Origin of the sequence: Lacinutrix sp. Bg11-31 (assembly GCF_002831665.1) — a bacterium.
GTDB lineage: Bacteria > Bacteroidota > Bacteroidia > Flavobacteriales > Flavobacteriaceae > Lacinutrix.
In genome coordinates this window covers 3,402,615-3,517,957 of the sequence record NZ_CP025118.1, presented here as the reverse complement: position 1 = coordinate 3,517,957, position 115,343 = coordinate 3,402,615, and the positions used below count along the sequence as shown (strand labels likewise).

The following is a 115,343-nucleotide window of genomic DNA, read 5'->3' as shown; positions in this document are numbered from 1 at the left end:
TGAATTTATAGACGACCCAACATTAACTACACTTCCTGGCTGAAAAGAGGATGCGTTTCTAATTCCGTCAATATTTTTAGTATACGAAACTCTTCCGAATACATTAGTATAATTAAACATATTAAAGCTAAAGTAATTTAAGCTTATATTATGTGCCGTTGCACTTTCTAACTCTGGATTTCCAGAATATAACGAGTTGTAATTATTTAATACCAAGCCACGTGCTAAATTAGTAACATCCGTAAATGTGGTTTGCATGCGATAGTTAAACTGAATATTCTCGCTTTTTTTAAGCTGGATCACCACGTTAAAATCTGGCAACAATCTAAAGAAGTTATCTTTAACTTCGGTACCATATTGTGCATTATTAGAACTGTAAGCATGTGCAGAAACACCTGGTGTAAAAGTGAATATTCCAGTTTTAAAACGATAGTGAGCACCTAAATAAACATCGCTAAAATTATACTCTGTATCATTAGTATCTAAACCATCATTAATTGTTGCAGTTGTATTAAACTGAGAACCATTATCTAAAAACTGAAAGATATCAGTATTAAAATTTTGCTTACTTAAAATGGTTCCTAAAGTTAAATTGATATTGCTTTTAGGCGTTAGCACATTCCAATAGTCCAGTTTTGCATCTAATTGATTAGATTTCACTCTTTTATCTTGCCCTACATTATAGTTAGATTGCGCTTCGTCTAAACCTAGTGCTGCTGCAGTATTACCATAATTTGTTTTGTCTTCTAAAATAGCATTATAGAAAGGATCTTCGTCTGAAATTTCATGCAAGCCTTCAAAAGCAAAAATATTGTTTTCATCTAAAGTGTAGTAATATTTTAAACTTTGATTTAAACTAAAAGGCTTAGAGTTTTCAACTTGACCAATATCTCCAATAACCGAAGAAAAGGAACTCTGGCGTTGTTCTTCTTTTGTTACTTTAGCCAACACATCATAATCTAATTGATTATTACCATTTGGCTTATATTTCGCTTTAAATTTTAATAAACCAGCATCACTACTTTGTCTTGTATTACTAGCTGTGGTTTCATCTGGAATATTTAATGCTTCATCTGTATATTCTACATTTTGATTTTCTTGAAGCTCTATTCTACTACTAGTAAATATTGCAAAACCTCCAATATCTAAAGCCTTATTTGGTGACACGTTAAAATTGACTGCTCCAAATTTTGTGTTTATATCTTTAGCCTTGTCATTTTGAAGATTAGAGAAGTTTAATCCTCCATCTCCAATATCGATATTAGTTCCACTTTGCTGACTTGGAGGATTAAAACCACCACTGAAATTACGAAAATCTCTACGTGAGAACGCTAACTCTCCAATATTATTTAAATCTCCAATAAAGTTGATGCTTTTATTTGGACTATAATAAAACAACTTAGGTTGCGCTAAGTATAATCCTTCATCTTCAGAATTCCCACTTCCAGCAGTTATATCACCAAACCAAAAGTTCTTTTTACCCTCTTTAAGCTTAATATTAATAGCTACATTATCTTGATTATTTTGTACACCACTTAATTGCCCAACATTAGAAAAATTCTTTAAAACTTGTACTTTATCAATAGCATCTGCAGGAATATTTTTAGTTGCTAGTTTAGAGTCTCCATCGAAGAAATCTTTACCTTCAACCATTAATTTATTTACAACCTTACCCTCTACTTCTATTTGCCCATCGGCATTAATTTCTACTCCAGGCAACTTTTTTAATACGTCTTCAAGCTTACGCTCTGTTCCATTTTTAAAAGAATCTGCATTATAAATAATAGTATCTCCTTTAATAGTAACTGGCATTTCGTATACCAATTCTACTTCTTCAAGGCTATTATCCATAACCAAACTAAAATCTTCAGTTATAGCTTCCTCTTTTGTTGTGATTTCTTGCTCAAATGTGGTAAAACCAATGTAGCTAACTTGTATTTTGTAAGTCGTATTTTTACCTAGATTAAGTTTATAACGTCCTGCATCATTTGTTACAGCATAAGATTCTAACACTTTAGATTCTGAATTTATTGCTATTACATTAGCAAACTCTAAAAGCTCTCCTTCTGTGTCTTTTACTACGCCTTCAAATTTAACTTGGGCAAAAGTTGTACTAGCTACAATTAAAAGTAGCAGTGTAAAAATATGTTTCATGTGTTTTTGTATAGTTTTTAAACGACTACATTTATTTGTTACTAATAAAGATCTTAGCAACTAAAATTAGTTATATCGTAGTTTTATAAATTGGGTTGGTTTTTAGTGAAAAAATATTAATGTCTTCCACCATGTCCTCCACGATTTCTTCCTCCATACATCTCTCTCATTTCTTCCATTTTCTTTTTAACGATGTCGTTGTATTCAGCTTTAGTTACTTCCTTCCCTTTTGTTGGCATTTTAATCTCTTGCTTTTCAGCTGGATTCATAACAATTTTAGAACACAAAATAGTAGTTCTCCCAGAATTGATTTCTAAAATTAAACCTGGTAATCCCCAAAAATCTCCAGGACCATTGTTTACTGGTATTTGCATTGTATACCAAGCAACAACTTCTTCTGTTTCTGGAATATCTATTTCATCCATAATATCTGTTGACTTTTCTTCGGTCGATGCTAGTGCAGAAGAATCGTTTTCCTTACCTCCCTCTTTAGCTTCTCCTTCTCCAAAAGTACTAACAGTTCTATCTCCTTTAGCTTTAGCTTCGTCTTTCTTCTTATCATCATCCCTTCCTCTTCTTCTCATTTTAGAGAAATCCATTGCATCAACTTTTTTTGTTGCGACAGCTTTCATTGCCATGTATTTACCAATTTGCTTGGTTTCACCTGTCATTTTCCACTCTAATTTTTCTAAATCATCTTTAATAAGAAACTGCTTTCCAAAAAATTCTTGATCTTGAATTAATTGCCCATCTTTAATATTTTTGTATTGTAGGCCAGCAGTAAAACTACCCATCATTCCTCTAAAACCACCTCCAGAACCTGGAGCGTCTAGTTTCTCATCTTCTTTATAAGTAGATTCTGATTTGTTAAATATTAAAACATATGTTTTTTCTAACATGCTTTTCATTCTCTCACTTATAGCTTTTTTACGTTCTGGAGTCATATCTTTTCCTCCAAAACCATCCATATCCATTGTTGTTTTAGACATGTAAGTTGCTACACCTTGAAAATCGTCTTGCGCAAATGTTAAAGATGCTACGCATAAAGTGATACAGATTAATAGTGCTTTTAATTTCATAATATTATTTCTTGATTTGTTTTGTAAAATTACAGTTAACTACTGTAAGACGATTAAAAACGAAAAATGTTTAACTTGATTATGTTAAATATTTCTTAAAAAATAAAACATCAAATAGCATCAACTAATACAAATAAAATTTCCACAACATAAGTGGTTCAATTTTTGTACTTTCCACTCCTCAATGAAACAACTTAAATACCTTTTTTTATTATTTACGTTTTCAGCTTTTGCTCAAGAAAACATTAAAGTAGAGCTTACAAGTAAAACTGAATTTAAAGCCGATTCTATTATTGGTATAGATAACTTCGGCACAACATTCTTCACCTTAAACAATACACTTATAAAAAAACAAGAGAACAAACTACTTAAGTATAGCAATGTACAATTAGGCTCAATAACATCTGCAAATAGCTTTAATCCTCTTAAAATCAATGTTTTTTACAAAGCTTTTAATACGGTTACAATTTTAGATAATCGCTTAGCCGAAATCTACAAGATTGATTTTAACCAAACCAAACCATACAAAAACGTATCACATATTTCCACAGGAAGCGACAGTACTATTTGGGTATTTAATCAAGATTTAATGCAACTAGAATTGTACGATTACAAAACAAAAGCCATACGCACAAAAACATTACCAGTAGAAGGCAGCGTATTAGACATAACCAGCAATTATAATTCCTGCTGGCTCTTAACCAAAAAATTTATTTACAAATACAATTATTTTGGAAGCATAGTCTCTAAAAAACCTAACAATGGTTATACTAACATTAAAGAGAGTAATGAAAATATCATATTAAAAAAAGACAATACACTATTTTACATCTCAAAAAATACAGAAAGAACTAAACCTCTTAGCATTACAAATTTGTTAATAAGTCAGTTTTTTGTAACCAATGAAATCGTGTATATTTACACCGATAAAGTGCTTTATCACTACCAACTTAAATTAAAATAATATGCACGTTGCCATTGCAGGAAACATTGGAGCCGGAAAAACTACGCTCACAAAACTATTAGCTAAACATTATAAATGGGAAGCGCAATTAGAAGACGTTGTAGACAACCCATATTTAGATGATTTTTACAACCAGATGGAGCGCTGGAGTTTTAATTTACAAGTGTACTTTTTAAACAGTCGCTTTCGTCAAGTTGGTCAAATTCGCGAAAGCGGAAAAGATATCATTCAAGATCGTACCATTTATGAAGATGCGCACATTTTTGCACCAAACCTTCATGCCATGGGATTAATGACAAATCGCGATTTTGAAAATTACTCATCACTTTTCGAACTTATGGAAAGTTTTGTGCAAGGTCCAGATTTATTAATCTATTTACGTAGCTCTATTCCAAATTTAGTAGGACAAATACATAAACGTGGTCGTGACTATGAAAACTCGATAAGTATTGATTACTTAAGCAGATTAAACGAACGTTACGAAGCTTGGATTACTGGTTACGACAAAGGTAAATTACTAATTATCGATGTCGATGACCTTGATTTTGTAGACAATCCAGAAGACTTAGGATTAATTCTTAATAAAATTGATGCCGAAATTAACGGTCTGTTTTAATTCAATAACACTATTTTGGGCGTTACCACAAGGGTCGCGCTATCCACTATATCTTTTTATTTGACAACTTCTCGACTGCGCTCGAAGAGACAAATAAAAAGGATGCCGTTTCTATCGCTAACGCCTTACTCGAATATATTAAAAGAGCTTTGCTTTTTTTGTAAAACCACCCACTTTTTTGTTAAACAAAAAACCACCTTCCTTTAGCTAAAAGAAGCAATACACACACAATTATAACATTTAACTTAAGCAATAAAATCGTTCTCACGAGCATGAGCAATAGCTTGCTCGCTACTATCTACTAACAAAGCTGGTGTTGTTTTATATTTTTCAAGCAAACCTTTTACGCGTATTATTTTCTTTTTATGTTTTACACTACGCAAATAAATAGCTTTAATTCTATCTGGAAATTGTTCTGTTATTTCTAAATAAATATCCACATCATGCTCACCACTATCACCTATTAAAATAAAAGGTAAATCTGGATACGTTATTAGTAAATCTAAAATTTCTTTTTGCTTCTGTGGTTTTTCATTTGGTGTCTTTTTCATTAGCATATTACTAAAGCTTCTCAATAAAATTGGACCTTTAGGAAAATTGTTTTGCTTTAAAAACAATTCTAAGTAGCGATACAAATTCCACGGACTATGGCTTACATAAAATATTGGGTTTGCATTCTCGCCAGATTTTCCACGATGTAACAAGTGGTAAAACTCAGCAGCTCCTTTAAGAGGCAAACGCATTTTTGCCGATTTAAAAAGCGTGTTATATAACAGTCTCCATTTTAAGGTTGACACAACACCTGTATGTAGAATAGTATCGTCAATATCGCTAGCAACACCGAACTCGGCTTTAGTTGATGGTATTAAAATTTCAGCAGAAAACCGATTGTTTTGTTGAATGTCTCGTTTTATATTAAGGTTACTACAAGCGACTTCACAGGCTAGCCAACCTTGAGTATTTGCCATAGTTTTTAAATCCTGCAAATTAGCTTTTACTTTAAAATAACCTTTGGCATCACTTTCTGTTTCTAAAATACTTCCGTTTGGTAATTTTATATTAATCCCAACATGCTTAGCTTCATCGGTTTCAATGCGTTTCCAACTATTAATTAACAATCTAAAAAAACCACCTTGCTCTAAATCTATAGATTCGTCTTGCAAAGCCCTTCCTCGTAAATAGAAATGCGTGTCTGTTCCATAACTTTGGAATGCTATAATTTGTAATGGATCTTTCTTAAACCAGCTCATAACTTCAAATTAAACACAAAAAAACCTGCTAATCAAATTAGCAGGTTTAAATAATATATTAAATAAAGATTAGCCTTTATTTATGTTCATTTTTTTAATCACTTTTACATCTTCACCTGTAGCTAATTTATTAGCAGCTTCAAAAGCTAGTAATTGTGCTTCAACTTCTGCTTTAGTTCCTTTAAAAGACTCTTCTTTAGTGATTTCCTCTCCATTAACATTCATTGCATAAGTAATTGTTGCTTCAGTAGTATTATTTGTAACAACCATTTCGCTTTCAATAGTTACTTCTTGAACATTAGCCATACCTTCTTCAGCATGCCCTCCTAAAATAGGCGCAATTACTAAACCAATTAAACATGTTAATTTAATTAAGATGTTCATTGATGGTCCAGACGTATCTTTAAATGGATCTCCAACTGTATCTCCTGTAATTGCAGCCTCATGTGCAGCAGAACCTTTATGGGTCATTTTTCCATTAATCATAACACCTGCTTCAAAAGATTTTTTTGCATTATCCCATGCTCCACCAGCATTATTCTGGAAGATTGCCCAAAGCACACCAGATACAGTAACACCTGCCATATAACCACCTAACATTTCGGCAATAGCTAAATTATCCATTCCAAAAATCATTGGAACAAATGCGATTACTAATGGAAAACCGATAGTTAATAAACCTGGTAACATCATTTCTTTTAAAGAGGCTTTAGTTGAAATTGCCACACACTTATCGTATTCTGGTTTTCCAGTACCTTCCATAATTCCTGGAATCTCTCTAAATTGTCTTCTTACTTCCTCTACCATTTCCATGGCAGCTTTTCCTACTGCATTCATTGCTAAAGCAGAAAACACAACTGGTACCATTCCACCAACAAATAACATTGCTAAAACTGGTGCTTTAAAAATGTTAATTCCGTCGATTCCTGTAAAAGTTACATAAGCTGCAAATAAGGCCAAAGATGTTAACGCTGCCGAAGCAATTGCAAATCCTTTTCCTGTTGCTGCTGTTGTATTACCAACCGCATCTAAAATATCTGTACGTTCTCTTACAATTGGTTCTTGTTCGCTCATTTCGGCAATTCCACCTGCATTGTCTGCAATTGGCCCAAAAGCATCAATTGCTAATTGCATAGCTGTTGTAGCCATCATTGCAGAAGCTGCTAAAGCAACGCCGTAAAATCCGGCAAAAGCATAAGAAGCCCAAATAGCTCCAGCAAATAATAATACCGATGGGAATGTAGAAATCATTCCGGTAGCAAGACCTGCGATAATGTTTGTTCCTGCTCCTGTAGAAGATTGTTGTACAATTTTTAAGATTGGTTTTTTACCTAATCCTGTATAATATTCTGTAATTCCAGAGATAACTGCTCCAACTACTAAACCAACAAGTGTTGCATAGAATACTCGCATTGATGAGATTTCAATTAAACCTTCACCAAAGAAGTTCATTTGCATCGTTTCTGGCAACATCCATTTACATAAACCAAAACATGCAACAGCAACTAAAACAATTGATGTCCAGTTTCCTTTATTTAAAGCTCCCATTACCTGAGATTCTTTAGCATCATTACTAGTTATTTTTACTAGCATTGTACCAATAATAGAAATAATAATTCCTACACCAGCAATAGACATTGGTAATAAAATTGGTCCAATTCCGCCAAAGGCATCACCAATATTTCCACCCATATCTTTTATAATATAATTACCAAGAACCATTGCAGCTAATACTGTTGCTACATAAGATCCAAATAAATCGGCTCCCATTCCTGCAACATCACCTACATTATCTCCAACATTATCCGCAATTGTTGCTGGATTTCTTGGATCGTCTTCCGGAATACCTGCTTCTACTTTACCTACTAAATCTGCTCCAACATCTGCAGCCTTTGTATAGATTCCTCCACCAACACGCGCAAATAATGCAATTGACTCTGCTCCTAAGGAGAAACCAGCTAAGGTTTCAAGAACGATAGTCATGTCCATTGTATTTGTCCAAACACCTCCCATAAAATAGTGGAAGAAAAATATAAAGAAAATTGTTAAACCTAAAACCGCTAATCCTGCAACTCCAAGTCCCATAACAGTTCCGCCTCCAAAAGAGACTTTAAGCGCGTTTGGCAAGCTAGTCTTTGCTGCTTGTGTTGTTCTTACATTAGTTTTGGTTGCTATTTTCATACCTAAATTTCCTGCAAAAGCAGAAAATACAGCACCACAAATAAATGCGACTACTATTAACCAGTGAGTTGTAGGCACTATAAAAGAAACGATTGCTAATAATACACTTACAATTACTACAAAAATAGCTAGTAATCTATATTCAGCATTTAAGAAAGCCAAAGCTCCTTCGTAGATGTGATCTGAAATTTCTTTCATTTTACCATCTCCTGCATCTTGTTTCATTACCCACTTTTGCTTAATCGCCATGTAGATTAGGCCTAATATTGCCAATACTATTGGCAAGTAAATCATCATTTTATCCATATTAGTTTTTAATTTGATTAGTTTTTAACGTTCGCTAAAGTAAGAAAATCAACGAGAAGAAAAAAATGTTTTAATTCGCATAGAATTTTAGATTATTAACAATAAAAAAGCCTGTTCATTACGAACAGGCTTCCTTTTCTCAAAAAAAACTAATATTTAGTTTTTTACTTTATTCTTAAATTTATCAAAATCTCCTTGCTTAACCTCTCTTGGCCAAGTATTATTAGAAGTATCAACATCTGCAGTTTCTAATTTTGGATCCACTGTAATTCCAACAATTTCTTTCGCTGAAGAAATTGCTTTACTTACTTCGTTATCATTAAGTCTCCAAATTTGTGCAGGATATGTTTCTGTTTTACTTGTTCCATCTGCATAAGTATATTCTACTATAATTGGCATTACTAACCCTCCAGGCTTGTTAAAGGTCACACTATAGAAAAACTTAGGCTCTTCCATTTTTGCGCGTTCTGTAGCAGTAAAGTTATCCATTAAGTACTCTTTTAACGTCGTAGACTTATCAGAAATGCTTTCGCTTTTCATTCCAGCTGTGTATTCGTCACTTCCGTCTTCTACAAAATACACTAAATCTTTTTCGTCCATTCCATAACGCTTCGCTAAATCTCCACCAGCTTTATTAGCCTTAGTAGTAACGTAGTATTTTTTAACATCTTTAATTCCTATATCAACATAGTCTGTTGTATAGAACCATCCTCTCCAATACCAATCTAAATCGAATGCCGAAGCGTCTTCCATAGTACGGAAAAAATCCTCTGGAGTTGGGTGTTTAAACATCCAACGTTGCGCATATTCTCTAAATGCGTAATCGAACAAGTCTGGTCCCATTACAGTTTCACGAAGAATATTTAATGCTGTTCCTGGCTTACCGTAAGCATTGTTTCCAAATTGGTATGTATTTAATCCCTTTGTCATAATTGGAGCAATAAAATCTTGATCTCCTCCCATATAACGCGTGATATTTTTAGCAGGACCACGACGTGATGGATAAGCAGATTGCCCTTCTGACAAGGCTCCTGGATACCATTTACCGAAATCTTGCTCTGCAACGTATTGTACAAATGTATTTAAACCTTCGTCCATCCAAGTCCATTGACGCTCATCACTATTTACAATCATTGGAAAAAAGTTATGTCCTACTTCGTGGATAATTACAGACATCATCCCGAATTTTGTTCTATCGCTATAGTTTCCTTCTGCATCAGGACGACCATAATTCCAGCAAATCATTGGATACTCCATACCTTGTTGTTTTGCATGCACAGAAATAGCTTTATGATAAGGATAATCGAAAGTCATACGAGAGTATGATTTTAATGTACTTGCAACTGCTTTAGTAGACCAATCTTCCCATAATGGGTTTCCTTCTTTTCCGTACATAGAAACAGCCATAACATCTTTGTTTCCAATTTTTACAGCCATCATATCCCAAATGTAACGTCTAGATGTCGCAAAACCGAAATCTCGTACATTCCCTGCGTATAATTTCCAAGTATTCGTTTTTGTAGACTTTGTTTTTATTTTTTCAATTACTTCGTCTTGAGTAACAACAATAACTGGCTCGTTGTAAGATTTCTTCGCTTTTTCGTAGCGTTTCATCATATCTTTAGAGAACACTTCTTTTCTATTTGTTAACTTTCCTGTCCCATCTAAAATATGATCTGCAGGAACTGTAATATTTACTTCAAAGTTTCCAAATGGTAATGCGAATTCATCGCGTCCCCAAAACTGAGAATTTTGCCATCCTTCTACATCATTATAAACAGCCATTCTAGGATAGAATTGCGCCATTACATAAGCTCTATTATCGTCTTCTTTAAAATATTCGTAACCAGAACGCCCTCTGCCATTAACATGATCGTTAATATTATACCACCATTTAATAGAGAATGAAAATTGTTCTCCTGAAGCTAGTGGTTTTGGCATATCAACACGCATCATTGTACGATTAATCATGTGTTGTAGTGGCTTTCCATTTACACCTTTTACTTCTTGAATATTAAAACCACCATCGAAACCTTCTCCCATATAATCATTTGCATAAGAAGAAATTTGAGCTGCAGGATTAACTCCACTTCCCTCGATTAAAGGTGTTTGAGAATCTCTAGCACGCATATTTTGATCTAACTGCACCCAAAGGTATTTTAATACATCTGGAGAATTATTTGTATAAGTAATCGTTTCGAAACCAGATAATTTAGCGTTAACATCATCAAGTTCTAAGTCCATAACATAGTCAGCTTGCTGCTGATAATATGCAACTCCAGGAGCACCAGAAGCAGCACGATACATGTTTGGAGTAGAAAACTCGTCGTAAAGTTGCTTGAATTTATTTTGATTTACATGCCCTTGTTGAGGCTCTTTTTTTTCTTGATCTTGCTGTGCAAATACACCAACAGTAACAAAAAGTGCAGATAGCACCAAGTATTTTAAATTGTTCATTTTATTTGTTGTTTTCAGAATAGAGGCTGAATTTAACAAATTTTAAGATTTAAACATTCTTTTTTTTAGAAGTTTAACATTCCTTTATCGTTTTCAGGAATTAATATAAAGGATTTATGCTTTCCATTTATATGTGTTCGCACTATATTTTTTTGTTCACTAAACATATCGTAAAGCACGCTATTTTCTATACTGAAAGATTTTACATTTGTTACATCTTCAATCTCTAAATAGCACTGTACCACATCGTCATCATACTCTTTACCAATGAATTTTATAACAGATTCTTTTTCGTTAATATTTATCTTTAGTCTAGAAAGCAAGTACTTTTTTATATAGCTATCGATTTGTGTTTCGTCTTTACTTGCGTCTAAAACTATTTTATTGTTGTAGCGTTCTTTAAGGAGTCTTTCGAAATCATCAATAAAAATACGCGTAATAATCTGTACCGATTGCTTCTCTTTTACATATTCAATTTTGGTAATACTTACATAATATTTATGTACACTAGTAAAGGCTAACGAGGCTATTACTGCTAAAACTAATAATGGTTTAAAAAATTTCATACTATTATATTTCGATTACAAACTTACTGAAAGAAGTCAAAAAGCATTCCAAGTTTCGAGTTATTCTTTTAAAGCTAGATTTTCTTTATAAATAAGATATTTTTCTTTCATAAATTTTAAAGCTTCTAAATCGCTAGAAGCACATCTCGTTTTAAAAGTTTCATCTTCTGCACAGAAATAAAAAAAATCTGACTTAAAGTCTTCTTTTAATTCATTTTCTTTAAAAAAAGCTTCAGACAATCTATTTTTTAAAGCATTCATCATCTTTGTATTTGCTTCTAATTTAACTCGTTTTTTAAGTTCTTTAGTCCTTCCTGAGATTGCATTTAAAATTGGGTTTAATGGAACTGAGCCTCCAAGAATACCAAGTAACATTGATGGCTCAAACTCACCAGCTTCAGCCAATAATCGTTCACTTTTAGTTTTTCTTTTCCCTTTATAGCCAGGGATTCCAACATCGTAAAAATCTATTGTTCTTTTGGCATCAGAATTTAGAACATCTTTACTTAAATCTCCTGTTAAGGTGAAACCAATTACTGCTTCGGGTAATTCGTTTACTTGAGTCTCAAGGTTAATATTAAGTGTTTTATTTTTAATATTATCTGCAGTAACAATATGTGTTAAGGATTTGTATTGTATTGATGTAAGAACAATGGTATCATTCTTTATTGCTTCAATATTAAATTCACCTTTATCGTTTGTAGTTGCGTACTTTTTTTGAGTACGATTAATAACATGAATATTTTCTACACTTTCTTCTCCATTAACTATACCTACCAAACTTATGCTTTGAGAAAAGCTAAAACATGTAATTAAAAATGTTAGAAAAAATATACTACTCTTTACCTTCATTTTTAATTGCTAAGAATGTTTTACTTTTTGAGTGTAAATATTCTATTAATTTTAATTCATTTTTAGGTTCTAATAAAGAAGTATCATATTGAGATCTTTCTAAAAACGCTATAAATGATTGTACTTTTTCTTCCGGAATATTATAATTCTCTGTAAAATATGATGGTTTAAACGTTTCAGAAATATTAGAAATTGGTGTTTCTAATCTTGGGTCTTTATAATCTTTACTTTTCTTCTTATTCTTAAAAATTAATTTAGCTAGGCCACCTATTATTGCTATACCATTTAATTGATATCTTATCCTATCATTTTGCGAACCTACTGCCATATTTTCTACTTTAGAGTGGTAATCTTCTGGCATTTCAAAATTCTCGAAGCTTTCAAAATTAAAAACTATAGGATCAGAGATTTTCGCATCTAAAGCATCAGTAGTAAGGTCTCCTGATAAATCGTATGGCAACAAAATAACTTCGTCTAGTGTGTTTATATACTCTTTTAAATATATTTTTAAAACTTTAGTATCAATAACTGCTTCAGTAATTTTAGTTGTAAAAGGAATTAATTGAACTGAAGAAATACGAATCTCATCGTTTAAAGCAACCTTTAAATTAAAATTTCCAATGGAATCTGTAACTGTTCCTTTATTTGAAGACGTATTGTAAATGGTAATATTTTCTAGATCTTCGACATCTACAATTATTTTACCTTTAACTTCAATTCGTGTGCTATCTTGAGCAAACACAGAAAAGGTTGCTAAAGACAAAAATAATACGAGTAGTAATTGTTTCATGTGGTTAGGTTTAGATATGTAAATAACGGTTTTCATTTCTTAATTAAAATTTAAAAGAGTTTTAAACTTTTGTTAAAAAGAGGACTCTTTAGATTTTATAGTTAAATTGTTATACTATAAATTTACAATAAATAAACCATAATGAGAAGTATAATTATTGCTAGCACATCTACCGTTTTTGGAGGAGAACCATTAGACTATCTTTTAGAGGAGTTAAAAATTCATTTTAAAGATTTAGACGAAATTCTTTTTATACCTTATGCTAGACCTGGCGGAATTTCTCATGAAGAGTACACCCAGAAAATTTTAAAACCTTTCGAAAGTATAGGCAAAAAAGTAAAAGGCATTCACGAATTTAAAAACCCAACTGAAGCCATAAAACAGGCGAAAGGTATTTATGTTGGTGGTGGAAATACATTTGTTTTGGTTAGTCAGCTCTATAAAAACAAATGTTTAAACGCTTTAAAAGAAGTTATTAATAATGGCACACCGTACTTAGGCACAAGTGCTGGCAGTAATATTTGTGGACTAACAATGAATACAACCAATGATATGCCAATTGTCTATCCTCCAAGTTTTAAAACTTTAGGTTTTGTTCCTTTTAATATCAATCCGCATTACCTAGACCCAGTAATTGGGAGCAAACATATGGGAGAAACACGGGAGACACGTATTAAAGAATTCCATAAATTCAACACGCAACCTGTAATTGGTTTACGAGAAGGAAGCTATCTTGAAGTAAAAGGAAATGATGTTATTTTGAAAGGCCCTTTAAAAGCTAGAGTTTTCGAATACGAAAAAGACGCTTATGAAGTTGAAACAAACACTTCTTTAAATTTATTGAAATAAAAAATACGATAGATTCTTTATTAGCAAAAGGCACCAACAAAAACAGAAATTCTCATATTAAGTTTTAAAACGGCTTCGCGCTTTACCTCAAACTTTCCTATTTCGGTTAAAACCGAAACCTCCTCTCTATAACTAATAAAGAGAGGAGTCACAAAATATTACACTTCTTCTAAAAATTATGCATAAAAAAAGCCTCATCGATTAGATAAGGCTTTTGAGCGAGAGACCAGGTTCGAACTGGCGACATTCAGCTTGGAAGGCTGACGCTCTACCAACTGAGCTACTCTCGCATTTCCGATGGCAAAAATAGTAATTTATCTAGATTAAACATCATTATTTTTAATTATTATTGTGTATTTCATCGATTATATTTGCCTTTTATCAATTACACCTTTAAATGGAGTAATAATATACATTAGAGACCAAAAATATTTTTTCAACACACTAACAATATTCTCCAATAACGTCAATAGCACTACAACTTACACCAACGAAACCGTCACTTCATTACTATAAGTATTGTTGGTCTTCAAGGAGATTTGATATGGCACAACCCTTAGACTTCGCATAATCGTACAACCATTTAAAAAATGTTTTACCCAAACCTTTACCTTGGTATGCATCCTCAATATAAACATGATCTACTTCCATAGATTTCCCTGCATAATGTCTTGTTTGAAACCACATGCCACAAATACCAATTAGTTTTTCATTATCAAAAACACCAGCGCATTCATAATTTTCTTCAACCATTACAGCAAAACCTTCTCTTAATAATGCTTCTGGATTTGCGTTTTTTGTTAATTTTTGAATTAACGGAATGATAGTATTTATATCTTTTTTATCAATAATTTTAAAGCTGAAAGCCATACTTACAATTTTTAGTAAATTTGAAAACATAAAACAACAATCTACATGTCTCTTAAGTTTGAAGCAATAAATAATTCTGAAATTAAGATTAAACAAATAAAAGGCTTAGATACTATTCCTGTAAGACATGCCGTATTACGAAAAGGAAAGCCAATTGAAGCTTGTCCAATTCCTCAAGATGATTTAGAAAGCACTTTTCATTTCGGCTTATTCTATCAAAATAAACTAGTTGGAGTTTGTACTTTTGTAATCGACCAATCGCATTATTTTAATGATGCCAAACAATATAGATTGCGTGCAATGGGTGTTTTAGACAACTACCAAGGCCTTAATTTTGGAAAACAACTATTAAATCATGGCGTCGTTTTTCTAAAAGAAAAAAATATAGGCCGCTTGTGGTTTAATGCTCGTATTAATGCTGTCAATTTTTATAAAAATAATGGGTTCGAAACAATTGGTAATATTTTTGATATACCAAACGTAGGCGACCATTACGTAATGCACAAAAAATTATGAATAAATACTTTTTAATAAAACTCACAACATTAATTGTTATAGCTTTATCAATTCTTCCGCAACTTACTTTTGCACAAAACACTATTTCTGCTGAAGAATTAATAGGAAAAGGTAATCCCCAATTATTTGGAGAAGGCTACAAATTACGAGAAGAAGCTTATATAGCTTTCAAAAAAATGCAAGCCGAAGCTTTAAAAAGCAATATTAAAATTGGAGTCGTTTCAAGCTATAGAAATTTCGCCCACCAAAAACGTATTTGGGAACGCAAATTTAAAAGCAATCAAACTAAAGGACTTTCACCAACAATAAACATCGACAAAATAATAGAATACTCTACTATTCCTGGAACATCAAGACACCATTGGGCTACAGATATCGATATTTACCAAACCAACGTCAAGCAACCAAGAGGTTTATTGTTAGAAAGCAATTTTCATAATAATGGTGCTTTTTGTAAGCTTAAAGAATGGATGGATATTCATGCTAAAGATTATGGTTTCTATTTAGTTTATACCGATTTACCTAACAGAAAAGGTTTTAAATATGAACCTTGGCATTACAGCTATAAACCATTATCGTCTCAATATCTAAAAGCTTATAAACAATTAGATATTGCAAAAATTCTAAAAACAGATAAGCTCTTAGGAAGTAAAAATTTAACTAAAGTCTTCATTACCAAATACTCAGTAGAAAATATTTTAGATATTAATCCTGAATTTTTGTAACTTTATAAACTAATTAACATAATTCAACAATGAAAAGAGGAGGACTTAAAGGACGATTATTAATAGGTGTGGCAATTGCTGCATTTTTTTTAATCAAACATTATATGAGCAGAGAGACAAATCCTTATACTGGAAAAGTACAAGCGATTTCTATGACTACAGACGAAGAGATACAAATGGGTCTAGCAAGTATAAACCAAATGGCTCAACAACATGGTGGACTATACCCAAACGAGCAATACCAAGCCTTAGTAGATAATGTTGGCAATAAACTAGTTAATAATAGTATAGCTAAAGACACACCTTATAAATACGAGTTTCACTTATTAGCAGACGCAAACACAATTAATGCCTTTGCTTTACCTGGTGGCCAAATATGTATAACCTATGCTCTATTCTCCAAATTAAAAAATGAAGATCAGCTCGCTGGTGTTTTAGGCCATGAAATTGGCCATGTATTAGGAAAGCATTCTGCCGAAAGAATTGCAAGCAGTAAAATGTGGCAAGGCCTAAGCACAGCTGGTTCTGTTGGTGCAGATATGGGAGGAATTGTTAACCAAATAGGAAACGGAACATTACTTAAAAATGGACGTGGAGACGAACTAGAAAGTGATGAACTTGGCGTACGTTTTATGATGCGTGCTGGTTACGATCCAGAAGAAATGATTGGTGTTATGCAAATTCTAAAAGATGCAGCAGGACCTAACCGCCAACCAGAGTTTTCAAGCTCTCATCCAGATCCAGACAATAGAATAGAACACATTAGAGCAGCTATAGAAAAGTATAGACGTAACTAAATCGTTTTCGTTAATTATAGTACAAAGTCCTGCGTTTGCGGGACTTTTGTTATTATATTTGTTACTCAAACTTTAAGAAAATGAACAAAAAAGTCATCCTTATGATACTTGATGGTTGGGGAAAAAGCCCAGACCCAAAAGTCTCTGCCATAGATAATGCCAACACATCTTTTATCGATAGTTTATATACAAAATATGGACATGCACAGTTAAGAACAGACGGTTTACATGTTGGTTTACCAGAAGGTCAAATGGGAAACAGCGAAGTTGGACACATGAATTTGGGTGCAGGACGTATTGTTTATCAAGATTTAGCGAAAATTAATTTAGCAATAGAAAACAATACTTTAGCTCAAGAAAAAGTATTAGTAGATGCTTTTAATTACGCTAAAGCGGAAGGCAAAAATATTCATTTATTAGGTTTAGTTAGTAATGGTGGTGTGCACTCTCATATTAACCACATCAAAGCATTAATAGATGCATCAGAAAGTGCAGGTGTAAAAAACACTTACATTCACGCCTTTACAGATGGTCGTGATGTGGATCCAAAATCTGGAAAAGGATTTGTTGAAGACTTAGAAAATTACACTCAGAATAAGAATACAGAAATAGCATCTATAACTGGTCGCTATTATGCAATGGATCGCGATAATCGTTGGGAACGTGTTAAACTTTCTTATGATGCTTTAGTTAATGGTACAGGTGAGTTATCTAATAACTTAACCGAAAGTATTCAAAAACATTATGATGCAGATATTACAGACGAATTTATAAAACCAATTATAAAATCGAACACTAAAGGACTTCCATTAGCTACAATAAAAGAAGACGATGTTGTTCTTTTCTTCAATTTTAGAACAGATAGAGGTCGTGAGTTAACAGATGCATTGTATCAAAACGATCATCACGAACAGAACATGCATAAATTGAATTTGTATTATGTTACAATGACGAATTATGGTGATGCATTTAGTGGCATTCATATTATTTTCGATAAAGACAATATCACAGAAACTTTAGGTGAAGTCTTAGAAAAAAATAACAAAACACAAATTAGAATTGCTGAAACTGAAAAATATCCTCACGTTACTTTTTTCTTTTCTGGTGGAAGAGAAGCACCTTTTAAAGGCGAATCTCGCATATTAAAAAACTCACCAAAAGTAGCAACTTACGACTTAAAACCAGAAATGAGTGCTTTTGAATTAACCGATGCCTTAGTACCAGAATTACAAAAAGGCGAAGTCGATTTTGTGTGTTTAAACTTTGCAAATGGTGATATGGTTGGGCACACAGGCTCAATGCCTGCTGCTATTAAAGCATGTGAAGCTGTAGATACTTGTGTAGAAAAAGTAGTAACAACTGCCTTAGAAAATAATTACACAGTTTTACTTATCGCAGATCATGGAAACTGTGAAACGATGATGAATCCAGATGGATCACCAAACACAGCACACACAACTAATCCTGTTCCAATTATATTAATTGACAACGAATTAAAAGAAATTAAAGATGGTGTTTTAGGCGACTTAGCTCCTACTATTCTAAAACTTATGGGTCTAGAAAAACCTAAAGTAATGACACAGGAAAGTTTAGTTTAAAATGAAAAAACTAATAATTGTATTTTTCGTACTTATTGGTTTCACTAACTGTAAAGATTATAATCCTAAAAAGTTTGAAGCTACAAGATGGAAAAATGCTAGCCCAAGAGAAAAAGGACTTATGGCTTCAGATTTAGTTGAGAGCAAAATATTAATTGGCAAAAGTAAAGCTGAAGTATTAGAACTTATTGGTAAGCCTAAAGACAGTAGCAACATTAACTTTCATTATCTAATTGAATTTGGATATATGGCTCCTTTTTATTTAGATGTAAATTTTCAAAAAAACAAAAACAAAGTTATCAATGTAACGCTTGCTGATTAATTTCAATTGCATTTCAACTCTGTTCTACAACTTATTATTAAATCGTATTTTTACAATCAATTATATCTTAAATGAACATTTCTAAAAGACTTATTATTGCTGTAGATTTCGATGGAACTATTGTGGAAGATGGCTATCCAGGAATTGGAGACGAGCGTTTATTTGCATTCGACACCTTAAAACGTTTACAAGCAGATGGACATCGTTTGATTTTATGGACCTATCGTCACGGAAAGAAATTAGATGAAGCTGTAGAATATTGCAAAACTAATGGTATAGATTTTTACGCTATAAATCGAAGCTTTCCAGAAGAGGAAAACCTGGACAACGCAAGCAGAAAAATTCATGCCGATTTATTTATAGACGATAGAAATATTGGAGGTATTCTTGGTTGGGGAGAAATATACCAAATGCTTACAAACGAAATACCTCAACCCAAACAAAAAAAGAAAAAAAGATGGTTTAAATTTTAACCACCTATCATTTCAAAATAAGACCTCTCTATTGTCTCTCTATGATCTGGATGTGCAATATTAACTAATGCTTTTACGCGCTGTTTTATTGTTTTACCGTAAAGGTTTGCAACACCATATTCTGTTACGACATAATGTACATGAGAACGTGTAGTAACAACTCCTGCTCCTGGCTTTAAAGCTGGAACAATTCTACTAATACCTTTACTTGTAATAGATGGCAAAGCAATAATAGCTTTACCTCCTTCGCTTAAAGAAGCTCCTCTTATAAAATCCATTTGACCTCCAACACCAGAATACATATTTGCGCCTATAGAATCTGCACAAACCTGTCCTGTTACATCTACTTCTATTGCAGAGTTTATAGCTACCATTTTGGGATTTTGCTTAATAATAGATACATCATTTGTATAATTTGAAGCACGCATTTCTACAAAAGGATTATCATCTACATAATCGTACAAACGTTGAGAACCTATTAAAAAAGTTGACAATGCGCGACCACGATTTATTGCTTTATAATTTCCTGTTATAACATTATTAAGAATTAAGTCTATTACGCCATCCGAAAACATTTCGGTATGCAATCCTAAATCTTTATGATTAGTTAATCTTGTCAATACAGCATTTGGAATACTTCCAATTCCCATTTGAAGTGTACTTCTGTCTTCAATTAAATTAGCAACATAAGCACCTATTTTCTCTTCAATAGCATTTGGAGCAACAACAGCATGACCTGGAAGTGGTTGATGATTCTCTACAAAAATATCAATCTCTGAAACATGAATAATTCCAGCTCCATGAGTTCTTGGCATATATTTATTAATCTGTGCAATAACAGTTGTTGCGTTATCAATAGCTGCTAAAGTTGCTTCTACAGAAACACCTAAAGAGCAATAACCATGACGATCTGGAACAGAAACATGAATAAAAGCGACATCTAAATCAATGATACTGCGTTTAAACAACGAAGGCAATTCACTTAAAAAAACAGGAGTATAAGATCCATTTCCAGCCTTTAAAGTATGTCTCACATTTTTTCCAATAAAAAAAGAATTAACATGAAAACTATCTCTAAATTCAGGGTTAGCATAAGGGGCAGCACCTTCTGTATGTAAATGGCAAATCTCTACACCTTTTAATTCCTCGTGTCTGGCAGACACAGCTTGTATTAAAGATTGTGGAGCTGCGGCTGCAGCTTGAATATAAATACGACTGTTAGATTTTATTACTTTTACAGCTTCTTCTGCTGCTATTGGAGAATACATAATATTAATTTTTAGAGTACAAAAATACTATGGTTAATACTCTTAAAAACTGCCAAAAGTCATCTTTTGAAAACAAAAAAAGCATTTTATTTTAAGTATCTTTGCACCATTAATTTTGAATTATGATTATAGTAAAAACAAGAGAAGAAATAGAACTAATGCGTGAAGCTGCACTTGTAGTTTCTAAAACTCTAGGTGAAGTTGCCAAAGCTGTTAAACCAGGTGTAACAACATTAGAATTAGATAAAATTGCAGAAGAATGTATTAGAGACCAAGGTGCAGTACCTGGCTTTTTAGGATTGTACGACTTTCCAAACACACTTTGCATGAGTCCTAATTCTCAAGTAGTACATGGTATACCTAACAATACACCTTTAGTAGAAGGTGATATTATTTCTATAGATTGTGGATCTATAAAAAATGGTTTTTATGGTGATCATGCTTACACTTTTGCTGTAGGCGAAATAGATCCAGAAACCGAAAAATTATTACAAGTTACCAAAGAGTCTTTATACCTTGGTATTAAAGAACTAAAAGTTGGTAATCGTGTTGGCGATGTTGGTTATGCAATACAAAAATATTGCGAAGATCATGGCTACGGTGTGGTAAGAGAATTAGTTGGACATGGATTAGGACGCGTAATGCACGAAGATCCAGAAATGCCAAACTACGGAAAACGTGGTCGTGGTAAAAAGTTTATTGAAGGTATGGTTGTTGCCATAGAACCTATGATTAATCTTGGAACACAACGCATTAAACAACATAGAGATGGTTGGACTATTACTACTCAAGATAATAAACCTAGTGCTCATTTTGAACATGATGTAGCGATTATAGATGGTAAACCTGAGATACTATCTACTTTTGCTTATGTTTATGAAGCTTTAGGTATTGTGAGTAATGAGGAAGATGAGTTTAGACAGAAAGCTTTAGTGCTTTAATTATGAAAATAAAACACCTTTTAGCTTTCATCATTTTCGGTTTTATTTTTAACATAATAGGAACTTTATTTAAAATCCAACATTGGCCATATGCTAGTGAAATTTTAACAATTGGAACTTTAATAAAAGTAATTTTTGGTATTCTATTAATCTACAAAATACTAACTACAGATAAGTTTAAAGATTTTTTAAATTTGTAACAACTTTGAAAAAACTCTTCAAATTAATACTCAACACCATACCAAGACCGTTACTAATTAGGTTAAGCTATGTTGCACGACCAATTTTAGCTTTCTTTTTAAAAGGCAATACATTTACAGATCCAATAGACGGTAAAAGCTTCAAATCTTTTCTACCTTATGGTTATGGCGAACAACGTAATAACGTATTATCTCCTTCTACTTTATCTTTAGAAAGACACCGATTATTATGGTTGTATCTACAAAACGAAACCGATTTCTTTTCTGCTAAAAAAAGCGTACTTCATTTTGCTCCAGAACAGTGTTTCTTAAAACGTTTTAAAGCATTAGATAATCTTGATTATACTACAACCGATTTACTATCTCCTATTGCAGATGTAAAAGCAGATATTTGTAACCTTCCGTTTGAAGATAATAGTTACGATATTATTTTGTGTAATCATGTTTTAGAACATATTCCAGACGATACTGAGGCTATGCGAGAGCTGTTTCGCGTTATGAAACCTGGTGGTTATGGGATTTTTCAGATTCCTCAAGATTTATCTAGAACTACTACCTTTGAAGATGATACTATAACAGATAAAAAAGAACGTGCTAAAATATTTGGTCAATACGATCATGTGCGTGTTTATGGTCATGATTACTTTAATAAACTCAGAGAGATTGGTTTTATGGTAAATGAAGAAGATTACACTGCAAGACTTACTAAAGAAGAAATTAGCAAATACTGCTTAGCCCAAGGAGAAATTATTCCTATTGTTTACAAATAAAATTCTAATAGTAATGACACAAGAAATTATAATTGCTACAGGTACCTTTTTTGGAATGTTATCTGTAATATTTGGAGCCTTTGGCGCTCATGCTCTAAAAAAGATTTTATCTAACGAGCAGTTACATAGTTTTGATGTTGGCGTAAAATACCAAATGTATCATGCTATTGTTTTATTAGTTTTAGGTTTTAATTCTAAAAATGTAACCTCTACAATATACTGGTGCTTTACACTAGGTATTATACTATTCTCTTTTAGCATTTACGGATTAATTTTATCTGATGCTAAAGGAAAAAAACTTCGCTTTCTAGGACCTATTACTCCTCTTGGAGGATTACTTTTAGTAATTGGCTGGTTACTATTACTAATTAATGCTTTTTAATAAAACTACAGAAGTTAGATTCTTAATACTCACATTAACCAGAAGGTTGATTATACGGTAAATCCTTCCGCGGAAGCGATAAAGAAGGCCATTATATAGAGACCAAATTATTACTATAGTTAATAAAAAAAGGAAGGCCTAAATTAGACTTCCCTTTTTTCAGAATTGATTAATAGCTTCTTTTGTGCTTTTATTACATTACTTTGGAAAGCTTAATGGTTTTACCGCAATGTTTAGATTCAATTTTAAAAATTACATCTCCTTTTTTTCCTTTGCTTGCCCAACGTACTTCTTTTCCAGTATTACAACCAATACTAGTACTTGACCCTTTGTTAAGCGATACAAAACCGGTTCCTGTGTAGATACTTACTTTCTCTTTAGTATCATTAATAAGTTTAAAACTGCTACCTATTGTTGCTTTGCTTATTGCTTCTACTTTTGGTTGGTTTTCTTCGGAAATATTTTTAGTTTCAGAAAAAAACAATGCACTAAATAGACTTAATGTTACGAGTATTATTTTCATATAATTTTGATATTATTTATTAATTACTGTAAAGATTCTCTATTAAACTGAATAATAAACCTTTTACTTTCTGAAACCGGATTTTCAGTTTCTAAAACACACAAAACCTACTGTTTAATAAAACGTTTGGTTGAGATATTTCCTATTTCATCTTGAATTTCAATTAAATACATACCTGTTTTTAAGTTTGATATTGTTATTTTTTTTGATGTTGTCTCTAAAACTTTCATCCCTAAAACAGTATAAATAGTTGCTTTTTTTAATTCCCTATTTATTTTAATATTTAAAACAGAAATTGTTGGGTTTGGATATAAAGACACTAAATCTAACTTAAATTCCTCTACGCTTAGCAATGCTGGACAACTTGCATTATAACTTGCAGAAGCAGGAACATCCCAATTAGAATTAGGCGTAAAACCTGCATCTATTTGCACACAAGTAACAGTACTATTTACAACATTAAAACGAGTAACATTACTATTATTTCCATTTTCCATATTTATAGCTGTAATAGCTGTAGTGTGTCCTTTAAAATCTACAAGAAATGCAAGCATACTTAGATCTAAAATTCCAGAAACACCAGTTTGCTCTATAAGCAATTGTGTAAGTTTTGTGTTTTGACTAACATTAATACTTGTAAGTGATGAATTGCCAAAAGCCTGTAAAGATATAATCTCTGTAAAAGCTTCAATTCCTGTTAAATCTTGAATATTTAAATTTGAAACAGAAATAGTTCCTGTATATGCACTTGCCTCACTTACTTGTATTTCTGCATCATTATTTATATTTATATTATTATTAGCAACTAAAGCTGCCTTAAAATTTACATCTGGTATGTTTACATTCTGAGCATTTATACCTATTAGCATATTGAAGAAAGTATAAATGAATAGTAATCTTGTTTTCATAATTGTTTTTTTTGAGTTAATATTTTTAAAATTAGTTTGGTATTCTTTTAATTTTTAATGAATCGTTTTGTTGAAATACTTCCGTTTTCATCTTCAATTGAAATTAAATACATACCGCTTTTTAAATTTAATGTGGTTATATTTTTTGATGCTGTTTCTAAAATCTTAACTCCTAAAACAGAATAAATAGTTGCTTGTTTTAAGTTGCCCTTAGTTTTAATATTTAAAACTGACGTTGTTGGATTTGGATATAATGCGACATGAGCTAACTCGAAATTAGCAACACTAAGAGTAGGACAGTTATCACTATAAGTTGCAGCTGCATCTTTTTGCCAATTTGCTGTTGGTGTAAAACCCGTATCTATTTGTATACAATTTAGGTTAGAATTACCTAAAGCATTAACGCCTCCAAAAATATCAGAATTATTACCGTTTGCGACGTTTAAAGCAGACAACTCATTGTTTTCACAATTTAAAAAACCTAACCCAGTATTTAATGAAACATCTAAATTGGTAATCGAATTATCCATACAAGCCAAAATATTTAAAGATGTATTAAAAGAGACATCTAGAGTTGTCAACGCGTTTTGAGCAAAATTTAGACTATACAAATCTAAATTATTAGTTAAATCTAAACCTGTAAGATTATTAGACACACAGCTTAACTCGGTCAAGTCTGAATTAAAAGATGTATTTATAGTTGATAAAGAATTATAATGACATCTTAAAACAGCTAAATCTACATTACTTGTTACATCTAGCGTCGTTAGCAAGTTATTAGAACAATCTAAAAGCGTTAAATTTGTATTTGATGATACATCTATAGTTGTTAAATTATTATTCTTACAACGTAATGTGTTTAGTAGCGGAAACTGTTCAATACCTGTTAAATCAGAGATATTTAAAGCATTAAGAAACATGTCTCCATTAAAGCTAGAAGCTTCTGTACATTGTATTTCGTTATCTCCATTGGTATTAATGTTACTATTACCTATTAAATAGGTTTTAAAATTTGCGTCTGGTATATTTACATCACTACATACAGGAATAGAAAATACAATATCATCTATTGAAAATCTCGCTACACCATTACTCTTTGTAATTGTAAAGCTGGTAACATTTGTCCAACCTACATTTATGGTACTTCCTACTGATGCAGCTATACTTTGCGTAACATTAGAGTTTGTTCCTCCTGCTGGCCAGAATGTCCAGTTACCTGCAACACCATTTCCATCAAAAGCAAATATGGATTGAACGTTTATTGGATCACTAAATGTAACTGTCATAGAGTTAACGTTTCCTGTAGAAGTTATAATATTCCCATTAGATCCTGCGTATCCTCCTCCATTAAGCACTTCTACAGTATTTGAAGAATTGGTACACTCAGCTTGTACTCCTGCAACATTTTGACTTACAGAAATGCTTCCATTAAATGAGACTGAACTCCAATCATAAGTATAAGTTTGAGCATAGCTTAATGTTGATATTAGTGTGAATAATAAAAGTAATTTGTTTTTCATAATAAGTGGTATTTTATAATATTTTGACAAATATCTAACAAGAAACGTGTGAGAAATTATGGTAATTTCTGAAAGCGTTCTTTCGGTTTCCGAAAAAACAAAAAACCTCGCAAGCTTTACGCTTACGAGATTTAAAACAATAATTACTAACTAAAAAACTACTGTTTAATAAAACGTTTGGTGGTTACACTTCCTGTTTCATTTTCTATTTTGATTAAATACATTCCAGATTGTAAATTAGAAGTATTTATGGTTTTAGATGTGATTTTTAAAACCTCCGTTCCTAAAACAGAATAGATTGTTGCTTGTTTTAAGTTGCTCTTCATTTTAATATTTAAAACTGAAGTTGTTGGGTTTGGGTATAGTTTTATTTCTTTTTTATAAAATTCAAAATCGCCTACACCTAAAGTAGTTACATACTCATAAGCTCCCATATCTACATTTGTATTAAAAATTCTTGCAGCTCCACTTAAATCTGTTGATCCTATTACATAAGTATTATCTCCTGCATCTATTGCTGGCGAACTTGAACTTAATGTGTAATCATTAGTTGCAGCATTTAAAAATAATGGATCTGCAGTACTAACATTAACTTTAAAAGATGGAGGTAATGTTGAAAAATTATCTGGATCTATAGAGTTACTAACCAAAACACTTGTAATAAATGTAGAATGTCCTTTAGTTAAAGCTGGTGTTGTTACGCCTCCAGCTCCTGTATTATTAAAGAAAACACTATTAGATACTGCAGAAGTATGCGTTGCTCCAGAATTTCTTGAAAGACTTACAGCTCCTCGTTGGGTACTTGCTCTAGTACCAATATCTGAATTCCCTGTAAATGTACAATTTGATATATTTGATGTTAATGTACTACTAGCTGTATTTGCTCGCAACCAAATAGCACTTCCTGTAAAACCATCTGCACCATTACGGTTTCTAGATTCGTTATTATAAAATAATGAATTTGAAATTTCTACATCATGTGTAATTGCACCATCATTAATAACATAAACACCTACTCCATAATTACCCATATTATTGTAAAACTGGCTAGAATTTACAGTCAGCATAGTTGTTGTATTTGGTCTAGTGTATATTGATGCTCCACCAATAGCTACATTATTTCTAAAAACACATTTATCTACTACTAAATTTACAGCAGTTGAAGCTATAAAAATTCCTGCTCCAGCCCCATCATTACCACTAGTTGCATTTGCCTGACCTCCAGAAACTGCTATTCCATTTACTAAAATATCATTCCCATTTATGGTTATTACGTGGTAGTTATTTTCGGCTCTGTTAGCTTCAGAGAAACCTAAAGCCGTATCGTTATCATTAATATCACCACTTAAAATAGTTTCATTAATAAGATGATTACGTTGTGAAATATCTGTTTCGGTTCCATCAAAACCTCCATAAACCTCTAAATTATCTATATTAAAGTTGAAGGTGTTTGAGCGACTTCCAGCTGTAGGTTTATAGATACCTTGTGCAACCCATATTTTATCTCCAGACTGTGCAACTGCAAGTGCTTCTTGAATAGTTGTAAAAGCATTTACCCAGTTTTTCCCTATACTTGTTCCTGTAGCATTTAAATCTACAAACCAAGGTGTGTTAAATCCTATAGTTTGCATTACGTATGCTGCTGGTGTTCCATTACAATATGCACGAATGTAAACATCATAAAAACCATCATTTAAACCAGTTATGGTGTGAGACTGCGTTGTAAGGCTACTAACAGTAGTTCCATTTCCCATTGGCTGCCCAGATGTTACATAAATTAAATCGAAAGGTCCAGATGGATTAAAAGGATGCAACCAAGTTAATATTGCTGTTCCTGGTGAGCCTGAAACGCTCGTAAATTTATAATTAAACAACTCGTTACAATTACGAGTAAGCTCGTAAGCTCCCATATCTACTGTAGTACCAATAATTCTTCTGTTTCCTGCTAAATCTGTAACAATATCATTTTCTACTTTAGTATTGTCTCCAGCATCAGCTGCTGGTGAGTTACCTTGTAATGTATAATCACTTAATGCGCTATTAGTAAAAAGAGGGTCTGCTGTTATTGTATTTAGGTTCCCTTGCCCAATAGTATTGTCTACGTTTGTATAACCAGCACCATAAAAGGTAGATGTACCATATTCATCAAGAATACTTGCATTTCTTGTATTGTTCCAAAAAATAGAATTTGAGATATCTAAATCAGGAGGAAGACCACCATTATACCTACCTCCAACAACAACTCCTCTATCTGCAGTTGCCAATGTTCCAGAATCGGTATTGTTTACAAATGTACAATTGTTTATACGCATATTTAGAACACCTCCATTAGTACCATAATAACCTAAAGCTGGACCTGATGCTCCTGGCCTATTAGGTTCGTCTTCAATTTTATTACCTTCAAAAAGCGTATTATTAATATAAACAGTACCTGATGTACTACTAGATTTTCCGAAGTAAAAATATGCTCCTGCATAATATGTACTTAAATTATTTCTAAAAATTGAGTTTTCAATTTTTACATCACCAGTTCTATTTAATTGGCATTGAAATCCTGCTGCAGAATTTACTGCCACATTATTTTCGATAATCATATTTCTTAAAACAAAACCATCTGCTTCTACATTTTTTATAATTCCTGCTCCATTAACTCCTTCGCCACCACTAACAGTAAAACCATCAATTATTACATTGTCTGCATCTACTTTTAATACATTTATACTGTTATCTGATCTTGATGTGTTATTATAACTTAAAGTACTATTGTCATTTGCAAACAAATCGCCCGAAAGAATAGTTGGATTTGTTCCTAAAACACGATTAGACAAACTGGTTTCTGTTCCAGCAAAACCACCATATACACCTACATTATTAACGGTAAGCGTAAAACTTATAGAGGTATCAAAAACATCTGGATTATAAACGCCTCCTTTTACCCAAATTTCACTCATTTGTGTTGCTGCTGCAAATGCTGCGTTTACTGTTGTGTATGCATTAGTCCAGCTACTACCATCGTTTATTCCTGAAGCACCAGAATCTACATAGATTATTGAAGTTGGTGTACTAAATGTAATTGCATTAGACCAATTAGACCAAACTCCTGGAGCTTGACAATCTTTTCTTAAATAAAGATCATATGTTTTATTAGCTAATAAACCAGGTATTATTCCATTTACACCATATAAATTAGATGTAAAAACGGCTGTATTAAATGGCATTCCAGATTCTACTATTGCAGCTTCATAAGTACTATTACTTGCTGCAGGAAGTATAATTGTAGCTTGACCAGAGTTAATGTTGGTTACAGAAAAGTCTGAAGCATCTGGCGGAACACAAAACCCACCATTATCACGAATAGAAACTACTTCTGGTGTTGTTAAAACTCTTTCATATACATAAATATCATCAATTTCATCTAAATAAACATCTGTACTCAACAACTGTGGTAAAGTAGCTTTATTTGCGACAGTTAAATTTTGATTTACATTAAGCGGATTATCTATTGAAAATGAGTTTTGATTGTTTTTCTGAAAAGATTCTGCCACTCCATCAATATATATATTGAAATAGTATGTTAAAAGATAATGTGCATTTGCATAATTACCAACTTCTGGATATGTTCTTCTGTTTGTAATTACAATATGATGCCAGTTGCCATCGTCTATATTTGTAGTATTTGTATAAGAAAAGGAGTTTTGAGTGTTTGCTCCTCCAGGTGCATTACTTTGTACATACGAACCGTCTATTCCTATTTTCCCATCTTGTAAATGAATGAAAAAACCTGTTTCAAATGTCCCAAATCCTGAGCCAGTTCTTACACTTTTATCGAAAACGGTTCGTTTAACAGCATCGTTTGTAGTAGTTTTTACCCAAAAACTTAAAGAAGAATTTGTAGAATTATAATTACCTCTGGTTAGGTAATCGCCATTTAATAGTTGCGAATCGCCAGCTGTTAAAAGTCTATCAACACTTGAGACACCAGCAGTTCCTGCTCTCACTAGATCTTCTACGCCAGGATTTATTTCGTTAATAAGAGATCCTGAAGTAAATAAATACCTGCTAATCTCATCTGTAGGAAGTTGAGCAAAGGAGAAACTACTTATTAAAAGTAGTATTAAGAGTAACTTGTTTTTCATAATATGAGTTTTTTAGTTTTATGAAAACAAATCTACTAGCTAGGCTAGCTTAAAATTTATGACAATTTCTGAAAGTGTATTTTGAGTTTCTAAAAGAAAGTTACCCAATACTTTGTACAATAGTTAAGAACTCTTCCTTCTTGTCTTTTGATATGGAAACACTCTCATTATTATCCATAACAATATAGCCTCCATCTTTTTTAGAGTACTCTTGAATGTATTTTAGATTTATTAAATAAGAGCGATGCGGCTTGTAAAAGGTAGAGATTTTCTCCAATAATTCTACAAAATGTTTTAGTGGCTTACTAATAACAATTTCAGATTTATTTTGAAGCACAACCGTTGTGTACATACCATCTGCTTTTAGTAAAACTATGTCTTCAAAATTTACAAACTTAATACCATTTGCTACTGGTAAACCTATTTTATTAAAGTTTACTGCTGTTAAACTTTTACGTAACTCTTCTAATTTTACATTAATTTGTGATTTACCAATATTAGCTATCGCTTTATCTACAGATTCTATAATTTTTTCGGCACGAATAGGTTTCAACAAATAATCTATTGCAGAAAGCTGAAACGCTTGTAGAGCATATTCGCTGTACGCTGTAGTAAATACAATCTCAAAATTTCTTTGGCTTGCTTCTATAAAATCGAAAATTTCTAAACCAGAATGCTCTGGCATTTCAATATCTAAAAAAACTATTTGTGGCTGCTCGTTTTTAATTAATTCAACACCACTTAATAAATCTTCAGCGGTAAAAATGGTTGTTATTTTTGGGCAGTTTTCTTTAACTAATACCTCTAGTAATTTTCTTGCTTTTGGTTCGTCGTCTATAATTACTACTTTCATAATTTAATGTGTTGTATATGGTATTATAATATCTACTTGAGTTCCTGTTGGTTCTTCAGCTTCAAACAAATCTGTAATTGTTATACCTACTTGCTTTTCTTTACCATAGTTTAATAAATCTAATCTATTTTCGGTTGCTTTGGTAGCAAAAGACTGGTGTTTTTTATGGCTTCTCGCCTTATACTCTTCGGCTTTATCTCTACCAACACCATTATCGACTATAACACATTTGATTGTTTTTGATATTTCACAAATAAAGAAACTTATCTTTAGTTTTCTATTATCTTTTCTATGTAATAAACCGTGTTTTAATGCATTCTCAACATAAGGCTGAATTAACATTGTTGGCATACTAATATCTTCTGCTTTTAAATTTCCAGAAATTGAAATGGTATAATGTAACTTATCTTCAAAACGAAGTTTTTCGAGCTCTAAATACATTTCAAGGCAATTTATTTCTTCTTGTAAAGTAATATGTCCTTTTGTACTGTGGTTAAGGTAAGTTCTAATTAAATCTGCAAATTTCCCTAAATATTCGCTTGCTAATTTTTTCTGATTTAAAACAATATATTCTTGAATAGAATTAAGCGCATTAAATATAAAATGCGGATTCATTTGCGAGCGTAAATTCTCTAGTTTCAAGGCAATAAGTTGCTTATCTAACGATAATTGTTTCACTTCTACTAAACGTTGCTTTTCTTCCTTTTTTATTTTTCTTCGGTAGTATAAAATAATAGAAACTAAAACTAAAATAGAGAAACCTAAAATAAACCACCACGTTTTCCAAAAGGGTTTTTTAATTGAAAAGCTAAGCGCTATTGTTTTGCTATTAATTTTCGTTTCGTCTAAAACAGGTTGCACTTGAAATGTGTAATTTCCAGCTGGCAAACTATTGTATTTCACACTAATTTCTCCAATGGTTGTGGTGACCCAATCTTTATTAAAACCTAGTAACCTGTATTTATATTTACCTTTTTTATTAAACAGCAATCCATTTACATTAAAACTAAATTTAATAGCATTTTGGTTGTAACTTAATTTATAACTAGAAGCTAATTTTACTTCTTTTTCATTAATTTCTACGTTTGTAAAATATACTTCTACTGCTTTTTGTTTTTTAAATGCTTTTTGTTTGTCTACAGAAAAAAGTCCCTCGCTAGATGAAAAAACAACCTTGTCTTTCAAAATTTCTATTCCAGAAACATCGTAAGAAACAATACCATCACTTTTTGTTAGTGTTTTAAAAGTTTTTGTATTTGTATTTAACTCCTGAATACCAGAATCTGTTGCTATCCATAAATTATTATTGTCTGCTTTTATTTTTTCAATTCTATTAGAAACCAAACCATTTTTAGTTGTAAAATGATACGCTACTTTATCTTCTTTTATTCCGTAAACACCATCTTTAAAAGTTCCTACCCACAAAACACCGTCTTTAGTTTCAGAAATAGACAACCCATAAATAGGTTTATTTTTACACACTATAGCTTCTGGCTTGTCCCAAATATTATATTTAACCAAACCGTCTACATAAGCGATATATGTCGCTTTTGTTTTTTTACTATAAAAAGAGGTGTAAGGTCGCTTATTAATGGATAACCTTTTCACCTCTTTATTATCTCCATTTTTTAATAAATAGATGCTTTTATAATCTATAACATGTACATCATTATTATCTAAAATTAAAAAATTTTTAACAGAGGACGAGCTGGCTATTTTTTTTAGCTGAAGTGACTTATGGTCTAATATGTAACCGTTTAAGTCTTTTCCAATATAACTAACCTCTTTATTAGGGTTGTACCTTATGGCAGAAACTCTAGATTTATTTGGTATTGCAATTGTGGTTTCTGTATTGGTTATTACATTGTATAAACCTATATTACCGTTGTTAGAACCAAAAAAAAGTGTGTGTTCGTTTATTTTATCTAAGCTACTTATATTTTTATAAGCCTCTGAAATGGCATATTTTTCAATATAAATATTTGGCACAATATAAATTCCGCTATTTAAAGTAATAAACCAATAGTTACCATCTTTGTCTTTAATAGTTTTAGTAACATTTTTTCCTTTTAAAAATTGTCGCTCTTCTTTATACTGGTTGTTAACCCAACTATAAATCCAAACACCATTGTTTGTAGAAAGCCAAATTTTATTGTTATTTTCAAAAACATGATAAATTATATCTTTTTCAATTGCTTTTAAAGCTTCTAATTTTTTTACTCTTTTTTTGGATACATCAATTTTAAAAAATGTGTTTTTTCTATTTCGAACTTGCCTTAAAAACAAAAGTGAATCTAATTTAAATAGATGTGTTCTACCTCCAATTATACTTGCATTGTTTTTATCTCTTGCCGAAAAACCAATAGGGAATAATTTTTTAAGCTTATTTTTTTCATTAATTAAAGCAATAGAATCTAGTGTGGCTATATAAGTTTCATTTCCTATTTCGATAGGTGAGCTGTAGTTTACATTTGAATAGTGTGTTTTTTCAATTAATTTGGTGATTCTATTTATATAATAAATTGTGTTTTGAGAAAACACTATTAGATAGTCTTTATTTACTAAAAAAAAAGCAAGTTCTCCTTTTAACTGGGTGCTTAAATCTATAAACGTATGTAATTTATCTTCTTCAACATAAAAAAACTGACCAAAAATATTATTGCACCAAATCTTACCTTGTTCGTCTTCTAAAACATTAAATACCGAAAGCCCTCTTTTTTCTTTATTACTGTAGTTTTTAAAATTTTTACCATCGTATCTAAACAAACCTTTATCTGCACACAACCAAATAAAACCTTTACTGTCTTCAATAATATTATAGAATTCCTTATCTGGCAAGCCATCTTTTTCTGTGAGATTAACAGACACGGGTTCTTGTGCTTGCATTAAAAATGAAGCTAACAAAAACAATTTTAAAATTAAAAATCTCATCAAAATGTGGAAAAATTATAATCAAAATTACAATTTCACTTGGATTCTTACTTATAAAACTTCTAAAATGCAGATTACAACTGCTAAAAAGCAACGTATAATTAATTAGCAAATTTTAGAACTCAAGTCGTCAGTATTAAATCGTTTTACTTTCTTTTTCATTAGACGTTAATTTTACACCAACTTATTTCAAGACCAGACATCCAAAATAAAAGAAAGCCCAAAGTATAGTTCGGGCTTTCTTGATAATATTTTTTAATCTGTTAACTTAATCTTTATGCTCATCAATCACCTCTTCATCTCGATATTTACAACATGGATGTACTGTATTATACGCTTCTTCTGTTGCTTTTAACATTTTTGTGTCATGTCCTACTCCTGCAATACTTTCAGAAATAGTTTCTAAGTTTGTCTTACGCTCATCAAAAATTAATTTAAGCTCATGTGTTTCTACATTCCAAATAGCAGACTTTACACCTTTAGTATTTAAACTCGCTTTCTCAATTCTCTTTTTACACATTAAACATACACCATCAACTTCTAGAGAAGTTCTTGCGTTTTTATTTTGAGCAAAAGTAACAGATGCTATTAATAACGTTATAACGATTACAGTACTTTTTATTAGTTTCATTGATTTCATATTATAATAATTTAAAAATGTTTTATTTTATTTTATATCGCAATCCTGCAAAATAATTAGCCCCAAAAATTGGGCCATATACAAATGTAGTATCAAAACTTGAACCAAAAGGATTATCTGCAGATACTATTGGGTTGTTTTGTTTGGTATTAAATATATTTTCACCTCCTAAATATACTTCAAATTTTGGAGAAAACACTTTTGTTATTTGCGCATTAAAAGTTCCAACGGTTGGTGAATATTTTGGCAACTGGTATTGTACAGGATTATTTTGTGTAGATGAAAAACGCTGTTCTCCTAACCAATTATAGGTAGCATCAAACTTCCATTGGCCTGTTTTACCTTCTTCCATATATGTTTCGTAAGATGCATTAGCAAAAAAACGATGTTTAGGGGTTAAAGCCTTTTCTAACTTACCCGAATCGTATTGTGTTTTCACATCGTAGTTTTTATAAGCAAAACGCATATCGAATTGATTAAATGGAGAATAACTAAATTCCACTTGTAAACTATTCGCATAACTATCTCCTTTTAAATTATAGAAATTTACTTCTTGTGCATTTTCGTAATCTACAACCACTTGGTTTTTAAAATCGGTTCTATAAAAATCCGCAGTTACTTCAGCCTTTCTTCCTAATAGTCTAAATCCTTGCAAAAAAGACACACCATAATTCCAAGCTATTTCTGGATCAAGTCCGTAAATTTTTCCTGTAGTATTCAAAACATTAATAGCACGAGCCGTTGAAAATATTTTTTGATTTTCAGCAAAAATATTAGCACTACGTTTTCCTCTTCCTACAGAAGCTCTAAATACTCCTTTTTCCCAAGTTGTATAACGCATATGTAAACGAGGTGTAATAAACGTACCTAATAAATTATGGTTATCTACTCTTAATCCTGCAGTAACATTAAGTTTGTCTAAATTAAAATAATTATACTCTACAAAAGCACCTATAGAATTTTCTGTCCTTTTAAAATCTGAAATATTTACAAGCTCATTATAATGATCGTAAGTATAGCTTACTCCTGTTTTAACTTTGTGTCTAGAATCGCTTATTATAGTGTTATAAATTAAATTTGCGTATAAACTATTATGCTCGATATCGTAAATATTTAAACCAAAATAAGAATCTTGTTGATGCCCACTATAAGCAGCTTGCAAGCCAACACTTTGCCAAGGCAATTCTGCATTTACATATCCTAATTTAGCAGAAATCTCATAACGCTCTGTAGCTATTTCACTTCCCCAATTATTCGTTGTAAGCTTATCTGTATCAGGATTAAAATCTATTTGCCCAGACTGTTTTTGGTCGTTTAAATACTTCAAATTAATAAAACTTACAAATCCTTTTTCAGGATTAGTGTATTGCCAACGGTTCATTACATTAACTTGATTTGCCAAAGGAGCATCTAAAAAAGAATCATTGTTTTTATCAAATTTCTGAGTCCTTGAATTTCCATGTAAATACAAACCTGTATTCCATTTATCACTTACTTTAGTATTAAAATGTGTATTTAACTCTAACCTTCCATTTACAGCTCCATAAGCATTTATAAATAATTTATTATCTGTTGTTGGCTTTACCAACTCTGCATTTATTTGTCCTGCAATACTCTCATAGCCATTAACTACGCTTCCTGCTCCTTTTGTTATTTGAATACTTTCCACCCAAGTTCCTGGAATAAAACTAAGACCAAAAGCTTGAGATGCACCACGAATAGATGGTATGTTTTCTGTGGCAATTAATATATACGGACTCGTTAAACCCAACATTTTAATTTGCTTTGTTCCTGTTACAGCATCCGCAAAGTTGACATCAATGGATGGATTAGTTTCAAAACTTTCCGACAAATTACAACAAGCAGCCTTTAACAACTCGTCGCTACTTACAGTAATAATATTTTGAGCCGACAAATAAGAGTTTGATGTTGCTTTATTTCTAGATGTAATATTTATTTCGTCTAGTTCTCTCGTAGGTTTTAAGCTATGTTTAATTGCTTTAGCATTAACAATAGTGAGCGTATCTGTTTTATAACCAACAAAACTCACCACTAATTTAGTATACTCTTTTTTATAAGGTATTGAGAACTCACCATCAAAATTGGTTACATTTCCAACCTTTGTTCCAAGCCAAAACACATTGGCTCCAGGTAATGGCGAATGACTAGTGTTATCTTCTAAAATAGCACCTTTTAATTCCTCTTGAGCTATTGCAAATAATGGTAATAGCAGTAATATGTATATTATGTTTTTCATTATATGTAGGTTTTAATTAACATAATGATTGCCATAATAATCATGATTGTGTTTTCAATAAATGTAGCCTTGGTCATAGGCAGTTTTAAGGCTGTCCCTAAACAAGCACATTGTATTGCCTTTTTATCTAAAAGCGTTTTGGTTACTCCAATAGTAGTAATTCCTAAAATAAGTATGGTTACTATTAAAGCGATAGGAGTTTCAATTCGCATTAAGAACATGATCCCTAGTGCTAATTCTAAAAACGGATAAATTTTACCGTAAAACGGAATCGCTTTCGCTAAGGGATCGTACATCTTAAAAGATTCTGGAAATCCTTTTAAATCGAGTATTTTAAAGAAGCTAAATACAATATAGAACAAGCCCATAAAATCAAGCATAAAATTGCTCCAATCCCATGTTTTATAATGCATTAGTATTGAAGCAACTGTTATGTAACCAAAGATTATAAATAATGGTTTTAATTGCTGTAGATCGTTTTTTTGTTCTTCAACTTGAGAAGATGCAAAAACGTTTTCTATTTGTTTTTCTGAAATCGAAAATTTTTCTGGTAAAGCCTCCTTTAGGATTTCTGTTGAAACGTGTTGAGACATTTCAATAGTAGCTTCTCCTTTTTCAAGATTTACTGAAGTGTTTATTATGTTTGGCAAAGCATTCAAGTGTTTTTCAACTGAAGCTTTGCAACCATTACAGGTCATGCCTGTAACTGTATATGTATGTTTCATTGTGTGTTTTTAATAAATTATTTCATGATTTAGTATTTCCGTGAAAACGAAAACAAAAAGAAATAAAATATCAAATAAGGAAAGTCTCATCGAGCACTTGAATGTCGTAAATAAGATTTGGCGGAACATATTCTTTATGTGGAACAACTTGCTTTGGTAAGCTTATAAATAAAGAAATGTAACTGTAAACGTATGATGTAAAAAGTATTTGCTGATTAATATCAAGATCATCAAAACTATTTAGTTTTAATTTGTCTTGACCTTGTACAACCACAACCTCATCCTTACAACACCTTTTCTTTATTGGTGTTGCTGCTGAAGATTCCATTCCGCAGTTTTTTACTTTAGAAAAAACAGCTGTGTCTATTAAATTAGTCCCACAATAATGAGACTCAATAGTAAATGATAGTGTTGAAAACAACACCACAAATGCCATTAAAAAAGATATACTTTTATTTAATAAACTAATTTTCACATTACAAAGTTAATAAAATATCAATTGGATAGCACGTTAATATTAGCTTTAACACAAATTTACACACCTTTTCTCTGGTAATAAAATGCTGGAAGTAATAATAATAGTATAAGTGGCTGGATTAAAAACCGTCGAATATTAAAAAACATAAAATAATCCTCTTGTTTTGGGTTTAGTACAAAGTATAAAAACAAGCCTAAAAGAATAATATAAGAAATTGCATAAACAATTACCGAAAACTTAATCATGCTCGCATCCTTAAAAAAAACATATAAAATTACTAGTGAAATTATAGTATTAATTAAAAAACGTAATGTTGTAAACAACGTTACTTTTAAGACTTCGCGTCTTGGAGAGTCTAAATATAAATAGTCGCTTTGAAAAAACTGCAAATAAGGATCGTAAAACAATTCGCTCTCGAAAGCACGTAGCAAAACCAACAAGCCAAAAAGAAAAAATAGCCAAATATATTTTTTATATTTATCCATTTTTTTTACCAATATTAGAGAATCTATTCACCCAAAGCATCCATAATAAAAACACCATTCCGTAAATAATTGCAGGAAAAACAACCGTATGTAAAATTTCACTTCGCCAAGGATAATGGTATAAACCAACAGATAGTATTACAATTCTAATAAGATTTACAACATATATAAGAACGCTTCCAGACAACAAAAACAAAACAGTTGATTTAAATTTACCAGAGAAAGAAATTACAAAAGATATAAATAATACAATTACGCTAATGGCATTGCAACCTTCTATTATCCTGGCAATATACTTACCTCTTACTAATAGTTTCATAGAAGGTTCGTGCGGATGTTTTACAACCTCAGTACTGTAACCAATAGTGTTTAACAATGCTTCGCTTTGGTAAGCTACTAGATTAGTTACATAATCTGGGTAATACTGAGAGCCAACCGAAGCATTTAAATACAATTTATAGATTACAGACAAGCCAATATATACCAACAAAAATGTAAGGATAAATTTTAATACAGACTTATATTTTATAAAGAGTGCTTTCAATCTTTTATTCTGAAAAGTTTTAAATTTTGAAAGGTTGAAATTACGTCTTTTTAAATACTTTTACCAAAATTTTTATCCTTATGATTTTTGAAACTTTAAAACCACAAACTGAAGCAATTCTTTCTAATACCAAAATTTCTAGAGATGAGCGTTTAATGAAAGTCTGCGAATTATTAGAAGCCAATGTAAGTTATTACAATTGGGTAGGTTTCTATTTTAAAAATGGAGATAAAAACGAATTAAAACTAGGTCCTTATGTTGGTGAACCTACAGACCACACTATTATTCCTTTTGGAAAAGGTATTTGTGGACAAGTAGCAGTTAGTAACGAAAACTTTGTAGTGCCAGATGTTGCTGCTCAAGATAATTACATTGCTTGTAGTATTACTGTTAAGGCAGAAATAGTGATTCCTATTTTTGTAAATGGAAAAAATATGGGACAAATAGATATAGATTCTAATACGCCAGATCCTTTTACAGAAGAAGATGAAAGATTTTTAGAATTTGTTTGCGCTAAAGTCGCAGAAATACTATAGTTGTTAATAACTAGTTGTTTTAGTTAAAAAGCTTTGCTTTTTTAGTTAAAACTCATTTCGTTTTTTCGTAAATTTGCACGCTTATTAACACAACTACTAATGAGCAATAACAAAACAATTAAATCTGCATTAATTTCGGTATTTAGCAAAGATGGCCTAGGACCAATTGTTAAAGAACTAGATAAACAAGGCGTTACCATTTATTCTACTGGTGGAACAGAAAAATTTATAAACGATTTAGGTATAAAAGTAGTTCCTGTTGAGGACGTTACTTCGTATCCTTCTATTTTAGGTGGTCGTGTAAAAACATTACACCCAAAAGTATTTGGTGGTATTTTAAATCGCCAAAATCATGAAGGTGATGTTGCCGAAATGAAAGCATTCGAGATTCCGCAAATAGATGTTGTAATCGTAGATTTATATCCTTTCGAGAAAACGGTAGCTTCTGGAGCAACAAACCAAGACATTATTGAGAAAATTGATATTGGAGGTATTTCTTTAATTCGAGCAGCAGCAAAAAATTATGCTGATGTTATTTGTGTATCATCTGTAGATGATTATGCTGAGTTTTTAGAGTTAATTACTGACAAAAAAGGAGATTTAACTGAAGAGGACAGAAGAGCATTTGCCGCAAAAGCATTTAATGTATCTTCTCACTACGATTCTGCTATCTTTAATTACTTTAATGCAGACCATAAAATTGCTGCACTTAAAGTTTCTGAAACCAACGGTAAAGTTTTACGTTATGGAGAAAACCCACATCAACGTGGTTTTTTCTTCGGAGATTTTGATGAGATGTTCACAAAACTTCATGGTAAAGAATTAAGCTACAACAACCTTTTAGATGTTGATGCAGCTGTAAATTTAATGGATGAGTTTAAAAACGATGCGCCAACTTTTGCTATTTTAAAACACAATAATGCTTGTGGATTAGCACAACGCGACACATTACACCAAGCCTATACAGATGCTTTAGCTGGTGATCCTGTTTCTGCTTTTGGTGGTGTTTTAATTTCTAATACTGAAATTGATGCAGCAACTGCCGAAGAAATTCACAAATTATTTTGCGAAGTTGTAATTGCTCCAAGTTTCTCTACAGAAGCAGAAGCAATTTTAAAAGGAAAGAAAAATAGAGTGCTTTTAGTATTGAAAGATGCTGCTTTTGCTCAAACAACAGTAAGAACATGCTTGAATGGTGTTTTAGTTCAAGATAGAAATAATATAACAGATTCATTAGAAGACCTTAAAAACGCAACAACAAAAGCACCAACAACTGCTGAGTTAGACGATTTAATTTTTGCTTCTAAAATTTGTAAGCACACAAAATCTAACACTATTGTTTTAGTAAAAGGGAGACAATTATGTGCTAGTGGAACAGGACAAACAAGTCGTGTAGATGCCTTAAACCAAGCAATACACAAAGCACAATCTTTTAAATTTGATTTAGAAGGATGTGTTATGGCAAGTGACGCCTTTTTTCCATTTCCAGATTGTGTCGAGATTGCTAAAAACGCAGGAGTTACTGCTGTTATACAACCAGGTGGTTCTATAAAAGACCAATTAAGTATTGATTATTGTAATGGTAACGATGTGTCTATGGTATTTACAGGAACACGTCATTTTAAGCATTAAACTAATTTCTACGTAAGTAGGAATCTAATAATAAACACACCAAACCTGATAAGTTTTACGACTTATCAGGTTTTTTTTATTATTTCGGGATGCTTCAAAATAAGCTCTCATAAGTGAAAACTGAATTATTCTATAATTTAAAATTGAAAACCTTCTCTTAAACTCATTGCTTAACAATTCCGCGAAAGCGATAATAATAATAATAATAATACACAACAAATAACATCCAAAATCACTACAAATACGTATCTATTGTTTTGTACTAATTCTAAAACCTTAAGCACTAAAAAATTATATAAGAACTATATACAATAATGGCTGTTTTTTTCGTTAGTTTTATTACTTTTACGTCATTACAATAATAACTTCATAAATTACTACTTAACGCATGGGATTTTTTGACTTCCTAACAGAAGAAATCGCAATAGATTTAGGAACTGCAAACACACTAATTATACACAACGACAAAGTTGTTGTAGATGCACCTTCCATTGTGGCGAGAGATCGCATTTCGGGAAAAATAATAGCAGTTGGTCAAGAAGCCAATTTAATGCAAGGAAAAACGCACGAAAATATTAAAACAATTAGACCATTAAAAGATGGTGTAATTGCAGATTTTGATGCTTCTGAGCAAATGATAAGCATGTTTATTAAAAACATTCCTGCGCTTAAAAAGAAATTATTCACACCCTCTTTACGTATGGTAGTTTGTATTCCTTCTGGAATTACAGAAGTAGAAATGCGTGCCGTAAAAGAATCATGCGAACGTGTAAATGGTAAAGAAGTTTACTTAATACACGAGCCAATGGCTGCTGCTATTGGTATTGGAGTGGATATTATGCAACCTAAAGGAAACATGATTGTAGATATTGGAGGTGGAACAACCGAAATTGCTGTAATCGCCTTAGGTGGTATTGTTTGCGACAAATCTGTTAAAATTGCAGGTGATGTTTTTACAAATGATATTATTTATTACATGCGCACACAACACAATCTTTATGTTGGTGAGCGTACTGCCGAAAAAATAAAAATTCAAATTGGTGCTGCTACCGAAGATTTAGATTTACCTCCAGAAGATATGAGCGTTCAAGGACGTGATTTATTAACTGGAAAACCTAAGCAGGTTCAAATTTCTTATAGAGAGATTGCGAAAGCTTTAGATAAATCTATTCTTAGAATCGAGGATGCTGTAATGGAAACATTATCGCAAACACCTCCAGAATTAGCTGCAGATATTTATAATACTGGAATTTATTTAGCTGGTGGTGGTTCTATGCTTCGTGGTTTAGACAAGCGTTTATCTCAAAAAACAGATTTACCTGTTTATATTGCTGAGGATCCTTTACGTGCTGTTGTTCGTGGAACTGGGATTACCCTTAAAAACCTTGCGAAATACAAAAGTGTATTGATAAAATAAAACCTGCCCTTATAGATGCAACAAATAGTAAATTTTATACTAAGAAACAAAACGTTTCTTCTGTTTGCGCTATTGCTATTTATTTCGGTAATGTTAACGATACAATCGCATAGCTACCATAGAAGCAGGTTTATAAATTCGGCTAACTTTATAAGTGGTGGTGTTTTTAATACTTCTAATAATATTAGTGACTATTTTGGGTTAAGAGAACAAAACAAATTACTTCAAGAAGAGAACAACCAATTAAAGTCTATTCTTTTTAATACTAAAAACAGTACAGATTCTACTTTTATAGATAGTTTAAATTTTGCAAATCATTACAAATTTACGGCTGCTCAAGTAATGAGAAACAGCTATGCAGGAACCAACAATATTCTACTTTTAAATAAAGGAGAAAACGATAGTATTAAACAAGATTTTGGTGTTATTTCAAGCAAAGGTATTATTGGAATTATTGAAAAAACGGATTCTAAATACGCGACGGTACTTTCTATATTAAATACCACAAGTAGTATAAGTGCTAAACTTAAAAAAACCAATCATTTTGGATCTATAAAATGGAATGGACAATCACCAAACCAGATACAACTTAGCGAAATACCAAAAATTGCACCTGTAGCTACTGGAGACACTATTACTACTTCTGGACGTTCTACAATTTTCCCTAAAGGTATTCCTATTGGTACTATATCTAATTTCAAATTAGATACCGCAGAAAATTATTATGAAATTGAAGTTGCTCTTTTTAATGACATGACAAATATTGAGCACGTTTACATTATTGAAAACAAAGATGCAAAACATATAGAAAACCTATTAGACACTAATGACTAATCTTTTATCTATACATACCATCCGTTTTGTTGTATTACTCTTATTACAAGTGTTATTACTAAGTCATGTAAATTTTATGGGTTATATAAATCCGTATCCATATATTTTATTCATTTTACTGTTTCCTATAAAAAATAACAGGATGCTATTTATTCTATTAAGCTTTCTTTTAGGCTTATTTATAGATATGTTTTTAGACTCTGGAGGTATTCATGCAGCTGCAGCTGTAACTATTGCATTTATTCGTCCTGTTGCTTTAAAATTTAGTTTCGGTGCCGTTTACGACCATCAAGCAGTTAAATTTAATAACGTCGATTTTGGACAACGTGTTACTTATATATCCATACTAACGGTTATTCATCATTTTATTTTATTCTCACTTGAAATATTTAACTTTTCTAAGATAATTTTAGTACTAAAAAACACGTTATTCTCAAGTATATTCACTATACTATTATGCCTTTTAATATCAATAATTTTTAGTGGCACAAATAAAAAATGAGACAATTTTTACTCTTTCTTTCTGTTATTCTTGTTGGTATAATTTTTACTACAAGACTATTCTATTTACAAATTTATAATTCGGATGCTGATAGTATTCTAAATGACAATGCTATTAGAAAGGTTTACGACTACCCAAAAAGAGGCTTTGTTTACGATAGAAATGGAACCCTTTTAGTAGCAAACCAACCTTCTTACGATGTTATGGTTATACCCAGAGAAGTAGAACCATTAGATACTTTAGAGTTTTGCCGATTGTTAAAAATCGATAAGGAACGTTTTGATAAGCAATTAAAAAAAGCCAAACATTATTCTTGGCGATTACCTTCGCCTTTTGTTTCGCATTTATCTAAAGAAGATTATGCAGTACTTCAAGAAAAAATGAGGAAATTCACTGGTTTTCATATTCAGAAACGTTCTTTACGTCAATACGAAACAACCATTGGAGCCAATGTATTAGGAGATATTGGAGAAGTAAATAATAGAGACATAGCAAATGACCCTTATTATAAAATGGGTGATTTAATGGGAAAGCAAGGTGTTGAGAAATCTTACGACACCATTCTTCGCGGTAGAAAAGGCATAAAATTTATTCAAAAAGATAGATTTAATAGAAATATTGGCCCTTACAAAGAAGGTGAATATGATACCATTCCAGAACAAGGAAAGGACATAAAAATAACCATAGATTCAGATCTTCAAGCCTATGGAGAATGGTTAATGCAAAACAAACGAGGTGGAATAATTGCGATAGAACCTAGTACAGGCGAAATTTTAGCTATGATTGCTGCTCCAACATACAATCCTAATGATTTAGTAGGAAGAAAACGCTCTAAGAACTTTAATAAGCTAATTAGAGATACAATAGCTAAGCCGTTATTTAATAGAAGTCTACAAGGTGTATACAATCCTGGTTCTCCTTTTAAACTAATGAATGCACTTGTGGCATTGCAAGAAGGTGTAATATCGACAAGCGAAAAAATAGCATGTCATCACGGCTATAAATACGGAAATCGTTTTATGGGCTGTCATTGTGGAGGTGGATCGAGAGATATGGTTTTAGGTATTCAAAAATCTTGTAACGCTTATTTTGCTACTGTTTATAGAAGAATATTAGATAAAGACGGTAACGCATCGGAAGGCATAGACCATTGGAGTAAACATGTAAAAAGTTTTGGACTTGGTAAATATTTAAATAATGATTTGGTTGTTGGCCAAAAAGGAAGAATACCAGACAGAAAGTACTATAAATACGCTTATCCAAGAGAGTTTTACTCTACCTATACTATTTCTAATGCCATTGGTCAAGGAGAAGTTTCTACTACACCAATACAATTAGCAAATATGATTGCTGCTATTGCAAATAGAGGTTACTATTACACGCCTCATATTGTAAAATCTATTGAAGGAGAATCGCTACCAGAAAATTTTACCAAACCAAAATACACAACAATAGATAAACAGCATTTTGAACCTGTTATAGAAGGCATGCTACAAGTTTACAAAAAAGGAACAGCAAGTAGTCTGCAAGTAAAAGGTCTAGATATCTGCGGAAAAACTGGTACTGTTGAAAATTATGCAATAATCGATAGCGTAAGAACTCAATTAACAGACCACTCAATTTTTGTTGCTTTCGCTCCAAAAGACAATCCTAAAATAGCTTTAGCAGTATTTGTAGAAAACGGGTATTTTGGAAGTAGATTCGCTGGTAAAATTGCTAGTTTAATGATTGAGAAATACGTTAACAAAACGATTAGTAGAAAAGACTTAGAAACATGGCTATTAACACATAGTTTAGAAAACGAATATGCAAAACCATATTCTGGAGAGCCATTTCAAATTAATCGTGGATCGCAATATCAAGTTATTCCAATGGAAGAAGTTATTGATTTACCTGAAGAAGCTAAAATTAAGTTATAAAGGTAATGAGACAAACTGATAGACATTTCAAATTCGATTGGATTACCATCATGCTTTTCTTTATGCTAGCAGGTTTTGGTTGGTTAAATATTTTATCTGCTTCTCATTCAGGTGAAATTATCGACTACTTTAGTTTTACAGAGTTTTATGGCAAACAGCTTATATTTATTATCCTTTCGGTTCTACTAATAATTCTTATTTTATCTATAGACGCTAAGTTTTACGAGCGTTTTTCTAGTGTTATCTATTTTGCTTCTCTGCTCTCCTTAGTTGGGTTATTCATCTTTGGAAAGACTATTAATGGCGCAACGTCCTGGTACGACTTAGGAGGCATGACCTTACAACCAAGTGAATTTGCCAAAGCCGCAACGGCTTTAGCTGTTGCAAAATACGTAAGCGATTTACAAACAGACATAAGGCAATTTAAGCATCAAATTCGCATTTTCGGCATTATTATCATACCAGCATTTCTTATTTTATTGCAAAAAGATGCAGGAAGTACGCTAGTATATGGCGCCTTTTTCTTTGTATTATATCGCGAAGGCTTACCAAAAATTTATTTAATTATTGGTTCTCTTTTAATAGTTTTAGCCATCTGCGCTTTAAAATTTGGAGTCGTTATCACCATGCTTGTTTCTGCTGTTATTGTGTTTGGTTATTATTTTTCTAAAAAGAAAAAACCATCATTTTTTCAACCAGTAATCACTTTAACCATTGCATTATTAATTTCATTTGTTGTTCGTTTTGCTTACGACACGCTTCTACCTTTCCATCAAAAAGATAGAATTACCATTTGGCTAAGCCTTGAAAAAGACGCAGGAAAGCTAGAAAAAATGAAAAAAGAAGCTGCTTACAACCTCTTAGAAAGCGAAAAAGCAATTAGTGCTGGTGGTTGGAAAGGAAAAGGTTTTATGGAAGGCACACGTACTACAGGTAAATTTGTCCCAGAACAGCATACAGACTATATTTTTACAACTGTAGGTGAAGAATGGGGATTTATAGGCAGTTTTGGTGTTGTTCTTGTTTTTGTACTTCTTATTTTGCGCATATTACATTTAGCCGAACTCCAGAAATCTCAATTTAGTCGTGTCTATGGTTATTCGGTTGGAGCCATATTATTTATACATTTTCTAATTAATATTGGTATGGTTATGGGCTTAATACCTACTATTGGTATTCCATTACCTCTATTTAGTTATGGAGGTTCTGGACTTTGGGGATTTACTATTCTAGTATTCATTTTTGTAAAACTAGATTCTAATCGAATTAATGAGTGGTAATATTAGCTGTTGCTAAAAATAATTTTTCCTCGAATTCACACACTATTTTATTGTTCTTTTTGTCATTCCTGCGAAAGCAGGAATCCACTAATTTTTTATAACTATTCACTTCTCACTTTTCACTATTAACTATTCACTTTTTATCAGTAGCTTTGTAACACTGAAATTTTTCTTTTGAAAATAACTGAACAAATAAAACAACCCATCGCTTACGAAATGGACCTTTTTGAAAAAAAGTTCCGCTTAGCTATGGCTTCTAAAGTTGCTTTATTAAACCGTATTACCCACTACATAGTAAACCGAAAAGGCAAGCAAATGCGACCAATGTTCGTATTTCTAGTTGCTAAAATGGTATCTAATGGAGACGTTAAAGACAGAACTTACAGAGGAGCATCTGTTATAGAACTAATACATACAGCAACTTTACTGCATGATGACGTTGTAGACGATAGTAATAAACGTCGTGGTTTCTTTAGTATTAATGCCCTTTGGAAAAACAAAATAGCAGTACTTATTGGCGATTATTTATTATCTAAAGGCTTACTGCTTTCTATAGACAATGAAGATTTCGACTTGCTTAAAATTATCTCTGTTGCAGTAAGAGAAATGAGTGAAGGCGAATTACTTCAAATTGAAAAAGCCAGACGACTAGATATTACTGAAGATATTTATTACGAAATAATAAGACAAAAAACAGCAACCCTAATTGCAGCTTGCTGTAGTCTTGGTGCTGCTTCTGTAAAGCCAAACTCTCCAGATGTTGAAACCATGCGTAAGTTTGGGGAGCTTATAGGCATGGCATTTCAAATAAAAGACGACTTGTTCGATTATGGTTCGAAAAGCATTGGTAAACCTGTAGGTATAGACATAAAAGAACAAAAAATGACTTTACCACTTATTCACGTTCTTAATACCGTGAGTAAAAAGGAAAAGAAATGGGTTATCAATTCTATTAAAAACCATAACAAAGACAAGAAACGTGTAAACGAAGTGATTGCTTTTGTTAAAAATAATGGAGGCTTAGAATATGCTGTTACAAAAATGAAAACCTTTCAAGCTGAAGCCCTACAAATACTACAACAATTCCCAGATTCTGACTATAGATCTTCTTTAGAATTGATGGTGAATTATGTGATAGAAAGGAAGAAATAAAAACTCATTTTACACAATAATAAAAAAGTTATCTTTACGGGATAACAGTAACATAAAAGTTCCTATATCCTGTTAAATTTACGGGATATAGTTAATAAAAGTTACTATATAACGAGTTGTAAGTAATATGAAAAAACACTTTTTGCTCACATTTTTAATTCTAAATTCTATTGGAATTTTAGCTCAAAATGAAAAACTTATTTTGACTGAAAATGAAAACGAATTATGGTTTGAATCGCTAAACGAGACTGAAATACTTGCCGAAAAAATTGAATTGATAAATAATCGGCTGACTAATGACGTAAATGTATATATTGAATGGAGTTTTTCAGACGGAATAACTGTATCGAGATTTCCAAAACTGGACAGTATTCGTAAAATTAGAACTAAAGGATTTTGTAAACCACTTTACTTGGTAAAACATAAGAATGATTTAATCGCATTCCGTGTTGAAAACCCAATAAATTCTGAACTAACAGATTCTATAACTGAACTAATTACGGAAAATAATATTCGAAAATTGGAAATATGGACAAATGATAATAGACAAGCATTGTATGGAACAAGTGCGGATTGTGGTGTGATTATGTTGGAACTAAAAAAACGGAAAGTATTTAAAGCCTTCAAAAAGCTAAATCTAACGAATTGGAAATATGATGAAATTTCGAGTTACAAATGAAAATAAACCAAAAATACTACTTACAACACCGTATATAATTTATTGCTGGCTTATTGCCTATTTGCGAAAGTCCTCGCGGACTTTCTTGGTCGGTAATTATTTACTAAATTAGTTGCTTGAAACACGCAACAAACCATATACAACAACGTTGGTAGCAATTTGATGAAACAGTTACTTTACATATTACTAATAGCTATTCCTGCATTAAGTTTCAGTCAAAAAGTGACGATTGAAATTGATACATTGGATATATCAAAAAATGGAAAATTAACCGAAGTTGCATTTTTTAATGATAATCTATATTTATTATTCCAAACAAGCCGAAAAAATACAAGTGCAAGTTTCAAATCAATGAAAGTTTACGATACAAATGGCGAATTTGTTGAAAATGTATTCTTACCAAAAGAAGCTATTTCAATGCCTTATTGTGACTTAAGAGTTAACAATGAAAGATTGTTTCTAAAACAAGAACATTCATTTACCGAAAAAACATTCTTACTAGAAAAATATGTTGCGGACTTCAATCAGATAAAAGATACTGTTGTAAATATTTAAGAAGATTCAGATTTTAAAATTTATCCTAATTGTAATGGAGAATGGGGAGCATCAACTTATTTTGAAGACAAAAAAGATAATAAGTTTTACGAATTCTCATCATCTTGTAATTTCAACTTCGAGAAAACCACTAATGGATACTTATTAACTAACGGAAACGAGTTGTTGATTATTAAAAACCCGACTGAACTTTACGAATCGACTCTCACATTTGACCGAAGTTATTTAGAAAAACAAAATCAAGGAATTGATATATTATTTAAATCGGACTATGACCTTTACTCAAGTTTTTACATAGATAATAAATTGTTTACTATTTACGGAGATTCTTTAAATACTCACATTGGCGAACTTAAAAACAATGAATTAAAATCAGTTCTTAAATTAAAAAAACCATATAGATTTTCATATTGGTTTAAAGACAATAATACTAATTCTCAAATTCTAAGAATGTTTACTTACGAAAGCAAAAACGACTTTGGAATGCTAGAAGGTTATAAAATATTAGGCTTTGTTTTGATTAATAATGGAAAGATTAAAATGTATTATATTAAATAAAAACTGCTGCCAACATCCGTATATAACAAATAGAAATCGACGAAATGCACTTATAAAAAAGTTTTATTTTATTCAAAAAAATAAAAAACCAGTAACTAAAATTAGTTACTGGTTTTTTTATCTACTATCTAGTAATACAAAACTCCAACGCTTCTTTTTAAATTAATTGTAAATTACATTCTTTTAAAAAAATAATTTTTTTTCAATCGCCAGGCAACCTTTTCTATAAAGTTTGCGTCTTTATAAATAGAACCTTACCAGATGAATATTAGAATGAGTGATAATAAATTTAAATTATTTTTTATTTAGACGAAATAGAAAATCTAATCATAGTATTAATTATGTTTATATTTTATTTTGAAGTATCAAGAAAAAAGGAAGAAATTTAATTGGTTATTCTAATATTCATCTGGTAATAAAAACTAACTGTTTTTTGAAAGTTATACAGCTCTATAAAAATGAACCGAAGCTCATAAAGAGAGCTCAAAAAAACAATCGTGAAGCACAGCACGTATTGTATGAGTTGCATGCACCAAAAATGTTAAGCGTTTGCAGATATTATATTAAAGATCTACAACATGCAGAAGAAGCAATGTTAAATGGCTTTTTTAAAGTATTTACAAACATTAAAAAATTTAAAAACGAAGGTAGTTTTGAAGGTTGGATAAGACGTATTATGGTAAGAGAATCTATTTCTTTTTTAAGACAGAAAAAAAACATAGAATTTGCTGTAGAAGATGTAGACATTAAACACGACCATACTAACAACATTAATAGTGAAATTGAGGTAGAACATATACAGAAACTAATAGATAAACTACCAGAAGGTTATAAAGTAGTTTTTGTAATGTATGCCATAGAAGGCTACAAGCATAGTGAGATTTCAACCTTATTAAATATAAATGAAGGCACCTCTAAATCACAATTATTTAAAGCACGAAAGATGCTTCAGCAAGAGATTAATAAACTAAACACATCGAGTTATGGCACCAATTAAATATGAAGAAGACATAAAAAGCAGGCTCGATAAAAGAACGATTAAGCCTTCAGCAAAATCTTGGGACACTCTATCGCAACGTTTAGATAACGAAGAAAAAAAGAACAATAAAAAAGGCTTTTGGTGGCTTGGTATTGCTGCTAGTGTAATTGGTGTGTTATTGGTCTCTAATTTCTTTTTAAATATTAAAACAACAAATAACATAAACACTATTATAGTTGAAGAGAATACTACAATAGACACGTTAAAAACTGAAATTAAAAACAAAAAAAGCAATTATAAAACGAAAGAAGTTATTGTTGACTCAGAAGAAATTTTAAAAGCCAAAAACACAACAAAGTCAGCTATTAAAACTAAAAGTTATTTAGCTGAAAACACAAACACTAAAAAAGTAAATACTAACAAAATAGAAGCTCCTAATATTCAAATTGTAAAGACTTTAGTTTTAAAAGAAAACACCATTAAAAACAAACAGTCTTTGGTTTCTATTGAAAACGCTACGCAAAAAACACAAACCAAAAAGCAAAATGTTATAGACAGCGAAATAGACAACTTGCTTGCTCAAGCAACAGAAGACATTGCTAAAGAGAAATCTAAAAGCGCTACAATACCAATAGATTATAACGGTTTACTTATAGCTGTAGAAGACGATCTCGACGAAACCTTTAGAGACAAAATGCTAAAAGTGGTAAAAAAAGGCTACGAAACAGTAAGAGAATCTGTTGCAGAACGTAACGATTAACAATAAAAAATCATCAATTTAAAATCAATATCAACAATCGCTGATAGTACTATCAGCATCAAAAAACGAACAATCATGCAAACCATTACAAAGTACATTATCTTTTTAGTATTGAGCCTCTATCTTACAAATGCGACAGCTCAAGACTCAATTCCTGAATCTAAAGAACTTCAAATTAAAAAACTAAAACAAAGCATTGAAGACGACGAGCGAAATGCTTTAAAAACTGAAGTTGAAAATATTAATGACCGTGTTATTAAAAAAGAAATCACATACGAAGAAGGTGAAAATTTAAAACAAGAGGTTGCAAAAAAACGAGCCTTAAACATAAAAAATCGTATTGAAATTTTAAAAAACAAAATAGATTTTAATGATCGTAATGGCTTAAAAAACGATCTAGATCTTAAAGAGAAAAAGTCCATTGGTATTACAATTGGGAGTAGCAAAAACAATCTAGTAGGTCTTACTGTTGCAAATTCAAAACATAATCCTAAACCTGTTAAATACGATTTTCGCACACTTACAGGTTTAGTAGTATCTGCAGGACTTAACAATGCTCTAATAGATGGACAAAGCTTAAGTGACTCACCGTATAAAATAGGCGGTTCTGGTTTTTTTGAATTAGGGTTTCAATGGAAAACAAGACTTTTAAAAAATTCTAATGCAATAAGATTAAGATATGGTTTATCTCTACAATGGAATAAATACGATTTAAAAGACAACAAATTTATTGTCCAAGATGGAAATGTAACAACAATAGAAACATTCCCTACAGATTTAAAACAAGCCAAATTTAGAACCACAAATTTAATTGTCCCATTATATTTTGAGTTTGGACAGTATACTAAAAACGAAAAAAAAGATCGTATAAGATATTACAACAGAGGTTTTAAAATTGGGTTTGGTGGTTATGCAGGCTTAAATATTGAAGCAAAACAAAAACTATGGTATAAAGAAAATGGAGAAAGAACAAAGCAGAAAATTAAACAAGATTATAATGTAAATCCTTTTGTTTACGGTATTGGTGCTTATGTTGGATTAGATGATGTTAGCTTGTTTTTTAAATACGATTTATCTAACACCTTTAAAAACAATTCTATAAAACAAAATAATATTTCTTTAGGTATTAGACTAGAGATAGAATAATCTTTGAGTGAATTAGTTGTGACGCTATATTAGGACTTGACAATTGGTATTAAAAAACCGCTTCAAAATAATTTTGAAACGGTTTTTTTTTTAAAAACTTAATTTTAAGATTATTCTTTTATAAATTTCTTAATTATAGAATTACCTTCATTATTGGTGATTTTAATTAAATACAATCCACTTTTCAATATTGAAACATTTAAGCTGACAGTTTCATCAACTTCATTAAAATTAAAAGATTTAATTAGTCTTCCATTAATATCGAAAACTAATGCGTTTTCTAATTTTACATTAGAAGAGTTACCTATCGTTAATGTATTTCTTGCAGGATTAGGCGACATAGAAATACTAGTTTCCAAATTAAAAGAATCTACGCTTAATACTTCATTTACAATAACATCAAAAGAACAGGTTACAGAATTACCAGAAACATCTGTTACAACAAATGTATTAGTAGTTGTACCAATTGGAAAATCGCTACCACTAGCTAAACCAGCAGTTTGTTGTGGTGCATAAGCTACTTCTAAAAGATACCTGCTTGAACTAGAAGTGCCAGTTACATCATTCCAACCTCCAGAAGATTGCATTACCACATAATCTTCGTTTCCTGCGTTGTTTGGCTCTCCAGTATTCCAGTTAGAATAAGTTGCAGCATCACCAGTGTCCCAAGCAAAAGCACCTTCTGTTGCTACGTCATTATATCCAATAATAACATCACCTAGAAAACTAGCTCTCTTAATAGCATCTAAAAGGAACATACTATCTGCTGCATTTCTAATTGTTCCTACAAAACCACCTTGACTTCCTGCATCTGTAAATGCATCTACAGGTGTAAAGGAAGCATCAGACAGATAATAAGCCTGACCATTAATTGTACCTAATGGCGTAAAACTAGCTAATGGATTAATAGTAGAGCAGTTATCTAATGCCGAAACAGTGTAAGTAACAACAGCAGTAGATTCATTTGGATTAGTATCTGCCATTATATTTGCAGGACAAGTTACTACAGGATTTTCGGTGTCATTTACAATAACATTAAAGCTACAACTAACTGTATTGTTATCGCTATCTGTTACAGAGTATAAAACAGTAGTTGTACCTATAGGGAAATCACTTCCAGAAGCGAAACCACTTACCAATGTAGGTGTTAAACTACCATCTTCTGTATCGTTTGCTGTAACTGTAAAATTAGCAATACCATCACATTGACCAGTTGTGTTAGAAACAGTAAGATCACCAGGACAAGTAATTGCAGGTGTATTACCAATTGCACTATACAATTGCACATCTGCTATTTGGTTTATGTTACTTGTTCCACAAGTTCCAGTAAAATTAACTCTATAGTAAGTATAACCAGTAGTGTTACTGAAAGAAAATGTTCTCGAAAAAAAGCGTGTTGAAACACATGGAATTGCTCCTGTTGCAATGCTAGTATAATTAGCACCATCATTAGAACCGAAAACTTCGTAAGCATTAGGATCTCTCTCTGGTGCATCATTTGCTGTTACTATTTCCATTGCAATTGCAGTATTAGAAACACCCAATAAATCGACATCAAATCCAATACCATCAAAGGCATTAAAATCTAAAAACTTTGTATTTGAGTTTTGATCAATAATATTTTGCACACCTTCTGCTCCTGGAGAATTAACACTCCCAAAATTAACTGCAGTGTGAATGCTATCGTCAAAAATTCCTTGAGCAGAAATTATGGCAAAAGTAAATAATGATAGTAAAAAAGATAATGTAGTTTTTTTCATGATGGAATTGTTTGTTGATTAATAGAATGTAATGTAAAGTTTTATTCTTTCTGAATAATATTTAATCGACTAATATGTTTTTTAGTTAGATGAATAGTAAAAATTTATTATTAAATAATTTAGTTTCATTGAAACATAAGTTACAAACAAAATCTAACATGATTTTATATAAAGCTAAGTTTATAAAACAGGATACTTTCAGAAACAATTCATTTATATTACATTTACAGCGTAATTCCGCGGAAGCGAAAACCCTTAAAAAATTGATATCTAAATCATCCATAGACCAAGTATACGAAACTGCTCGATTAGAGGAGGTTATTGGCGATTTTGTTAACTTAAAAAAAGCGGGAAGTAACTTTAAAGGTTTAAGTCCGTTTAGTGAGGAGCGTTCACCAAGCTTTATGGTGTCTCCTGTTAAGCAAATATGGAAAGATTTTTCTACAGGGAAAGGAGGAAATGTAGTTGCCTTTTTAATGGAGCACGAACATTTCACCTATCCTGAAGCTATAAAATACTTAGCTAAAAAATACAATATTGAAATTGAGGAAACCGAGCAATCTAACGAGCAAAAAGAGGCTCAAGATAAACGCGAAAGTCTCTATCTTGTTAGTGAATATGCAAATACTTATTTTAAGCATATTTTACATAATACAGATAAAGGGAAAGCCATTGGTTTAAGTTATTTTAAAGAGCGTGGTTTTACAGATGAAACCATTAAAAAATTCGAATTAGGTTATTGTACTGATGCATGGAGTGCCTTTACAGACGAAGCTTTAAGGAAAGGCTACAAAATGGAATTTCTTGCAGGAACCGGACTAACCATAGACAAAGGAGACAAGCAGTTTGATAGGTTTAAAGGACGTGTAATGTTTCCCATACAAAGTATGAGCGGCCGTGTTTTAGGCTATGGAGGGCGAATTTTAACTAACGATAAAAAAGCTGCTAAATATTTAAACTCTCCAGAGAGTGATATTTACCACAAAAGTAAAGTACTATATGGTATTTACCATGCAAAACAAGCCATTGCAAAAGAAGATAATTGTTATTTAGTAGAAGGCTATACAGATGTAATACAGTTTCATCAAACAGGAGTTACTAATGTAGTTTCTTCTTCTGGAACAGCTTTAACAAGCGACCAGATTAGGTTAATAAACAGACTTACAAAAAATATAACTGTCCTTTTTGATGGTGATGCAGCAGGATTACGTGCCTCTTTAAAAGGTATCGACCTTATTCTAGAACAAGGCATGAATGTTAGAGTTTGCTCATTCCCTGAAGGCGAAGATCCGGATAGTTTTGCAAAAACGAATACACTAGAAGAGCTAAAGCTTTATCTAGATGAAAATGCAAAAGATTTTATCCAGTTTAAAGCTAATATTTTATTTGAAGATTCTAAAAACGATCCTATAAAAAAGGCAGATACCATTAGAGATATTATTAATAGTATTGCTAAAATTCCAGACCGTATTAAACGTGAAGTTTACATACAAGAATGCTCTAGAATAATGGATATAAGTGAAGGTGTACTATTTACTACACTTGCACAGCTTACACAAAAAGAAACTCAAGACCAAGCAAAACAGCAACAGCAACATCAAAACCAACCACCACAGGCTTTTGATGTTATTAGACACGAGCAACCACCAGAAAAAGTGGATGTACAATATATTTTAGAACGAAAAATTATAGAGATTCTTTTACTTTATGGTAATAAAACTGAAGATTTTGAAGATTTGGTTTTAAAAGAAAACGAAAGCGGTGTTCTTGTTTTAGAACCTGTAACACATGAAGCTAAAGTTTTTGAGAAAGTGTTTTTAGACTTGCAAGACGATGAAATGGAATTCTCGAACCCTCAGTTTAAAGATATTTACTATAAAATTATAGAAACACTTAATCAGAATCCCGATTTTTCTTCTGAACGTTTAATAAATACCGTAGATGCTAAAATTGGTAATGAGATTACAAATATTTTAATGGAAGATGAGCGCCATTTTTTATCCGATTGGGAACGAAAAGACATTTTTCCAAAGTTAAAAAAAGATTCGATTGCGCAATTAGTTAGCGAAACGATTCTATGCTTGCGTTGCCATTTAATTGATAGAAAAGTTATTGGTTTTCAACAACAAACTCTAGAAAACAGAAATGAGGTTAATAGAAGTGTTTTAGAAGAAGTTACAGATTACTCCAAATTAAAAACACTACTATCTAGAAAATTAAATCGTGTGTTATAAAGTCATTGTATTAGATTGGCTAACAAGATCAACCAAATTATCTACATTTAATTTTTTCATTAATCGTGCTCTATAAGTACTTACTGTTTTTTCATTAATTTCAAGCTCTTTAGCAATATCTTTATTACGCTTTCCAGAAGCTAATAATTTTAACACTTCGACCTCTCTTGTCGATAGTTTTTTATAATAAGTACTTCCTTTTAATCCTTTAGAGTTTTTATTTAAACGCTGCATTAACGCATCACTTAAATACATACCATCTTTATAAACTTTTAAAATAGCTTCTCTTAATGTAATTATTCCTGCTGTTTTAGGAATAAAACCATCTGCACCAGCTTTTATAGAACTAACAGCATATACTTCTTCAGACTGACCACTATACATAATAACTTTAGTATTTGGGAAATCACTTTTAATACGCCTAATTGCAGTAAGGCCGTTAAGTTTTGGTAAATCGATTTCTGTTAATACAATATCAACAGGAGTACTTTTTAGGAATTCGAAGATAGCTTCACCATTATCTACACTGCCCATAAACTTTATATCACGCGTTGCGTTAAATACTAGTTCAAGACCTTTGCTTACAATAGGATGCTGATCAACTACAAGTAGTTTGACCATAGTTTTACAAGTTTTATATTTTGTTTCGAGTGGTTTATACTCAAAATAAATTGATAATAGATAAATTTAATAGCACAGCAAAGGTACAAAATATTATGATATCAATAATATTTACTTAAGTTCATTAGGAATTTCGCAAATAGGAATAGGTATCATCTTGTGCCTGTTAGAGTTATTGTATCTTTTGTATATATTAAACACTTCTTTTTCTCTTCCGTTAAAATCATTTTCTGTCATTCCTTTCTCACTTTTCAACATTGCCCACTCTAATTCAGGATACGAAGCACCAATTTGGTCTTCATCACTTCTAGTGTCACCAAAAAGACCATCGCTTGGAGCGGCTTTCATAATTGATTTTGAAACTCCTAAAAATTCTCCTATTGCATAGACTTCAGATTTTAATAAATCGGCAATCGGGCTTAAATCCACTCCTCCATCTCCATATTTAGTATAAAAACCAACACCAAAATCCTCTACCTTATTTCCTGTTCCTGCTACTAGTAAGCCTAATAATCCTGCATGATAATATAAAGTCGTCATTCTTAAACGAGCACGTGTATTTGCCAAAGCCATGTCTACAATTTCTTGTTTTCCATTAAGAGAAACTTCGGTTTTAAACTCCTCAAAAACAGGCGTTAAGTCCGTTCTTGTTTCACTAACGTTTGAAAACTGTGCCTTTAATTGCTTAATATGTTCCTCAGCTCGAGACACATGACTAGCTGCTTGATGTATTGGCATTTCTATACACAAAACGTCTAAACCTGTTTTTGCACATAGCATTGAAGTTACCGCAGAATCTATTCCGCCAGAAATTCCAACAACAAAACCATTAACTCTAGCGTTAGCAGCATAGTCTTTTAACCAACTAACAATATGATTTACCACTTTTTCTGTTTGCATTTTTTGAAGTATTTAAAACAAAGAATAGTACCTTTGCCTAACAAAAATAAAGTAAACACTTTAGGAATAAAAATGAAAAGCCTTTTGAAACCTATTTATTTTCTTCTACTCTCTTTTTTAAGCATTCTTTCTTGTGAAAATAAAGATAAAACTGAAGCTGAAATAGCAAAGATAAACATCGATTTTACTATTGAAAGATTTGATAAAGCTTTCGCTGAAGCTAATCCTGACGATTTACCAAATCTAAAGGAAACCTTTCCTTTTATGTTTGCTAAAAAATATGATGATTCTTTTTGGATGCAACAAATGCAGGACACTTTACAATTAGAACTACAAAGTGAAACCATTAAAAAATTTGAAGATTTAAAAACTGAAACTACAGAAATAGAATCTTTATTTCAGCATTTAAAATATTACTTCCCACAATTTAAAACACCTAGAATAGTTTCTGTTGCTTCAGACGTAGATTATAGAAATAAAGTTATTGTTACAGATACCATTATCGTGTTGCCATTAGCTAATTATTTGGGAAAAGATCATTTTTTTTATCAAGGTATTCAAGATTACATTGTGCAAGATTTAGACCCAGAATTAATGGTAGTAGATCTCGCTAATAAATATGCTAAACATTACACTTTTCAGCAGCAAAGAAAAACTTTTTTAGACGATTTAATTTACGAAGGCAAGTTGTTGTATTTTAAGGATAAGGTTATTCCATTTAAAACAGACGCTCAAAAACTAAACTATACCGAAGCTCAATATAAGTGGACACAAGCCAACGAAGAGTACATTTGGCGCTATTTTGTAGATAAAGAAATACTCTTTAGTACAGACACAAAACTACCTAGTCGTTTTATTAATCCTGCTCCTTTTTCTAAATTCTATCTAGAACAAATAGATAGCGAATCTCCCGGAGAAATTGGTAAATATATGGGATGGCAGATAGTCCGATCTTATATGGAAAAAAACACAATTTCTTTTAAACAAATGCTTACTAAAAGCACAGAAGAAATATTTGATAACGCAAAATACAAACCAAGAAAATAATGGCAAATTTAAAATCTAAAATCACTTTAAACGTAGAATTAGACGAAAATAGAGTACCAGAAAAAATTAACTGGACAGCACAAGATGGAGGTATTACAAATGCTGATGCTAAAGCGATGATGTTATCGGTTTGGGATAGTGCAGCTCAAGAATCTTTACGCATAGATTTATGGACAAAAGACATGCCTGTAGATGAAATGAAAATATTCTTTCATCAAACTTTAGTTGCTATGAGCAGTACTTTTAATCGCGCAACACAAGATGAAAAAATGACTGCTACAATGAAAGATTTTTGCGACTATTTTGCTGAAAAACTTGAACTTAATAAAAAATAGATTTGTTAATTATCTATTGAATGATTAATAAAAAAGCGCCCAATTGGTCGCTTTTTTATTATGATTTATTTGCTAACTGCCCACAAGCAGCATCAATATCTTTACCTCGACTTCTACGTACATTTACAACAATACGATTACGTTCTAATTCTTGAATATAATTGTTTATTGCATGACCTGAAGCTTGTTGAAACTCACCATCGTCTATAGGATTATATTCTATTAAGTTAACCTTACAAGGCACGTGTTTACAGAATTTTACTAAGGCATCGATATCTTCCATTCTATCGTTAATACCATCCCAAACGATATATTCGTAAGTGATTTTACGTTCTGTTTTCTCGTACCAATATTCTAAAGACTCCTTTAAATCTTTAAGCGGAAAGGTTTCATTAAAAGGCATAATCTTGGTTCTCACCTCATCAATCGCAGAATGTAGAGAAACAGCTAAATTAAATTTAACCTGGTCGTCTGCCATTTTTTTAATAATCTTAGGCACACCAGATGTAGACACTACTATCCGTTTTGGCGACATTCCTAGGCCTTCTGGAGACGTTATTTTATCTATAGACTTAATAACATTATTATAATTCATGAGTGGTTCTCCCATTCCCATAAACACAATATTACTTAATGGCCTATTAAAGTATAATTTACTTTCCCTATCTATAGCAACTACCTGATCGTAAATTTCATCTGGATTTAAATTTCGCATACGTTTTAAACGCGAAGTAGCACAAAACTTACAATCCAAACTACAACCAACTTGACTAGAAACACAAGCAGTTGTTCGTGTTTCAGTCGGAATAAGCACAGACTCTACAATTAATCCATCGTGTAATTTTACAGCATTTTTTACTGTACCATCACTACTACGCTGCATCGTATCGACTTCAATATGATTAATAACAAAGTTATCCTCTAGCATTTGGCGAGTCTCTTTAGAGAGATTCGTCATATCCTCAAAAGAATGCGCTCCTTTACTCCATAACCATTCGTAAACTTGATTGCCACGAAAAGCTTTGTCTCCTTCTTTTTCAAAAAAGTCTCGAAGTTGCTCTTTTGTTAATGCTCGTATGTCTTTTTTCTTATCTGCCATTTCATCTGCAAAAATAGAATAATTTATGCTCTTAACTTAGTGAGTTAAACAAAACTAATAATTAAGTAAATGCTCAATTTTTATTTTTACTTTTTCTGTTGAAGGAATCATTGTTTGCTCTAAAGTAGAATTTAATGGTATTGCAGGCATATTTTCACTACCAATAGTCATTACTGGCGCGTCTAAATATTTAAAACATTCTTCCTGAATTTTTCCAGATAATGCTCTTGCAAAACTATTGTTTGAAGGCTCTTCTGTTACAACAAGACACTTTCCTGTTTTTTTAACCGATTTCATAATCGTGTCTTCATCTAAAGGATATAAAGTACGTAAATCGATAACTTCTATCTGATCTTGCATCCCTAATTCTTCCGATGCATTCATTGCCCAATGCACTCCCATTCCGTAAGTAACAATAGTTAATGTTTCTATATTTTCTTGCTTCCAAATTTCTTGTAAAACCCATGCTTTACCAAAAGGCAATATATAATCTTCACTTGGCTCAACAGATGTTGCACCTTGCGTTCCTGGCACTTTAGACCAATATAAACCTTTGTGTTCTAAAATTACAACTGGATTAGGGTCGTAGTAAGCTGCTTTCATTAAACCTTTTAAATCTGCTCCATTACTTGGATACGCTATTTTAATACCACGAATATTTGTTATCACAGATTCAACTGAAGATGAATGGTAAGGTCCTCCACTTCCATAAGCACCAATTGGCACTCTAAGAATCATAGAAACCGGCCATTTACCGTTAGATAAATAACAACTTCTACTTACTTCTGTAAATAACTGATTTAAACCAGGCCAAATATAATCGGCAAACTGAACCTCAACAATTGGCTTTAATCCAACAGCACTCATACCAACTGTAGAACCTACAATAAAGGCTTCTTGTATTGGTGTATTGAACACACGATCGTCTCCAAATTTTTGTGCTAATGTTGCTGCTTCTCTAAAAACACCTCCAAGTCTTCCACCAACATCTTGTCCGTAAAGCAAACATTCCTTGTGCTTTTTCATCAGTTCTTCTACTGCGAATAAAGCACAATCTACCATAACTACTTTCTCTGCACCTTCTGGTGAACGTGTTCCTTTTTCCTCGGTAATTGGTGTTGGCACAAAATCGTTTGTAAATAAATCCTCAGGTTTTGGATCTTCGGCTAGTAATGCTCTTTCAAAATCTGATTGTACTTTCGCTTTTGCGGAATTTTCAATGTCTAAAACGTCTTGTTCTGAAAATCCCGCATCTAGTAATTGTTTTTTAATAACTGGATAAGGATCACGAGAACGTGCCTCTTCTAAATCATCGCGATACCATTCCATTCTTACACCAGAAGTATGGTGATTTAATAATGGTACTTTTGCGTGTACTAAAAATGGTCTACGCTCTGTACGAATGGTTTCTATTACTTTTTCTAAGGCTTCATAGCTTTCTGTAAAGTTTGCACCATCTATAGTAACAGCTTCTAATCCGTGGAAACCTTGTGCATATTCAAAGGCATTTTGCGCTCTGGTTTCTTCTGCATTTGCTGAAATATCCCAACCATTATCTTGTACTAAATATAAGATTGGCATTTGCTTTAATGCTGCCATTTGGAACGCTTCTGCTATTTCTCCTTCGGTTACAGATGCGTCTCCCAAAGAACACACCACGAATGGTAAATCCTTAAGTGTTTTATCGTCTAAACCTTGTAATTCTTTATACTGCATTCCCATTGCAACTCCAGTTGCAGGAATAGCTTGCATACCTGTTGCTGAGGATTGATGTGGAATTTTTGGTTTATCGTCATCTTTTAAACTTGGGTGACAATAATATGTTCTTCCTCCAGAAAATGGATCGTCTTTTTTAGCTAACAATTGCAACATTAAATCGTAAGGCTCTAAACCAAACGATAATAACATGGCATCGTCTCTGTAATATGGAAATGCATAATCTTGAGGTAATAATTGTAAACCTAAAGCTATTTGAATGGCTTCGTGTCCACGAGATGTTGCATGTACGTATTTTGAAACTTGTTTAAAATTAGCTTCGTATAATTCTGCCATTGCTTTTGCTGTGCAGAGTTTTGAAAATCCTTTTTTTAGTGTTTCTTTTTTCATCTTGAATCGTTCTGTCATTGCGAGGACGAAGGACGTGGCAATCTCTTGATGAGATACTTCGCTTTCGCTCTTAATGACATTAATTTATGTTTAATTATTACTCAGAGTTTCACTGAATTTTCACAGAGACACACTGAAATTCTTCGCTTTCACTCTTAATGATATTATACTTATATTATCTACTTCGAAGTGGATTCCTGCCTTCGCAGGAATGACAATCGTTACGTCAGTTCGAGTGAAATTGCTTTTTCTGCAATTTTGTATCGAGAACTTTTGATTACTTCTCGATACAATTTCGATGAAAAATCGGAATCACTCGAAGTGATATTGCCTCTGCGTTAGGGATTGAGGCATTTGTTGAAGCTCTTTTTTGTTTTTCTCAAAAAAAGCGACTGCCGAAAGCGCGACCCTTGTGGTAACGCCCAAAATTATCTTAAACTAACGTGGTTTCAACTTTAATCATCCATCCAAATTTATCTTCAACCTTTCCTGTCTTTATATCATTTAAGGCATTATTTACTTCTAAACCAACTGGACTTTCGTTAGATACATGAATGGTTTCGCCTTCTAATCCAATTTCTTGAATGTAAGCGATACCAACGGCTGTACCTGTACCGAAGGCCTCTTCTAAGGTGTTGTTTTTTGATGCTTCTTGAACCTCATCGATTGTGATGGCGCGTTCTATAACCTCGTAACCTTTATCTCTTAAAACATCGATAACACTCATGCGCGTGATGCCGTCTAATATAGAACCGTCGCGTTTTGGTGTGATAAATTTACCATCGATTTTAAAGAAAATATTCATGGTTCCTACTTCCTGAATGTACTTATGTTCTACTGCGTCTAGCCACAATACTTGATCGTAACCTTTTGCTTTTGCTAACTCTGTTGGGCGAATGGCTGCTGCGTAATTACCTGCTGCTTTTGCCTCTCCTGTTCCTCCTGCTGCTGCGCGTATGTATTGTTTTTCGGCCCACAATTTTATGCGTTTACTAAAAAACGGACCTGCTGGAGATGCCATAATTATAAACTTATAATGGTTTGCTGCACGCATACCAATAAATGGCTCGTCGGCATACATGAATGGTCTTAGGTATAGCGCGCTTCCGTCTATTGGCGGAATCCAACTACGCTCGATGTCTACTAATTGTTTTAGACCTTCTACAAATAGCTCTTCTGGAAAATTAGGCATTCCCATTCTATCTGCACTTGTATTTAATCGTGCTGCATTTTTATCTGCTCTAAACAACATTGGATTTCCATCTGCATCTACCGTTGCTTTCATTCCTTCGAAAATGGCTTGTCCGTAATGTAAAGCCATTGCTGCTGGATGTGTTGGAATCATTCCCATTGGTTCTATTCTTGGGTTTATCCATGTTCCATTATCGTAATCGCAAATAAACATGTGATCTGTGAATGTGGTTCCTAATGGTATGTTGTTGAAGTCTATGTTTGCGACTTTAGATTCGGTTACTTTTTGTATTGATATGTTATGTTTCATATGCTTGTTTTTTTTTGACACGAACTGCACTAATTTTCACTAATCTTGGCTGATTACTCTTGTCGTGATTTTTTAATCTGTTTGTCAGTTCGAGTGAAATTGCTTTTTTTGGCAATTTTATATCGAGAACTATTTATAGTTTCTCGATACAAATCTTCGTGCCTCAGATTCACTCGAAGTGACAGTGCTTTTATATTGTTCTATTAGTATCGAACTGCTCGAAATAATCTGCTACTCTTCTTACAAAACTCCCTCCTAAGAACCCGTCTACTACACGATGATCGAAAGAGAGTGATAAATACATCATGCTACGAATAGCTATTTCATCTCCTTTCTCGGTAGTGATAACTTCTGGTCTTTTCTTAATTATTCCTAATGCTAAAATGGCAACTTCTGGCTGATTAATTATTGGTGTTCCCATGACACTACCAAAAGTTCCTACGTTAGAAATTGTGAAGGTGCTGCCTTTTATATCGTCTCCTGCTAGTTTGTTTTCTCTAGCTTTTCCTGCTAGTTCGTTTACGTTACTCGCGATCTCTTCTAAATTTTTAGTATCTGCATTTTTTACTACAGGAACTATTAAGTTTCCACTTGGTAATGCTGTTGCCATACCAATATTAATATCTTCTTTTACAATAATGTTATTACCATCTACCGAAGCATTAATATTTGGAAAATCTTTAACTGCTTTCGCTACAGCTTCTACAAATAATGGTGTGAAGGTTAAACGCTCTCCATGCTTTTCTTGAAAAGAGCCCTTATTTGCGTTTCTCCAATTTACCATATTAGTCATATCTGCTTCTACATAAGCGGTAACGTGAGGCGATGTATGTTTTGAGTACACCATGTGATCTGCAATCATTTGGCGCATTCTGTCCATTTCGATCACTTTCCCTTTGCCTTTATCAAAGTTTAATTGTGGAATTCTATATGCCGTTGGATCTTTTTCGGCTACTGGTTGTGCGAATTTGTATGGTCGTCCTTCGTCTATATATTGAAACACATCGCTTTTACGAAGTCTGCCTTCGTTTCCTGTTGCAGGAATACGTGCTAACTCTTCAAAACTAATGTGGTGTTCTTTTGCTATTTTTATAATTAATGGCGAAAAGAAGGTGTTACTGTTTGATGTTGAAAATGAAGTTGAAGACAAAGCTGCTTGAACTGGTTTCGGTCTTTTTACTTCTTTTTTATTTTTTTGAGGTTCTTCGTTATCGCTTTTAACAACATTCTTCTTGTTTGAAGATTTTACTTCTTCCGAAACTTCCAGAATCGCCATAACTTCTCCAACAGGCACAACATCTTTTGCTTGAAACATGGTTTTTATTAAAGTTCCTGCTGCTGGAGCTGGTACTTCGTTATCCACTTTGTCTGTTGCTACTTCAAGTATAATATCTCCTTCATCGAAAGAGTCTCCTTCTGCTATTAACCAATTGATAATAGTTCCTTCGGTTATACTTTCGCCCATTTTAGGCATTTTTAATTCGAAATTTTTCAAGCTATATTTATTTTTATTTCAAGAATTAAAGATAAGTTATAATAGAATTTACAATTGTTAAAAACTTAAAAATTAACTCTAATAAGAATTATATTCTTTTATTCTAAATAAATAAAGATTATTTTTCTTTTATAACTACATTTGAAGCTATTTAAAACATTATATGCTTTATGCCACATGCTCTTGATAAAATTGACACGCAAATTTTAAACATTCTCCAAACAGATAGTAATAGAACGACAAAAAGCATTGCTAAAGAACTAGGCATGACAACGTCACCTATTTTTGAGCGTATTAAAAAACTAGAAAAAGAAGGTTATATAAAAAAATATGTAGCCGTTTTAGACAATAAGAAAATAGGGTTAAAACTTACCGTATTTATTGGTATTACTTTGCAAGGTCATACTAGAAGTTATTTAGAAAAATTTGTAAAAGAAATAAACAACTTCCCAGAAGTTGTGGAATGCCACAGAGTGAGTGGGAATTTTGATTATTTATTGAAATTAGTAGTTGAAGATATTGAGGCTTATGAAACGTTTATTATAACTAAACTGACACTACTTCCTTACCTTGGAAATGTACAGAGTTTAATTACGCTTTCTACTGGAAAAGAGACAAATGTGATTGATTTGAGTGGTGTTTTGTAATTACAAAAACTGAATAAAATTCTAGCAAAAAGTTTCTCTATACAATTCCGATAAAAAAATCGGAATCACTCGAAGTGACAACAACTTATTTTTTGAATGTATCGCAAAGTGTTTTATAAACATCGTCCTGCATTTTCATATTCTCAGGCACTTCTCTTAACGGTTCTACAGCTTTTAAGCTCTCGTGGCAATCTGTTGGTAATTGTTGGTACAATTGTGTGCCTTTTGTTTTCCAAGCAATCATCTCGTCGCTTACCTGTTTAATAACTTTTGCAGGATTACCAACGACTAAACTACGTTTAGGAATCTTGGTTTCTGCTTTTACAAATGCCATTGCTCCTACTATGGATTCGTCCCCAATTTCAGCATCGTCCATAATTACAGTGTTCATTCCAATTAGGCAATTTCTACCCAAATTTGCACCATGAATAATAGCACCATGGCCTACGTGTGCACTTTCTTTAAGCGTAATAGACTTACCTGGAAACATATGTACTGTACAGTTTTCTTGTACGTTTACACCATCTTCTAAAATAATTTGCCCCCAATCTCCACGAATTGCTGCTCCTGGACCAATATAACAGTTTTTACCAATAATAACGTTTCCCGTTACTGCTGCTAATGGATGTACGAAACTAGATTCGTGTACGACTGGAATGTAGCCTTTAAAACTATAAATCATATATTATTAATTATTGTCATTGCGAGGACGAAGGACGTGGTAATCTCATCATGGGATTCTTCGCTGCGTTCTGAATGACCGTTTTATTTAAATCCTTTTAGTTTTTCTTTTGTAAATTCTGAAAGCACTAATCTACCACTTGTTTGAGCACGTTCTGCCAAAAGTGAATCCCAATCGCCTGTACCTTGCCAGAATACCTTTTTCATCTCTTGCATAGCCTCAGTATTGTAAGTACATAAATGTTCTGCTGTTGTTTTTACGGCTTCTTCTAACATTTCTGTGCTTTCATAAACTTGGGTAAATAATCCTTTTTGTTTTGCCCATTCTGCAGGATAAAACGTGTTTGCGTCTATTGCGATTTGCGACATTGCGCTTAATCCCATTTTACGTTCGATTGCTGGTCCAACTACAAATGGTCCAATGCCAATATTTAATTCACTAAGCTTAATAGCTGCGAATTTTGAAGCCATACAATAATCGGTTGAAGCAGCTAAACCAACACCACCACCAACAGTTTTTCCTTGAATGCGTCCAATAATAAATTTTGGACATTTACGCATAGCGTTGATTACGTTTGCAAAACCAGAAAAGAATACTTTTCCTGTTGCTGCATCGTTAATGTTTATTAACTCTTCGAAGCTTGCTCCTGCGCAAAACGTTCTATCTCCTCCACTTTTTAAAACAACCACTTTAATAGCGTCGTTTGTTCCAGCATCGGTAATGGTTTGCGCTAATTTAGCTAATACATTTCCTGGTAACGAGTTATGTGCAGGATGAAAGAATTCTATATATCCTACTTCGTTTATTATATCTAATTTTACGTATGGTGTGTTCATGTTATTTATTCTTTTGTCATTCCTGTGAAGACAGGAATCTATTTTATATTATAACTTTCTATTGTGGATTCCTGCCTACGCAGGAATGACAAACTATATTAATCCGAATTGCTCAAAATGATGGTTAAGATGTTTTCTTTCTAACAAATACGATTCGTATTTACTTAATTCACCAAAGACTAAATTCTTTAATTTAGCTTCTGGATTTTCTTTAAAATACTCTAAATACTTTTCTCTTTGCGCTTTAAATTTTTCTATTGCTGTAGCTAAATCAGGATGCTTTAAAGGTTCTAAAGTATCTTTTTCTAACTGAGGAAATTGAGAGTTCTTTGGAAACTTATCAAAGTTCCATAAACTATTATGCACTTTTTCTAAAATCTTTTCAGGTGTAGCAATTTCAAAATCCTGAATTTCTCCTGAAGCGATTTTGTATGTATATTCTAAATGCTCAACCATGTGTTGTGGCGTCATGATTCCCCATTTAGGTTTTGCATCTTCTTTTAATGCAGAAAGACATTCGTTGATTTTGTCTTCAGTAATTTCAGTTAAAACTTCTTGCTTTTTCTGAACCATTGTTAAGACTGTTGCGAAAGCTACTTTCTCATCGGTATTTGCATCAAAAATTTCGGCATACCATTTTACAATTCCGCTTGGATGTTCTGCCGAAGCGACATCTCTATCTACTTTTTGCTTACACGTTAAGCGTACATAAATAGTATCGTTGTGATATAATGGTCTTAAAAATCTACATTCTTCTAATCCGTAATTTGCTGAAACTGGTCCTTTGTTTGGGTAGACGAATAATCCTGCTGCAGCTGAAATAATGAAATAACCATGTGCAGTTCTTTGTTCGAAAATACTTCCGTCTAAAGAGGTAATATCTGTATGTGCATAGAAATGATCCCAAGTAACATTTGCAAAATTGATAATGTCTGTATCTGTAAATGTACGTCTGTGAGTTTTCATAGACATTCCTGGCTGGATGTCTTCCCAATGGTATTTAAACGGATGCATTTCTGCTTCCTTATATTTTGCGTTTTGCTGGTAAATTCCAGTAATTTCTGTAATTGTAGTTGGTGAACCTTGGATTGCTGTACGCTGTAAATAATGCTTTATCCCACGCATTCCTCCCATTTCTTCTCCTCCTCCAGCACGCCCTGGACCTCCATGAACTAAATATGGTAATGGAGAACCATGACCAGTACTTTCTTTAGCCATATCGCGATTAACAACCATAATACGACCATGATGAGATGCAGCATTAATTACATACTCTTTAGCAATCTTATCATCGTTTGTTGCAATTGAAGACACTAAAGAACCTTTACCCATTTGTGCTAAAGTAATAGCTTCGTCTAAGTTTTTATATGGCATAATGGTACTTACTGGACCAAATGCTTCACGTTCGTGAATAACTGTATTTTGAAATGGATGATCTGATCTTAATAAAATTGGACTAATAAAAGCACCTTTTTTAGCATCTGCTCCAATGGTGTTTATTTCATCTAAACTTCCATAAACAATTTGTGCTTCTTTAGATAAATCATTTACCGAATCTCTAACTGCTTGCACTTGTTGATGACTTACTAAAGATCCCATTCTAACTTCTTTTAGTCTTGGATCTCCAATAGTTATTTTATCTAATGCTTTAGATAATGCAGTTTGCACATCTTCCACTAAATTTTGCGGAACAATAATTCTACGTATTGCAGTACATTTTTGTCCTGCTTTAACCGTCATTTCTTTTCTTACTTCTTTAATAAACAAGTCGAATTCTGGTGTTCCAGGAACGGCATCTTCTCCTAAAATGGATGCGTTTAAAGAATCGGCTTCCATGGTAAATGGCACAGATTCTTGTATTAATTGTGGATGCGCTTTTAGTAAGCGTCCTACTTTTGCAGAACCTGTAAATGTTACAACATCTTGAGACTCTACCGTATCTAAAATGGTTTTTACGGTTCCGTTTATAATTTGTAATGCGCCTTCTGGTAAAATACCTGAAGCTATTATTTCTTTAGCTACAGCCTCGGCTAAATAAGAAGTTGAAGGTGCTGGTAAAACGACAGCTGGAACTCCAGCCATCCAGTTTACTGCACACTTTTCTAACATTCCCCAAACTGGAAAATTAAAAGCGTTAATATGTACTGCGACTCCTTTTTTAGGCACCATAATATGATGCGCCATAAAACGTCCGCCACGAGATAAATCGATAGCATCACCTTCTACGTGATACGGTTGATTTGGAAACAGTTTACGTAATGAAGCATTTGCGAATAAATTCCCAAAACCACCTTCGATGTCTATCCAACTATCTACTTTGGTTGCTCCTGTTCTGTAACTTAATTCGTAAAATGAATTTTTCCTTTTAGTAAGATATAATGCTAAACTTTTAAGCATGTTACCACGCTCTTGAAACGTCATTTTTCGAAGGACCTCTCCTCCTTTTGTTCTTCCGTAGTTTAGAATTTCTGGAACGTCTAAACCTTCGATAGCAATGCTTGTAAAGGCTTCGCCAGTTACAGCGTCTAAGATTGGTGTTCCTTCTTCTTTACCTGTTGTCCATTGTCCTTGAACGTAATGCTCTATTTTATTCATCGATAAATTTATTTATCGTTCCCGAGAAATCGGGAATCTATTTTATGTCTTCTCGATACAATTCCGATAAAAATCGGAATCACTCGAAGTGACGTTAATCTTATTGTTAAACCGAACACCTGCGTTAGCGATTGAACGGTTTGTTTGAGCTCCTTTTTGTTTTTCTCAAAAAGAGCGAGTAGTGAAAGCGCGACCCTTGTGGTAACGCCCAAACTATATTACAAATTTACATTTTCAATAATCGCTGCGTAACCTTGACCAACGCCAATGCACATTGTAATTAACGCGTAACGTTTGTTGGTATCTTGCAACTCGATTGCTGCCGAATATGCGATTCTAGTTCCTGTAACACCCAATGGATGACCGATTGCGATAGAACCACCGTTTGGATTTATTCTTGGATCGTTATCTGCAATTCCCCAAGCACGAGTACATGCTAATGCTTGCGCTGCAAAGGCCTCGTTAAGCTCGATAATATCGATATCGTCCATTGTTAAACCTGCTTTTGTTAGCGCTTTATTTGAGGCTTGAACTGGGCCAATTCCCATAATTCTTGGCTCTACACCAACAACTGCCGAACTTACTATTCGTGCTAATGGTTTTAGATTGTATTTTTTTACTGCATCTTCTGATGCTATAATTGTTGCTGCTGCACCATCGTTTAATCCTGAAGAGTTTCCAGCTGTTACGCTTCCGCCTTCTTTTTTAAATGCTGCTCTTAGTTTACCTAAAATTGCTAAAGATGTTGTTGGTTTTACAAATTCATCTTTTGAAAATTGAATAGGATCTTTTTTACGTTGTGGAATTCCTACAGTAACAATCTCTTTTGCTAGGCGTCCGTTTTCTTGCGCTTTAGTCGCTTTCATTTGACTCCAATATGCGAACTTATCTTGATCTTCTCTTGAGATATTATATTTCTCTACAAGATTTTCGGCAGTGTTTCCCATGCCATCCGTACCATACATGTGTTGCATTTTAGGATTGATAAAACGCCATCCAAAAGTTGAATCGTACATTTTAGAATCGCCTCCAAATGCGGTTGTTGGTTTTGCCATAACGTATGGTCCACGCGTCATGTTCTCGACTCCACCGGAAATAAACACGTCTCCATCTCCTGCTTTTATGGCACGATTTGCATGAATTATTGCTGATAATCCTGAGCTACATAAACGGTTTACTGTTTCTCCTGGTACTGTAAATGGCAAGCCTGCTAATAGTGATGACATTCTCGCAACGTTACGATTGTCTTCTCCTGCTTGGTTTGCACAACCCATAATAACATCATCATAAGCTTCCTTTGGGATGCTTGGATTACGTTTTACAATTTCTGAAATTACTAATGCTCCTAAATCGTCTGTTCTCACAGCAGATAATGTGCCTTTATAACTTCCTATTGGTGTTCTAATTCCGTCTATTATGTATGCTTCTTTCATATTAAATGCCTGCGAAAGCAGGTATCTTTTAATTATTACTATTCTTTTTTTTGCGTTACCTTAAGGTCGGGCTTTCCGTTATATCTTTTTTACTTGTTCTCGATACAAAATGCTAAAAAGCAATTTCACTCGAACTGACGTAAAAAAGGATGTCACTGCAATCCCTAACGCACTTACTTACTCTGTTTTTTTCTTAAAATCAAAGTGATTTTATTCTTCCCAATCTTTTTGAGTACGATAAACCACACCTTTAAAAAGTGCAACCATTTCATCGCCTCTTTTTACTTCAATAATATTGAAGCCTAATCTGTTTTTTACAGTTTCTATTATCGATTCTGCAACGATATAATCGCCTTCGTTTAATGCTTCGATATGATTTATACTTGTTTCGATAGAAACTGCATATTTACCATGCGTGTTTGCTGCAAATCCGAAAGCTGTGTCTGCTAATGAATAACTAATTCCACCATGTGCTTTGTTCATGCTGTTTAGCATTTCTTTTCTAATGGTCATTCCAACTTTACATCGTCCGATTTCGCATTCTAGAATTTCTATTCCTAACCAAGTGCTGTAAGCATCTTGAGATAGCATTTTATGTGGAATTTGTTCGCCTTTCATATTTATTCTTTGTCGCTTCGAGTGATTTGTGAAATTATTGAAATTAAAATATATTTTGATTAAAAATACCTAAGCGTAGCTTAAGCAAATTATATCACGAAGCCTCTCTTGTTCTCGATACAATATTGCTAAAAAAGCAATTTCACTCGAACTGACATTATATTAAAAAAATGTTTTATTTTCTTTATTCATTTTACGTAATAATGGACTACAACGGTATCTATCTTCGTGGTATTCGTTATACAATGTGTCTAATTTTGATACACACCAATCGATTCCTTTTTCGTCTGCCCAAGCTAATAGTCCTTTAGGATAATTTACACCTTTAGTCATTGCTGTATCAATATCCTCTGCAGATGCTATGTTTAAAAACAATGCGTCTGCTGCTTCATTGATTAACATTACTAGAACTCTATCAAATATTTGGTTTGCTAATTTTTGAGATTCTTCGCTATCGCTCTGAATGACATTTGAGTCTTCTATTTTCTTGCCGTTTGCATCGTAATCATAAAATCCTTTTCCAGATTTACGACCTAAATAACCTGCTTCTGAAAAACGTTTTTGTGTAAATGATGGCTTGTATCTTGGATCGAAATAGAATGCTGTAAAAACAGTTTCGGTTACTGTATAATTAACATCGTTTCCTATGAAATCCATAAGTTCGAATGCTCCCATTCTAAAATGGCCTAAAGATTTTAAACTATTATCAATCGTAGCAAAATCGGCTAATCCTTCTTCGTAGATTCTTAATGATTCTCCGTAAAATGGTCTTGCTACTCTGTTTACTATAAATCCTGGAGTATCTTTAGCGACTGCTACTACTTTTTTCCAATCCTTAATAGTTTGTATTGCTTTTTCAAGCACTTCCTTTGATGTTTGAATAGCTGGAATAACCTCAACCAACTTCATTAAAGGTGCTGGATTAAAAAAGTGAATTCCTACACAACGTTCTGGTTTACTAAGTGATGCTGCAATGGATGCTATTGATAAACTTGATGTGTTTGATGCAATAATACAATCGTCTGCAACATAGCTTTCTAATTCTGAAAACACTTTTTTCTTGATGTTAAGGTTTTCGATAATTGCTTCAATAGTCAGGTTTGAATCGGCTAAATCTTTTAGATTGTTTACGTAAGAGATGTTTGCTTGAATTCTATTTTTTTCTTCAGAGTCTATTCTTCCTTTTTCTATTAAACGCAATAATATTTTTTCAAGACTTGCTTTAGCTTTATCTAAAGCAGCTTGATTAGTATCGTATAATTTTACTTTACAACCAGAAGTTGCAGCAACTTGCGCGATGCCACTTCCCATTGTTCCTCCTCCTATGATTCCTACGTTCATATGTTTTATTTTATTGTGGATTCCGCATCAAGTGCGGAATGACATTAACTTATATTTGGTTAGATTCTTCGCTGCGCTCTGAATGACAAACTAATGTTTTCCATACAAAATTACTAAAAAAGCAATTTCACTCGAACTGACAACTTTTAGTTTCCTTTAAAGTTTGGTTTACGTTTTTCGATAAATGCTGCAACACCTTCTGCATAGTCATTACTTTGTGCTGCTTCTATTTGTAATTTAGATTCTAAAGCCAATTGAGCTTCTAAATCATTTGTCATCGATTTATTGAATAATTCCTTAATCATTCCTAATGCTTTAGTTGGCATATTTGCCATTTTTAAAGCTAATTTATTAATCGTTTCTTCAAATTCTTCAGTTGGAACACATTTATAAATCATTCCCATTTTTTCGGCTTCTTCAGCACCAATTTTATCACCTAACATCGCTAATGCTAATGCTTTTTGAAATCCGATTAATCTTGGTAAAAAGAAAGTCCCAGCACTATCTGGAACTAAACCGATTAAACTAAATGCTTGAATAAAACTTACTTTTTCGTGAGCAACAACAACATCGCAAGCTAAAGCAATATTTGCTCCTGCTCCTGCAGCCACGCCATTAATAGCACCAATAATTGGTTTTTTAATAGAACGAATTCTTGTAATTATTGGATTGTAATGCTCTTCTAGTATTTTTTTAAATCCTGGATTTAAATCTGGATCTGTAACTTCTTTTAAATCTTGACCTGCACAAAAAGCTTTTCCGCTTCCGGTAAGAACGATTGCTCTCACTTCTTCATTCTTTTCACAAGCATCTAATGTGTCGTGCAATAAAAATGCCATTTCACGATTGAAACTATTAAATACTTCTGGTCTATTTAGCGTGATATACGCTACTTTGCTTTCTATTTTTAAAAGAATTGAATTATTACTCATACCTTATTTTATTATTTCTAAATTCCGCATCTAGTGCGGAATGACAAATTCTTTAATTTATAATCTCATTACTATTTTGTGAGATTCTTCGCTTCGCTCTGAATGACAATCTAATTATGAGATTGCTTCGTTCCTCGCAATGACGATCATTTGAGGCATTTAAAGTAATCAAATGGTTCTTGACAATCGTCACACTGAAATTGTGCTTTGCATGCTGTTGAGCCAAACTGACTTACTAATCTTGTGTTTCTAGAACCGCAATTGGTACACTTTACCAAACGTTTGCCTTCTAACAAAACACTTATATCTGCTTCCGCACTTAAAGGTGCTGCAATACCATAATCTTCTAAAGCTTTTCTACCTCTTGGTGTAATCCAATCGGTAGTCCAAGCTGGAGCTAGAATTAATTCTATTTCAGACTTGTATCCTTCTGCTTTTAATGCCGCTTTAATATCGTCTCCAATAACATCCATTGCTGGGCAACCACTATAGGTTGGCGTTATTTGAACTTTTACAATATTATTTTCTATAACAGCTGTACGAACAACTCCCATATCCATTATTGACAATACCGGAATTTCAGGATCTGAAACTTGTTCCAGAATTGGAATTAAGATTTTGTCTATGTTTTGCTCTGTTGTTGTCATAATTATTTCCCGTGAAAACAGGAGTATTATTTTATTGCTTCTCGATACAATTCCGATAAAAAATCGGAAACACTCGAAGTGACATTTGGTTTCAACTTATGAGATTCTTGCCTGCGCAGGAATTTTACCATTCCATATTAGGATAAGCACGCTGCATGTACTGTAGCTCTGCTAATAAATAACCTAAATGTTCTGTGTGAATTCCTTTTTTTCCTCCTTTTTGAAACCATTTAGATTCCGGAGTTTGTAATGTCGATTCGTCTAAAATGGCTTTTACTTTGTTATAGTATGCATCTTTTAACTTAGTAACATCTACACCTATTCCATCTAAAACCATTGCTATATCAGCTTCTGTTTGATGAAATAACTCGTCTGTGTACGTCCATAATCCATCTATAGCATCTTGCATTTTTTGACGGCTTACTTCTGTTCCATCACCTAAACGTTTTATCCAATCTGTAGAAAAACGCAAATGATAGCTTACTTCTTTTATCGATTTGTTTGCTATCGCAGACAATGTTAAGTCTTTACTTTTCTGTAATTCTTGTAAAAAAAGTAAATGGTATACATCGAATAAAAACTGACGTGCCATTGTATATGCAAAATTTGTATTTGGTTGTTCTACCAATAATACATTTACATATTCTCTTTCTTTACGAAGCATTGCAATATCATCTTCGGTTCTATTATCTCCTGCAATTTTAGCTGCGTACTGGTAATAGCTTCTCACTTGCCCAAATAAATCTAGTGAGATATTTGTACAAGCGATATCTGTTTCTAGACTTGGTCCATGACCTGTTAACTCTCCTAATCTTTGTCCAAGAATTAGACTGTTGTCTGCGATACCTAGAATGTATTTATATAAGTTTTCGTTTTTCATCTTAAGTGCCCACGAAAGTGGGTATCTATTTAATTACTTCTCGATACAATTCCGATAAAAAAAACGGAATCACTCGAAGTGACGTTTTAATTTTCTGATGAGATGCTTCGACAAGCTCAGCATGACATTTAGTTTCAATTTATGAGTTTTCCACTTTCGTGGGAATTGTAATTTAAGCAATACTCAAATTACATGTGTTTTACCTCGTCTGGCAAATCGTAAAATGTTGGATGACGATATACTTTATCGTGAGCAGGCTCAAACATTTCGCCATTATTCTCAGGATTTGATGCTGTGATGTTTTTAGATTCCACAACCCAAATACTAACACCTTCACTTCTTCTTGTGTAGACATCGCGTGCATTTTCTAAAGCCATATCTTCATCTGCAGCGTGTAAACTTCCGCAGTGACGATGTTCTAATCCGTTTTTACTTCTTACGAATATTTCCCAAAGTGGCCAGTTTTTTTTATTTGACATAATTTATATGTGTTTTTTATCTTGTTCTCGATACAAAATTGCAAAAGTGCAATTTCAATTGAACTGACAATGAAATTTAAATTGCTTGTTTTTGTTTTCTTTCCTGTTTCTTATCTGCGTAAGCCATTGCTGCATCACGAACCCATTCTCCTTCTTCCCATGCACCAACACGTGCTTTCATACGCTCTTTATTACAAGGTCCATGACCTTTTACTACTTGCCAGAATTCGTCCCAATCGATTTCTCCAAAATCGTACATTCCTTTTTCTTCGTTCCATTTTAAATCTGGATCTGGAATAGTCAATCCTATTAATTGGGCTTGTGGTACTGTTTGATCTATAAATTGCTGACGCAAATCGTCGTTAGACTTACGTTTTAATTTCCATTTCATAGATTGTTCTGTATGAATAGATTCTGCATCTGTAGGACCTAACATCATTAAACTTGGCCACCACCAACGGTTTAAAGCATCTTGCGCTAATTCTTTTTGCTCAGGAGTACCGTTAGCTAGCTTTATCATGATTTCGTAACCTTGACGCTGATGAAAACTTTCTTCTTTACAAACACGAACCATTGCTCTTGCGTATGGTCCATAAGATGTGTTACATAATGGTACTTGATTTATAATTGCTGCGCCATCTACCAACCAACCTACTGCTCCCATATCTGCCCAAGTTACTGTTGGGTAGTTAAATATTGAAGAATATTTTGCTTTTCCAGAGTGTAGTTGTTCGTATAATTCTTCGCGAGAAACACCTAAGGTTTCACAAGCAGAATATAAATACAAACCGTGTCCTGCTTCGTCTTGCACTTTTGCCAATAAGGCAACTTTACGACGTAAAGAAGGCGCTCTTGTAATCCAGTTTCCTTCTGGAAGCATTCCTACAATTTCGGAATGTGCGTGTTGCGACATTTGCCTAATATGCGTTTTGCGATATTTTTCTGGCATCCAATCTTTTGGTTCGATTTTCTCGTCTCTTGCAATACGTGCTTCGAATTGCGTTTCTAGGTTTTTTATTTGTTCTTCACTCATAATATATAGTTGTTCGTGAATGGTTTTTATTAATGGATTCCTGCTTTCGAAGGAATGACAAAATCTACTTTATAAATTTACCAAAACTTAAGAATATTCACGATTCTTAATTGGTATGTGCGTTAAGGATTGTAGCGTTATCCTTTTTTGTTTTTCTCAAAAAAGATTTAAGCGGAAAGCCTGACCCTTTTTAGGGTAACGCTAAAATCAATAATTAATTAAATTGATGAGATTCCCATCTTCATGGGAATGCTCGCCTTTGGCTCACACATCGAAATCGACGATTACTCTATCTGTTGTTGGTACTGCCTGACAGCTTAATACCAAATTTTGAGATACTTCTTTATCGCTTAGCGCGTAATTTACTTTCATTTCTACTGCGCCTTCTTTTACTTCGCATTTGCAGGTGCTACAAACGCCTCCTTTACATGCGAATGGCAAATCTGCTCCTGCTCCCAAGGCTGCGTCTAGAATATTATCGTAGTCTTTGGTCATGGTGAATGAGAATTCTTTTCCACCATCTACAATGGTTACCTCGACACCTTCTACATTTTGTTTTGCTAGACGTTCTGCTCTTTTAATATCTTCCTCTGAAAGTCCTGTTACAAAAAGTTCGAAGTGCACTAATTCTTTTGGTAATCCTGCATTTATTAAATACTCGCTTACATAGTTTACCATTTTTTCTGGACCACAAAGAAAGACTTCGCTAGTGTCTGGAATATCGATAAACGTTTTTGTTAGCACTTGCATTTTCTCGTCGTCGAATCTGCCATTAAACAACTCGATATCTCTACGTTCTTTGGTTAAGAAATAATAGATTTCTAGTCTACCAAAGAATGTATTACGAAGTTGTTCTAGTTCTTCTTTAAAGATAATGGATTTTGCTGTTTTATTTACATAAAACAGTTTACAAGTTGCATTTGGCTCTGCTGTTAAGTGCGCCTTTATCATTGAAAGTACTGGAGTTACACCACTTCCTGCTGCAAAAAATAGATAATTTTTAGTTTGTTCTGGTTGTACAGGAACTCCAAAGTTTCCACTTGGAGCCATTACTTCTAGTTCGTCTCCTGCTTTTAAACTTTCGTTTACGTAGGTTGAAAACTTACCTCCTGGAATTAGCTTTACAGCGACTTTCCATTTTTTATCTGTTGGACTTGAACAAAGTGAATAGGAACGACGAACATCTTCTCCATTAATGTCTGCTTTTAGTGTTAAATGCTGACCTTGACGGAAAATGAATTCGTTTTCAAGCTCTATAGGAACCTGAAAATCTATAACAGAACAATCTTCTGTTTCTTTGTATATATTCTTGATTTTAAGCTTGTAAAATTGAGCCATAGTTATACTTAATATAAAAACTAACACTTGTTAGTTTGCTCAACAAATCTACAAAATTATTTTATAACTTTTTGTTAATTCCTTTAACGAGGACTTCACTTAGGCTATTTGCTAAATCGTTTGGGTTAAGTTCTTCTTTTTTAGGTATCCAAAGAAATAGCGATCGCAAAGTAGAAAGCATTGTAAACATTATAATTTCTGGGTTGACTGGTTTAATTTCTGAAGATGAAATGCCTTCGTTTATAATTTTTAAAAAAGTGGCTTCGTAGTTGTTTCTTAATGTTAAATAATGATCCAATTGCCCTTCTAAATGCATCCAATCGTTATTTAATGATGCCATTTCGTTTGTGCTATTGGTTGTTGTTTTTACGTGAAGTGCTATAACTTGGCTCAACTTATCGATACTATTATTATCTGAATTATAAATGACCTCTATGCCTTTGGTAAATTCTTCGGCTATAGAAATAATGATAATTTTTAAGATTTCTTGTTTTGAGTTTATGTGATTGTATAAGCTTGCAGCCTTTATTCCCATTGCTGTGGCTAGATCTCTCATTGTTACTGCACTGTAGCCTTTCTCTTTAAAAAGTCTGGCTGCTGTTTTTATAATTTCGTCTTTTCGTGTTGGCTGTATCATATTGCGGATGAAGATAAAAAAAATATGTTGTAACTATTGTTACTTATCTTTTGAAAAAAATAAATGTAATTTGTAAAAAAATAAATTATGGGATTATTTGGTTTCTTATCTGGAAATAAAAATGATAAAATTAAAGATTTACAATCTAAAGGTGCGGTAATTATTGACGTTAGAACTAAAGGAGAATATAGTCAAGGTGCTATTTCTGGCTCAAAAAACATTCCTCTACAAGAAATATCGAGTAAAATTAATGAGATTAAAAAATTTAACAAACCAGTAATTACATGCTGTGCAAGTGGTATGCGTTCTGGAAGTGCTGCTAGCATTTTAAAAGCTCAAGGTATTGAAGCTGTTAATGGCGGAGGTTGGGCTAGCTTGAGTAAGAAACTATAATTTCTATCCTTAATTCTTTCCGAAGGAAAGAAAACTGTTATGGTTTTACTTATGTCTTTTTTTTATAATTTAAGGCCTTTAATAGTTTCTTGGCTTGTTATAGACATTTGATTGTACTGTAATGTCCAACCTAATGAATTCGTTAATATATAGAATTTAGACAATTCACTTATTAACCTGTTTTTAGAGTTGGTTTTTAATTCTGAAGCTTCAATCTTTTTCATTAATTGATTGTTTACAGTTTCTTTAATGGCATTATAATCTTTGGCTTCGAACGGATTTAAAAAATCTGCCTGAATGTCGTAATATTCAAAATCTGGACTTATTTTAATTTCTTCTTTTGGAATATTTAAGATAGTAAGTATTTTATTTTCTTCATCTATTTTATATTCAATTTTACTTAAATCGTAAGCTATAGTTACATCTGCATTAACAACAACTAACGCTTTTTTGTTTGAAGTTAAATAGTGTCCAAAAATTTCTTTAGAATTATTATAATTAAAAACCTGACTAAAGTGACCTTCAGTTACCACCAACTTTCCAACATTTTTAAGCGACTCTTGAATTAAGGCAGAACTTTCTTTTAGTTCAACTTTATCTTCACGTTGATCTCCACAATATTTAAATGTAAAAAGAATTACTAATGTAATAACAACTCCAAAAAGTATGTTTCTCATAAATCTAAGGTAAGTAAAAATAGAGCATAAAAAAACACCAATTACATTAAGAGATTGACTTAATAAAGTAATTGATGTTTTAGCAAGTTGATGATTAATAGCAAGTGAATTTAATTTTAAATTAATACGTTTAATTATTTTTTCGTTGAAACGAAATGTAAAAACGATTAAATCATTAATTGTAGTCCTTATACTACTAAATAGTGATTTTAAAATCCTTGCAGTGTAAGTAATTTCTTGTATTTAAAATTTTAAATGTTTAATTGTTGATTGTATTTCCGATTTTCGTCTTTCAAGTTGCTCAAGAAACTTTTGGTGTGCTTCTGATTTCTCATTGAATGGCTTGTGCTTAAGTCCTTTTTGTATTGCATCGATATCACTCATTATTTTAACGGACTCTGAAGCCATCCAAACGTGTTGAAATTTTTGCCATATATACTCTACTGCTGTATTGTTAGGATGAAGCATATCGCTTTTGTAAAAACGATAATCGCGAAGTTCGTCCAACATTATTTCAAAAGAAGAGAAATAAGACACTTGATTATTTGTTACTTGATGAATAGCAGAAATTAAATGCGATTTACTAAGTGTATTCTCAACAAAACCATCTTTTATATGCCTTACAGGAGATACCGTAAAAACAATAGATGCGTTTTTATTTACAGATTGAATAGCCTCAATAATAGATTGTAAACTTTGCTTTATTTCATAAGTAGAAAGCAAGATTTTACTAAACTCTTTTTGAGGTAATTTATGACAGTTAGCAACTATTTTATCGCTTTCAACTAATTTATAAACCCAAGATGTACCTAGTGTAATTATAATGTGTGTTGACTCTAATATTTGCTGATTTGTTAATTGAATTTGAGTATTTAAATCTGATAGTATTTTTTCTTTTGAAACATTACTATGTTTAGAATGCGCATCGAAACAATGCCATTGATCGTTATGAAAAAAGACATCTTCTTCTGTATATTCTTTTTGCTGAATACTACGAATAACTAAGTTTTCAATCGCTTTAGGATGAAATAATATTCCAAAAGGATTAGAGATGCTTTGAAATTTATAATACTCGAATTTATCTCCAATGTTTTCTGAAAAACATGAACCCAAAAGCAATAGTTTAGTATTATAATCTATAAGATTATGTTCTTGCTTTTTTAGCTTTATTTGGGTTTGTAGTTTCAATTAGCTTTTATATGTAGTTTCTATTGAATATAACCTTTTGCTTCACTTAAAGCTTTTTCTATTCCTGCAGGATTTTTTCCACCAGCTGTTGCGAAGAAAGGTTGCCCTCCGCCACCTCCTTGGATATGCTTACCAAGTTCTCTAACTACAGTTCCAGCATTTAAACCTTTGTCTGCCACTAGTTCTTTAGAAATATAGCAAGATAATAATGCTTTTCCGTTTTGTTCTGTAGCAAAAAGTAAGAATACATTGTTTTGATTCTGACCTAAATCGAAACAGACGTCTTTAATTCCGCCAGCATCTAAATCTAATTTTTTAGCTAGAAACTGAATACCGTTTATTTCGGTTAATTCATTCTTTAAGTCACCAACAATATTTTTTGCTTTGTCCTTTAACAAGCCTTCAATTTGCTTTTTTAAGTCGGTATTTTCTCCTTGAAGCTTAACCAAAGCATCTTTAGGATCCTTTGCATTATTAAGAAGTGATTTCATTTCAGAAAACACTTTACTATTTTCAGTATAATAATCTTTAACAGCATCGCTAGTTATAGCTTCAATTCTTCTAATACCAGAAGCTACTGCGCCTTCACTAGTAATTTTAAAATGCCAAATATCGCTTGTGTTTTTAACATGCGTTCCTCCACACAATTCTATAGATTGCCCAAAACGAATGGTACGCACTGCATCTCCATATTTCTCACCAAATAAAGCCATTGCACCATCTGCAATTGCCTTATCCATTGGCACATTTCTATTTTCTTCTAATGGTAATTTACCTTCAATTCTACGGTTTACAAAGTTCTCTACTTCTTGTAATTGTTCTGCAGTTACTTTAGAAAAATGAGAAAAATCGAAACGTAAATATTTTGAATGTACAGCACTACCTTTTTGCTCAACGTGTGTTCCTAAAACCTCACGTAACCCTTGATGCAATAAGTGTGTCGCTGTATGATTACACTCTGTTCTATAACGTTGTTTAGTATCTACAACGGCTTTAAACGTTTCATTTATATGCTTAGGTAAGTTTTTTGAAAAATGAATAATCACATTGTTTTCTCTTTTAGTATCTAAAATATAAACAACATCTCCATGCTCATCTTCCAAATATCCTTTATCTCCAACTTGTCCTCCACCTTCTGCATAAAATGGTGTTAAGCTAAATACTAATTGATACATTTCACCATCTTTTTTAGAGGTTACTTTTCTATATCTTGTTATTTTAACATTAGCCTCTAAAGCATCGTAACCAATAAACTCTTGCTCTGTATCATTTATTAAAGTAGTCCAATCGTCAGATTTTAAAGCAGACGACTCTCTACCACGACTTTTCTGCTTTTCTAACTGTGCAATAAATTCACTTACATTATAAGTGTATCCTTTTTCACGTAGAATTAAATCGGTTAAATCTTCAGGAAAACCATAAGTATCTTTTAATTCAAAAACTTTAGCACCTAAAACCTCTTTCCCTTTAGTTGTTTCTATTATTCGGTCTAACAATAATAATCCTTGATCTAAAGTTCTTAAAAAAGACGTTTCCTCTTCTTTAATAACATTTTCTATAAGCTGTTTTTGAGCCTTTAGCTCTGGGAAAGCCTCTCCCATTTTACTACTCAATACTTCTACAAGTCTATAAATAAATGGCTCCTTTTTTTCTAAAAAAGTAAAACCATAACGCACAGCACGACGTAAAATTCTACGTATTACGTAACCTGCTCCTGTATTGCTTGGTAATTGACCATCTGCAATCGAGAACGCTACAGCACGAACGTGATCGCTAATTACGCGAATAGCAATATCTGTTTTCTCGTCTTTATTATATTCTTTATCTGTAATGGTTTCTATTTCACGAATAATTGGTGTAAAAACATCTGTATCGTAATTAGATTTTACATCCTGCATAACCATACATAAACGCTCGAATCCCATTCCAGTATCGATATGCTTATTTGGTAAGTTTTCAAGCGAACCGTTAGCTTTACGGTTATACTCCATAAATACTAAGTTCCATATTTCTACAACTTGAGGATGGTCCATATTTACTAGATCCTTACCATCTACTTTCGCTTTTTCTTCTGGAGTACGAATATCTACATGTATTTCGCTACAAGGTCCGCAAGGGCCTTGCTCTCCCATTTCCCAGAAGTTATCTTTTTTATTTCCTTTTAAGATGCGATCTTCAGAAATAAATTGCTTCCAAATATCGTAAGCTTCTGTATCCATTTTAAGGTTATCATTATCATCGCTCCCTTCAAAGACAGTAACATATAAAATGTCTTTATCTATTTTATAAACATCAACTAAAAGCTCCCAAGCCCAAGCAATAGATTCTTTTTTAAAATAATCTCCAAAAGACCAATTCCCTAACATTTCGAATAAAGTATGATGATAAGTATCATAACCAACTTCTTCTAAATCGTTATGCTTACCTGACACACGTAAACATTTTTGACTATCTGTTAAACGTGTGTTTTTAGGTTCTCCATTCCCTAAAAAGTATTCTTTAAAAGGCACCATTCCAGCATTTACAAACATTAACGTTGGATCATCCTTTAATACCATTGGTGCAGATTGCACAATGCTGTGTTTCTTTTTTTCGAAAAAACTTAAAAATGTAGAGCGAATTTCTTGAGACTTCATATAGTATTGTTAATAATCTTGTTTAGCTAATCGCGAACGTTAGAAAACAATTTATATATTTGTTTTACGTTTTTAAATAATGTAGCTTAATTTTGAGCTTCATTTAACTGCAAAAATAGTATAATTTACATAATGAGTAAGGTAAAATATTATTATGATTCTGATACTTTGTCGTATCGCAAAATAGCACGTAAAAAACGTCGTACTTTTAAGTACCTTTTAGCTTTTTTATTTTCCTCGGCTTTATTAGCCTTTTTCTTTGTTTTTTTGGGGAGTCAGTTTTTTGAATCTCCAAACGAAAAAGCATTAAAACGTGAATTAAGCAACATGCAATTACAGTTCGATTTATTGAACAAAAAAATGACTGAAGCAGAGACTGTACTTGCTAATGTAGAAGACAGAGATAACAATATTTACCGTTTATACTTTGAATCTAATCCTATTCCAGAAGAACAACGTAAAGCAGGTTTTGGTGGTGTAAACAGATATAAAGCCTTTGAAGGTTTTGATAATTCTAAACTGATAAAAGAGAGTAATAAACGTATAGATATTCTTCAAAAAAGAATAGTTGTACAATCTAAATCTTTAGATGAAATTGCTATTTTAGCTGAAGAAAAAGAAAAATTCCTAGCTACTATTCCGGCTATTCAACCTGTTAACAATGAGGATTTAACACGAATGGCTTCTGGTTATGGTATGCGTACTGATCCTTTTAATAAAACCCGAAAAATGCATTGGGGAATGGACTTTACTGCGCCTCGAGGCACTCCTATTTATGCAGCTGGCGATGGTGTTGTGGAACGCGCAGATAGTAACAGTTCTGGTTATGGAAACCATATTAGAATAGACCATGGCTACGGTTATGTCTCATTATATGCTCACCTGTACAAATATAATGTTGGCAAAAACCAAAAAGTAAAGCGTGGAGATTTGATAGGTTTTGTTGGGAGTACAGGTCGTTCTGAAGCTCCACATTTACACTACGAAGTTTTTAAAGATGGAGAGCGTATTAACCCAATTAACTTCTATTACGGTAGTCTAACTGCCGAAGAATATAGCAAACTGCTTGACCGTTCTTCTATAGAAAATCAATCTTTAGATTAATGCAAATTGACCTTCCAGAAAAACGATATTATGCTATAGGCGAAGTTGCCAAAGCTTTTGGTGTTAACACTTCATTAATTAGATTCTGGGAAAAAGAATTTGATGCTTTAAAACCTAAAAAAAACGCTAAAGGCAATCGTAAGTTTACTCCTGAAGACATAAAAAATCTTCAGTTTATATATCATTTAGTAAAAGAACGTGGCTTCACTTTAGAAGGTGCAAAAATTCATATTAAAGAAGAAAAGCAGAAAAGCCTTACTAATTTTGAAATTATTAGTAAATTAGAAGGTGTTAAAGCGCAACTTTTAAAATTAAAAAATGAACTTTAAAGAATTACCAGAGAACACAACTAAAAAATCGAATACTATGAAAAAATGGATAATTCCAGTAGCTGTAATAGTGCTAATAGCATTATGGTCTATGAGTGTAAATAACACAGCAGTAAGTCTAAAAGAAAGCGCTACAAAAACTTGGGGAGATGTAGAAAGCTCATATCAAAGACGTAGCGATCTTATTGGTAATTTAGTAAATACAGTAAAAGGTGCTGCTGATTTTGAAAAAAGCACACTTGAAGCCGTGATTAATGCTCGATCAAAAGCAACGGCTGTAAATATCGATCCTTCAAACATTACACCAGAGCAATTAGAGCAATTTAATAAAGCACAAAGTGGTATGAGTAGTGCTTTATCTCGATTATTAGTTACTGTGGAACGCTACCCAGAGCTAAAAGCAAATCAAAATTTCTTAGAGCTTCAAAGTCAATTAGAAGGAACAGAAAACCGTATTAATGTTGCAAGAGATCGCTTTAATGAAAAAGTAGAACCTTATAATAAACACGTAAAAACATTACCTAATAAACTAGTAACTGGCTTTATGGGATTTGATCAAATGGCCTATTTCAAATCTGAAGCTGGTGCAGAAAATGCTCCTGAAGTCGAATTTGATTTTAGTAATTAAAATAGCTTATGCAAAACTCAGTAGAAGCATTTTTAACTACTATAGAAGAACAAGAGGTTGTTGCTGCCATTCGTGAAGCTGAACAACAAACTTCGGGTGAAATAAGAGTACACATAGAAAACACTTATAAAGGCGACATAGAAACGCGTGCATTAGAAGTGTTCTCTATTTTAAAAATGCAAAGAACTGAATTACATAATGCAGTACTTATATATCTAGCAGTAAAAGACAAAGCTTTTGCTATTTATGGAGATAGAGGTATTAACGCTGTTGTTTCCGATTCTTTTTGGGACGACACAAAAAAAGTAATACAAAATCATCTTAAAAACGGCAACCGCAAACAAGCTTTGGTAGATGGTGTTTTACTTGCTGGACAGCAATTAAAAGACTATTTCCCTGTTTCCAAGAATGACAGAAATGAGTTAAATAATACCATTTCTAAAGGATGATTATTAGTTCGCAGTATTCAGTCAACAGTCAGCAATACTTACTTGCAGCAAAAAACCACTCGGTAAAAGTGTTTCTTTTATTGTTGTTTCTATTCTCTCAGCTTACATTCGCTCAGTTTGAAATTCCTGATACGCCTTCAATAAATAATGGAGGACAAACTAGTGTGTATGATTATGTTGGATTACTTCAGCCTGGTCAAAAAACAGCTTTGGAGAACAAACTTGTAAAATATTCTGACACTACCTCAACACAAATAGTAGTAGCAATCATTCCTTCAACCAATGGTGAATATATTAACTATTTAGGAGCTCAATGGGCAGATAAATGGGGAATTGGAGACAAAGACAAGGATAATGGTATTTTTATACTACTTGCTCGAAACGATCGAAAAATTAGCATTAGCACAGGTTATGGTACAGAGCATTTAATGACAGATGCTATGTCTCGTCGTATTATTGAACGTGACATTATTCCTTATTTTAAACAAAACGATTATTACGGTGGACTAAATCGTGGAGCAGATGCTATTTTTGAAGTTATGCAAGGCGAATACCAAGGTTCACGACAAAGTGAAGGTGGCGAATTTCCATTTGGTGCTGCTTTATTTCTATTTATAGTTTTCATTATTATACTAATCTCTATTTCAAAAAACAGAAGAGGTGGAAATGGGACTGATAATTTTGGAGGAGGAAGCAATACAACTCGTGACATTCTTGAGGCAATCATATTAAGCAACTCTGGACGTGGAGGCTACAGAAGTGGCTCTGGTGGTTTTGGAGGCGGCTTTGGCAGCGGAAGTTCTTCTGGAGGAGGCTTTGGAGGCGGCTTCGGTGGAGGTGGTTTTGGCGGAGGTGGTGCTTCTGGTGGATGGTAAGTTGAAGTAGGCAATAAATCAGTTATTCTGTTTACTGTTTTACTTGAATATATTTACTTAAACAGATATACTGTTACTATATATTCTAAGTCTTTTTAAAATGAAAAAACTCATCTTTCTTTTTGGATTTCTAGTACTTATTTCTTGCAAAAAGAACACTAAAGAAGCGTTTGTGAATCAAGTTGTGATTCAAGACAATAGTGATTTTTTTACAAAGACTGAAGAACAAAAACTTTCAGAAAAAATTATTAATTACGAAAAACTATCTACCAACCAAATTTGCGTTTACACTATAGATTCTGTTCCTAATAATGAAACAGCTCTTTATCACGCATCTAATCTTGCTAATAGTCTTGGTGTTGGCACAAAAGAAAAGAACAATGGATTATTGATCTTGATTTCGCGTTACGATAGAAAAATGGCAATTGCTACTGGCTATGGAACTGAGAAAATAATTACAGATCCAATTGCTAAAACAATTATTGAACAAACTATTGTACCAAGGTTTAAAGACAGCCTTTATTTTGAAGGTATAAATAATGGTTTAGATTCTATTATTAAGAAATGGAAGTAAATTAATTAACCTTTGTTTTATAATACCAAATTTTATTTATAATTAACCACTCGATATTCAATACGTGTGTTTTTATTATAGTAATCATTACACGAAACTTTATTAGGACAGTGTTTTAGTGGTTTCAAATTTCCATAGGCTGAAATTAGTAATTGCTTTGTATTTATATCTTGAGTTTTCAAATAACTAACCAATGCTTTCGCATTTTGAATTGATCTTAATTCATTTATAGAATCTGACTTATTAGAATAATAATGAGAAAGCAACTCTACAGTATATCCTTTTTTAATAATCTTAATTAGCTTTCTTTTTATTGTCAATCTATCTTCGTCATTTAAAACACCTTTACTTAAATTTTCAAGTGCTAGAATATTCTTGGTTTGAACTAAATCGCAATCAATTTTTTTCCACTCTTGTTTTTTCCCACTATCCTTGATGCATCTCACGTAACATTCTCCAGGCTGCGGGTTTTTAGGTAAATCTTGAGAAAAACCTAAGCCACAGAAACAAAACAGTATTAAACCAATATAAAATTTCATATTTACTAATTAATTATTGGCTTTATAGCACCAAATTTTTTTTTCATTATCATAAACCCAGCTAACATTTAGCTTAGGAGCTATATTAATCACGCGATATTCGACACGTGTATTTTTATTATAATAATCTGGACATGAATTACTATTAAAACAACTAGTTAATGGCTTAGAGCTTCCGTAAGTAGAAATTAATAATTGTTTAGTATTTACACCCTGAGTTTCTAAATAACTATATAATGCTTTGGCATTTTGAATAGATCTCAATTCGTTTATAGAATCAGATTTATTTGAAAAATAATGTGAAAGCAACTCAACTGTATAACCTTTATTAATAATTTTAATTAACTTTCTTTTTATTACCTTTCTGTCTTTATCTTTAAAAACACCAGTTTTAAGGTTTTTTAAATTTAAAATGTTTTCTTTTTGAACTAAATCGCAATCTATCTTTTTCCACTCTAATTCCTTACCATTAGCCTCTAGACATCTCGCATAACATACTCCAAGTTGTGGGTTCTTAGGTAAATCTTGAGAAAAACCTAGACCACAAAAACTGAACAATATTAAAACTAAATAAAATCTCATGTTACAAGTTAATCAAAAAAGTACATATTGTTATCTTTAGACTCTCCTTTAGATCCTAAACTATTAAACTTCCAACTAAAACTTAACATAAAGTATTGCTCTAACACTGTACTTTGCGAATCTTGAATATAATCTTGTGTTGCCACACGTCTAGCATTAGTGTTTTGGTTTAATAAATCGTACACTTTTAATGTTACTGCTCCTTGATCCTTTAACACAGAATACGCCAAAGTTGAATTCCAGAACCATGCCGTTTTTTGAAAACCATCTGCGATATTTGGATTATAATTAAAACTAATATCGTTACGCCATTCTAACTTTTCAGGAAGAAAAGTAGCTGTTCTAATTCCTGCATCATGACTTGTAAAATTTCTGTCATCGAAAGCTTCGATATCATAAGTGTTTTTAGTAAAAGTAATTCTGTAATATGGTTTAAATTCTAAAACTTTATCCCAAATAAAATCAACACCAATATTTGGTGTAACCGAAGTTACATTACTAGCATACTGCACATCATTATTAAAGTTTATGTTTTTTGATAAATTAGTCCAAGCTCCCGCTTTAAATTTTATTTTTCTAATAGAATCTAACTTAAAATCTTTACTATAACGACCATATAAGCCTACATTATAATTACCATCTACATTTTCGTAAGTAGTAATTCTTTTTAATGTTTCTGGATCTACTGTTGTTTTAGAGATTACTTGATTATTTGTTATTTCTGCATTTGCATTTAAATACAAACCTGTTTTCTTTTGCCAATCGAAACCATTATAACCAATGTATACTCTATGACTCTTTTCGGGCTCTAAATTTGAATTACCTACGATAGTGTTTAATGGATTAGAAACATCTGTAAATGCTTGCAATTGTCTTAATGCTGGCGGATTATTACTTAATCTATAATTAGCATAAATAGACGATTTTGGACTAAAACGATAATTTACATAAGAGCTAATTTGCATGTTATTAAAATCTCGTTCTACATTAAACTCAGGTCTCAATAAATCTTCATTTTTAAGTGTACGCATATTATAACTTAACTTAAAACGACTTGAAAACTTCTCACCTTTATAACTTAAAGCAACTCCAGGAATACTTCTAGAATCTGTATATTCGAAATCTGTACTTAATTCAGTATTAAAATCTGAATACTCTTGAGAGGTTGCGTTAAAATCGAATGTGCTTTCTCTATTTTCGTCTTTATCACGTGCATATTCATATTCAAAATTCAAGAATAACTTCTTATCAACCAATGGTAATCTATAAGTTAACTCTGCACTTAAACCTTTACTATTTTTATCTCCATCTGTAAATTGATTTCTATTAATAGTTTCTGGATTAGTACCAAATACTTCGGTATTAGAACTAAGGAAATCATCGCTCTCATTTTTATTAATACTGTTTTCTAATTCAAAACGTAAAAACGCTCCTTTACTTCCAAAACGTTTAGTCACACTCAACTCGTTAGAAAAATCTCTCCCTATACTTTCCACATTTGAGTTAACAGCAGATTGATTGGTAAGCACTCTATCTTCATCTAAAGTCTCATCACTACTATTATATAATGTTTTACTCTTAGAATAGTTAAATGATGGTGCTATATTAATTTGAAAAGTTGAATCTGTTTCAATTTCAAAGTCGAGGTTTGCTGTATGGCTGTCTGTATCATTATCTGAATTTGATGATGAATTTGTAAAGAATCGAGAGTCTGATAAAATAGTTTCACGTTGAGAAGAAGATTCGTTTTCAGAGTTACTAGAAGAATAAAAGTAATCTCCAGAAACATCCGTTTTCTCTCCTATTTTATCGGCATAATTTAAACCTGTATTTTGTGAAGTAGTAATACCTGCTCCTCCTCCAAAAGAGCGTCCTCCAATTGAAAAAGAACCGTTACTATTCCAAGAAGTACTACCTCCACGACCAAACATTTTAGAGATTTCTCCAAAACTAAATCCTGGTGAATTAGTGTTATTACCTCCAGCCAATACACTTATACGTTGGTCGTTATCAAATATATTAATCATACCAGCAAACTCATAGCGCTCATCTGTTCCTGCTCCAGCAGAAACTCTACCAAATACACCTTTATTATTCTCTTCTTTTATAGTAAGGTTTATTGTTTTGCTTTCCTTATCTCCAGCTTCGCCAGAAAAAGCTTCTGCTTTAGTTTTGGTATCTACAATCTGAATTTTTTCAATAATATCCTTGGTCAAATTTTTAGTTGTAATAGAAGGATCGTTTCCAAAGAAAGGCTTTCCGTTTACTAAAATTTTATTTACTTCTTTACCATTAACCTTTATCTTCCCTTCTTCATCTATCTCAACACCTGGTAGCTCTTTAAGTAAATCTTCAACATTCGCATCCTTTTTTGTTTTAAACGATTTAACGTTAAACTCTAAAGTGTCTTTTTTTATGGTTACTGGAGCAGTAGACCTAAGCACAACCTCGTCTAAAGCGTTTGAAACCTCTAAAGAAATGGTTCCAATATCTTGAACGTCCTTATCCATTTTTACTTTCTTAAAATAGGTTCTATAACCTACGTAAGAAACGTAAAGGTTTAAATACTCATCTGCAGTAGTGTTCTCTAGTGAAAACATTCCATCTTTATCCGAAATAGTATAAGTTACTAAAGAACTATCTTTTACTCGTTGTACAAAAACCGTAGCAGCTTCCATTGGATACTGGTCGTCTGCAGCAACTAATTTACCTGTAACTTTAAAATCTTGAGATTGAGAGAATGAGAATGACACACATAAGAGTGTTGCAAAAAACAGTAGTTTGCGCATGGTTGGATTGGTTTATTGATTGATGATTATGTTAAGCGTAAAATTTAAAAACGAAAGTACTATAGTTATAGTATGAAAATCTTAAAGAAAATATAAAATTTCAATGTACTATGTTATTTATTAAATAGATATCAAAAAATAAGAACAGTAATTTCTAATATGTTTTTTATAAGTCTCAACATTAATTTTGCCTACATCACAACTAAACACTAATAGTATAACAAAAAAATAATAAAGGGAGGACCGTTAAATCATTAATTAAAACAGCCTAGAGTGCATCTACTAGATATTTAAAAATAAAAAAATGAAGCTTTTATTTAGTTATTAATTAAATAAAAGCTTCATTTTAATTTACTATTCCATTTCTAAATTTTTATCTAGAATATAAATGCAATACACATTTTTTACACTTATTTTTTACGCAAGTAAACGCTAATTGGCACACCCTTAAAATCGAATATGTCGCGTAATTTATTTTCTAAGAAACGCTTGTAAGGCTCACGAACATATTGTGGTAAATTACAGAAGAATGCAAATTGCGGTTGCGCTGTTGGCAACTGCATAATGTATTTAATTCTTACAAATTTACCTTTGTAAGCTGGTGGTGGATAATTTTCTATTATTGGTAAGAACGTGTCATTTAAAACACTTGTTTTAATTTTCTTGGTTCTGTTTTTATAAACATCAACAGCAGTTTCTATTGCTTTATAAATACGTTGTTTTGTTAATGCCGAAATAAACACAATTGGCACATCTGTAAACGGTTCGCATTGTTGGCGAATATGTTTTTCGAATGCAATAGTTGTTTTATGGTCTTTTTCTACTAAATCCCATTTATTAACTAATATAACAATCCCTTTTCTGTTTCTTTGAGCCAACCAAAAGATGTTTTGTACTTGCCCATCGAAACCTCTATTAGCATCGACAACTATCAAACAAACATCTGCATGTTCAATAGCTCTAACACTTCGCATTACAGAATAGAATTCTAAATCTTCTTTTACTTTAGATTTTTTTCTAATTCCAGCAGTATCTACTAAATTAAAATCGAAACCGAAACGATTGTATTTGGTATCTATAGAATCTCTTGTAGTTCCTGCAATATCAGTAACTATATATCTTTCTTTTCCAATTAGAGCATTTATAAAAGAAGATTTTCCAGCATTAGGACGACCAACTACTGCAAATCTAGGTAATTCGTCTACTTCTTCTTCTTGTTCTTTTTCTGGAAGTGCTTCAACTAAAGCATCTAATAAATCTCCAGTTCCACTTCCATTTATACTTGCAACTGTAAAATAATTCCCTAAACCTAAACTATAGAACTCTACAGCATCTTCGGCACGTTTTCCGTTATCTACTTTATTAACAACTAAAAAAACCGGCTTTGTAACTTTACGAAGTAATGTGGCAACATCTTCATCCATTCCTGTAATTCCGTCTTCGACATCTACCATAAATATAATAGCATCTGCTTCATCGATAGCCAACTCTACTTGTTTATCTATTTCAGCTTCGAAAATATCATCACTTCCTTTTACATAACCTCCTGTATCGATTAAGGAAAACTCCTTACCATTCCAGTCACTTTTCCCGTAATGACGATCTCTTGTAACACCACTTACGGCATCTACAATGGCCTCACGACGTTGAATTAAACGATTAAAAAATGTTGATTTTCCAACATTAGGTCTTCCTACAATTGCTACTATATTACTCATATCTTTTGTTTTAGTCTGCATTACATATCCTGTAAGCGCCTGCAAAGGTAGTGTTTAGTTATAGAATTTGTTTATTTATTTTTAATTAGCTAAAAAATGACTTTTTTGAGTCTATTATTAGTCTTTTTATCTGTGCTTAGAAACACTATTCTATTCAAAAAACCTTTACGAAGACCTAAAAACACTGACTATTAGTAGAATCCAAAAAAAATAAAACTGAGTTCAATAAAAAAAATGTAAATTGAATTTTTAAAACTCTAAAAATGTCCTTAACAAACGAAATAGTATTAAGACCGCGTTTTAAATTTGATATTAACGAGGAAAATAATACACTTTTAAAACTTTTTGAAGACACTAAAAACACACAAACTAGTTTTATTGTTTCTCGAGTAGACGACCATGTTTTTATTAAAATACCTAAAGCGAAACAGCACTTTTGGTCTCCGCAATTACATTTAGAAATTAATAAAAATGAAGACAGAAACAACAGTACTCTTTATGGATTGTTTGGTCCAAACCCAACCGTTTGGACGCTTTTTATGTTTCTACACTTTGTGGTTATTGGCTTGTTTTTAGGTTTTGGTATTTGGGCTTATGCTAATTGGTCTTTAGAATCAGATTATTCTATTCAATTATTTATAAGCTTTTTAATGGTACTAATCTGGTTCATCCTTTATTTTGGAGGAAGAATGGGTAAAAAAACTGGAACAGACCAAATGCATGAACTGCATCACTTTATGCGAGACACACTAAGAGACCAAGATATTCACGCAGAAAACAACTAATTATTGATTGTATCCAAAACGCTTTAACTGTCTTTGGTTACTTCTCCAGTTCTTGTTTACTTTAACGTATAGCTCTAAGTGAATTTGCTTTCCAAAGAATTTTTCTAAATCTTTTCTAGCCTCTACTCCAACTCTTTTTAAAGCAGAACCTTTGTGACCTATAATAATTCCTTTTTGCGTTTCGCGTTCTACCATAATTACAGAACGAATTTTAATGATTTTTTCTTCTTCAAAAAATTCTTCGGTATCTATTTCTACTGCGTAAGGAATTTCCTTTTTGTAATGTATTAATATTTTTTCACGAATGGTTTCATTTATAAAAAAACGCTCTGGTTTGTCAGTTAACTGGTCTTTTGGATAATAAGGAGGAGACTCTGGAAGTAATTCAATAATTCTATCGAATACTTCTTTTACATTAAATCCTTCTAAAGCAGAAATAGCAATAATTTCAGCATTTGGCACTTTCTCTGCCCACAATTGTACTTGTTCTTCTAATTGTGTTTGATCGGATTGATCGATCTTATTTAATAATAATAAAACAGGTATTTTGGCACTCGTAATTTTCTTAAAAAAAGATTCATCTTTTAATTCTTTCTCACCAATTTCTACCATATAGATAAGCAAATCTGCATCATCGAAAGCCGACTTTACAAAATCCATCATAGAAGCCTGTAACTCGTAAGCTGGTTTTATAATCCCAGGAGTATCACTTAATACAACTTGAAAATCTTCACCATTTACAATACCCAAAATACGATGCCTTGTCGTTTGCGCTTTAGATGTGATAATCGATAATTTCTCACCTACAAAGGCATTCATTAATGTCGATTTACCAACATTAGGATTACCAATAATATTTACAAAACCTGCTTTATGACTCATTATATTCTATTTAATAGACTGCAAAGTTACGACCTTGGTTTATTTATTCCTCTATCGTACATAACAATACTTCCAGCAACTGAAACATTTAAGCTCAATTCGCTTTTAAATTTAACTAAAAAATGACTTTTCTCTATTGCTTGTTTTGATAAACCATGATCTTCTGCACCTAACAAATATACGCAACGTCTTGGATGGTGAAATGTTTCTAAATCTACTGCAGTATCATCTAACTCAACACCAACCAATCTAGCTCCTTTTGGGATGTTATTATAGAATTCTTCAAAATCATCATAATGAAAATAAGGCATTGATTTTACAGCATTATGTGTATCGCAAGCCTGTTTAGCATAGCGGTTTCCAATAGTGAAAATATAACTAGCTCCTAAATTTTGGGCAGTTCGCCAAAGGACACCTAGATTTTCTGGTGTTTTACCATTTTGTATACCTATTCCAAAATATTCGTTTTCGAAGTTATCAATCATTTTACAAAAATATAAAAGTTATGTAACTTAGTGAAAAGGAATAATTATTAAATTGTAAGAAAAATTGAAAGATGAAAAACATAGAGACAGAAACCAAAGACTACTGGACACAACGTTATAATGAAGAAAAAACCGGCTGGGATATTGGCTACCCATCTAAGCCTTTAAAAGCATATTTTGACCAATTAGAAAACAAAGAATTAACCATTTTAATCCCAGGAGCTGGTAATGCTTATGAAGCTGAATATTTATACAATAACGGATTTAAAAATGTATTTATTTTAGATATTTCTGAAGTTCCTCTTGCAGCTTTTAAAAAAAGAAATCCAGACTTCCCTGAAACTCAATTAATACAAGGTGATTTTTTTACTCACAACACTACTTACGATTTAATTATAGAACAAACCTTTTTCTGTTCTTTTCCTCCTATAGAAGAAACTAGGATAACTTATGCAAAGCAGATGTTTCATTTACTAAACACAAATGGGAAATTAGTTGGCTTATGGTTTGATTTCCCACTTACAAACGATTTAGAAAAACGTCCTTTTGGTGGTGATAAAGCATTGTATTTATCTTACTTAAAGCCTTACTTTATGGAGAAAATTTTTGAAACCTGTTATAATTCTATTCCAGATAGAAATGAATTGTTTGGTATTTTTATGAAGCTATAAATAAATTACTTATTATTTTTTAGGCGGATAACCTTTCAGCATTTTTTCTACAATGGCTTGAAAACGTGCTTCTCGTTTTTCTGGCTTTTGGTTTTGCTTAAATCCGCTTTCGCTTATCGCTTGCCAAAACAGTCCTGTTTTAGATTCGTCTACAAACTCGACTGTAATTTGTCTATTTATATTAGGTTGACCAATTGGAATACCAACCGAAACTCCACCACCAAATCCACGGTTTCCACCACCAACTCCTACTCCAACAGTGTTTCTAGATTGCTCTTGAAACTCATCGCTTTTAATGTCTATTAAAAAACTTGCATTATCAGTTTTTTGCAAACCCATTGTATTGAGCTTAGTTTCTAGTGCAGATATCAAGCGTTTCTCGTCTAACTCGTTTAAACCAGATTCTATGTTACTGAAAAAATTATAAGTTTTATAGTTTTCAAAATTTGTAGATTTCTCGTAGTCGTAGTTTACATAGATTGGCGCACAAGAGGTAACCCACAATACTAAAAGTAGAATTTTAAAATATTTCATAGCTGCTTTTTTATAAAAATATGCAAAAATAATACCATTTACTACACCTGTTCAACCGTTCGTCATAATTTTAACTTTTTAATATCATTTGCTTTTAATATTTGATGCATAATTACTAAATTACACACTACATGACACTTTATAAAAAAACACAATACGGAAAATTAATAACTGGAATTATAAGTATAGTTGCTATTTCTATAGTTACTCTTTTTATTCTACAAACCGGAAGCAACCCAATACCTTTATCTGTTTTTGTAATTCTTATGTTACTCTTCCTTTTAATTGGTTTAACATTTTATAAATTAACCATTACAATTGATAGCGAAAAAATAGAAGCTAAATTTGGAATAGGATTTCTTAAACGTTCGCTAAAAATTAAAGATATTAATTACGATTCTATAGAAAACATTAAAACACCTGCTCTTTATGGTATTGGTATTAGATTGACACCACATGGCTTACTATATAATGTAAGCACTGGAAGTGCTATTAAAATAAAATCTAATTCGAAAACATTTTTTGTAGGTACTGACGATTTTGATATTATACATTCCGTTTTATTAAAACTAAAAATAGCATAAAAAAAGCCCTTAATTAAATTAAGAGCTTTTATATATATTTTGAAAAATTCTAAGAATTCAAAGCTCCCCAAAGTACATCTTTAAGTTCCTGTAAGCCTTGTTGTGCTACACTAGAAATAAACACATAAGGAATTGGTAACTCATTATCCAATTCTACTTTTAGCTCAGCTTGTAGTTCATCATCAAGCATATCGCATTTAGAAATAGCAATAAATCTATCTTTATCTAACATTTCTGGATTGTAACGACGTAATTCGTCTAACAAAATGTCGTACTGCTTTTTAATATCTGGCGCATCTGCTGGAATTAAAAACAATAAAACAGAGTTACGTTCTATATGGCGTAAAAAGTAATAACCAAGGCCTTTACCTTCTGCTGCTCCTTCTATAATACCAGGAATATCTGCCATTACAAAACTCTGAAACTCACGATGCTTTACAATACCTAAATTAGGTTTTAATGTAGTAAACTCGTAATCTGCGATTTTTGGTTTTGCAGAAGTAATTACAGATAATAGTGTCGATTTTCCTGCATTTGGAAAACCAACCAAACCAACATCTGCTAATAATTTAAGTTCTAAAGTAATATCCTTTTCTTCCATAGGAATTCCAGGCTGTGCATAACGTGGTGTTTGGTTTGTAGGCGTTTTAAAATGCCAGTTTCCACGACCACCTTTTCCTCCTAATGCTACAATACGTTCTTCACCTTCTTCGGTGATTTCGAAAAGAGTCTCATCGGTTTCAGTATCTTTAACTACTGTTCCTAGAGGTACATCTACATACATATCTTCTCCATCTGCACCAGTACTTCTTCCACTACTTCCACTTCCTCCATGACCAGCACGAACGTGTCTTTTAAACTTTAAGTGTATTAATGTCCAAAGATTAGTACTTCCTCTTAAAATCACGTGTCCTCCACGTCCACCATCTCCTCCATCAGGACCACCTTTAGCAAGATACTTTTCTCTATGTAAATGCGTAGATCCTTGACCTCCTTTACCAGAGGTTACATGCATTTTTACGTAATCAACAAAATTTCCTTCTGTCATAATTATTATCCTTTACTCAATTTTCGCTAATAAGCTATTATGCTTTTTTTATTCTCGTTTTTCTTCCAATAATAAAATATAAAATTGGTCCAAAAAAAGGTACAAGTAGTATTACTAATACCCAGATTATTTTATCGTTATTCTTAAAATTATTTAAAACAGCACTAATAATAGCTAAAACAAATAAAACTATGGATAACAACATTACAAACAGTAACATGAGCTGCAACACTCCAATGGAACTGTGTAATAAAACTAAATTTACTTTATAATTTATCTATACTAGCGCATAAACGCTTAGTAATAGCTTCAACACTACCAAAACCATCTACACCATAGTATTTATTTTGTGCAGAATAAAAATCTTTTAATATTGCAGTTTTTGTGTAATATTCTTTAATACGGTTTCTAATAATACTTTCGTTAGCATCATCTTTTCTTCCGCTAGATTTCCCACGTTCAAGAAGTCTTTCTACTAAAACTTCATCTTCAACCTCTAAAGCAATCATTGCATTAATTTGCGAATCTTTACTTTCCATAAGTTTATCTAAAGATTCCGCTTGTGCGTTAGTCCTTGGAAAACCGTCAAAAATAAAACCGTTAGCTCCTGCATTTTTCTCAACTTCAGCTTCAAGCATATCAATAGTTACTTGATCTGGTACTAACTCGCCTTTATCCATAAAAGATTTAGCTAAAGTCCCTAAAGCAGTTTCGTTTTTAATATTAAATCTAAATACGTCTCCTGTTGAGATATGTACAAGATTATACTTTTCCTTTAAAAAATTAGCCTGAGTTCCTTTACCTGCTCCTGGAGGACCAAATAATACTAAATTAGTCATGTGTTGCGTTGTTTTTAATTGATATACTTCTGGCAAGTCTCTTCCTAACCCATCGTAATCTAAGCCGTAGCCTACAATAAATTTATTAGGAATTTCTATACCAACGTAATGTAATTTAAAATCTTTTTTATATGCTTCGGGCTTGTAAAACAATGTTGCTATTAGCAATTGTTTTACACCTTCGTTTTTAAAAATCCTATGGATTTCGTGAAGCGTTTTTCCTGTATCGATTATATCTTCAAGAATAACTACTGTTCTACCTGTTAAGTCTTGAGTTAAACCAATTAAACGCTGAATATCGTCAGACGATTTCACACCTTCATAAGATGCTAATTTTATAAAAGTAACTTCACATGGTTTAGGATATTTTTTTACAAAATCGCTAACCACCATAAACGAACCATTAAGTACACCAATAAAAACAGGGATTTCATCTCCTAAATCGTTAGCCAAATCTGTAGCCATTTTAGACACAGCAGCATCAATTTCTTTTGCAGAAATAAAAGGCTTAAAATATTTGTCGTGTAGCTTAATCATTATATTCGTTTTATGAAAGTGGCAAAGATACGTATTTGTTAATCGAAATACGATTTTTGCATTATCATTTTAGGGCAGTTTCATATTATAAAATGTATTTTTGTATCTCTAATTTCAACAATAAAATGAACTATTTCTCTTCAAATTTTAAATTAGGTATTCTTGGTGGTGGACAGCTAGGTAAAATGATGCTTTACAATACCAGAAAATTCGATATCCAAACGTACGTTTTAGACCCAAGTAACGAAGCGCCTTCCAAAATGGCTTGTAACGCTTTCACTCAGGGTGATTTAATGGATTTTAATACTGTTTATAACTTTGGAAAACAAGTAGATGTTTTAACTTTCGAGATTGAAAACGTTAATGTAGATGCGCTTGAAAAATTAGAAAAAGAAGGTGTAAAAGTATATCCAAGTTCTAAAAACCTGAAAATTATTCAGAATAAAGCAAAGCAGAAATTGTTTTATTTAGATAAGAATCTACCGACTTCGGAATTTTCTCGATTTGCTTACGCTTCAGAAATTGAAGATGCAGTTTTAAATGGAGGTTTAGAATTTCCGTTTGTTTGGAAAAGTGCACAATTTGGTTACGATGGAACTGGTGTAAAAGTTGTGCGTTCAATGGATGATTTAAAAGATTTACCAAAAGGCGAATGCATTGCTGAAGAACTTATCGATTTTAAAAATGAGTTAGCAGTTATTGTCGCTAGAAATCCAGATGGAGAAGTAAAAACATATCCTGTTGTAGAAATGGAATTTCACCCAGAAGCCAACCAAGTAGAATATGTTATTTGTCCTGCAAGAATTCCTGCAGAAGTAGCGAAGAAAGCGCAAGACATTGCTTTAAAAGTATCTGAGGCGTTTAACCATGTTGGTTTATTAGCTGTAGAAATGTTTCAAACACAAGACGATAAAATTTTAATAAACGAAGTTGCACCAAGACCTCATAATTCTGGACATCAAACCATAGAGGCTAGTTACACTTCGCAATTTGAACAACATATTCGTGCCATATTAAATCTGCCTTTAGGTAAAACCGAAAGTAAAGTTGGAGGTATTATGGTAAACCTTGTTGGAGCAGAAGGTTATACAGGTGATGTTATTTATGAAAACATTTCAGAAATTATGAAAATGGATGGTGTTACTCCACATATTTATGGTAAAAAACAGACGAGACCGTTTCGTAAAATGGGACATGTTACTATTGTAAATGAAGATTTAAATACAGCACGTAAAATTGCTGAAGAAGTTAAGAAGACTATAAAAGTAATAAGTAAATAATTATGAGCAAAGTAGGCGTAATAATGGGAAGCGATAGCGACCTTCCAGTAATGCAAGAAGCAATAGATATATTAAAAAGTTTTGACATTGAAGTTGAAGTAGATATTGTTTCGGCACACAGAACACCAGAAAAATTATTCGATTACAGTAAAAACGCGCACACTCGCGGTATAAATGTAATTATTGCTGGAGCTGGTGGTGCAGCACATTTACCTGGAATGGTAGCTTCTTTATCACCTCTACCAATAATTGGTGTTCCTGTAAAAAGCAGAAACTCTATAGATGGTTGGGATTCTATTTTATCTATTTTACAAATGCCAGGAGGCGTACCTGTTGCAACAGTAGCTTTAAATGGCGCTAAAAATGCCGGTATTTTAGCAGCGCAAATAATTGGCTCTAGCGATCAAAGTGTTTTAGATAAAATTATAATGTATAAAGAAGAGTTAAAACTAAAGGTAAAAGCAGCTTCAAAGAAAATTAAATAGTTTAAAATATAAAAGCCCAGTCTCCTGAGCTTTTAATCGCTATTAATCTTTCTATATATGAATTTTATTCACATCAAAAAAACTTATCGCAAAACTCTTGAATTTAGATACTATTCTAATAATTAAATAAAAAAATACTTACTCAATCGATTAAAGGCAAAAATAAACGATTAACAACACTAAAGAGGTGGGAAATAACATTTATTATAAAAAAGGCATAAAAAAAAGCCTCAAATAAATCTGAGGCTTTTCATCGCTATTAATCAATAATTTTTAAGAGAGTAACCAACTCTCAAGAAAAAATCTGATGCAAATTTATAACTTATTTCGATTTTTTACATGTTTACTATCGAAATATACAAACAACAAAAACCATCTTACTGAAAATGAACATATTAACTACTATTTTTTCGACGAAATACAACTCGGCTCCATTCATTCGAATTGAAAATCAGGACTATAAGCCAGCAATTTTAAGTCTTATTGAAGAAACGAAGTCAGAAATTGACACAATAGTTACAAATACAGAAACGCCAACTTTCAAAAACACTATTGAAGCTTTAGAATTTTCTGGTCAGCAATTAGATCGTGTTACAAGTATTTTTTTTAACTTAAATTCTGCTGAGACTAGTGAAGAGATTCAAAAAATAGCTCAAGAAATATCTCCAATACTTTCAGAATTTGGAAACGACATTACTTTAAACGACCATTTATTTAAACGCGTTAAAGTTGTTTACGATATAAAAGAAAGTTTAAACCTAACTACAGAGCAACAAACATTATTAGATAAAAAATACAAAAGCTTTTCTAGAAATGGTGCCAATTTAAGTGAAGAAGACAAAACCAAACTTCGTGAAATAGATAAAAAATTGTCCAAATTAAAATTACAATTTGGAGAAAACATTCTAGCCGAAACTAATAAATACGAATTACATCTTACAAACGAAGACGATTTGTCTGGTTTACCGGATGGCGCAAAAGAAGCGGCAAAGCAATTAGCAGAAAGCAAAGAAAAAGAAGGTTGGTTAATTACTTTAGATCACCCAAGTTACATTCCTTTTTTAACCTATGCAGACAGTAGAAAACTTAGAGAACAACTTTCTAAGGAAGCCGGAAGTAAAGGTTTTAAAGGAGATACTTTAGACAACCAAGATATTGTATTAGACATTGTCAATCTACGTTTTGAGCGTGCTAACTTATTAGGTTATAAAACGCATTCTCATTTTGTTTTAGAAGAACGCATGGCTGAAACACCTGAAACTGTACTAAATTTCTCAAACGATTTGCTTGCTAAAGCAAAACCTGCAGCAGAAAAAGAATTTAAGAATCTTGAAGATTTCGCAAAAGACTTAGACGGAATAGACCGATTAGAAAAATGGGATTCTGCTTACTATTCTGAAAAACTGAAGCAAAAATTATTCAGTTTAGATGACGAGCAATTAAAACCATACTTTAAATTAGAAAACGTTATTGATGGTGCTTTTATAGTGGCTCAAAAACTTTTCGGGCTACAATTTGAAGAAATAAACGATATAGACAAATACCACGAAGAAGTATTAACCTATAAAGTAACTAACGAAAATGGAGACTTAGTTTCTATATTCTATGCAGATTTCTTCCCAAGAAAAGGAAAAAGAAATGGTGCTTGGATGACGAGTTATAAACCACAATTTATAAAAGATGGCAAAGAGGAAAGACCACACGTTTCTATTGTTTGCAACTTTACAAAACCGACAAAAAGCAAACCTTCTTTATTAACTTTTAACGAGGTCACTACGCTATTTCATGAGTTTGGTCATGCATTACATGGTATGCTTGCCAACACCGTTTACCCAAGTTTATCTGGAACAAGTGTGTTTTGGGATTTTGTAGAACTACCAAGTCAAGTAATGGAAAACTGGTGTTTCGAGCAAGAAGCTTTAGAGCTGTTTGCTAAACATTACGAAACTGGAGAAGTAATACCAATGGAGTTGGTAAACAAAATTAAAGAATCTGCAACCTTCCATGAAGGCATGCAAACGCTAAGACAACTTAGTTTTGGTTTATTAGACATGTCTTGGCATGGTAAAAACCCAACAAAAATTAATGATGTTAAAGCCTACGAAACCGAAGCTTTTAAAGACACAAACTTATTTCCTGATGTTAAAGAAAATTGTATGAGCACAGCTTTTGCTCACATTTTTCAAGGTGGTTACAGTTCTGGTTACTACAGTTACAAATGGGCAGAAGTATTAGATGCAGATGCTTTCGATTACTTTAAACAAAATGGCATCTTTAATAAGGAAATTGCCACTAAATTTAAAGACAACGTATTATCTCAAGGTGGAACAGAAAACCCTATGGTTTTATACAAACGTTTTAGAGGTCAAGAACCAAAACCTGAAGCATTGTTGAAACGTGCAGGATTGATTAAATAATTACCCTAAAGTTTTGAACTTAAAATAAAAGACACATTAAAGACGTTGAATTAAAAAGCAACGTCTTTTCTTTTTTATGAAACTACTAAGAATACTTTTTCATGTCTTTCTAATTTTAATCCTAACTGTATTTACGCAAGTTGGTGGCTTAATTTGGCTTATAACTTTAATAATTTGGAAATACAAAAACTGGAAAAAGAGATACGTATTTGCAATACTATATTTAGTTTGCAACTTACTAATCGTGCCTTCTTTATCAAAACACTTTGGGCGTGAACAATTACCTATTTCAAATGATAATTTAAAACCACGAAATTTATTCTATCCTTTATTCTTTAGAAATTATGTAACACCAGAACTAAAGGAGTTACTTATAAAATCTTCTGAAACATTAAAGACAGAAAACATTAAAATTACTTATTTAGATGCTAACTTCCCATTCTACAACGGATTTTCACTACTTCCTCACAGAAGTCATAACGATGGAAAAAAGATTGATATTAGTTTTATTTACAAAACAAAAGAAGGGCAAATAACAGATAAAAAACCAGCATTATCAGGTTATGGCATATACGTAATAGAGGAAAACTACAACACTATCAATTGTATTAAAAAAGGTTATTGGCAGTACGACTTTACTAAATATTTAACTTTAGGAGAAATTAATGATTTAGACTTTGACGCAATTAATACAAAAAAAGTTATCCTTACTTTTTTATCTCAAAATAAAACCCAAAAAATATTTATAGAACCTTATTTAAAAAAGAATCTGGGTTTAGTAAATTACTCCAAAATAAGATTTCATGGCTGTAAAGCGGTTAGACATGATGATCATATCCATTTACAAATAAAATAAACTTTCAATAATTACTGAAAGTTTAAAAATTTTAATATATTTGCTGTATGGAATATCAAGAAGCAAAAAACAAATTTATAAGTACTTGGGGAAGTTTAGGCTCTCTTTGGGGAATAAACAAGGCTATGGCTCAAATTCAATCTTTGCTTTTTATCTCAACAGAGTCATTATCCATGGAAGAAATCATGGAAGACCTTAAGATTTCTCGTGGTAATACATCTATGAATTTACGACAGTTAATGGATTGGGGAATTGTAACCAAAACTTTGGTTCCTGGAGAACGTAAAGAATTTTTTACTACCGAAAAAGATGTGCAAGAACTAGCAAGAGTTATTGCAAAAGAAAGAAGTAGACGCGAAATTAAACCAGTAATTAAAGTTCTTAGTGAAGTCTCATCTATTAAAGATGATGGCTCTAAAAAAACACAAGAACTAATTAAACAAACTAAAGCTTTACACGAATTAACAGAAACTATGGATTTAATGATTAACAAATTAGTAGACCAAAAACAAAACTGGATTACTAAGTCTGTTCTAAAATTATTCAAATAAAAAAATTTAAATAAAACTTTCAATTTTTTCTGAAAGTTTAAAATAATTAGAAATCATGAAACTATCATTTAAAATCACAAAAATCACAAAAATCATAAACTTTATTGCTTTACTATTTGTACTACTTGGTCCTTACGGAATAGCAATTACAGGAGGATTACAGGTATTATCTGGTATAATATTTATACTATTATTTCCAAAAAACAAGCTCATCTACATTTATTTTGGATTAGTAATTTTCTTCTTTTTAATATGGAATGGTGGTTTCGATTGGTTCTTTTTACTACCTGCTTTTTTAGTATGTTTTCTAACTTATATTATTCATACACAAAAACTAGAACCTCAACAAAACATAATAACTACGGAATAATATTAAAATTTTAAAGTTTTTCAACATGAAAGCAATAACACTAAATCACTTAGAAAAAATAGAGCAAACAAAAATAGAAATGATAGATTTCTATGATAGTGCAACCAATGATTATGAGTTTTGGAGTAAAGACTTAAACATGCATTTTGGTTATTATGTTCCTTTTAAAAACAATCCGTTTGCAAGAAACACCATGCTTAACGAGATGAATAACCAAGTATTAAACCGTTTAAACATCCCTAAAGATAAATCTAACTTAATAGACTTGGGTTGTGGTGTTGGTGGCACTATACGTTATGCTCTAAAAAAACACAAGAACTTAACTACATTTGGAGTCACACTTTCTAGTTTTCAAGTTAAAAAAGGCAATGCGTTATTAAAAGAAAAAAAAGGTACTATTATAAATGAGAATTATAATAACACATCGTTTCAAACAAATACTTTCGATTCTGCTTTAGCAATAGAGAGTTTGTGTCATTCTGGGCACAAAAAGGAATCTTTGCAAGAGGCTTATCGTGTTTTAAAACCTGGAGGACGTTTTGTAATAGCAGATGCATTTCTTAAAAAAGAAGAAAGCGAATTATGTTATGGTGCAAACTATTCGCATCGTAGACTTTGCGACCATTGGAGCTTAACAAATTTAGGGTCAATAAATAATGTAAAAAAAGATTTAGAGCGCTCAGGTTTTAAAAACATAACAATAGAAGATATTTCTTTTAGGGTTGCACCTTCTGTATTACATGTCCCTTTTGCAATCGTTGGATTTATTTTAAAAAAAATAGTTGCTTTGAATTCTATAAAAAGAGAAAGTTTACATAATCTTAAAGGTTCATTTTATGCATTATTATCTGGATTACACATGAAGAGTTTTGGATATTATATTATAAGTTGCACAAAATAGACAAATAATGAAGCGTTCAACACTACATAAAATGATTACCATTATCCTAGCTTCTGTTTGGCTTATAAATGGATTGTATTGTAAAATACTAAATAAAGTACCAAGACACGAAGCTATTATAGCACACATTCTAAATACTGAACATTCAAGAATATTAACTATTACTATTGGATTATCAGAGGTTTGTATGGCTATTTGGGTATTAACACAATACAAGCAAAAATGGAATGCTATAATACAAATTGCTATAGTATTAATCATGAATATTATTGAGTTTACTCTAGTTCCAGAATTACTATTGTGGCATAAATTCAATATTGTTTTTGCTTTATTGTTTGCTGCAATAGTATACCTAAATAGCTTTCATTTTAATAAAAAAGAAAATAACAACCATGCTACCAAAGCTTAAAAATCATCCTTTTGCTGTACAGGCTTTTTTTAAAAGCTCTACAGTTTTAACTTTTGCAGTACCAAAAGAGCAATTACAAGACCTAATTCCAGAGTGTTTAGCTCTAGATACTTTTAAAGACAAATGGGCTTTTGTTGCAGTTGCAATGGTACAAACAACAGGTTTAAGACCTAAAGGCTTCCCTAAATTTATGGGAAACGATTTCTTTTTAATTGGTTACCGCATATTTGTACGTTACACCAACAAAAAAGGCAAGAACTTACGTGGTTTATATATAATAAAATCTGAAACAGATAAAAAGAAAATGGCATTTATTGGTAATGTTTTTACTCACTATAATTATACAACTACAGATGTAAATCTAAAAACAACAAAAGATAAAACTGAAATATCCTCTAAGCATTCAAACTTTAATATATCACTAAACAACTTAGAAAAAGAGGCTAAACTGCCATTAAATTCTCCTTTCGAGAATTGGAAAGAAGCAAGACGCTTTGCTGGCCCACTTCCTTTTACTTTTACTTATAATGAAGAGACTAAAGAAGTTTTAATAATTCAAGGTGTAAGACAAAACTGGACGCCTAAGTCAATTAAAATTGAAGATTACTCTATAGGTTTCTTAAACACTTTAAATCTTAAAAACCATGTTTTAGCAAATGCTTTTGTAATAGAAAACATTCCATACCAATGGAAAAAAGGAGAAATAGAATTATGGAAATAGAAAGAAAAAAATTTCAAGGCGTTATAAATATTTTAAGCTTTAACAGACATTTCTATGTTATTGGATTAAGCATATTAGCACTTATAATTTTAAGCCTCCTCTATATTGGGTGTTCAAACATCATACTTTATAGTGTTATCTCATTATTTATTTACGGACTTATAATGCCATTAATTATATCTGCTTACGTATATGATTACTCTGGATACTACAATTTAAATTGGCTAAAAAACTGCAATATAGATACTCACACTAAAAACATTGTTAATATTAATGCTGGTTTCGACGAAACAAGCTTTATAATAAAAAATAAATTTCCAGAAGCAAACTTGCAAGTCTTCGATTTTTACAATCAGAAAAAGCACACAGAACCAGCAATTGTAAGAGCAAGAAAAGTAAGTTTAACCTACCCTAATACAAAGCAAATCTCCACTAAACATATTCCTATAGAAGACAACGCTACAGATATTGTGTTTTTATTATCGACTGCACATGAAATAAGAAACAATACTGAGAAAGTTCTGTTTTTAAAAGAATGCCATCGTATTTGTAAACCAACAGGGAAAATAATTATGGTAGAACATTTAAGAGATTTCCCAAATTTTTTAGCCTTTTCTATTGGCTTTACTCACTTCTTCTCAAAAAAGACATGGAAAACCGTTTATAATAAAGCTGGTTTTTCTTCATTTAAAAACATAAAATTTACACCTTTTATGTCTATAATTATTAACAAGCCTTAATTTAAAAAATAGCAAGTATGGACATTCATTTAAAAATAATAGGCGTTCTTTTAATTACACTATCTGTAATACATATTCCGTTTCCAAAGTATTTTAAATGGCATTTAGAGTTAAAACATTTAAGCTTAATAAATAAGCAAATGATGACTACTCACACCTTTTTTATTGCACTTACCGTTTTCTTAATGGGCTTGTTATGCCTAACCTGCTCACAAGAATTATTAACCACACCTTTTGGTAATAAAATAGCACTTGGTCTTGGTCTATTTTGGAGCATAAGATTATTTTTTCAATTCTTTGTTTATTCTCCCAAACTCTGGAAAGGCAAATTATTTGAAACCGCAATGCATATTATATTTTCAATATTATGGTTTTATTTAAGCATTGTGTTTTTCTTGATATATTTAAAATAGCAATAAAACAATTCTTTTTCTTTACTTTTGAAAAAATTGCCAGCTATGCCAGATCACAAAATAGATCCAAATCAATGGATTAATTTGTATTCAGACTACCTTTTTAACTATACCATTTCTCGTGTTAACGATAGAGATATGGCTCAAGATTTGGTTTCCGAAACATTTTTAGCAGGTTTAAAGTCTATGAAAAACTTTAAAGGTGAAGCAAGTGAACGTACTTGGCTTATTTCAATATTAAAAAGAAAAATTATAGATCACTATCGTAAAACAAATTCTAACAAAGGTAAAGCCGAAGTAAGAATGAGTTATAATAGTGATACAGAAACCGAAGGCGATTGGCTAGAAGAACGCGTAGCAGATCCTTTCGACAAAACAGCCGAAGACACTATTGAAAACACAGAATTAGGTGTTGCAATAAATAATTGCTTGGATAAATTACCAGCAAAACAAGCACAAGTTTTCGAAATGAAGACTATTTTAAATTACGATACAGAAGCTATTTGTAATGAATTAAATATTACTGCGTCTAATCTTTGGGTAATCATTCACAGAGCACGAACTGCTATGGCTGGTTGCTTAGAAAAAAATTGGTTTTAAGATGAGTAATAAAATATATTTAAGTTGTGAAGAAGCAAATCACACATGTGATAAAGCACAATATAAAGAAGCTACTCTTTGGGAAAAAATTAAACTAAATTTCCATTTAGCTTTTTGTGCAGCTTGTCGAAAATACTCTAGCAAAAATGCAAAACTAACTAAATTAGTAACAAATAAACCTGTAAAATTAGATGCTACAGAGAAATCGAAACTACAGTCGGCTTTCAAAAAAGAACTAGCAAAACAAAATAATTAGTAACCATATAATTGGAATACTTTCAACCCAAAAGGAACTGTAATAACGGTTCCTTTTTTTGTTTGCAAAAACTACAAAACACAGTGTTATTAAAACAATAATTAAAGTTTTAGTTAAGCTCTCAGAGCTTAATTCATCTTTAAAAAATTCAGCAACAAATAAAAGAAGCAATAAAAAAATACCCATTATTTTTGTGTACTTCACTCCTATTTTCTGTGGTATAGTTGCCAGCTTTAAGTTATCGAATTCTAAATCTCTAATCTCGAAAGGCAACATTAAAACAAATACAAAAACAAATCTTTGAAATGCGGTTATGTAAACATCTGCATTTATACCAAAATCATTATTAATTAATGGTAAAAACACAACAACACCTGTCCAAACTAATGAAATAACATAGACTTTTAGCCCACTAACATCACGAAGGTTTTGCTGATTATTTAAATAGAACTTTTTTGGTAGAAAAGGAATAGCATATAAAAAGGTAATTAACCCAAAAACACCAATAGAAATCGATGTTTTTAATTGCAATTGCATTGCGAAATAGCACAATAAAATAAAACAGACAAATGAAAAAACTTGAATCATTTTTAAAGCATCAGTTAAACTTCTGTGATGAAACTTCGCTATCCCAAAATACTTTACAAAATTATAACCTGTAATGGTTGCGAAAAAGATAAAATAAAGGATGTTTTCATCATAAGAAACATCAAATTCAATCAATGTAATCCAGCCCAAAGCATAGACGGCTAAAGCCACGTGAATACTACTATTCAAGTAAAAATCGAAAAGCTGTTTAATCAATCGCATGATACAAAGTTAAATTATAAAAAATAGTATCTGTTAATAAAGCCGTTAAATGGTTAAAAACTTTAGTTTTTTTTAAGAAACAACACCTTAAATTTTTATTATTTTTGCAGCTCAAAATTTACACACAACTACTATGAATACAAATACTTTCGCACTTCGCCATATTGGCCCAAGAGAAAACGATCAAAAACTAATGCTCGATGCCATTGGTGTGGACAGTATGGAGCAACTTATTTACGAAACTGTTCCAGATGACATTCGTTTAAAAGGTGACTTAAATTTGGATGTTGCCATGAGCGAATTCGAATATTCTTCGCACATTAACGAGCTTTCAAAATTAAATAGTATTTATAAAACTTATATAGGTTTAGGTTACCATCCAACAATTCTACCTGCTGTTATACAACGTAACATTTTAGAAAATCCGGGTTGGTATACTGCATACACACCTTACCAAGCAGAAATTGCTCAAGGTAGATTAGAAGCCTTGCTAAACTTCCAAACGATGATTACAGATCTTACCGGAATGGAATTAGCTAATGCTTCGCTTTTAGACGAAAGTACAGCTGCAGCAGAAGCAATGAGTTTATTGTTTGCAGTTCGCGAACGTGCACAAAAAAAAGCAGGTGTAAATAAGTTTTTTGTTTCTGAAACTATTTTACCTCAAACATTATCACTTTTACAAACAAGATCTACTCCAATTGGTATAGAATTAGTTATTGGTAATGAAAATGAATTTGATTTTTCTTCTGAGTTTTTTGGAGCTATTTTACAGTATCCAGGAAAAAACGGACAAGTTAGCGACATTAAAACATTTATAGAAAAAGCAAAAGCAGCAGATATTAAAGTTGCTGTTGCTGCAGATATTTTAAGTTTAGTAAAATTAGAAGCGCCAGGTAAATTTGGTGCAGATGTTGTTGTTGGCACAACACAACGTTTTGGTATCCCTTTAGGTTATGGAGGACCACATGCTGCTTATTTTGCAACTAAAGACACTTACAAAAGAGATATTCCAGGTCGTATTATTGGTGTTTCTAAAGACAAGAATGGAAATCGTGCTTTACGTATGGCATTGCAAACACGTGAGCAACATATAAAAAGAGATAGAGCAACCTCTAACATTTGTACAGCACAAGTATTACTGGCTGTTATGGCTGGAATGTACGCTGTTTATCATGGTCCAAAAGGTTTAACTTTTATTGCTAATCAAGTACATAACACAGCTTCTACTTTAGCAAATGCTTTAGTAAAATTAGGTTTAGAACAAACAAACACATCATTTTTTGATACCATTCAAATAAAAACAAATGCTTCAATTGTAAAAGATTTGGCAGAAAAAAGTAACGTAAACTTCTACTATCCAAATGAAGACACTGTTACTATTTCTGTAAATGAAACAACAAGACTTGTAGATCTAAATGAGATCATTTCAATTTTTGCTGAAGCTTTAGGAAAAGAAACTTTTACTATCGATAGCATTTCAGAAGTAAACAACATTCAAGAAACTCTTCAGCGTAAAACAGAATTTTTAACGTTAGACGTTTTCAATACGCACCATTCTGAAACAGAATTAATGCGTTATATAAAAACTTTAGAACGTAAAGATTTATCATTAAACCACTCAATGATTTCTTTAGGTTCTTGTACGATGAAATTAAATGCAGCAGCAGAAATGTTGCCATTAAGTAATCCTAATTGGGGAAGCATACATCCTTTTGTTCCTATAGAACAAGCCAAAGGTTACTTAACAGTATTAAAAGAATTAGAAGAACAATTAACAGAAATCACTGGTTTTTCTGGTACTTCTTTACAACCAAACTCTGGTGCTCAAGGTGAATATGCTGGATTAATGGTCATTAAAGCTTATCACGAATCTCGCGAAGATCATCATAGAAATATTTGTTTAATTCCATCTTCTGCACACGGTACAAATCCTGCAAGTGCTGTAATGGCTGGAATGAAGGTTGTTGTTACAAAAGCAACAGCAGAAGGTAATATTGATGTAGACGATTTACGCCAGAAAGCAGAATTACACAAAGATAATTTAGCAGCCTTAATGGTAACGTACCCATCTACTCATGGTGTTTACGAATCTGCTATTAAAGAAATTACACAAATTGTACACGATAACGGTGGGCAAGTTTACATGGATGGTGCTAATATGAATGCACAAGTAGGATTAACAAATCCTGGAAACATTGGTGCAGATGTTTGTCACTTAAACTTACACAAAACCTTTGCTATACCTCATGGAGGTGGAGGTCCTGGTGTAGGCCCTATTTGTGTTGCAAAACAATTGGTTCCTTTTTTACCTGGAAATCCAATTATAAAAACTGGAGGAGAAAATGCAATAACAGCTATTTCCGCTGCACCTTATGGTTCTGCATTAGCATGTTTAATTTCTTATGGTTACATTAAAATGCTTGGTGTTAAAGGCTTAAAAAAATCGACAGAAGTCGCCATATTAAATGCTAACTACATTAAGCAACGTTTACAAGGTGCTTTTGAGACATTGTACTCTGGTGAACGTGGTCGTGCAGCACACGAGATGATTATAGATTGTCGTCCGTTTAAAGCTAATGGTATTGAAGTAGTCGATATTGCTAAGCGTTTAATGGATTATGGTTTTCATGCGCCAACAGTATCTTTTCCGGTTGCAGGAACCATGATGATTGAGCCAACAGAAAGTGAAAGTAAAGCAGAAATGGATCGTTTTTGTGATGCTATGATTTCTATTAGAAAAGAAATTTCGGAAGCATCGAAGGATGACGATAATAATCCGTTAAAAAACGCACCGCACACAATGGCTATGGTTACAAGTGACGAATGGCTTTTACCTTACTCTAGAGAAAAAGCTGCTTTTCCTTTAGAATACGTACATGACACAAAGTTCTGGCCAAGTGTAAGACGTGTTGACGATGCCTATGGAGATAGAAATTTAATCTGTACTTGTGCACCTATAGAAGCCTATATGGAGGCATAATGCAGGCTTGAACGTCGTAAAAACAAATAACTAAAAAATTGTCTTTAATTTTTGATGCTTATCTTAGTAAACTAACTAAAGGCAATTCCCTTTTTATATGAATATTAAAATTACTGGAACTGGAAGTTACATTCCGAGCACTGTTGAGAAAAATGAAGATTTTTATAATCATGAATTTTTAAATGCAGATGGTTCTAAAATAAATAGCACTAATGAAATTATTGTCGACAAGTTTAAAGCAATAACAGGAATTCAAGAAAGGCGTTACATAAAGCCTGAATTATTGAATTCTGACATTGCGTTTTATGCTGCCGAAAAAGCGATTGCTGATGCTAAAATTGACAAAGAAACATTAGATTATATTATTGTAGCTCATAATTATGGAGATGTAAAACCAGATGCTGAACAAAGTGATACTGTACCTAGTTTAGCCTCTCGTGTAAAACATTTACTTCAAATTAAAAATCCAAAATGTGTAGGTTACGATTTACTTTTTGGGTGTCCAGGTTGGATTGAAGGCGTTATTCAAGCTAATGCATTTATAAAAGCAGGAATTGCTAAACGCTGCTTAGTTATTGGAACTGAAACACTATCTCGTGTTATAGATAAGCACGATAGAGACTCTATGATCTAT

General features: G+C 32.2%; 111 protein-coding genes and 1 tRNA gene (2 of these 112 cut by a window edge). 55 read left to right on the top strand and 57 right to left on the bottom strand.

All coding sequences use genetic code 11. The features are described 5' to 3' along the window. A protein-coding gene (locus tag CW733_RS15705; protein WP_100998895.1) for a carboxypeptidase regulatory-like domain-containing protein crosses the window boundary here: on the bottom strand, positions 1–2,154 show its 5' portion. 558 nt of this gene lie to the left of the window's left edge; only the first 2,154 of its 2,712 coding nucleotides appear in the window; its start codon is at positions 2,152–2,154; its stop codon lies beyond the left edge, outside the window. A 116-nt stretch (positions 2,155–2,270) separates the two neighbouring features. Continuing rightward, positions 2,271–3,233: a GLPGLI family protein gene (locus tag CW733_RS15700; protein ID WP_100998372.1), complete on the bottom strand. Its 963-nt coding sequence runs from the start codon at positions 3,231–3,233 to the stop codon at positions 2,271–2,273. Between the two features lie 184 nt (positions 3,234–3,417). Between CW733_RS15700 and CW733_RS15695 the strand changes: the two genes are divergently transcribed. Further along, positions 3,418–4,197: a hypothetical protein gene (locus CW733_RS15695; RefSeq protein ID WP_100998370.1), complete on the top strand. Its 780-nt coding sequence runs from the start codon at positions 3,418–3,420 to the stop codon at positions 4,195–4,197. 1 nt (position 4,198) lies between these two features. After that, the gene (locus CW733_RS15690; protein WP_100998368.1) at positions 4,199–4,813 is read left to right on the top strand and encodes a deoxynucleoside kinase; all 615 of its coding nucleotides are present in this window, start codon (positions 4,199–4,201) and stop codon (positions 4,811–4,813) included. Between the two features lie 245 nt (positions 4,814–5,058). On the opposite strand, the gene CW733_RS15685 is transcribed toward CW733_RS15690, so the two are convergent. The 6 genes from CW733_RS15685 to CW733_RS15660 all read right to left on the bottom strand — a co-directional run bounded on the left by CW733_RS15685 (position 5,059) and on the right by CW733_RS15660 (position 13,215). Continuing rightward, positions 5,059–6,063 carry an App1 family protein gene (locus CW733_RS15685; RefSeq protein WP_100998366.1) on the bottom strand — a complete coding sequence of 335 codons (1,005 nt, stop codon included), beginning with the start codon at positions 6,061–6,063 and terminating at the stop codon, positions 5,059–5,061. A 69-nt stretch (positions 6,064–6,132) separates the two neighbouring features. Continuing rightward, positions 6,133–8,550, bottom strand: a complete 2,418-nt coding sequence (locus tag CW733_RS15680) for a sodium-translocating pyrophosphatase (protein ID WP_100998364.1) — start codon at positions 8,548–8,550, stop codon at positions 6,133–6,135. Between the two features lie 156 nt (positions 8,551–8,706). Beyond that, positions 8,707–11,007 (bottom strand): M1 family metallopeptidase, encoded by a 2,301-nt coding sequence (locus CW733_RS15675; RefSeq protein ID WP_100998362.1) that lies wholly within the window; start codon positions 11,005–11,007, stop codon positions 8,707–8,709. Between the two features lie 65 nt (positions 11,008–11,072). Then, positions 11,073–11,573 carry a DUF6702 family protein gene (locus CW733_RS15670; RefSeq protein ID WP_100998360.1) on the bottom strand — a complete coding sequence of 167 codons (501 nt, stop codon included), beginning with the start codon at positions 11,571–11,573 and terminating at the stop codon, positions 11,073–11,075. 60 nt (positions 11,574–11,633) lie between these two features. After that, the gene (locus CW733_RS15665; RefSeq protein WP_157811596.1) at positions 11,634–12,353 is read right to left on the bottom strand and encodes a carboxypeptidase-like regulatory domain-containing protein; all 720 of its coding nucleotides are present in this window, start codon (positions 12,351–12,353) and stop codon (positions 11,634–11,636) included. Between the two features lie 55 nt (positions 12,354–12,408). Further along, positions 12,409–13,215, bottom strand: a complete 807-nt coding sequence (locus CW733_RS15660; protein WP_100998357.1) for a carboxypeptidase-like regulatory domain-containing protein — start codon at positions 13,213–13,215, stop codon at positions 12,409–12,411. Between the two features lie 141 nt (positions 13,216–13,356). Here CW733_RS15660 and pepE point away from each other — a divergent pair, with 141 nt between their 5' ends. Then, positions 13,357–14,064 carry a dipeptidase PepE gene (gene pepE, locus CW733_RS15655; RefSeq protein ID WP_100998355.1) on the top strand — a complete coding sequence of 236 codons (708 nt, stop codon included), beginning with the start codon at positions 13,357–13,359 and terminating at the stop codon, positions 14,062–14,064. Between the two features lie 217 nt (positions 14,065–14,281). Here the strand turns inward: pepE and CW733_RS15650 are convergent. Together CW733_RS15650 and CW733_RS15645 are read right to left on the bottom strand one after the other, a co-directional pair. Next, positions 14,282–14,354: transfer RNA gene (locus tag CW733_RS15650), tRNA-Gly, on the bottom strand. A gap of 220 nt (positions 14,355–14,574) precedes the next feature. Beyond that, positions 14,575–14,934 carry a GNAT family N-acetyltransferase gene (locus CW733_RS15645; protein ID WP_100998893.1) on the bottom strand — a complete coding sequence of 120 codons (360 nt, stop codon included), beginning with the start codon at positions 14,932–14,934 and terminating at the stop codon, positions 14,575–14,577. Between the two features lie 45 nt (positions 14,935–14,979). Here CW733_RS15645 and CW733_RS15640 point away from each other — a divergent pair, with 45 nt between their 5' ends. From CW733_RS15640 to CW733_RS15615, 6 genes are all read left to right on the top strand, one after another. Then, a complete protein-coding gene (locus CW733_RS15640) occupies positions 14,980–15,450 on the top strand; it encodes a GNAT family N-acetyltransferase (protein ID WP_100998353.1) in 471 nt (156 codons plus the stop codon). Then, a complete protein-coding gene (locus CW733_RS15635; RefSeq protein ID WP_100998351.1) occupies positions 15,447–16,175 on the top strand; it encodes a M15 family metallopeptidase in 729 nt (242 codons plus the stop codon). Before CW733_RS15640 ends, CW733_RS15635 begins: the two co-directional genes overlap by 4 nt. A 29-nt stretch (positions 16,176–16,204) precedes the next feature. Then, positions 16,205–16,972, top strand: coding sequence for a M48 family metalloprotease (locus CW733_RS15630; protein ID WP_100998349.1), 768 nt, complete (start codon positions 16,205–16,207; stop codon positions 16,970–16,972). Positions 16,973–17,052: 80 nt separating this feature from the next. After that, the gene (gene gpmI, locus CW733_RS15625; RefSeq protein ID WP_100998347.1) at positions 17,053–18,570 is read left to right on the top strand and encodes a 2,3-bisphosphoglycerate-independent phosphoglycerate mutase; all 1,518 of its coding nucleotides are present in this window, start codon (positions 17,053–17,055) and stop codon (positions 18,568–18,570) included. Position 18,571: 1 nt separating this feature from the next. Continuing rightward, complete coding sequence (locus CW733_RS15620) at positions 18,572–18,892, top strand: hypothetical protein (protein ID WP_100998345.1); 321 nt, start codon at positions 18,572–18,574, stop codon at positions 18,890–18,892. A 71-nt stretch (positions 18,893–18,963) separates the two neighbouring features. Then, on the top strand, positions 18,964–19,365 hold the full coding sequence (locus CW733_RS15615) for a BT0820 family HAD-type phosphatase (protein ID WP_100998343.1): 402 nt from the start codon (positions 18,964–18,966) through the stop codon (positions 19,363–19,365). On the opposite strand, the gene CW733_RS15610 is transcribed toward CW733_RS15615, so the two are convergent. Beyond that, a complete protein-coding gene (locus CW733_RS15610) occupies positions 19,362–20,633 on the bottom strand; it encodes an acetyl-CoA hydrolase/transferase family protein (protein WP_100998341.1) in 1,272 nt (423 codons plus the stop codon). The genes CW733_RS15615 and CW733_RS15610 overlap by 4 nt on opposite strands. Before the next feature lie 122 nt (positions 20,634–20,755). On the opposite strand from CW733_RS15610, the gene map reads away from it, so the two are divergent. The 3 genes from map (at position 20,756) to CW733_RS15590 (ending at position 22,926) form a co-directional block, all read left to right on the top strand. Next, the gene (gene map / locus CW733_RS15605) at positions 20,756–21,574 is read left to right on the top strand and encodes a type I methionyl aminopeptidase (RefSeq protein WP_100998339.1); all 819 of its coding nucleotides are present in this window, start codon (positions 20,756–20,758) and stop codon (positions 21,572–21,574) included. A 205-nt stretch (positions 21,575–21,779) separates the two neighbouring features. Continuing rightward, positions 21,780–22,544, top strand: coding sequence for a class I SAM-dependent methyltransferase (locus CW733_RS15595; protein WP_100998335.1), 765 nt, complete (start codon positions 21,780–21,782; stop codon positions 22,542–22,544). Between the two features lie 13 nt (positions 22,545–22,557). Further along, positions 22,558–22,926 (top strand): DUF423 domain-containing protein, encoded by a 369-nt coding sequence (locus CW733_RS15590; RefSeq protein ID WP_100998891.1) that lies wholly within the window; start codon positions 22,558–22,560, stop codon positions 22,924–22,926. Between the two features lie 193 nt (positions 22,927–23,119). Here the strand turns inward: CW733_RS15590 and CW733_RS15585 are convergent, their stop codons facing one another. From CW733_RS15585 to xrtF, 12 genes are all read right to left on the bottom strand, one after another. Then, positions 23,120–23,449 carry a hypothetical protein gene (locus CW733_RS15585; protein WP_100998333.1) on the bottom strand — a complete coding sequence of 110 codons (330 nt, stop codon included), beginning with the start codon at positions 23,447–23,449 and terminating at the stop codon, positions 23,120–23,122. A 107-nt stretch (positions 23,450–23,556) separates the two neighbouring features. Next, positions 23,557–24,357, bottom strand: a complete 801-nt coding sequence (locus CW733_RS15580) for a T9SS type A sorting domain-containing protein (RefSeq protein WP_100998331.1) — start codon at positions 24,355–24,357, stop codon at positions 23,557–23,559. 47 nt (positions 24,358–24,404) lie between these two features. Next, positions 24,405–25,877: a T9SS type A sorting domain-containing protein gene (locus tag CW733_RS15575; RefSeq protein ID WP_100998329.1), complete on the bottom strand. Its 1,473-nt coding sequence runs from the start codon at positions 25,875–25,877 to the stop codon at positions 24,405–24,407. A gap of 158 nt (positions 25,878–26,035) precedes the next feature. Continuing rightward, complete coding sequence (locus tag CW733_RS15570; protein WP_100998327.1) at positions 26,036–30,013, bottom strand: choice-of-anchor Q domain-containing protein; 3,978 nt, start codon at positions 30,011–30,013, stop codon at positions 26,036–26,038. A 100-nt stretch (positions 30,014–30,113) separates the two neighbouring features. Further along, positions 30,114–30,866, bottom strand: a complete 753-nt coding sequence (locus tag CW733_RS15565) for a LytTR family DNA-binding domain-containing protein (protein WP_100998325.1) — start codon at positions 30,864–30,866, stop codon at positions 30,114–30,116. Positions 30,867–30,869: 3 nt separating this feature from the next. Further along, positions 30,870–33,752, bottom strand: a complete 2,883-nt coding sequence (locus CW733_RS15560; protein ID WP_198520084.1) for a sensor histidine kinase — start codon at positions 33,750–33,752, stop codon at positions 30,870–30,872. A 313-nt stretch (positions 33,753–34,065) separates the two neighbouring features. After that, the gene (locus CW733_RS15555; RefSeq protein ID WP_100998321.1) at positions 34,066–34,428 is read right to left on the bottom strand and encodes a heavy-metal-associated domain-containing protein; all 363 of its coding nucleotides are present in this window, start codon (positions 34,426–34,428) and stop codon (positions 34,066–34,068) included. A gap of 31 nt (positions 34,429–34,459) precedes the next feature. Further along, entirely contained in the window at positions 34,460–36,694 is a 2,235-nt protein-coding gene (locus CW733_RS15550) for a TonB-dependent receptor (RefSeq protein WP_100998319.1), read from the bottom strand. After that, complete coding sequence (locus CW733_RS15545; RefSeq protein WP_100998318.1) at positions 36,694–37,419, bottom strand: heavy metal-associated domain-containing protein; 726 nt, start codon at positions 37,417–37,419, stop codon at positions 36,694–36,696. The genes CW733_RS15550 and CW733_RS15545 overlap by 1 nt, the downstream gene beginning before the upstream one ends. A 70-nt stretch (positions 37,420–37,489) precedes the next feature. Continuing rightward, a complete protein-coding gene (locus CW733_RS15540) occupies positions 37,490–37,894 on the bottom strand; it encodes a hypothetical protein (RefSeq protein ID WP_232730373.1) in 405 nt (134 codons plus the stop codon). A gap of 59 nt (positions 37,895–37,953) precedes the next feature. Beyond that, on the bottom strand, positions 37,954–38,382 hold the full coding sequence (locus tag CW733_RS15535) for an exosortase F system-associated protein (protein ID WP_100998317.1): 429 nt from the start codon (positions 38,380–38,382) through the stop codon (positions 37,954–37,956). Further along, positions 38,375–38,926 carry an exosortase family protein XrtF gene (gene xrtF, locus CW733_RS15530; protein ID WP_100998316.1) on the bottom strand — a complete coding sequence of 184 codons (552 nt, stop codon included), beginning with the start codon at positions 38,924–38,926 and terminating at the stop codon, positions 38,375–38,377. Before xrtF ends, CW733_RS15535 begins: the two co-directional genes overlap by 8 nt. 80 nt (positions 38,927–39,006) lie before the next feature. Here xrtF and CW733_RS15525 point away from each other — a divergent pair, with 80 nt between their 5' ends. The 14 genes from CW733_RS15525 to CW733_RS15460 all read left to right on the top strand — a co-directional run bounded on the left by CW733_RS15525 (position 39,007) and on the right by CW733_RS15460 (position 52,875). Then, on the top strand, positions 39,007–39,462 hold the full coding sequence (locus CW733_RS15525; RefSeq protein ID WP_100998315.1) for a GAF domain-containing protein: 456 nt from the start codon (positions 39,007–39,009) through the stop codon (positions 39,460–39,462). A gap of 99 nt (positions 39,463–39,561) precedes the next feature. After that, positions 39,562–41,094, top strand: a complete 1,533-nt coding sequence (purH, locus tag CW733_RS15520; RefSeq protein WP_100998314.1) for a bifunctional phosphoribosylaminoimidazolecarboxamide formyltransferase/IMP cyclohydrolase — start codon at positions 39,562–39,564, stop codon at positions 41,092–41,094. Positions 41,095–41,482: 388 nt separating this feature from the next. Further along, positions 41,483–42,511, top strand: a complete 1,029-nt coding sequence (locus CW733_RS15515) for a rod shape-determining protein (RefSeq protein WP_055447911.1) — start codon at positions 41,483–41,485, stop codon at positions 42,509–42,511. Between the two features lie 15 nt (positions 42,512–42,526). Further along, positions 42,527–43,345, top strand: a complete 819-nt coding sequence (mreC, locus tag CW733_RS15510) for a rod shape-determining protein MreC (RefSeq protein WP_100998313.1) — start codon at positions 42,527–42,529, stop codon at positions 43,343–43,345. Further along, on the top strand, positions 43,338–43,847 hold the full coding sequence (locus CW733_RS15505) for a rod shape-determining protein MreD (RefSeq protein ID WP_100998312.1): 510 nt from the start codon (positions 43,338–43,340) through the stop codon (positions 43,845–43,847). The genes mreC and CW733_RS15505 overlap by 8 nt, the downstream gene beginning before the upstream one ends. Beyond that, on the top strand, positions 43,844–45,766 hold the full coding sequence (gene mrdA, locus CW733_RS15500; protein WP_100998311.1) for a penicillin-binding protein 2: 1,923 nt from the start codon (positions 43,844–43,846) through the stop codon (positions 45,764–45,766). Before CW733_RS15505 ends, mrdA begins: the two co-directional genes overlap by 4 nt. Before the next feature lie 5 nt (positions 45,767–45,771). Continuing rightward, positions 45,772–47,046 (top strand): rod shape-determining protein RodA, encoded by a 1,275-nt coding sequence (gene rodA, locus CW733_RS15495; RefSeq protein WP_100998310.1) that lies wholly within the window; start codon positions 45,772–45,774, stop codon positions 47,044–47,046. Between the two features lie 174 nt (positions 47,047–47,220). Then, the gene (locus CW733_RS15490) at positions 47,221–48,198 is read left to right on the top strand and encodes a polyprenyl synthetase family protein (protein ID WP_100998306.1); all 978 of its coding nucleotides are present in this window, start codon (positions 47,221–47,223) and stop codon (positions 48,196–48,198) included. Positions 48,199–48,325: 127 nt separating this feature from the next. Beyond that, positions 48,326–48,877, top strand: coding sequence for a hypothetical protein (locus tag CW733_RS15485; protein WP_100998305.1), 552 nt, complete (start codon positions 48,326–48,328; stop codon positions 48,875–48,877). A gap of 162 nt (positions 48,878–49,039) precedes the next feature. Further along, a complete protein-coding gene (locus CW733_RS15480) occupies positions 49,040–49,432 on the top strand; it encodes a hypothetical protein (RefSeq protein WP_100998303.1) in 393 nt (130 codons plus the stop codon). A 306-nt stretch (positions 49,433–49,738) separates the two neighbouring features. Continuing rightward, entirely contained in the window at positions 49,739–49,990 is a 252-nt protein-coding gene (locus CW733_RS15475; RefSeq protein ID WP_100998301.1) for a hypothetical protein, read from the top strand. A gap of 433 nt (positions 49,991–50,423) precedes the next feature. Next, positions 50,424–50,987 carry an RNA polymerase sigma factor gene (locus tag CW733_RS15470; RefSeq protein WP_100998299.1) on the top strand — a complete coding sequence of 188 codons (564 nt, stop codon included), beginning with the start codon at positions 50,424–50,426 and terminating at the stop codon, positions 50,985–50,987. Next, a complete protein-coding gene (locus CW733_RS15465) occupies positions 50,974–51,729 on the top strand; it encodes a hypothetical protein (RefSeq protein ID WP_100998297.1) in 756 nt (251 codons plus the stop codon). The genes CW733_RS15470 and CW733_RS15465 overlap by 14 nt, the downstream gene beginning before the upstream one ends. A 75-nt stretch (positions 51,730–51,804) precedes the next feature. Continuing rightward, a complete protein-coding gene (locus CW733_RS15460; RefSeq protein WP_100998295.1) occupies positions 51,805–52,875 on the top strand; it encodes a hypothetical protein in 1,071 nt (356 codons plus the stop codon). Between the two features lie 110 nt (positions 52,876–52,985). Here the strand turns inward: CW733_RS15460 and CW733_RS15455 are convergent, their stop codons facing one another. Further along, complete coding sequence (locus tag CW733_RS15455; protein WP_100998293.1) at positions 52,986–54,635, bottom strand: HYR domain-containing protein; 1,650 nt, start codon at positions 54,633–54,635, stop codon at positions 52,986–52,988. A 263-nt stretch (positions 54,636–54,898) separates the two neighbouring features. On the opposite strand from CW733_RS15455, the gene dnaG reads away from it, so the two are divergent. After that, a complete protein-coding gene (gene dnaG, locus CW733_RS15450; RefSeq protein ID WP_100998888.1) occupies positions 54,899–56,869 on the top strand; it encodes a DNA primase in 1,971 nt (656 codons plus the stop codon). On the opposite strand, the gene CW733_RS15445 is transcribed toward dnaG, so the two are convergent. Next, positions 56,864–57,490, bottom strand: coding sequence for a response regulator transcription factor (locus CW733_RS15445; RefSeq protein WP_100998291.1), 627 nt, complete (start codon positions 57,488–57,490; stop codon positions 56,864–56,866). The two genes, dnaG and CW733_RS15445, sit on opposite strands and share 6 nt — an antisense overlap. Before the next feature lie 111 nt (positions 57,491–57,601). After that, positions 57,602–58,390 (bottom strand): NAD(+) synthase, encoded by a 789-nt coding sequence (nadE, locus tag CW733_RS15440; RefSeq protein WP_198520083.1) that lies wholly within the window; start codon positions 58,388–58,390, stop codon positions 57,602–57,604. 72 nt (positions 58,391–58,462) lie between these two features. Here nadE and gldB point away from each other — a divergent pair, with 72 nt between their 5' ends. Further along, a complete protein-coding gene (gldB, locus tag CW733_RS15435; RefSeq protein WP_198520082.1) occupies positions 58,463–59,437 on the top strand; it encodes a gliding motility lipoprotein GldB in 975 nt (324 codons plus the stop codon). Then, positions 59,437–59,772, top strand: a complete 336-nt coding sequence (gldC, locus tag CW733_RS15430) for a gliding motility protein GldC (protein ID WP_100998287.1) — start codon at positions 59,437–59,439, stop codon at positions 59,770–59,772. Before gldB ends, gldC begins: the two co-directional genes overlap by 1 nt. 58 nt (positions 59,773–59,830) lie before the next feature. Here gldC and rlmN read toward each other — a convergent pair whose 3' ends face one another. The 4 genes from rlmN to CW733_RS15410 form a co-directional block, all read right to left on the bottom strand. Further along, positions 59,831–60,871, bottom strand: a complete 1,041-nt coding sequence (gene rlmN / locus CW733_RS15425; RefSeq protein ID WP_100998285.1) for a 23S rRNA (adenine(2503)-C(2))-methyltransferase RlmN — start codon at positions 60,869–60,871, stop codon at positions 59,831–59,833. A gap of 54 nt (positions 60,872–60,925) precedes the next feature. Next, entirely contained in the window at positions 60,926–62,977 is a 2,052-nt protein-coding gene (locus tag CW733_RS15420) for a thiamine pyrophosphate-dependent enzyme (protein WP_198520081.1), read from the bottom strand. Positions 62,978–63,410: 433 nt separating this feature from the next. Then, positions 63,411–64,478 (bottom strand): branched-chain amino acid aminotransferase, encoded by a 1,068-nt coding sequence (locus tag CW733_RS15415; RefSeq protein WP_100998275.1) that lies wholly within the window; start codon positions 64,476–64,478, stop codon positions 63,411–63,413. 190 nt (positions 64,479–64,668) lie between these two features. Beyond that, positions 64,669–65,943, bottom strand: coding sequence for a dihydrolipoamide acetyltransferase family protein (locus tag CW733_RS15410; protein WP_232730431.1), 1,275 nt, complete (start codon positions 65,941–65,943; stop codon positions 64,669–64,671). Between the two features lie 200 nt (positions 65,944–66,143). Between CW733_RS15410 and CW733_RS15405 the strand changes: the two genes are divergently transcribed. Then, positions 66,144–66,620, top strand: a complete 477-nt coding sequence (locus CW733_RS15405) for an Lrp/AsnC family transcriptional regulator (RefSeq protein WP_100998274.1) — start codon at positions 66,144–66,146, stop codon at positions 66,618–66,620. Positions 66,621–66,705: 85 nt separating this feature from the next. Here the strand turns inward: CW733_RS15405 and CW733_RS15400 are convergent, their stop codons facing one another. The 13 genes from CW733_RS15400 to CW733_RS15340 all read right to left on the bottom strand — a co-directional run bounded on the left by CW733_RS15400 (position 66,706) and on the right by CW733_RS15340 (position 80,071). Then, on the bottom strand, positions 66,706–67,302 hold the full coding sequence (locus CW733_RS15400) for a transferase hexapeptide repeat family protein (RefSeq protein WP_100998272.1): 597 nt from the start codon (positions 67,300–67,302) through the stop codon (positions 66,706–66,708). Between the two features lie 83 nt (positions 67,303–67,385). After that, a complete protein-coding gene (locus CW733_RS15395) occupies positions 67,386–68,138 on the bottom strand; it encodes an enoyl-CoA hydratase/isomerase family protein (protein ID WP_100998270.1) in 753 nt (250 codons plus the stop codon). A 93-nt stretch (positions 68,139–68,231) separates the two neighbouring features. Further along, positions 68,232–70,733, bottom strand: a complete 2,502-nt coding sequence (gene paaZ, locus CW733_RS15390) for a phenylacetic acid degradation bifunctional protein PaaZ (RefSeq protein WP_100998268.1) — start codon at positions 70,731–70,733, stop codon at positions 68,232–68,234. Positions 70,734–70,951: 218 nt separating this feature from the next. Then, complete coding sequence (locus CW733_RS15385) at positions 70,952–72,166, bottom strand: 3-oxoadipyl-CoA thiolase (protein WP_100998266.1); 1,215 nt, start codon at positions 72,164–72,166, stop codon at positions 70,952–70,954. A 210-nt stretch (positions 72,167–72,376) separates the two neighbouring features. Continuing rightward, complete coding sequence (locus tag CW733_RS15380) at positions 72,377–72,784, bottom strand: hotdog fold thioesterase (protein WP_100998265.1); 408 nt, start codon at positions 72,782–72,784, stop codon at positions 72,377–72,379. 162 nt (positions 72,785–72,946) lie between these two features. Next, positions 72,947–74,125 carry a 3-hydroxyacyl-CoA dehydrogenase NAD-binding domain-containing protein gene (locus CW733_RS15375; protein WP_100998264.1) on the bottom strand — a complete coding sequence of 393 codons (1,179 nt, stop codon included), beginning with the start codon at positions 74,123–74,125 and terminating at the stop codon, positions 72,947–72,949. Between the two features lie 146 nt (positions 74,126–74,271). After that, complete coding sequence (locus tag CW733_RS15370) at positions 74,272–75,057, bottom strand: enoyl-CoA hydratase-related protein (RefSeq protein WP_100998263.1); 786 nt, start codon at positions 75,055–75,057, stop codon at positions 74,272–74,274. 146 nt (positions 75,058–75,203) lie between these two features. Continuing rightward, positions 75,204–75,704, bottom strand: coding sequence for a 1,2-phenylacetyl-CoA epoxidase subunit PaaD (gene paaD, locus CW733_RS15365; RefSeq protein WP_100998262.1), 501 nt, complete (start codon positions 75,702–75,704; stop codon positions 75,204–75,206). A 124-nt stretch (positions 75,705–75,828) separates the two neighbouring features. After that, positions 75,829–76,584 carry a 1,2-phenylacetyl-CoA epoxidase subunit PaaC gene (paaC, locus tag CW733_RS15360; RefSeq protein ID WP_100998261.1) on the bottom strand — a complete coding sequence of 252 codons (756 nt, stop codon included), beginning with the start codon at positions 76,582–76,584 and terminating at the stop codon, positions 75,829–75,831. A 188-nt stretch (positions 76,585–76,772) separates the two neighbouring features. Next, complete coding sequence (gene paaB, locus CW733_RS15355) at positions 76,773–77,063, bottom strand: 1,2-phenylacetyl-CoA epoxidase subunit PaaB (protein ID WP_100998260.1); 291 nt, start codon at positions 77,061–77,063, stop codon at positions 76,773–76,775. 76 nt (positions 77,064–77,139) lie between these two features. Then, positions 77,140–78,096: a 1,2-phenylacetyl-CoA epoxidase subunit PaaA gene (paaA, locus tag CW733_RS15350; RefSeq protein WP_100998259.1), complete on the bottom strand. Its 957-nt coding sequence runs from the start codon at positions 78,094–78,096 to the stop codon at positions 77,140–77,142. A 264-nt stretch (positions 78,097–78,360) separates the two neighbouring features. Then, positions 78,361–79,434: a 2Fe-2S iron-sulfur cluster-binding protein gene (locus tag CW733_RS15345; RefSeq protein WP_100998258.1), complete on the bottom strand. Its 1,074-nt coding sequence runs from the start codon at positions 79,432–79,434 to the stop codon at positions 78,361–78,363. Positions 79,435–79,495: 61 nt separating this feature from the next. Beyond that, positions 79,496–80,071 (bottom strand): TetR/AcrR family transcriptional regulator, encoded by a 576-nt coding sequence (locus tag CW733_RS15340; RefSeq protein WP_100998256.1) that lies wholly within the window; start codon positions 80,069–80,071, stop codon positions 79,496–79,498. An 87-nt stretch (positions 80,072–80,158) separates the two neighbouring features. On the opposite strand from CW733_RS15340, the gene CW733_RS15335 reads away from it, so the two are divergent. Next, positions 80,159–80,464: a rhodanese-like domain-containing protein gene (locus CW733_RS15335; protein ID WP_100998254.1), complete on the top strand. Its 306-nt coding sequence runs from the start codon at positions 80,159–80,161 to the stop codon at positions 80,462–80,464. A gap of 62 nt (positions 80,465–80,526) precedes the next feature. Here CW733_RS15335 and CW733_RS15330 read toward each other — a convergent pair whose 3' ends face one another. The 3 genes from CW733_RS15330 to alaS form a co-directional block, all read right to left on the bottom strand. Then, positions 80,527–81,141 carry a DUF4230 domain-containing protein gene (locus CW733_RS15330; protein ID WP_100998252.1) on the bottom strand — a complete coding sequence of 205 codons (615 nt, stop codon included), beginning with the start codon at positions 81,139–81,141 and terminating at the stop codon, positions 80,527–80,529. Positions 81,142–81,384: 243 nt separating this feature from the next. Further along, positions 81,385–82,329: a GSCFA domain-containing protein gene (locus tag CW733_RS15325; RefSeq protein WP_100998250.1), complete on the bottom strand. Its 945-nt coding sequence runs from the start codon at positions 82,327–82,329 to the stop codon at positions 81,385–81,387. Between the two features lie 20 nt (positions 82,330–82,349). Beyond that, positions 82,350–84,965, bottom strand: a complete 2,616-nt coding sequence (gene alaS, locus CW733_RS15320; RefSeq protein WP_100998248.1) for an alanine--tRNA ligase — start codon at positions 84,963–84,965, stop codon at positions 82,350–82,352. 132 nt (positions 84,966–85,097) lie between these two features. Between alaS and CW733_RS15315 the strand changes: the two genes are divergently transcribed. From CW733_RS15315 to CW733_RS15290, 6 genes are all read left to right on the top strand, one after another. After that, on the top strand, positions 85,098–86,069 hold the full coding sequence (locus tag CW733_RS15315; RefSeq protein WP_100998246.1) for a M23 family metallopeptidase: 972 nt from the start codon (positions 85,098–85,100) through the stop codon (positions 86,067–86,069). Next, positions 86,069–86,398 (top strand): MerR family transcriptional regulator, encoded by a 330-nt coding sequence (locus CW733_RS15310; RefSeq protein ID WP_100998244.1) that lies wholly within the window; start codon positions 86,069–86,071, stop codon positions 86,396–86,398. The genes CW733_RS15315 and CW733_RS15310 overlap by 1 nt, the downstream gene beginning before the upstream one ends. Before the next feature lie 37 nt (positions 86,399–86,435). Then, positions 86,436–87,026 (top strand): LemA family protein, encoded by a 591-nt coding sequence (locus CW733_RS15305; RefSeq protein WP_100998882.1) that lies wholly within the window; start codon positions 86,436–86,438, stop codon positions 87,024–87,026. A gap of 8 nt (positions 87,027–87,034) precedes the next feature. After that, on the top strand, positions 87,035–87,475 hold the full coding sequence (locus tag CW733_RS15300; protein WP_100998242.1) for a TPM domain-containing protein: 441 nt from the start codon (positions 87,035–87,037) through the stop codon (positions 87,473–87,475). Next, positions 87,472–88,350: a YgcG family protein gene (locus tag CW733_RS15295; RefSeq protein WP_100998240.1), complete on the top strand. Its 879-nt coding sequence runs from the start codon at positions 87,472–87,474 to the stop codon at positions 88,348–88,350. Before CW733_RS15300 ends, CW733_RS15295 begins: the two co-directional genes overlap by 4 nt. Positions 88,351–88,450: 100 nt before the next feature. After that, entirely contained in the window at positions 88,451–88,924 is a 474-nt protein-coding gene (locus tag CW733_RS15290) for a YgcG family protein (protein ID WP_100998238.1), read from the top strand. A gap of 32 nt (positions 88,925–88,956) precedes the next feature. Here the strand turns inward: CW733_RS15290 and CW733_RS15285 are convergent, their stop codons facing one another. The 4 genes from CW733_RS15285 to der form a co-directional block, all read right to left on the bottom strand. Further along, positions 88,957–89,463, bottom strand: a complete 507-nt coding sequence (locus CW733_RS15285; protein ID WP_100998236.1) for an OmpA family protein — start codon at positions 89,461–89,463, stop codon at positions 88,957–88,959. Between the two features lie 9 nt (positions 89,464–89,472). Continuing rightward, complete coding sequence (locus CW733_RS15280; RefSeq protein WP_100998234.1) at positions 89,473–90,045, bottom strand: OmpA family protein; 573 nt, start codon at positions 90,043–90,045, stop codon at positions 89,473–89,475. Positions 90,046–90,053: 8 nt separating this feature from the next. Then, positions 90,054–92,834: an outer membrane beta-barrel protein gene (locus CW733_RS15275; RefSeq protein WP_100998232.1), complete on the bottom strand. Its 2,781-nt coding sequence runs from the start codon at positions 92,832–92,834 to the stop codon at positions 90,054–90,056. A gap of 410 nt (positions 92,835–93,244) precedes the next feature. Further along, a complete protein-coding gene (gene der / locus CW733_RS15270; RefSeq protein WP_100998880.1) occupies positions 93,245–94,552 on the bottom strand; it encodes a ribosome biogenesis GTPase Der in 1,308 nt (435 codons plus the stop codon). 263 nt (positions 94,553–94,815) lie between these two features. Between der and CW733_RS15265 the strand changes: the two genes are divergently transcribed. Then, positions 94,816–95,337 (top strand): GTP-binding protein, encoded by a 522-nt coding sequence (locus CW733_RS15265; RefSeq protein ID WP_100998230.1) that lies wholly within the window; start codon positions 94,816–94,818, stop codon positions 95,335–95,337. On the opposite strand, the gene era is transcribed toward CW733_RS15265, so the two are convergent. Both era and CW733_RS15255 read right to left on the bottom strand, forming a co-directional pair. Beyond that, entirely contained in the window at positions 95,338–96,219 is an 882-nt protein-coding gene (gene era / locus CW733_RS15260; protein WP_100998228.1) for a GTPase Era, read from the bottom strand. It lies immediately after the preceding gene. 26 nt (positions 96,220–96,245) lie between these two features. Beyond that, a complete protein-coding gene (locus CW733_RS15255) occupies positions 96,246–96,704 on the bottom strand; it encodes an RNA methyltransferase (protein WP_100998226.1) in 459 nt (152 codons plus the stop codon). 71 nt (positions 96,705–96,775) lie between these two features. On the opposite strand from CW733_RS15255, the gene CW733_RS15250 reads away from it, so the two are divergent. Continuing rightward, complete coding sequence (locus CW733_RS15250) at positions 96,776–97,375, top strand: methyltransferase domain-containing protein (RefSeq protein ID WP_100998224.1); 600 nt, start codon at positions 96,776–96,778, stop codon at positions 97,373–97,375. Between the two features lie 12 nt (positions 97,376–97,387). On the opposite strand, the gene CW733_RS15245 is transcribed toward CW733_RS15250, so the two are convergent. Continuing rightward, a complete protein-coding gene (locus CW733_RS15245) occupies positions 97,388–97,909 on the bottom strand; it encodes a DUF4136 domain-containing protein (RefSeq protein WP_100998222.1) in 522 nt (173 codons plus the stop codon). Positions 97,910–98,040: 131 nt separating this feature from the next. Here CW733_RS15245 and CW733_RS15240 point away from each other — a divergent pair, with 131 nt between their 5' ends. Next, positions 98,041–98,493 carry a hypothetical protein gene (locus tag CW733_RS15240; protein WP_100998220.1) on the top strand — a complete coding sequence of 151 codons (453 nt, stop codon included), beginning with the start codon at positions 98,041–98,043 and terminating at the stop codon, positions 98,491–98,493. Between the two features lie 49 nt (positions 98,494–98,542). Here CW733_RS15240 and obgE read toward each other — a convergent pair whose 3' ends face one another. The 3 genes from obgE to CW733_RS15225 form a co-directional block, all read right to left on the bottom strand. Beyond that, complete coding sequence (obgE, locus tag CW733_RS15235) at positions 98,543–99,541, bottom strand: GTPase ObgE (protein WP_100998218.1); 999 nt, start codon at positions 99,539–99,541, stop codon at positions 98,543–98,545. Positions 99,542–99,578: 37 nt separating this feature from the next. Continuing rightward, positions 99,579–99,746 carry a PLDc N-terminal domain-containing protein gene (locus CW733_RS16785; RefSeq protein ID WP_157811595.1) on the bottom strand — a complete coding sequence of 56 codons (168 nt, stop codon included), beginning with the start codon at positions 99,744–99,746 and terminating at the stop codon, positions 99,579–99,581. Positions 99,747–99,807: 61 nt separating this feature from the next. Then, the gene (locus tag CW733_RS15225) at positions 99,808–100,917 is read right to left on the bottom strand and encodes an adenylate kinase (RefSeq protein WP_100998214.1); all 1,110 of its coding nucleotides are present in this window, start codon (positions 100,915–100,917) and stop codon (positions 99,808–99,810) included. Between the two features lie 125 nt (positions 100,918–101,042). Here CW733_RS15225 and CW733_RS15220 point away from each other — a divergent pair, with 125 nt between their 5' ends. The 13 genes from CW733_RS15220 (at position 101,043) to CW733_RS15160 (ending at position 110,916) form a co-directional block, all read left to right on the top strand. Beyond that, positions 101,043–102,197, top strand: a complete 1,155-nt coding sequence (locus CW733_RS15220; protein WP_100998212.1) for a 5-(carboxyamino)imidazole ribonucleotide synthase — start codon at positions 101,043–101,045, stop codon at positions 102,195–102,197. A gap of 2 nt (positions 102,198–102,199) precedes the next feature. Beyond that, a complete protein-coding gene (purE, locus tag CW733_RS15215) occupies positions 102,200–102,682 on the top strand; it encodes a 5-(carboxyamino)imidazole ribonucleotide mutase (protein ID WP_100998211.1) in 483 nt (160 codons plus the stop codon). 386 nt (positions 102,683–103,068) lie between these two features. After that, the gene (locus tag CW733_RS15210; RefSeq protein ID WP_100998209.1) at positions 103,069–105,099 is read left to right on the top strand and encodes a M3 family metallopeptidase; all 2,031 of its coding nucleotides are present in this window, start codon (positions 103,069–103,071) and stop codon (positions 105,097–105,099) included. A gap of 76 nt (positions 105,100–105,175) precedes the next feature. Continuing rightward, positions 105,176–105,955 carry a hypothetical protein gene (locus tag CW733_RS15205; RefSeq protein WP_100998207.1) on the top strand — a complete coding sequence of 260 codons (780 nt, stop codon included), beginning with the start codon at positions 105,176–105,178 and terminating at the stop codon, positions 105,953–105,955. Between the two features lie 47 nt (positions 105,956–106,002). Beyond that, the gene (locus CW733_RS15200) at positions 106,003–106,506 is read left to right on the top strand and encodes a GbsR/MarR family transcriptional regulator (RefSeq protein WP_100998205.1); all 504 of its coding nucleotides are present in this window, start codon (positions 106,003–106,005) and stop codon (positions 106,504–106,506) included. 55 nt (positions 106,507–106,561) lie between these two features. Continuing rightward, entirely contained in the window at positions 106,562–106,876 is a 315-nt protein-coding gene (locus tag CW733_RS15195; RefSeq protein WP_100998202.1) for a hypothetical protein, read from the top strand. Positions 106,877–106,901: 25 nt separating this feature from the next. Then, positions 106,902–107,777, top strand: a complete 876-nt coding sequence (locus CW733_RS15190; protein ID WP_100998201.1) for a methyltransferase domain-containing protein — start codon at positions 106,902–106,904, stop codon at positions 107,775–107,777. A gap of 7 nt (positions 107,778–107,784) precedes the next feature. Next, positions 107,785–108,186, top strand: coding sequence for a DoxX-like family protein (locus CW733_RS15185; protein ID WP_100998199.1), 402 nt, complete (start codon positions 107,785–107,787; stop codon positions 108,184–108,186). Next, the gene (locus tag CW733_RS15180; protein WP_100998197.1) at positions 108,170–108,907 is read left to right on the top strand and encodes a DUF2071 domain-containing protein; all 738 of its coding nucleotides are present in this window, start codon (positions 108,170–108,172) and stop codon (positions 108,905–108,907) included. Before CW733_RS15185 ends, CW733_RS15180 begins: the two co-directional genes overlap by 17 nt. After that, the gene (locus CW733_RS15175; RefSeq protein WP_232730372.1) at positions 108,874–109,647 is read left to right on the top strand and encodes a class I SAM-dependent methyltransferase; all 774 of its coding nucleotides are present in this window, start codon (positions 108,874–108,876) and stop codon (positions 109,645–109,647) included. Before CW733_RS15180 ends, CW733_RS15175 begins: the two co-directional genes overlap by 34 nt. Positions 109,648–109,664: 17 nt before the next feature. Then, entirely contained in the window at positions 109,665–110,060 is a 396-nt protein-coding gene (locus CW733_RS15170) for a hypothetical protein (protein WP_100998196.1), read from the top strand. A 45-nt stretch (positions 110,061–110,105) separates the two neighbouring features. Then, on the top strand, positions 110,106–110,660 hold the full coding sequence (locus CW733_RS15165; RefSeq protein ID WP_100998195.1) for a sigma-70 family RNA polymerase sigma factor: 555 nt from the start codon (positions 110,106–110,108) through the stop codon (positions 110,658–110,660). Between the two features lies 1 nt (position 110,661). Beyond that, complete coding sequence (locus CW733_RS15160) at positions 110,662–110,916, top strand: glycine dehydrogenase (RefSeq protein ID WP_100998194.1); 255 nt, start codon at positions 110,662–110,664, stop codon at positions 110,914–110,916. Here CW733_RS15160 and CW733_RS15155 read toward each other — a convergent pair. Beyond that, a complete protein-coding gene (locus CW733_RS15155; protein WP_100998193.1) occupies positions 110,896–111,726 on the bottom strand; it encodes a hypothetical protein in 831 nt (276 codons plus the stop codon). The genes CW733_RS15160 and CW733_RS15155 overlap by 21 nt on opposite strands. Before the next feature lie 133 nt (positions 111,727–111,859). Here CW733_RS15155 and gcvP point away from each other — a divergent pair, with 133 nt between their 5' ends. Both gcvP and CW733_RS15145 read left to right on the top strand, forming a co-directional pair. Further along, entirely contained in the window at positions 111,860–114,709 is a 2,850-nt protein-coding gene (gene gcvP, locus CW733_RS15150) for an aminomethyl-transferring glycine dehydrogenase (protein WP_100998192.1), read from the top strand. Between the two features lie 97 nt (positions 114,710–114,806). Further along, positions 114,807–115,343 carry the 5' portion of a 3-oxoacyl-ACP synthase III family protein gene (locus CW733_RS15145; protein WP_100998191.1) on the top strand. The gene runs 522 nt beyond the window's last position, so the window shows 537 of its 1,059 coding nt (coding positions 1–537); its start codon is at positions 114,807–114,809; its stop codon lies beyond the right edge, outside the window.

What these genes read in the sequence shown, in the direction of transcription:
- CW733_RS15700 (WP_100998372.1), bottom strand. Translation starts at nt 3,233, where the DNA reads ATGAAATTAAAAGCACTATTAATCTGTATCACTTTATGCGTAGCATCT.
- CW733_RS15695 (WP_100998370.1), top strand. Translation starts at nt 3,418, where the DNA reads ATGAAACAACTTAAATACCTTTTTTTATTATTTACGTTTTCAGCTTTT.
- CW733_RS15690 (WP_100998368.1), top strand. Translation starts at nt 4,199, where the DNA reads ATGCACGTTGCCATTGCAGGAAACATTGGAGCCGGAAAAACTACGCTC.
- CW733_RS15685 (WP_100998366.1), bottom strand. Translation starts at nt 6,063, where the DNA reads ATGAGCTGGTTTAAGAAAGATCCATTACAAATTATAGCATTCCAAAGT.
- CW733_RS15680 (WP_100998364.1), bottom strand. Translation starts at nt 8,550, where the DNA reads ATGGATAAAATGATGATTTACTTGCCAATAGTATTGGCAATATTAGGC.
- CW733_RS15675 (WP_100998362.1), bottom strand. Translation starts at nt 11,007, where the DNA reads ATGAACAATTTAAAATACTTGGTGCTATCTGCACTTTTTGTTACTGTT.
- CW733_RS15670 (WP_100998360.1), bottom strand. Translation starts at nt 11,573, where the DNA reads ATGAAATTTTTTAAACCATTATTAGTTTTAGCAGTAATAGCCTCGTTA.
- CW733_RS15660 (WP_100998357.1), bottom strand. Translation starts at nt 13,215, where the DNA reads ATGAAACAATTACTACTCGTATTATTTTTGTCTTTAGCAACCTTTTCT.
- pepE (WP_100998355.1), top strand. Translation starts at nt 13,357, where the DNA reads ATGAGAAGTATAATTATTGCTAGCACATCTACCGTTTTTGGAGGAGAA.
- CW733_RS15645 (WP_100998893.1), bottom strand. Translation starts at nt 14,934, where the DNA reads ATGGCTTTCAGCTTTAAAATTATTGATAAAAAAGATATAAATACTATC.
- CW733_RS15640 (WP_100998353.1), top strand. Translation starts at nt 14,980, where the DNA reads ATGTCTCTTAAGTTTGAAGCAATAAATAATTCTGAAATTAAGATTAAA.
- CW733_RS15635 (WP_100998351.1), top strand. Translation starts at nt 15,447, where the DNA reads ATGAATAAATACTTTTTAATAAAACTCACAACATTAATTGTTATAGCT.
- CW733_RS15630 (WP_100998349.1), top strand. Translation starts at nt 16,205, where the DNA reads ATGAAAAGAGGAGGACTTAAAGGACGATTATTAATAGGTGTGGCAATT.
- gpmI (WP_100998347.1), top strand. Translation starts at nt 17,053, where the DNA reads ATGAACAAAAAAGTCATCCTTATGATACTTGATGGTTGGGGAAAAAGC.
- CW733_RS15620 (WP_100998345.1), top strand. Translation starts at nt 18,572, where the DNA reads ATGAAAAAACTAATAATTGTATTTTTCGTACTTATTGGTTTCACTAAC.
- CW733_RS15615 (WP_100998343.1), top strand. Translation starts at nt 18,964, where the DNA reads ATGAACATTTCTAAAAGACTTATTATTGCTGTAGATTTCGATGGAACT.
- CW733_RS15610 (WP_100998341.1), bottom strand. Translation starts at nt 20,633, where the DNA reads ATGTATTCTCCAATAGCAGCAGAAGAAGCTGTAAAAGTAATAAAATCT.
- map (WP_100998339.1), top strand. Translation starts at nt 20,756, where the DNA reads ATGATTATAGTAAAAACAAGAGAAGAAATAGAACTAATGCGTGAAGCT.
- CW733_RS15590 (WP_100998891.1), top strand. Translation starts at nt 22,558, where the DNA reads ATGACACAAGAAATTATAATTGCTACAGGTACCTTTTTTGGAATGTTA.
- CW733_RS15585 (WP_100998333.1), bottom strand. Translation starts at nt 23,449, where the DNA reads ATGAAAATAATACTCGTAACATTAAGTCTATTTAGTGCATTGTTTTTT.
- CW733_RS15580 (WP_100998331.1), bottom strand. Translation starts at nt 24,357, where the DNA reads ATGAAAACAAGATTACTATTCATTTATACTTTCTTCAATATGCTAATA.
- CW733_RS15575 (WP_100998329.1), bottom strand. Translation starts at nt 25,877, where the DNA reads ATGAAAAACAAATTACTTTTATTATTCACACTAATATCAACATTAAGC.
- CW733_RS15570 (WP_100998327.1), bottom strand. Translation starts at nt 30,013, where the DNA reads ATGAAAAACAAGTTACTCTTAATACTACTTTTAATAAGTAGTTTCTCC.
- CW733_RS15565 (WP_100998325.1), bottom strand. Translation starts at nt 30,866, where the DNA reads ATGAAAGTAGTAATTATAGACGACGAACCAAAAGCAAGAAAATTACTA.
- CW733_RS15560 (WP_198520084.1), bottom strand. Translation starts at nt 33,752, where the DNA reads ATGCAAGCACAAGAACCCGTGTCTGTTAATCTCACAGAAAAAGATGGC.
- CW733_RS15555 (WP_100998321.1), bottom strand. Translation starts at nt 34,428, where the DNA reads ATGAAACTAATAAAAAGTACTGTAATCGTTATAACGTTATTAATAGCA.
- CW733_RS15550 (WP_100998319.1), bottom strand. Translation starts at nt 36,694, where the DNA reads ATGAAAAACATAATATACATATTACTGCTATTACCATTATTTGCAATA.
- CW733_RS15545 (WP_100998318.1), bottom strand. Translation starts at nt 37,419, where the DNA reads ATGAAACATACATATACAGTTACAGGCATGACCTGTAATGGTTGCAAA.
- CW733_RS15535 (WP_100998317.1), bottom strand. Translation starts at nt 38,382, where the DNA reads ATGGATAAATATAAAAAATATATTTGGCTATTTTTTCTTTTTGGCTTG.
- CW733_RS15525 (WP_100998315.1), top strand. Translation starts at nt 39,007, where the DNA reads ATGATTTTTGAAACTTTAAAACCACAAACTGAAGCAATTCTTTCTAAT.
- purH (WP_100998314.1), top strand. Translation starts at nt 39,562, where the DNA reads ATGAGCAATAACAAAACAATTAAATCTGCATTAATTTCGGTATTTAGC.
- CW733_RS15515 (WP_055447911.1), top strand. Translation starts at nt 41,483, where the DNA reads ATGGGATTTTTTGACTTCCTAACAGAAGAAATCGCAATAGATTTAGGA.
- mreC (WP_100998313.1), top strand. Translation starts at nt 42,527, where the DNA reads ATGCAACAAATAGTAAATTTTATACTAAGAAACAAAACGTTTCTTCTG.
- CW733_RS15505 (WP_100998312.1), top strand. Translation starts at nt 43,338, where the DNA reads ATGACTAATCTTTTATCTATACATACCATCCGTTTTGTTGTATTACTC.
- mrdA (WP_100998311.1), top strand. Translation starts at nt 43,844, where the DNA reads ATGAGACAATTTTTACTCTTTCTTTCTGTTATTCTTGTTGGTATAATT.
- rodA (WP_100998310.1), top strand. Translation starts at nt 45,772, where the DNA reads ATGAGACAAACTGATAGACATTTCAAATTCGATTGGATTACCATCATG.
- CW733_RS15485 (WP_100998305.1), top strand. Translation starts at nt 48,326, where the DNA reads ATGAAAAAACACTTTTTGCTCACATTTTTAATTCTAAATTCTATTGGA.
- CW733_RS15480 (WP_100998303.1), top strand. Translation starts at nt 49,040, where the DNA reads ATGAAACAGTTACTTTACATATTACTAATAGCTATTCCTGCATTAAGT.
- CW733_RS15465 (WP_100998297.1), top strand. Translation starts at nt 50,974, where the DNA reads ATGGCACCAATTAAATATGAAGAAGACATAAAAAGCAGGCTCGATAAA.
- CW733_RS15460 (WP_100998295.1), top strand. Translation starts at nt 51,805, where the DNA reads ATGCAAACCATTACAAAGTACATTATCTTTTTAGTATTGAGCCTCTAT.
- CW733_RS15455 (WP_100998293.1), bottom strand. Translation starts at nt 54,635, where the DNA reads ATGAAAAAAACTACATTATCTTTTTTACTATCATTATTTACTTTTGCC.
- CW733_RS15445 (WP_100998291.1), bottom strand. Translation starts at nt 57,490, where the DNA reads ATGGTCAAACTACTTGTAGTTGATCAGCATCCTATTGTAAGCAAAGGT.
- nadE (WP_198520083.1), bottom strand. Translation starts at nt 58,390, where the DNA reads ATGCAAACAGAAAAAGTGGTAAATCATATTGTTAGTTGGTTAAAAGAC.
- gldB (WP_198520082.1), top strand. Translation starts at nt 58,463, where the DNA reads ATGAAAAGCCTTTTGAAACCTATTTATTTTCTTCTACTCTCTTTTTTA.
- gldC (WP_100998287.1), top strand. Translation starts at nt 59,437, where the DNA reads ATGGCAAATTTAAAATCTAAAATCACTTTAAACGTAGAATTAGACGAA.
- rlmN (WP_100998285.1), bottom strand. Translation starts at nt 60,871, where the DNA reads ATGGCAGATAAGAAAAAAGACATACGAGCATTAACAAAAGAGCAACTT.
- CW733_RS15420 (WP_198520081.1), bottom strand. Translation starts at nt 62,977, where the DNA reads ATGAAAAAAGAAACACTAAAAAAAGGATTTTCAAAACTCTGCACAGCA.
- CW733_RS15415 (WP_100998275.1), bottom strand. Translation starts at nt 64,478, where the DNA reads ATGAAACATAACATATCAATACAAAAAGTAACCGAATCTAAAGTCGCA.
- CW733_RS15410 (WP_232730431.1), bottom strand. Translation starts at nt 65,943, where the DNA reads ATGGGCGAAAGTATAACCGAAGGAACTATTATCAATTGGTTAATAGCA.
- CW733_RS15405 (WP_100998274.1), top strand. Translation starts at nt 66,144, where the DNA reads ATGCCACATGCTCTTGATAAAATTGACACGCAAATTTTAAACATTCTC.
- CW733_RS15400 (WP_100998272.1), bottom strand. Translation starts at nt 67,302, where the DNA reads ATGATTTATAGTTTTAAAGGCTACATTCCAGTCGTACACGAATCTAGT.
- CW733_RS15395 (WP_100998270.1), bottom strand. Translation starts at nt 68,138, where the DNA reads ATGAACACACCATACGTAAAATTAGATATAATAAACGAAGTAGGATAT.
- paaZ (WP_100998268.1), bottom strand. Translation starts at nt 70,733, where the DNA reads ATGAATAAAATAGAGCATTACGTTCAAGGACAATGGACAACAGGTAAA.
- CW733_RS15385 (WP_100998266.1), bottom strand. Translation starts at nt 72,166, where the DNA reads ATGAAAGAAGCATACATAATAGACGGAATTAGAACACCAATAGGAAGT.
- CW733_RS15380 (WP_100998265.1), bottom strand. Translation starts at nt 72,784, where the DNA reads ATGAAAGGCGAACAAATTCCACATAAAATGCTATCTCAAGATGCTTAC.
- CW733_RS15375 (WP_100998264.1), bottom strand. Translation starts at nt 74,125, where the DNA reads ATGAACGTAGGAATCATAGGAGGAGGAACAATGGGAAGTGGCATCGCG.
- CW733_RS15370 (WP_100998263.1), bottom strand. Translation starts at nt 75,057, where the DNA reads ATGAGTAATAATTCAATTCTTTTAAAAATAGAAAGCAAAGTAGCGTAT.
- paaD (WP_100998262.1), bottom strand. Translation starts at nt 75,704, where the DNA reads ATGACAACAACAGAGCAAAACATAGACAAAATCTTAATTCCAATTCTG.
- paaC (WP_100998261.1), bottom strand. Translation starts at nt 76,584, where the DNA reads ATGAAAAACGAAAACTTATATAAATACATTCTAGGTATCGCAGACAAC.
- paaB (WP_100998260.1), bottom strand. Translation starts at nt 77,063, where the DNA reads ATGTCAAATAAAAAAAACTGGCCACTTTGGGAAATATTCGTAAGAAGT.
- paaA (WP_100998259.1), bottom strand. Translation starts at nt 78,096, where the DNA reads ATGAGTGAAGAACAAATAAAAAACCTAGAAACGCAATTCGAAGCACGT.
- CW733_RS15345 (WP_100998258.1), bottom strand. Translation starts at nt 79,434, where the DNA reads ATGGCTCAATTTTACAAGCTTAAAATCAAGAATATATACAAAGAAACA.
- CW733_RS15340 (WP_100998256.1), bottom strand. Translation starts at nt 80,071, where the DNA reads ATGATACAGCCAACACGAAAAGACGAAATTATAAAAACAGCAGCCAGA.
- CW733_RS15335 (WP_100998254.1), top strand. Translation starts at nt 80,159, where the DNA reads ATGGGATTATTTGGTTTCTTATCTGGAAATAAAAATGATAAAATTAAA.
- CW733_RS15330 (WP_100998252.1), bottom strand. Translation starts at nt 81,141, where the DNA reads ATGAGAAACATACTTTTTGGAGTTGTTATTACATTAGTAATTCTTTTT.
- alaS (WP_100998248.1), bottom strand. Translation starts at nt 84,965, where the DNA reads ATGAAGTCTCAAGAAATTCGCTCTACATTTTTAAGTTTTTTCGAAAAA.
- CW733_RS15315 (WP_100998246.1), top strand. Translation starts at nt 85,098, where the DNA reads ATGAGTAAGGTAAAATATTATTATGATTCTGATACTTTGTCGTATCGC.
- CW733_RS15310 (WP_100998244.1), top strand. Translation starts at nt 86,069, where the DNA reads ATGCAAATTGACCTTCCAGAAAAACGATATTATGCTATAGGCGAAGTT.
- CW733_RS15305 (WP_100998882.1), top strand. Translation starts at nt 86,436, where the DNA reads ATGAAAAAATGGATAATTCCAGTAGCTGTAATAGTGCTAATAGCATTA.
- CW733_RS15300 (WP_100998242.1), top strand. Translation starts at nt 87,035, where the DNA reads ATGCAAAACTCAGTAGAAGCATTTTTAACTACTATAGAAGAACAAGAG.
- CW733_RS15295 (WP_100998240.1), top strand. Translation starts at nt 87,472, where the DNA reads ATGATTATTAGTTCGCAGTATTCAGTCAACAGTCAGCAATACTTACTT.
- CW733_RS15290 (WP_100998238.1), top strand. Translation starts at nt 88,451, where the DNA reads ATGAAAAAACTCATCTTTCTTTTTGGATTTCTAGTACTTATTTCTTGC.
- CW733_RS15285 (WP_100998236.1), bottom strand. Translation starts at nt 89,463, where the DNA reads ATGAAATTTTATATTGGTTTAATACTGTTTTGTTTCTGTGGCTTAGGT.
- CW733_RS15280 (WP_100998234.1), bottom strand. Translation starts at nt 90,045, where the DNA reads ATGAGATTTTATTTAGTTTTAATATTGTTCAGTTTTTGTGGTCTAGGT.
- CW733_RS15275 (WP_100998232.1), bottom strand. Translation starts at nt 92,834, where the DNA reads ATGCGCAAACTACTGTTTTTTGCAACACTCTTATGTGTGTCATTCTCA.
- der (WP_100998880.1), bottom strand. Translation starts at nt 94,552, where the DNA reads ATGAGTAATATAGTAGCAATTGTAGGAAGACCTAATGTTGGAAAATCA.
- CW733_RS15265 (WP_100998230.1), top strand. Translation starts at nt 94,816, where the DNA reads ATGTCCTTAACAAACGAAATAGTATTAAGACCGCGTTTTAAATTTGAT.
- era (WP_100998228.1), bottom strand. Translation starts at nt 96,219, where the DNA reads ATGAGTCATAAAGCAGGTTTTGTAAATATTATTGGTAATCCTAATGTT.
- CW733_RS15255 (WP_100998226.1), bottom strand. Translation starts at nt 96,704, where the DNA reads ATGATTGATAACTTCGAAAACGAATATTTTGGAATAGGTATACAAAAT.
- CW733_RS15250 (WP_100998224.1), top strand. Translation starts at nt 96,776, where the DNA reads ATGAAAAACATAGAGACAGAAACCAAAGACTACTGGACACAACGTTAT.
- CW733_RS15245 (WP_100998222.1), bottom strand. Translation starts at nt 97,909, where the DNA reads ATGAAATATTTTAAAATTCTACTTTTAGTATTGTGGGTTACCTCTTGT.
- CW733_RS15240 (WP_100998220.1), top strand. Translation starts at nt 98,041, where the DNA reads ATGACACTTTATAAAAAAACACAATACGGAAAATTAATAACTGGAATT.
- obgE (WP_100998218.1), bottom strand. Translation starts at nt 99,541, where the DNA reads ATGACAGAAGGAAATTTTGTTGATTACGTAAAAATGCATGTAACCTCT.
- CW733_RS16785 (WP_157811595.1), bottom strand. Translation starts at nt 99,746, where the DNA reads ATGTTGTTATCCATAGTTTTATTTGTTTTAGCTATTATTAGTGCTGTT.
- CW733_RS15225 (WP_100998214.1), bottom strand. Translation starts at nt 100,917, where the DNA reads ATGATTAAGCTACACGACAAATATTTTAAGCCTTTTATTTCTGCAAAA.
- CW733_RS15220 (WP_100998212.1), top strand. Translation starts at nt 101,043, where the DNA reads ATGAACTATTTCTCTTCAAATTTTAAATTAGGTATTCTTGGTGGTGGA.
- purE (WP_100998211.1), top strand. Translation starts at nt 102,200, where the DNA reads ATGAGCAAAGTAGGCGTAATAATGGGAAGCGATAGCGACCTTCCAGTA.
- CW733_RS15210 (WP_100998209.1), top strand. Translation starts at nt 103,069, where the DNA reads ATGAACATATTAACTACTATTTTTTCGACGAAATACAACTCGGCTCCA.
- CW733_RS15205 (WP_100998207.1), top strand. Translation starts at nt 105,176, where the DNA reads ATGAAACTACTAAGAATACTTTTTCATGTCTTTCTAATTTTAATCCTA.
- CW733_RS15200 (WP_100998205.1), top strand. Translation starts at nt 106,003, where the DNA reads ATGGAATATCAAGAAGCAAAAAACAAATTTATAAGTACTTGGGGAAGT.
- CW733_RS15195 (WP_100998202.1), top strand. Translation starts at nt 106,562, where the DNA reads ATGAAACTATCATTTAAAATCACAAAAATCACAAAAATCATAAACTTT.
- CW733_RS15190 (WP_100998201.1), top strand. Translation starts at nt 106,902, where the DNA reads ATGAAAGCAATAACACTAAATCACTTAGAAAAAATAGAGCAAACAAAA.
- CW733_RS15185 (WP_100998199.1), top strand. Translation starts at nt 107,785, where the DNA reads ATGAAGCGTTCAACACTACATAAAATGATTACCATTATCCTAGCTTCT.
- CW733_RS15180 (WP_100998197.1), top strand. Translation starts at nt 108,170, where the DNA reads ATGCTACCAAAGCTTAAAAATCATCCTTTTGCTGTACAGGCTTTTTTT.
- CW733_RS15175 (WP_232730372.1), top strand. Translation starts at nt 108,874, where the DNA reads ATGGAAAAAAGGAGAAATAGAATTATGGAAATAGAAAGAAAAAAATTT.
- CW733_RS15170 (WP_100998196.1), top strand. Translation starts at nt 109,665, where the DNA reads ATGGACATTCATTTAAAAATAATAGGCGTTCTTTTAATTACACTATCT.
- CW733_RS15165 (WP_100998195.1), top strand. Translation starts at nt 110,106, where the DNA reads ATGCCAGATCACAAAATAGATCCAAATCAATGGATTAATTTGTATTCA.
- CW733_RS15160 (WP_100998194.1), top strand. Translation starts at nt 110,662, where the DNA reads ATGAGTAATAAAATATATTTAAGTTGTGAAGAAGCAAATCACACATGT.
- CW733_RS15155 (WP_100998193.1), bottom strand. Translation starts at nt 111,726, where the DNA reads ATGCGATTGATTAAACAGCTTTTCGATTTTTACTTGAATAGTAGTATT.
- gcvP (WP_100998192.1), top strand. Translation starts at nt 111,860, where the DNA reads ATGAATACAAATACTTTCGCACTTCGCCATATTGGCCCAAGAGAAAAC.